General features: G+C 69.8%; 100 protein-coding genes and 6 pseudogenes (1 of these 106 only partly in view). 52 read left to right on the plus strand and 54 right to left on the minus strand.

Annotated features, from left to right (window positions below):
• Positions 1-443 precede the first annotated feature (443 nt).
• The 3 genes from ACFWVV_RS11795 to ACFWVV_RS11805 are packed head-to-tail and all read left to right on the plus strand — an operon-like array spanning position 444 to position 3,486.
• Entirely contained in the window at positions 444-1,973 is a 1,530-nt protein-coding gene (locus ACFWVV_RS11795) for a PP2C family protein-serine/threonine phosphatase (protein WP_384347595.1), read from the plus strand.
• The gene (locus ACFWVV_RS11800; RefSeq protein WP_384347592.1) at positions 1,970-3,064 is read left to right on the plus strand and encodes a B12-binding domain-containing protein; all 1,095 of its coding nucleotides are present in this window, start codon (positions 1,970-1,972) and stop codon (positions 3,062-3,064) included. The genes ACFWVV_RS11795 and ACFWVV_RS11800 overlap by 4 nt, the downstream gene beginning before the upstream one ends.
• Positions 3,061-3,486: an STAS domain-containing protein gene (locus ACFWVV_RS11805; protein ID WP_384347589.1), complete on the plus strand. Its 426-nt coding sequence runs from the start codon at positions 3,061-3,063 to the stop codon at positions 3,484-3,486. The genes ACFWVV_RS11800 and ACFWVV_RS11805 overlap by 4 nt, the downstream gene beginning before the upstream one ends.
• Positions 3,487-3,585: 99 nt before the next feature.
• Here the strand turns inward: ACFWVV_RS11805 and ACFWVV_RS11810 are convergent, their stop codons facing one another.
• Complete coding sequence (locus ACFWVV_RS11810) at positions 3,586-3,948, minus strand: hypothetical protein (protein WP_384347586.1); 363 nt, start codon at positions 3,946-3,948, stop codon at positions 3,586-3,588.
• Between the two features lie 311 nt (positions 3,949-4,259).
• Between ACFWVV_RS11810 and ACFWVV_RS11815 the strand changes: the two genes are divergently transcribed.
• From ACFWVV_RS11815 to ACFWVV_RS11830, 4 genes and pseudogenes are all read left to right on the plus strand, one after another.
• Entirely contained in the window at positions 4,260-4,556 is a 297-nt protein-coding gene (locus ACFWVV_RS11815; protein WP_384347583.1) for a hypothetical protein, read from the plus strand.
• 63 nt (positions 4,557-4,619) lie between these two features.
• The gene (locus ACFWVV_RS11820; protein WP_384347627.1) at positions 4,620-5,231 is read left to right on the plus strand and encodes an NAD(P)H-dependent oxidoreductase; all 612 of its coding nucleotides are present in this window, start codon (positions 4,620-4,622) and stop codon (positions 5,229-5,231) included.
• Positions 5,232-5,536: 305 nt separating this feature from the next.
• Positions 5,537-5,767 (plus strand): annotated as a pseudogene (locus tag ACFWVV_RS11825) (alpha/beta hydrolase); the annotation flags it as partial.
• Positions 5,768-6,145: 378 nt separating this feature from the next.
• Positions 6,146-7,282, plus strand: a complete 1,137-nt coding sequence (locus ACFWVV_RS11830) for a serine hydrolase domain-containing protein (RefSeq protein ID WP_384347580.1) — start codon at positions 6,146-6,148, stop codon at positions 7,280-7,282.
• Between the two features lie 71 nt (positions 7,283-7,353).
• On the opposite strand, the pseudogene ACFWVV_RS11835 reads toward ACFWVV_RS11830, so the two are convergent.
• From ACFWVV_RS11835 to ACFWVV_RS11845, 3 genes and pseudogenes are all read right to left on the minus strand, one after another.
• Positions 7,354-8,448 (minus strand): annotated as a pseudogene (locus tag ACFWVV_RS11835) (polysaccharide lyase family 1 protein); the annotation flags it as partial.
• A 612-nt stretch (positions 8,449-9,060) separates the two neighbouring features.
• A complete protein-coding gene (locus ACFWVV_RS11840) occupies positions 9,061-9,471 on the minus strand; it encodes a hypothetical protein (RefSeq protein ID WP_384347577.1) in 411 nt (136 codons plus the stop codon).
• A 204-nt stretch (positions 9,472-9,675) separates the two neighbouring features.
• Positions 9,676-10,254: a helix-turn-helix domain-containing protein gene (locus tag ACFWVV_RS11845; RefSeq protein WP_384347574.1), complete on the minus strand. Its 579-nt coding sequence runs from the start codon at positions 10,252-10,254 to the stop codon at positions 9,676-9,678.
• Positions 10,255-10,349: 95 nt separating this feature from the next.
• Between ACFWVV_RS11845 and ACFWVV_RS11850 the strand changes: the two genes are divergently transcribed.
• Positions 10,350-11,750, plus strand: coding sequence for an MFS transporter (locus ACFWVV_RS11850; protein ID WP_384347571.1), 1,401 nt, complete (start codon positions 10,350-10,352; stop codon positions 11,748-11,750).
• A gap of 207 nt (positions 11,751-11,957) precedes the next feature.
• On the opposite strand, the gene ACFWVV_RS11855 is transcribed toward ACFWVV_RS11850, so the two are convergent.
• The 3 genes from ACFWVV_RS11855 to ACFWVV_RS11865 form a co-directional block, all read right to left on the minus strand.
• Positions 11,958-12,224: a DUF1905 domain-containing protein gene (locus ACFWVV_RS11855; RefSeq protein WP_384347568.1), complete on the minus strand. Its 267-nt coding sequence runs from the start codon at positions 12,222-12,224 to the stop codon at positions 11,958-11,960.
• Positions 12,225-12,237: 13 nt separating this feature from the next.
• Complete coding sequence (locus ACFWVV_RS11860; protein ID WP_384347565.1) at positions 12,238-12,603, minus strand: VOC family protein; 366 nt, start codon at positions 12,601-12,603, stop codon at positions 12,238-12,240.
• Between the two features lie 544 nt (positions 12,604-13,147).
• Positions 13,148-13,750: a hypothetical protein gene (locus ACFWVV_RS11865; protein WP_384347562.1), complete on the minus strand. Its 603-nt coding sequence runs from the start codon at positions 13,748-13,750 to the stop codon at positions 13,148-13,150.
• Between the two features lie 469 nt (positions 13,751-14,219).
• On the opposite strand from ACFWVV_RS11865, the gene ACFWVV_RS11870 reads away from it, so the two are divergent.
• Complete coding sequence (locus tag ACFWVV_RS11870) at positions 14,220-15,578, plus strand: alpha-lytic protease prodomain-containing protein (RefSeq protein WP_384347624.1); 1,359 nt, start codon at positions 14,220-14,222, stop codon at positions 15,576-15,578.
• 141 nt (positions 15,579-15,719) lie between these two features.
• Here ACFWVV_RS11870 and ACFWVV_RS11875 read toward each other — a convergent pair whose 3' ends face one another.
• The 8 genes from ACFWVV_RS11875 to ACFWVV_RS11910 form a co-directional block, all read right to left on the minus strand.
• The gene (locus ACFWVV_RS11875) at positions 15,720-16,853 is read right to left on the minus strand and encodes a serine hydrolase domain-containing protein (RefSeq protein ID WP_384347560.1); all 1,134 of its coding nucleotides are present in this window, start codon (positions 16,851-16,853) and stop codon (positions 15,720-15,722) included.
• Positions 16,850-17,770 carry a DUF6895 family protein gene (locus ACFWVV_RS11880; protein WP_384347557.1) on the minus strand — a complete coding sequence of 307 codons (921 nt, stop codon included), beginning with the start codon at positions 17,768-17,770 and terminating at the stop codon, positions 16,850-16,852. Before ACFWVV_RS11880 ends, ACFWVV_RS11875 begins: the two co-directional genes overlap by 4 nt.
• The gene (locus ACFWVV_RS11885; protein WP_384347556.1) at positions 17,767-18,780 is read right to left on the minus strand and encodes a DUF6895 family protein; all 1,014 of its coding nucleotides are present in this window, start codon (positions 18,778-18,780) and stop codon (positions 17,767-17,769) included. Before ACFWVV_RS11885 ends, ACFWVV_RS11880 begins: the two co-directional genes overlap by 4 nt.
• On the minus strand, positions 18,780-19,490 hold the full coding sequence (locus ACFWVV_RS11890) for a hypothetical protein (protein WP_384347553.1): 711 nt from the start codon (positions 19,488-19,490) through the stop codon (positions 18,780-18,782). The genes ACFWVV_RS11885 and ACFWVV_RS11890 overlap by 1 nt, the downstream gene beginning before the upstream one ends.
• A gap of 13 nt (positions 19,491-19,503) precedes the next feature.
• Positions 19,504-19,686 (minus strand): hypothetical protein, encoded by a 183-nt coding sequence (locus ACFWVV_RS11895; protein ID WP_384347550.1) that lies wholly within the window; start codon positions 19,684-19,686, stop codon positions 19,504-19,506.
• A gap of 820 nt (positions 19,687-20,506) precedes the next feature.
• Positions 20,507-20,764, minus strand: coding sequence for a DUF5133 domain-containing protein (locus ACFWVV_RS11900; protein WP_384347547.1), 258 nt, complete (start codon positions 20,762-20,764; stop codon positions 20,507-20,509).
• A 219-nt stretch (positions 20,765-20,983) separates the two neighbouring features.
• On the minus strand, positions 20,984-21,856 hold the full coding sequence (locus ACFWVV_RS11905) for an oxaloacetate decarboxylase (protein ID WP_384347544.1): 873 nt from the start codon (positions 21,854-21,856) through the stop codon (positions 20,984-20,986).
• 411 nt (positions 21,857-22,267) lie between these two features.
• Positions 22,268-22,801 carry an EF-hand domain-containing protein gene (locus ACFWVV_RS11910; protein ID WP_384347541.1) on the minus strand — a complete coding sequence of 178 codons (534 nt, stop codon included), beginning with the start codon at positions 22,799-22,801 and terminating at the stop codon, positions 22,268-22,270.
• A 505-nt stretch (positions 22,802-23,306) separates the two neighbouring features.
• Between ACFWVV_RS11910 and ACFWVV_RS11915 the strand changes: the two genes are divergently transcribed.
• The 7 genes from ACFWVV_RS11915 to ACFWVV_RS11945 all read left to right on the plus strand — a co-directional run bounded on the left by ACFWVV_RS11915 (position 23,307) and on the right by ACFWVV_RS11945 (position 30,345).
• Positions 23,307-24,062 carry a (5-formylfuran-3-yl)methyl phosphate synthase gene (locus ACFWVV_RS11915; protein WP_384347539.1) on the plus strand — a complete coding sequence of 252 codons (756 nt, stop codon included), beginning with the start codon at positions 23,307-23,309 and terminating at the stop codon, positions 24,060-24,062.
• 8 nt (positions 24,063-24,070) lie between these two features.
• On the plus strand, positions 24,071-25,537 hold the full coding sequence (locus ACFWVV_RS11920; RefSeq protein ID WP_384347536.1) for an aldehyde dehydrogenase family protein: 1,467 nt from the start codon (positions 24,071-24,073) through the stop codon (positions 25,535-25,537).
• Positions 25,534-26,634 carry an NAD(P)-dependent alcohol dehydrogenase gene (locus ACFWVV_RS11925; protein ID WP_384347533.1) on the plus strand — a complete coding sequence of 367 codons (1,101 nt, stop codon included), beginning with the start codon at positions 25,534-25,536 and terminating at the stop codon, positions 26,632-26,634. The genes ACFWVV_RS11920 and ACFWVV_RS11925 overlap by 4 nt, the downstream gene beginning before the upstream one ends.
• Positions 26,635-26,697: 63 nt before the next feature.
• Positions 26,698-27,606 carry a class I SAM-dependent methyltransferase gene (locus ACFWVV_RS11930; protein ID WP_384347530.1) on the plus strand — a complete coding sequence of 303 codons (909 nt, stop codon included), beginning with the start codon at positions 26,698-26,700 and terminating at the stop codon, positions 27,604-27,606.
• Positions 27,607-27,772: 166 nt separating this feature from the next.
• Positions 27,773-28,579 (plus strand): class I SAM-dependent methyltransferase, encoded by an 807-nt coding sequence (locus ACFWVV_RS11935; protein WP_384347622.1) that lies wholly within the window; start codon positions 27,773-27,775, stop codon positions 28,577-28,579.
• 891 nt (positions 28,580-29,470) lie between these two features.
• Positions 29,471-29,767, plus strand: coding sequence for an STAS domain-containing protein (locus tag ACFWVV_RS11940; RefSeq protein ID WP_384347528.1), 297 nt, complete (start codon positions 29,471-29,473; stop codon positions 29,765-29,767).
• A 284-nt stretch (positions 29,768-30,051) separates the two neighbouring features.
• A complete protein-coding gene (locus tag ACFWVV_RS11945; protein WP_384347525.1) occupies positions 30,052-30,345 on the plus strand; it encodes a hypothetical protein in 294 nt (97 codons plus the stop codon).
• Positions 30,346-30,645: 300 nt separating this feature from the next.
• Here ACFWVV_RS11945 and ACFWVV_RS11950 read toward each other — a convergent pair whose 3' ends face one another.
• Together ACFWVV_RS11950 and ACFWVV_RS11955 are read right to left on the minus strand one after the other, a co-directional pair.
• Positions 30,646-31,068 carry a hypothetical protein gene (locus tag ACFWVV_RS11950; protein WP_384347523.1) on the minus strand — a complete coding sequence of 141 codons (423 nt, stop codon included), beginning with the start codon at positions 31,066-31,068 and terminating at the stop codon, positions 30,646-30,648.
• A 59-nt stretch (positions 31,069-31,127) separates the two neighbouring features.
• Positions 31,128-31,549: pseudogene (locus tag ACFWVV_RS11955) on the minus strand (DUF4259 domain-containing protein).
• Positions 31,550-31,716: 167 nt separating this feature from the next.
• Here ACFWVV_RS11955 and ACFWVV_RS11960 point away from each other — a divergent pair.
• Both ACFWVV_RS11960 and ACFWVV_RS11965 read left to right on the plus strand, forming a co-directional pair.
• Positions 31,717-32,169: a hypothetical protein gene (locus tag ACFWVV_RS11960; RefSeq protein ID WP_384347520.1), complete on the plus strand. Its 453-nt coding sequence runs from the start codon at positions 31,717-31,719 to the stop codon at positions 32,167-32,169.
• Positions 32,170-32,746: 577 nt separating this feature from the next.
• Positions 32,747-33,751 (plus strand): bacteriocin fulvocin C-related protein, encoded by a 1,005-nt coding sequence (locus ACFWVV_RS11965; protein WP_384347515.1) that lies wholly within the window; start codon positions 32,747-32,749, stop codon positions 33,749-33,751.
• 175 nt (positions 33,752-33,926) lie between these two features.
• Here ACFWVV_RS11965 and ACFWVV_RS11970 read toward each other — a convergent pair whose 3' ends face one another.
• Positions 33,927-34,631: a TetR/AcrR family transcriptional regulator C-terminal domain-containing protein gene (locus tag ACFWVV_RS11970; protein ID WP_384347512.1), complete on the minus strand. Its 705-nt coding sequence runs from the start codon at positions 34,629-34,631 to the stop codon at positions 33,927-33,929.
• Positions 34,632-34,754: 123 nt separating this feature from the next.
• On the opposite strand from ACFWVV_RS11970, the gene ACFWVV_RS11975 reads away from it, so the two are divergent.
• From ACFWVV_RS11975 to ACFWVV_RS11985, 3 genes are all read left to right on the plus strand, one after another.
• A complete protein-coding gene (locus ACFWVV_RS11975; RefSeq protein ID WP_384347509.1) occupies positions 34,755-35,945 on the plus strand; it encodes an FAD-dependent monooxygenase in 1,191 nt (396 codons plus the stop codon).
• Positions 35,946-36,447: 502 nt separating this feature from the next.
• Complete coding sequence (locus ACFWVV_RS11980) at positions 36,448-36,684, plus strand: helix-turn-helix domain-containing protein (protein WP_384347505.1); 237 nt, start codon at positions 36,448-36,450, stop codon at positions 36,682-36,684.
• Positions 36,681-36,845 (plus strand): hypothetical protein, encoded by a 165-nt coding sequence (locus tag ACFWVV_RS11985; protein WP_384347502.1) that lies wholly within the window; start codon positions 36,681-36,683, stop codon positions 36,843-36,845. The genes ACFWVV_RS11980 and ACFWVV_RS11985 overlap by 4 nt, the downstream gene beginning before the upstream one ends.
• Positions 36,846-37,084: 239 nt before the next feature.
• On the opposite strand, the gene ACFWVV_RS11990 is transcribed toward ACFWVV_RS11985, so the two are convergent.
• Complete coding sequence (locus ACFWVV_RS11990) at positions 37,085-38,572, minus strand: alpha/beta hydrolase family protein (protein ID WP_384347499.1); 1,488 nt, start codon at positions 38,570-38,572, stop codon at positions 37,085-37,087.
• A 459-nt stretch (positions 38,573-39,031) separates the two neighbouring features.
• Between ACFWVV_RS11990 and ACFWVV_RS11995 the strand changes: the two genes are divergently transcribed.
• Entirely contained in the window at positions 39,032-40,306 is a 1,275-nt protein-coding gene (locus ACFWVV_RS11995) for a sensor histidine kinase (RefSeq protein WP_384347496.1), read from the plus strand.
• Positions 40,303-40,965, plus strand: a complete 663-nt coding sequence (locus ACFWVV_RS12000) for a response regulator (RefSeq protein WP_384347494.1) — start codon at positions 40,303-40,305, stop codon at positions 40,963-40,965. Before ACFWVV_RS11995 ends, ACFWVV_RS12000 begins: the two co-directional genes overlap by 4 nt.
• A gap of 104 nt (positions 40,966-41,069) precedes the next feature.
• Here the strand turns inward: ACFWVV_RS12000 and ACFWVV_RS12005 are convergent, their stop codons facing one another.
• From ACFWVV_RS12005 to ACFWVV_RS12015, 3 genes are all read right to left on the minus strand, one after another.
• A complete protein-coding gene (locus ACFWVV_RS12005) occupies positions 41,070-41,525 on the minus strand; it encodes a DUF6228 family protein (protein WP_384347491.1) in 456 nt (151 codons plus the stop codon).
• 266 nt (positions 41,526-41,791) lie between these two features.
• Positions 41,792-42,136, minus strand: a complete 345-nt coding sequence (locus ACFWVV_RS12010; protein WP_384347489.1) for a hypothetical protein — start codon at positions 42,134-42,136, stop codon at positions 41,792-41,794.
• A gap of 540 nt (positions 42,137-42,676) precedes the next feature.
• Complete coding sequence (locus ACFWVV_RS12015) at positions 42,677-43,294, minus strand: Repetin (RefSeq protein WP_384347487.1); 618 nt, start codon at positions 43,292-43,294, stop codon at positions 42,677-42,679.
• A 286-nt stretch (positions 43,295-43,580) separates the two neighbouring features.
• Between ACFWVV_RS12015 and ACFWVV_RS12020 the strand changes: the two genes are divergently transcribed.
• A complete protein-coding gene (locus tag ACFWVV_RS12020; RefSeq protein WP_384347485.1) occupies positions 43,581-43,835 on the plus strand; it encodes an EF-hand domain-containing protein in 255 nt (84 codons plus the stop codon).
• Between the two features lie 171 nt (positions 43,836-44,006).
• On the opposite strand, the gene ACFWVV_RS12025 is transcribed toward ACFWVV_RS12020, so the two are convergent.
• Complete coding sequence (locus ACFWVV_RS12025) at positions 44,007-44,573, minus strand: hypothetical protein (protein WP_384347483.1); 567 nt, start codon at positions 44,571-44,573, stop codon at positions 44,007-44,009.
• Between the two features lie 403 nt (positions 44,574-44,976).
• Here ACFWVV_RS12025 and ACFWVV_RS12030 point away from each other — a divergent pair, with 403 nt between their 5' ends.
• On the plus strand, positions 44,977-45,822 hold the full coding sequence (locus tag ACFWVV_RS12030) for a glycoside hydrolase family 19 protein (RefSeq protein ID WP_384347619.1): 846 nt from the start codon (positions 44,977-44,979) through the stop codon (positions 45,820-45,822).
• A 163-nt stretch (positions 45,823-45,985) separates the two neighbouring features.
• Here ACFWVV_RS12030 and ACFWVV_RS12035 read toward each other — a convergent pair whose 3' ends face one another.
• Both ACFWVV_RS12035 and ACFWVV_RS12040 read right to left on the minus strand, forming a co-directional pair.
• Positions 45,986-47,164: a glutamate--cysteine ligase gene (locus ACFWVV_RS12035; protein ID WP_384422677.1), complete on the minus strand. Its 1,179-nt coding sequence runs from the start codon at positions 47,162-47,164 to the stop codon at positions 45,986-45,988.
• Positions 47,165-47,439: 275 nt separating this feature from the next.
• Positions 47,440-48,921 (minus strand): MFS transporter, encoded by a 1,482-nt coding sequence (locus tag ACFWVV_RS12040; protein ID WP_384347479.1) that lies wholly within the window; start codon positions 48,919-48,921, stop codon positions 47,440-47,442.
• A gap of 484 nt (positions 48,922-49,405) precedes the next feature.
• Here ACFWVV_RS12040 and ACFWVV_RS12045 point away from each other — a divergent pair, with 484 nt between their 5' ends.
• The 3 genes from ACFWVV_RS12045 to ACFWVV_RS12055 all read left to right on the plus strand — a co-directional run bounded on the left by ACFWVV_RS12045 (position 49,406) and on the right by ACFWVV_RS12055 (position 51,101).
• Positions 49,406-49,531 carry a hypothetical protein gene (locus tag ACFWVV_RS12045; protein ID WP_384347476.1) on the plus strand — a complete coding sequence of 42 codons (126 nt, stop codon included), beginning with the start codon at positions 49,406-49,408 and terminating at the stop codon, positions 49,529-49,531.
• A gap of 1 nt (position 49,532) precedes the next feature.
• Complete coding sequence (locus ACFWVV_RS12050) at positions 49,533-50,624, plus strand: DNA alkylation repair protein (RefSeq protein ID WP_384347473.1); 1,092 nt, start codon at positions 49,533-49,535, stop codon at positions 50,622-50,624.
• A 273-nt stretch (positions 50,625-50,897) separates the two neighbouring features.
• Entirely contained in the window at positions 50,898-51,101 is a 204-nt protein-coding gene (locus ACFWVV_RS12055; protein ID WP_384347470.1) for a cold-shock protein, read from the plus strand.
• 560 nt (positions 51,102-51,661) lie between these two features.
• Here ACFWVV_RS12055 and ACFWVV_RS12060 read toward each other — a convergent pair.
• Positions 51,662-52,345, minus strand: coding sequence for a GNAT family N-acetyltransferase (locus tag ACFWVV_RS12060; protein ID WP_384347467.1), 684 nt, complete (start codon positions 52,343-52,345; stop codon positions 51,662-51,664).
• A gap of 339 nt (positions 52,346-52,684) precedes the next feature.
• Between ACFWVV_RS12060 and ACFWVV_RS12065 the strand changes: the two genes are divergently transcribed.
• Together ACFWVV_RS12065 and ACFWVV_RS12070 are read left to right on the plus strand one after the other, a co-directional pair.
• A complete protein-coding gene (locus ACFWVV_RS12065) occupies positions 52,685-53,227 on the plus strand; it encodes an SMI1/KNR4 family protein (RefSeq protein ID WP_384347464.1) in 543 nt (180 codons plus the stop codon).
• Positions 53,228-53,539: 312 nt separating this feature from the next.
• Positions 53,540-54,016 carry an ATP-binding protein gene (locus ACFWVV_RS12070; RefSeq protein ID WP_384347462.1) on the plus strand — a complete coding sequence of 159 codons (477 nt, stop codon included), beginning with the start codon at positions 53,540-53,542 and terminating at the stop codon, positions 54,014-54,016.
• 656 nt (positions 54,017-54,672) lie between these two features.
• On the opposite strand, the gene ACFWVV_RS12075 is transcribed toward ACFWVV_RS12070, so the two are convergent.
• On the minus strand, positions 54,673-56,277 hold the full coding sequence (locus tag ACFWVV_RS12075) for an alpha/beta fold hydrolase (protein WP_384347460.1): 1,605 nt from the start codon (positions 56,275-56,277) through the stop codon (positions 54,673-54,675).
• Positions 56,278-56,362: 85 nt separating this feature from the next.
• Between ACFWVV_RS12075 and ACFWVV_RS12080 the strand changes: the two genes are divergently transcribed.
• Entirely contained in the window at positions 56,363-56,938 is a 576-nt protein-coding gene (locus ACFWVV_RS12080; RefSeq protein WP_384347457.1) for a CGNR zinc finger domain-containing protein, read from the plus strand.
• A gap of 258 nt (positions 56,939-57,196) precedes the next feature.
• On the opposite strand, the gene ACFWVV_RS12085 is transcribed toward ACFWVV_RS12080, so the two are convergent.
• Positions 57,197-58,510, minus strand: coding sequence for a M20/M25/M40 family metallo-hydrolase (locus ACFWVV_RS12085; protein ID WP_384347454.1), 1,314 nt, complete (start codon positions 58,508-58,510; stop codon positions 57,197-57,199).
• Between the two features lie 842 nt (positions 58,511-59,352).
• Here ACFWVV_RS12085 and ACFWVV_RS12090 point away from each other — a divergent pair.
• Positions 59,353-60,249 carry an SDR family oxidoreductase gene (locus ACFWVV_RS12090; protein WP_384347616.1) on the plus strand — a complete coding sequence of 299 codons (897 nt, stop codon included), beginning with the start codon at positions 59,353-59,355 and terminating at the stop codon, positions 60,247-60,249.
• A gap of 335 nt (positions 60,250-60,584) precedes the next feature.
• Here the strand turns inward: ACFWVV_RS12090 and ACFWVV_RS12095 are convergent, their stop codons facing one another.
• The 4 genes from ACFWVV_RS12095 to ACFWVV_RS12110 form a co-directional block, all read right to left on the minus strand.
• Positions 60,585-61,133, minus strand: coding sequence for a hypothetical protein (locus ACFWVV_RS12095; RefSeq protein ID WP_384347451.1), 549 nt, complete (start codon positions 61,131-61,133; stop codon positions 60,585-60,587).
• Between the two features lie 171 nt (positions 61,134-61,304).
• Positions 61,305-61,760: a hypothetical protein gene (locus ACFWVV_RS12100; RefSeq protein WP_384347448.1), complete on the minus strand. Its 456-nt coding sequence runs from the start codon at positions 61,758-61,760 to the stop codon at positions 61,305-61,307.
• Positions 61,761-62,113: 353 nt separating this feature from the next.
• On the minus strand, positions 62,114-63,355 hold the full coding sequence (locus ACFWVV_RS12105; RefSeq protein WP_384347446.1) for a PQQ-binding-like beta-propeller repeat protein: 1,242 nt from the start codon (positions 63,353-63,355) through the stop codon (positions 62,114-62,116).
• Positions 63,356-63,716: 361 nt separating this feature from the next.
• The gene (locus tag ACFWVV_RS12110) at positions 63,717-65,456 is read right to left on the minus strand and encodes a PQQ-binding-like beta-propeller repeat protein (protein WP_384347443.1); all 1,740 of its coding nucleotides are present in this window, start codon (positions 65,454-65,456) and stop codon (positions 63,717-63,719) included.
• A 518-nt stretch (positions 65,457-65,974) separates the two neighbouring features.
• On the opposite strand from ACFWVV_RS12110, the pseudogene ACFWVV_RS12115 reads away from it, so the two are divergent.
• The 3 genes and pseudogenes from ACFWVV_RS12115 to ACFWVV_RS12125 all read left to right on the plus strand — a co-directional run.
• A pseudogene (locus ACFWVV_RS12115) lies at positions 65,975-66,088 on the plus strand (IS5/IS1182 family transposase); the annotation flags it as partial.
• A gap of 909 nt (positions 66,089-66,997) precedes the next feature.
• Positions 66,998-67,183, plus strand: a complete 186-nt coding sequence (locus ACFWVV_RS12120) for a hypothetical protein (protein WP_384347440.1) — start codon at positions 66,998-67,000, stop codon at positions 67,181-67,183.
• A gap of 104 nt (positions 67,184-67,287) precedes the next feature.
• Positions 67,288-68,162, plus strand: a protein-coding gene (locus tag ACFWVV_RS12125; protein WP_384347437.1) for an IS5 family transposase whose coding sequence is annotated in 2 segments (ribosomal slippage) — positions 67,288-67,632 and positions 67,635-68,162 — 873 coding nt in all. Because the reading frame shifts where the segments join, the coding sequence is not laid out codon by codon here.
• A gap of 21 nt (positions 68,163-68,183) precedes the next feature.
• On the opposite strand, the gene ACFWVV_RS12130 is transcribed toward ACFWVV_RS12125, so the two are convergent.
• Complete coding sequence (locus tag ACFWVV_RS12130; RefSeq protein WP_384347434.1) at positions 68,184-68,540, minus strand: MerR family transcriptional regulator; 357 nt, start codon at positions 68,538-68,540, stop codon at positions 68,184-68,186.
• 426 nt (positions 68,541-68,966) lie between these two features.
• Between ACFWVV_RS12130 and ACFWVV_RS12135 the strand changes: the two genes are divergently transcribed.
• Positions 68,967-69,872 (plus strand): NADP-dependent oxidoreductase, encoded by a 906-nt coding sequence (locus ACFWVV_RS12135; RefSeq protein ID WP_384347431.1) that lies wholly within the window; start codon positions 68,967-68,969, stop codon positions 69,870-69,872.
• Between the two features lie 900 nt (positions 69,873-70,772).
• Here ACFWVV_RS12135 and ACFWVV_RS12140 read toward each other — a convergent pair.
• The gene (locus ACFWVV_RS12140; protein WP_384347428.1) at positions 70,773-73,454 is read right to left on the minus strand and encodes a cellulosome protein; all 2,682 of its coding nucleotides are present in this window, start codon (positions 73,452-73,454) and stop codon (positions 70,773-70,775) included.
• A 425-nt stretch (positions 73,455-73,879) separates the two neighbouring features.
• Between ACFWVV_RS12140 and ACFWVV_RS12145 the strand changes: the two genes are divergently transcribed.
• The 5 genes from ACFWVV_RS12145 to ACFWVV_RS12165 all read left to right on the plus strand — a co-directional run bounded on the left by ACFWVV_RS12145 (position 73,880) and on the right by ACFWVV_RS12165 (position 80,196).
• Positions 73,880-74,956, plus strand: coding sequence for a LacI family DNA-binding transcriptional regulator (locus tag ACFWVV_RS12145; RefSeq protein WP_384347425.1), 1,077 nt, complete (start codon positions 73,880-73,882; stop codon positions 74,954-74,956).
• Positions 74,957-75,176: 220 nt separating this feature from the next.
• The gene (locus ACFWVV_RS12150; protein ID WP_384347421.1) at positions 75,177-76,412 is read left to right on the plus strand and encodes an extracellular solute-binding protein; all 1,236 of its coding nucleotides are present in this window, start codon (positions 75,177-75,179) and stop codon (positions 76,410-76,412) included.
• A gap of 19 nt (positions 76,413-76,431) precedes the next feature.
• A complete protein-coding gene (locus tag ACFWVV_RS12155; protein ID WP_384347418.1) occupies positions 76,432-77,415 on the plus strand; it encodes a carbohydrate ABC transporter permease in 984 nt (327 codons plus the stop codon).
• Positions 77,412-78,257, plus strand: a complete 846-nt coding sequence (locus ACFWVV_RS12160) for a carbohydrate ABC transporter permease (protein WP_384347416.1) — start codon at positions 77,412-77,414, stop codon at positions 78,255-78,257. Before ACFWVV_RS12155 ends, ACFWVV_RS12160 begins: the two co-directional genes overlap by 4 nt.
• Positions 78,258-78,426: 169 nt before the next feature.
• Positions 78,427-80,196, plus strand: a complete 1,770-nt coding sequence (locus ACFWVV_RS12165; RefSeq protein WP_384347414.1) for an amylo-alpha-1,6-glucosidase — start codon at positions 78,427-78,429, stop codon at positions 80,194-80,196.
• Between the two features lie 70 nt (positions 80,197-80,266).
• Here ACFWVV_RS12165 and ACFWVV_RS12170 read toward each other — a convergent pair.
• From ACFWVV_RS12170 to ACFWVV_RS12200, 7 genes and pseudogenes are all read right to left on the minus strand, one after another.
• Positions 80,267-80,433: pseudogene (locus ACFWVV_RS12170) on the minus strand (DinB family protein); the annotation flags it as partial.
• Between the two features lie 234 nt (positions 80,434-80,667).
• The gene (locus tag ACFWVV_RS12175; protein ID WP_384347410.1) at positions 80,668-81,342 is read right to left on the minus strand and encodes a GNAT family N-acetyltransferase; all 675 of its coding nucleotides are present in this window, start codon (positions 81,340-81,342) and stop codon (positions 80,668-80,670) included.
• Positions 81,343-81,362: 20 nt separating this feature from the next.
• Positions 81,363-82,301, minus strand: coding sequence for a MerR family transcriptional regulator (locus ACFWVV_RS12180; protein ID WP_384347407.1), 939 nt, complete (start codon positions 82,299-82,301; stop codon positions 81,363-81,365).
• A gap of 130 nt (positions 82,302-82,431) precedes the next feature.
• Positions 82,432-83,115 (minus strand): maleylpyruvate isomerase N-terminal domain-containing protein, encoded by a 684-nt coding sequence (locus tag ACFWVV_RS12185; protein WP_384347404.1) that lies wholly within the window; start codon positions 83,113-83,115, stop codon positions 82,432-82,434.
• A 56-nt stretch (positions 83,116-83,171) separates the two neighbouring features.
• Entirely contained in the window at positions 83,172-83,831 is a 660-nt protein-coding gene (locus ACFWVV_RS12190; RefSeq protein WP_384422658.1) for a PhzF family phenazine biosynthesis protein, read from the minus strand.
• A gap of 235 nt (positions 83,832-84,066) precedes the next feature.
• Positions 84,067-84,303: a hypothetical protein gene (locus tag ACFWVV_RS12195; protein WP_384347401.1), complete on the minus strand. Its 237-nt coding sequence runs from the start codon at positions 84,301-84,303 to the stop codon at positions 84,067-84,069.
• Positions 84,304-84,766: 463 nt separating this feature from the next.
• On the minus strand, positions 84,767-85,087 hold the full coding sequence (locus ACFWVV_RS12200) for a LysR substrate-binding domain-containing protein (RefSeq protein ID WP_384347398.1): 321 nt from the start codon (positions 85,085-85,087) through the stop codon (positions 84,767-84,769).
• Between the two features lie 180 nt (positions 85,088-85,267).
• Here ACFWVV_RS12200 and ACFWVV_RS12205 point away from each other — a divergent pair, with 180 nt between their 5' ends.
• Positions 85,268-86,824, plus strand: a complete 1,557-nt coding sequence (locus ACFWVV_RS12205) for a hypothetical protein (protein ID WP_384347395.1) — start codon at positions 85,268-85,270, stop codon at positions 86,822-86,824.
• A 1,052-nt stretch (positions 86,825-87,876) separates the two neighbouring features.
• On the opposite strand, the gene ACFWVV_RS12210 is transcribed toward ACFWVV_RS12205, so the two are convergent.
• The gene (locus ACFWVV_RS12210; RefSeq protein WP_384347392.1) at positions 87,877-88,515 is read right to left on the minus strand and encodes an OmpA family protein; all 639 of its coding nucleotides are present in this window, start codon (positions 88,513-88,515) and stop codon (positions 87,877-87,879) included.
• Positions 88,512-88,904 (minus strand): hypothetical protein, encoded by a 393-nt coding sequence (locus tag ACFWVV_RS12215; RefSeq protein ID WP_384347389.1) that lies wholly within the window; start codon positions 88,902-88,904, stop codon positions 88,512-88,514. Before ACFWVV_RS12215 ends, ACFWVV_RS12210 begins: the two co-directional genes overlap by 4 nt.
• 488 nt (positions 88,905-89,392) lie before the next feature.
• On the opposite strand from ACFWVV_RS12215, the gene ACFWVV_RS12220 reads away from it, so the two are divergent.
• From ACFWVV_RS12220 to ACFWVV_RS12235, 4 genes are all read left to right on the plus strand, one after another.
• On the plus strand, positions 89,393-90,682 hold the full coding sequence (locus tag ACFWVV_RS12220; protein WP_384347386.1) for a serine hydrolase domain-containing protein: 1,290 nt from the start codon (positions 89,393-89,395) through the stop codon (positions 90,680-90,682).
• 90 nt (positions 90,683-90,772) lie between these two features.
• Positions 90,773-91,012: a hypothetical protein gene (locus ACFWVV_RS12225; RefSeq protein WP_384347384.1), complete on the plus strand. Its 240-nt coding sequence runs from the start codon at positions 90,773-90,775 to the stop codon at positions 91,010-91,012.
• 246 nt (positions 91,013-91,258) lie between these two features.
• Positions 91,259-91,696: a glutaredoxin domain-containing protein gene (locus ACFWVV_RS12230; RefSeq protein WP_384347381.1), complete on the plus strand. Its 438-nt coding sequence runs from the start codon at positions 91,259-91,261 to the stop codon at positions 91,694-91,696.
• 693 nt (positions 91,697-92,389) lie between these two features.
• Positions 92,390-92,722: a Tn3 family transposase gene (locus tag ACFWVV_RS12235; RefSeq protein ID WP_384422661.1), complete on the plus strand. Its 333-nt coding sequence runs from the start codon at positions 92,390-92,392 to the stop codon at positions 92,720-92,722.
• Here ACFWVV_RS12235 and ACFWVV_RS12240 read toward each other — a convergent pair.
• Positions 92,647-93,825, minus strand: coding sequence for a GyrI-like domain-containing protein (locus ACFWVV_RS12240; RefSeq protein ID WP_384347375.1), 1,179 nt, complete (start codon positions 93,823-93,825; stop codon positions 92,647-92,649). The genes ACFWVV_RS12235 and ACFWVV_RS12240 overlap by 76 nt on opposite strands.
• Positions 93,826-94,161: 336 nt before the next feature.
• On the opposite strand from ACFWVV_RS12240, the pseudogene ACFWVV_RS12245 reads away from it, so the two are divergent.
• Positions 94,162-94,626, plus strand: a pseudogene (locus ACFWVV_RS12245) (transposase domain-containing protein); the annotation flags it as partial.
• Positions 94,627-95,075: 449 nt separating this feature from the next.
• On the opposite strand, the gene ACFWVV_RS12250 reads toward ACFWVV_RS12245, so the two are convergent.
• From ACFWVV_RS12250 to ACFWVV_RS12265, 4 genes are all read right to left on the minus strand, one after another.
• Entirely contained in the window at positions 95,076-95,372 is a 297-nt protein-coding gene (locus tag ACFWVV_RS12250; RefSeq protein ID WP_384347372.1) for a helicase associated domain-containing protein, read from the minus strand.
• 556 nt (positions 95,373-95,928) lie between these two features.
• Positions 95,929-96,951 (minus strand): hypothetical protein, encoded by a 1,023-nt coding sequence (locus ACFWVV_RS12255; protein ID WP_384347369.1) that lies wholly within the window; start codon positions 96,949-96,951, stop codon positions 95,929-95,931.
• A gap of 61 nt (positions 96,952-97,012) precedes the next feature.
• Entirely contained in the window at positions 97,013-98,098 is a 1,086-nt protein-coding gene (locus ACFWVV_RS12260; RefSeq protein ID WP_384347366.1) for a polyprenyl synthetase family protein, read from the minus strand.
• 70 nt (positions 98,099-98,168) lie between these two features.
• Positions 98,169-99,563, minus strand: coding sequence for a cytochrome P450 (locus tag ACFWVV_RS12265; protein ID WP_384422665.1), 1,395 nt, complete (start codon positions 99,561-99,563; stop codon positions 98,169-98,171).
• A gap of 1,205 nt (positions 99,564-100,768) precedes the next feature.
• Between ACFWVV_RS12265 and ACFWVV_RS12270 the strand changes: the two genes are divergently transcribed.
• Positions 100,769-101,386 carry an SGNH/GDSL hydrolase family protein gene (locus ACFWVV_RS12270; protein WP_384347360.1) on the plus strand — a complete coding sequence of 206 codons (618 nt, stop codon included), beginning with the start codon at positions 100,769-100,771 and terminating at the stop codon, positions 101,384-101,386.
• Between the two features lie 20 nt (positions 101,387-101,406).
• On the opposite strand, the gene ACFWVV_RS12275 is transcribed toward ACFWVV_RS12270, so the two are convergent.
• From ACFWVV_RS12275 to ACFWVV_RS12285, 3 genes are all read right to left on the minus strand, one after another.
• Positions 101,407-101,991 carry a hypothetical protein gene (locus ACFWVV_RS12275; RefSeq protein ID WP_384347358.1) on the minus strand — a complete coding sequence of 195 codons (585 nt, stop codon included), beginning with the start codon at positions 101,989-101,991 and terminating at the stop codon, positions 101,407-101,409.
• On the minus strand, positions 101,988-103,433 hold the full coding sequence (locus ACFWVV_RS12280; protein WP_384347610.1) for a sensor histidine kinase: 1,446 nt from the start codon (positions 103,431-103,433) through the stop codon (positions 101,988-101,990). Before ACFWVV_RS12280 ends, ACFWVV_RS12275 begins: the two co-directional genes overlap by 4 nt.
• A gap of 77 nt (positions 103,434-103,510) precedes the next feature.
• The gene (locus ACFWVV_RS12285; RefSeq protein WP_384347355.1) at positions 103,511-104,206 is read right to left on the minus strand and encodes a response regulator; all 696 of its coding nucleotides are present in this window, start codon (positions 104,204-104,206) and stop codon (positions 103,511-103,513) included.
• Positions 104,207-104,374: 168 nt separating this feature from the next.
• Between ACFWVV_RS12285 and ACFWVV_RS12290 the strand changes: the two genes are divergently transcribed.
• The 3 genes from ACFWVV_RS12290 to ACFWVV_RS12300 all read left to right on the plus strand — a co-directional run bounded on the left by ACFWVV_RS12290 (position 104,375) and on the right by ACFWVV_RS12300 (position 107,231).
• Complete coding sequence (locus tag ACFWVV_RS12290; RefSeq protein WP_384347352.1) at positions 104,375-105,169, plus strand: polysaccharide deacetylase family protein; 795 nt, start codon at positions 104,375-104,377, stop codon at positions 105,167-105,169.
• 230 nt (positions 105,170-105,399) lie between these two features.
• Entirely contained in the window at positions 105,400-106,251 is an 852-nt protein-coding gene (locus ACFWVV_RS12295) for an SGNH/GDSL hydrolase family protein (RefSeq protein ID WP_384347349.1), read from the plus strand.
• Positions 106,248-107,231: an esterase/lipase family protein gene (locus tag ACFWVV_RS12300; protein ID WP_384347346.1), complete on the plus strand. Its 984-nt coding sequence runs from the start codon at positions 106,248-106,250 to the stop codon at positions 107,229-107,231. The genes ACFWVV_RS12295 and ACFWVV_RS12300 overlap by 4 nt, the downstream gene beginning before the upstream one ends.
• On the opposite strand, the gene ACFWVV_RS12305 is transcribed toward ACFWVV_RS12300, so the two are convergent.
• The 3 genes from ACFWVV_RS12305 to ACFWVV_RS12315 form a co-directional block, all read right to left on the minus strand.
• A complete protein-coding gene (locus tag ACFWVV_RS12305; RefSeq protein WP_384347344.1) occupies positions 107,199-108,479 on the minus strand; it encodes a PucR family transcriptional regulator in 1,281 nt (426 codons plus the stop codon). The genes ACFWVV_RS12300 and ACFWVV_RS12305 overlap by 33 nt on opposite strands.
• A gap of 70 nt (positions 108,480-108,549) precedes the next feature.
• Complete coding sequence (locus ACFWVV_RS12310) at positions 108,550-109,842, minus strand: acyltransferase family protein (RefSeq protein WP_384347341.1); 1,293 nt, start codon at positions 109,840-109,842, stop codon at positions 108,550-108,552.
• Between the two features lie 154 nt (positions 109,843-109,996).
• Positions 109,997-110,827, minus strand: coding sequence for an SGNH/GDSL hydrolase family protein (locus tag ACFWVV_RS12315; RefSeq protein WP_384347338.1), 831 nt, complete (start codon positions 110,825-110,827; stop codon positions 109,997-109,999).
• Between the two features lie 470 nt (positions 110,828-111,297).
• Between ACFWVV_RS12315 and ACFWVV_RS12320 the strand changes: the two genes are divergently transcribed.
• Positions 111,298-112,779: the 5' portion of a PucR family transcriptional regulator gene (locus ACFWVV_RS12320; RefSeq protein WP_384347335.1), read on the plus strand. It continues 81 nt past the right edge of the window; only the first 1,482 of its 1,563 coding nucleotides appear in the window; it begins with the start codon at positions 111,298-111,300; the stop codon falls past the right edge of the window.

Consider the following 112,779-nt stretch of genomic DNA (forward strand, 5'->3'; position numbering starts at 1 on the left):
GGCCCTGGACAGGGCCGGGCCCCGGAACCGTCTCGGCGGCGGTGGGCCCTGGACCCGCGGGGTGGACAGAGGCGCCGGTCCACTCCTGATCGCCCGTGCGGTGCGGGGCCAGACGCCGGGCAGCCCTTCACCGAATCGTCACTTCCCTTGCGTTACGTCCGCATAAAAGCCCAGGTCGCGTGCCGTATGTCCGATATTGACTGCGAGGTGCGGGGGGTGGTTGCCAGGAGGGTGCGACGTGCGGGATGGTTGCCGGACGGCAACGGTTTTCGCTCTAGCTGAAGAGGTGAGGGATTCGCCCAGCGGGTCCTGTCTATTTGGTCTCCACCCAAACGCACACCGCCGCGCACACGGAACCGGACTTCCCGTGGGCCCGGGCCCCGTACCCCGTTCTGGTCGCTGACACCGCGGGCCTCCTCCTGCAGTGCAACGAAGCCGCGGGGATGCTCCTGCCCGCGGCCCGGCCCGGATCCCCGCTCACCGCTGTGGCCCCGGCATGGCTGGCGGCGGCCCACCGGGCCATGGGCCTCGTCGGTCCGCGGTCCGTGCAGGACTCGGACGCCCCCCTGTCCGGTGTGATCGACGGACGCCGCTACGAGGCGCACCCCAGCTCCCGGGACGACGGCACCGTTGCCTGGTGGCTGGTGGACGACACCGACCACCAGCTCGCCCGTGAAGCCCTCCGGATGGAGCGGGAGCGGACCGCGTTCCTCGCGAAGGCGTCCAGCACGCTGCTCTCCTCCCTCAACCTGGAGCGCTGCATGGACGTCACCGCGCAGATGGCCGCCGAGAACCTCGCCGACGCGGCCCTGTCGATCGCCCCGGCTCGTGGCCGGAGGCTGCCGGTCGTGACGTGCCTGCGCGGCGGTACCCCCTCGACCTCCCAGGAGGCGGTGGATCCGGACGACGTCCCCGGCCTCGGTGAGGCACTGCGCGGCTTTCCCCCCGTACCCTCGCGGTGGATCGACCCGGCGTCCGCCCCGGCCTGGATGATTCCCGAGGGATTCGGACCGATCGGCTCGATCGTGGTCACCCCGCTGCCCGGGCACGGCGTGCCGGCCGGCGCCCTGGTGCTGCTGCGCAAGGTGGGCCACGACCAGTTCACCGACCAGGAGGAAGTATTCGCCCGCCTCTTCGCCGCCCGCTCCGGTGCGGCGATGTCGGCCGCCCGCCTCTATGCGGAACAGACGGCGATCACCGAGGTGCTGATGCGGGAGCTGCTCCCTCCCACGCTGCACCACATCGCCGGGGTGGACTACGCGGGCAGCTACCGCCCCTCGCAGCACCACGAGCGGATCGGCGGTGACTTCTACGACGTGCACCCCGCCACCACCGAGGGTGAGCCTTCGCTGGTGACCCTGGGAGACGTGTGCGGCAAGGGCCTGGAAGCGGCGGTGCTCACCGGGAAGATCCGCAACACCCTGCACGCCCTGCTGCCCATGGCCGACGACCACCAGCGGATGCTCAGCCTGCTGAACACCGCCCTGCTGAACTCGCACCACGCCCGGTTCGCCACCCTGGTACTGGCCTCCGCCGCCCGCAGGGGCCACGAGGTGCAGGTGCGCCTCACCAGCGCCGGGCACCCGACCCCTCTGATCATCCGAGGCGACGGCACGGTGGAGGAGGCCGAGACCCGCGGCACGCTCGTCGGGGCCATGCCGACCGCGCCCGCCAGCACCACGACGATCACCCTGGCCCCCGGGGAGTCCTGCATCCTCTACACGGACGGAATCACCGAGGCCAGGGGCGGCCCTCTGGGCGATGCCCAGTTCGGTGAGGACCGCCTGAAGCGGGCCCTGGCCGGATGCGCGGGAATGCCGTCGGAAGGCATCGTGGAGCATGTCCAGATGCTTGCCTCCCAGTGGCTGGGCAGCCGCCCGCACGACGACATGGCCGTCGTCGCGATCTCCGCACCGCGCACCCACCACTTGAGCGCGGTGGACGGCCGCACCCGGGGCAGGTACACCGCATGAGCACCAGCACACCGTCCCGCGTTGCGGATGGGGCCCGGCTGCGGAACCCGGTCGAGCAGTTGTGGCACGCCGTCGCCGTCGGAGACGAGTACGCCGCCGTCCAGGTGGTCCTGCGTGCCCTGGACGACGGAGTCGACCCGGAGTGCGTCCTGCTGGACGTCATCGCCGTGGTGCAGGGCAGGGTCGGTGAGGAGTGGGCCGCGAACCGCATGAGCGTGGCCCGGGAGCACGCCGCGACGGCCATCAACGAGCGGACCGTCGCCGCCCTGGCCGGCCACCCCGCAGCGCGCAGGACACCGGGCGCGGACAGGGTCACGGTGGCCTGCGTGGACGGCGAATGGCACGCGCTGCCCGCCCGCCTGGTCGCGGAGGTGCTGAAGCTGAGGGGCTGGCGGGTCGACTACCTCGGCGCCCAGGTGCCCGCCCCTCACCTGATCGCCCATCTCCACCGGACCAAGGCGGACGTGGTCGCGCTCTCCAGCTCGATCGCCACCCGGCTGCCGACCGCGCACGCCGCGATCACCGCGTGCCAGGCCGTCGGCGTGCCCGTTCTGGTGGGCGGCGCGGCCTTCGGGCCCCACGGCGAGTACGCCGAGCTGCTCGGAGCCCAGGCGTGGGCGCCCGATGCCCGAGCGGCGGCCGACCGGCTGGCCCAGGGGCCGCTGCCGGGGCCGCAGGTCGACCACCAGCAGATGGACGACCTGCCGCACCTGGCCGACCAGGAGTACACGATGGTCGCCCGCAACAGCGACTCACTGGTCCGCACCGTCTTCCACACCCTCGAAGACGCCTTCCCGGCCATGCGTGCCTACGACGACCTGCAGCGCGAGCGCACCGCCGAAGACCTCGCACACATCGTGGAGTTCCTCGCCACCGCCCTCTATCTCGACGACGCGGACCTGTTCACCTCGTTCGTCTCCTGGACCGCCGGCGTCCTCGAAGCGCGAGGGGTGCCCGCCCATTCGCTGCCGCCGGCGCTCGATCTCCTCGCCCGGGAGCTCAAGGACTTCCCCCGGGCCGCCCGCATCCTGCGGCGCGGCGCCGACGCACTCACCACCGATCACGCCACCACCGCTGGAAAGCCCCGATGACCGCGCTGCCCCCTGCCCTGCACCTGACCCTCGTCGACGCCGAGGACCGAGTCCGCATAGAGATCACCGGAGACCTCGACTACGACAACTCCGACCTCCTCCTGGAGCAAGTCACGCTGCTGCTCGACGACCGGCCGCAGCTGCGTGACCTGCACCTGCACTGTGCCGGGATCGGCTCCGTCGACTCCATGGGCCTGTCGGTCCTGCTCATGATCGGGCGGCGGACGGCCGCCGCGAAGGTGCAGCTGCACCTGGACGACCGGACCCCACAGCTCGACCGGCTCCTCGACATCACCGGTACGCTCGCATATTTCACCGCAGCGCTCCTCACGGACGCCGCCCCGAGCGACACGGCACACGCCCCGGAGACCGAGGGGCACGCGTCCGGGTCCCGCCCCAGGGGGCCGGACGGCACCACCTGAGTCACCGCCCGCACCGACTCACAGCCCACCCGGCCCCGATCGACCGGAACCCGCCCCTCGTCGGCCCGGCCGGTCCGCCGTGCGGAGGTACGACGTACTTCAGGCGATGACGCACCCGTTCTGCGGATCGAAGCACACAAGGCCGAGCGCCCGGGCCCGGTCCGCGGCGAACGGCACGGCCTGCTCGCACTTGCTGAACACCATGCCGAAGTACAGCAGGGGCCCGCTGGCTTCGTCGATCAACGGCCCGGTGGCCCACGGGATGGCCTCATCGACCTCGGGGTCATCGGCATGGCCGAGGTCGGGCCACCGCTCCAGCAGTTCGTACACATAGCGCCGGATCAGATCGGTCGGCGGGATGTTCTGGCCCGCGCAGGCGGCATGAAGGGTGTCGAAGACCTCGGCTGCCACCGCATCGTCGGACGGATGCGGGCCTTCCCAGACAGCCAGGTCGTAACTCATCCCCTCATTATGTGGGGCAGCCCCGACAGTTCCCATGGGAGGACGGCGCGCGAGAGGGGATACCACCGACTCCGGCTTCGCATCCCGGCGCACGCATCCCCCCCGCACGCATCCCGGCGCACGCGTGGGCAGGCAGCCCGCGCATCAGCGCAGCAGACGTTTCCCGGTCGCCCCACTTCGGCTTGCCGCCCGCGATCCGCCGAATGGACGCCAGGTGTGGCAGGGCCGCGCGGTCCGTGGGAAGGAGAGGCACGTTCGGCCGGTCGGGGGAACGCCCTCCTGGCCGCTGCGCCGACCGCCCGGGACAGGAGTTGCCGTGTCCCCTGCGGGCGCACTGGAGCCGGGCCTGTCCTCTCTCCTTCGGCGGCGGCGCGCACTGCTGCCCCGCCACCGCGCTCGCCAGGAAGCACGCCGAAATCGCCCTGGAAACGCTGCTGGAGCACCTGCCGGACGTCCGCCCGGCGGTGCCGGAGGAGCAGCTCGTCCGGCGCACGAACTTCATGAAACGTCTGCCCGAGCACCTTCCTGTCGCCTGGCAGACGCACGGCGGTCCGGCTCCCGTCGCGAGGGACGTGGCGGGCAGCACGGCCCGCCCCCCCACCCCGTAATTGCCCCTGTTCTCCGCCTGGTTGAATGGCCAACCCGACCCGTGGATCCAGGAGTTGAGCACCGTGCGCATAGGCGCCTATCTCGCCCATCCCCGCCCCGGCAGCTTCTGCCACGCCCTCTTCGGGGCTGTCGTGGACGAGCTCAGGACCCGGGACCCCGAGGGCGAGGTCCTGGTCCACGACCTGTTCGCAGAGGGCTTCGACCCCGTCATGGGCGCCGACGAGACGGAAACCGTGCGGGAGACCGGCCCGGCGGCCGATGCCCAGGTGACGGCGCACCGGGCGGAGCTCCCCACCCTGGATGCTCTGGTCTTCGTCCACCCCAACTGGTGGGGGATGCCGCCGGCCATTCTCACCGGCTGGCTCCAGCGTGTCCTGGTGCCAGGGGTGGCGTACAAGCTGGGCAGCGCGGACGGCGAGCCCGTCGGTCTGCTCAGGGCGGGGCGGGCACTGGTCCTCAACACCTCGGACACCCCCGAGGCGCGGGAGCGGGAGGAGTTCGGCGATCCGCTGCACCGGATCTGGACGAGCTGTGTGCTGCCGTACACCGGAGTCACCGACGTGCGCCGTACGGTGGTGCGCACCGTCACGGACTCCACCCCGGAGGAGAGGGAGCAGTGGCTGCGGCAGGCACGCTCCGAGGCGGCGGCCCTCCTCACGGCCCGCCCGCGCTGAATTGCCGTACCTCCCAGGAACGGCCGCTCCTGGCGGCCGCTCCTGGCTCAGCCGCTCCCCTGCCGATGGCTCCCTGCCCATGACGGAGAAGGTCCTGGATGCTCCAGGCCCGCCCCGGATCACATGCGGAGCGTGCCCAGGTCGCGCACGGTTGCGGCGAGCGCGCGGACGAGATCGTTCTCGGCCTCCGTCTGCCAGACCAGGGCATAGGTCATGGTCTTCATGTCGGGGACGGGGAGCCATCGGATGTGGGAGAGGCCCCAGTACCTGGTGACATGGGCGGGAAAGGTGTAAACGATCTCGCGCGTGAACAGGCCGCGCCCTGGGGCCTCCTCCCCCGGACATACATCCGCCTCGCCGACGACAGGAGCCTGCCCCTCGCCCTCCAGGACCGGCTGATCCGGGAGGGCAACGCGCTGAGGCCCGACAACCCGTACGACGTGCGCACACTGGAGGGCAGTCACCTGAAGTGGCTGGTTGATCCGGCACCGGCGGCCCGGGTCCTGTCCGAACTGGCCGAGACGCACGGGGCGTGAACCCACCTCCTTCTCCAGCTTGCGGGTGACGGGCGGCCACCCCTGGGCCCGGAACTCGCGCCAGCTCTTCGCGTGCACCCGGTACCCCGGCCATCGGCCCCGCCCGGAACGCCAACTCACGGACAACGCAGTGCCCAGCCTCCCCGCACGCCCGACAGAGACGTCGCCGCGCACGGGCCGGGCCGCCTCGGATCCCGTAACGGTCCTGGGCACGGGTCGGGTGGCTGGGGGAGGCCCCCTCCTCGTTGACCGGGACCGAGTGTCACCGCATCGTTGTGGAGGAGTGCGCGGCAGTACGAGAGGGGGGGGGTGGCGCAGGTGAAGACCGTGAGGTCGAGCGGGCCCCTCGGCCGAGCAGCGCGCCGCCGGGGAGGGCGCGTGGCACTTCTGGCCGTTCTCGCCCTTCTGGGCCCCGGGACGCTCCCGCCCACATCGGCATCGGCCGCGGCCACGGACAGTCAGCGCCGGCAGGTGTTGCAGCGCGACGTGGACGCCATCCGCGCCGCCGGTGTCACCGGAGTGCAGGCAGGGGTACGCACCCCGCGCGGCCAGTGGTCCGCTCGCAGCGGAGTGGCCGACCTGGGAACCGGGCGACCGGTACCGAAGGGCGGGTACTTCCGGATGGGCAGCAACACCAAGACGTTCGTTGCCACGGTGGTGCTGCAACTGGCGGGGCAGGGGCGGCTGTCCCTGGACGACACCGTCCACAGATGGTTGCCGGGCGTGGTGCGGGGCAACGGGAACAACGGCACCCGGATCACGCTGCGGCAGTTGCTCCAGCACACCAGTGGCCTGTACGACTACGCCAACGACCTGCCGGTCCTCGCCTCCGCCCAGGGATACCGCCGCCACTGGAACGACGACATCCCGCCGGAACGGCTGGTGGCGATGGCGATGCGGCACAGGCCCGGTGACGGGAGCTGGTCGTACTCCAACACCAACTACGTCGTGCTCGGCATGATCATCAAGAAGGTCACCGGCCGTGACTGGTCCACGGAGGTGACCGACCGCATTCTGCGGCCGCTCCGCCTGACGCACACCTTCGCGCCCCACACCTTCACACCCCGGCGGCGGGCACACCTGCCGCGTCCGCACGCTTCCGGCTACGAGCAGTTCACTCAGGGCGGGCCGCTGATCGACACCACCAGGCTCAACCACAGCTGGGCGGGGCCCGCCGCCGAACTGATCACCACCACCGAGGACCTGACCCGCTTCTGGCAGGCACTCATGGGCGGCCGACTGCTGCGGCCCGCGCAGAGGGCGGAGATGAGAACCACCGTGGACACGCGTCTCGGCGGACGGTACGGCCTGGGCATCGCCCAACTCCCCTTGTCGTGTGGCGGCTGGTACTGGACCCACCCGGGCAGCGTCCCCGGTTACGCCACCCGCGTCGGCGTCACCGGAGACGGCCGCCGGGCCGTCGTGCTGTCCCTGTCCTCCCGGGTGACGGCCTGGGAGCCGGTGGAGAAGGCCACCGACACGGCGATCGAGCACGCCCTGTGCAGACGGGACTGACCGACGGCCCGGCACTGCCCCTACCGAAGGAGAACCAGCTCAGGCCACGCTTTCCGACAGAATCACTAACAGCCGTCCGACACCTGAAGCCCCTTGCCCGCGCCCGCTGTTCGGCTCACTGTGGCCGGTACACAGGCGGCCCCGTCGAGGCCGTAGGCGTACGGAATGCCGATCGTGGTCGTCGACTTGGGGTCGGGTCCGGCGGGCTTGTAGTCGCTGCCGGGCTTCGACCAGGTCACCTTGTCGAAGATGTTCCCGCCGACCTGCCAGTGGCCGACGGTGGTGGTGTAGAAGGTGCCGAGGACGTCCTTGGAGTCCTGGAAGTAGTTGTTCTCCACCTTGGCGCGGGCTCCGGCCCGGGAGTTGATGCCCGAGTCGTTGATGCGCGTGTAGTGGTTGTTGAACATGTGGGCCGTGCCGCCGCGCAGCAGCGGGGCGCGGGAGTCGATGTTCTCGTACAAGTTGTGGTGGTACGTGATGAAGCCGTTGGAGAGCTCGGTCTCGCTGGACCCGACGAGGCCGCCGCGTCCGGAGTTGCGCAGGGTGCTGTACGAGAGCGTCACGTACTGAGTGTTGTCCTTCATGTCGAAGAGGCCGTCGTAGCCCTGCGCCTCGCCGCCCGAGGCCTCGAGGGAGACGTGGTCGACCCAGACGTTGCGGACATTGCTCTCCATGCCGATGGCGTCGCCGCCGTTGGAGGTGGGGGAGCCCGACTTCTTGACGTTGCGTACGGTCACGTTCCGGATGACGATGTTGCGGGCCTCGCGCAGATGGATGCCCAGTTGGTCGAAGACGGCGCCCTGGCCGACGCCGAGAATCGTGACGTTGCTGATCTGCTTGAGTTCGATGACGCCCGCGGCGGTGTTGCAGCTTGTGCCGGACACCTTGGCGGTGTTGGCGTGGTTGATGGTGCCCTCGACCTCGATGACGATCGGGGTGCTGCTGCTCGCCCGGCCGCACAGGGCGGCATGGATCGCCGTCCCGGTGGTGGCGCGCACGGTCTTGCCGCCGGCACCGCCGGTGGTGCCGCCGTTCTGGGTCGCGTAGCCGGTGGCGCCGCCGGGTGCGGCCGACGCGTGGGGAGTGGTCAGGAGGAGGCTGGTCGCGACGGTTGCCGCCGTCGTGACCAGGGCCGTACTGAGTCGCAGAGCAACTGTTCGTCTCATTCTCGGCTCCCAATTTCGTGGCCCGGTCCGGCGGGTGCCCGCCGACGGGGGGAGGAGCCCCACGCGGTCGGTCGGGGATGCCGGGCGGATCTGGTTCCGGGCAGGTTGAGGACTGGTTCGCTACGGCTGTCCGTGTCGATGTGCCGATGCCGGGGGAGTGGAGCACCCCTGACGGGACAGGTGGCACAAGCCGGCGGTGATTGCGGTGGCGACGCTTGCGCGACGTCGCTCGTGGGGGCGCGAGGGCCGTCCCGCCGGAACGGACCCCGGGTGGGCAAGGAAGAGAGAAAGCGCTTTCTGCCCGCGACCATAGGGGTGCCCTCACGGCCTGGCAAGACCCTGCGCAGAACGCGGAAGGTTCCCCGCCGCCGCGTCGGCGGTCTTCGCTGCCCCGGGTTCCCCGGCGAACTCCGCCCTCCACAAGTCGGCGTGCACGTAGTGCAGTTGGGGGGACCGGGGGGCGGGTCACCCACTCCGGACCCGGCGCGCGGGACCTACGGGGTGGCCGTCCTGGTGAGCTCCGGGGCCGGCGGCCCGTCCGGATCGTGTGGGATGGCGGTGGACGTCCCGCCGGAACCCAGGTTGCCGCCTCGAGGTACGGGAAAGGGACCGTCAGCGCGTGAATCGGCGCCGGTCGTACCACAAGCACGCCGACAACAGAGCGAAAGCTGTCAGGCATGCGATCACGGGCAGTGCCCATTCCGCAACGGCGGCGCAACCTGTGAGCAGCAATTGGGCCGCGCATGCGGCACCGAGCGGGCGTGAAGCGGAAATTCGGTGGCGCAGGGAGCGAAATATGCCCAGGCACCCCCAGTAATCGAGAGCGATGACAACTCCCCCGATACCGAGCGAAAGCAGTGTCACCACATTGCTGGACGCTCTCGACGAGGACTCGCCTGCGTCGGGTCCGAGCCCTCCGGAAAACATCGGGATGAACCAGAAGAAGTAGGCGGCCGTGAGAGCGATCTGCGCGGCGACGAGTGCAAAGCTCAGGATCAGAAGCGTACGTTGCGGCAGCGGCATTGTTTTCACGTTCCCGGGGTGCTGGAGGCTCCGAACCGCAGGGCGAATCGGGACCTGTGGTGGAGTTCAGACTTGCATGCGCGAGGTCGCGGTTTCAGGCCGACGCCGGTTCGGCATTCGTGCGCCGTCAGCCGTCAGCCGTCAGCCGTCAGCCGTCAGCCGTCAGCCGTCAGCCGTCAGCCGTCAGCCGTCAGCCGTCAGCCGTCAGTCGTGCGCCGTCGGACCGGTGCGGACGACCGCCTGGTCGCCGTGGGGGCCGAACAGGTGGAGAATTTCCACCGCTTCGGCGTGGGCGGGGCCGAACCAGTGGGGTTCACCGGTGTCGAACTCCGCCACCTGCCCCGGCCCCAGGATGAGCTCGCGCTCCCCGAGGATGAGGCGGAGCCGGCCGGCGAGCACGTACAGCCATTCGTAGCCGGAGTGGGTCACCAGCCGCGGTTCGCGGTGTGCGAGCACCTGCTTGAAGACCTGGACGCGGCCCGGGTACTGCGTCAGCGGGATGAGGACATTTCCGTGCTCCCGGCTCCGCGGCTTGAGGTGGACCCGCGGATCACCGGTCGGCGGAGCGGTCACCAGTTGATCCAGCGCGACGCGGTGGGCCCGGGCGAGCGGGATCAGAAGGTCGAGCGTCGGACGCCGCCGGCCCGACTCCAGCCGCGACAGCGTGCTCACGGAGATTCCGGTGTCCGATGCCAGAGCTTCGAGGGTGAGGCCGCGGTCGCGACGCAGGGTGCGCAGCCGCGGCCCGATGCTGTCGAGGAGTTCCGCGAGTTCGGTGTCCATGCGGCCATTTTGCTGCTTCCGCAAATTTCCTGGGCCCGGACCCTCCCCCGGCCCGAGCCTGGGCGGCAACCGATCCCGTAGAAGGGGGACTTCCCGTGTTCGCCACATCCCTGACCGCCCCGCCCTCCCCGCTGAGCGCGCGCCGACGCTGGACGGTGCTCGCCATCTGCGCGCTCAGCATGTTCCTGGTGGGGGTGGACACCACCATCGTCAACGTGGGGCTGCCCGAAATCGGCCAGGGCCTCGACGTGGGCACCCGCGGCCTCGAATGGGTCGTCAACGCCTACACCGTGGTCCTGGCCAGCCTCCTCGTCGTTTCCGGCGCGCTCGCGGACCGCTTCGGTCGCCGCCGGGTCTTCCGGTGCGGACTGATCGTCTTCGGCCTGGCCTCCCTCGCCTGCGCCGTCGCCCCGTCGTTCGGCGTACTCGTCGCGGCACGGGCCGTTCAGGGGGTGGGGGCCTCCATGCTGAGCCCCGTGGCCCTGGCGATCGTGGTGAACGCGATGCCCGACCCACGGGAACGGGCCCGGGCCATCGGTGTGTGGGCATCGGTCTTCGGGCTCAGCATGGCAGCGGGCCCGGTCACCGGCGGGGCGCTCATCGCCGCGTTCGGCTGGCGTTCGGTGTTCTGGATCAACGCGCCGGTCGTCATCGCCGCCCTGGTCCTGGTCGCGGTGTTCGTACCGGAGTCCCGCGCGGAGCGCGCCCGGCGCCTCGATCTGCCCGGCCAGGTGCTTCTCACCGTGGTCCTCTGCCTCTTCGTCGGCGTCCTCGTGGAAGGCCCCCGCATCGGCTGGGCCTCACCCGCAGCTCTCGCCGCCTACGCCCTGATCACCACGGCGACGGCCGGCTTCGTCCTGGTGGAATCGCGCAGCAGCGAACCCCTGATGGACCTCGGTCTCTTCCGTCGGCCGCCGTTCGCCACAGCCGTCCTGGGCGCCGTGTCGGTGTTCGTCGCGCTGAACGTGAGCCTGCTCCTCAACACCTTCTACCTCCAGCACACTCGTGGCTGGACACCGCTTGCGGCCGGTGCCGCGACCCTGCCCATGGCGCTCGGGGCCACCCTGTGCGCGCCGTGGGCAGGCACTCTGGTGGGACGCTTCGGGCCGAGGCGCCCGCTGCTTCTCGCGGGCGGGTTCACCGCGGCCGGCGGTCTGTGCCTGATCGGCCTGAGCCAGGACACGAGCGTGGCGCTGATCCTTCTCGCTCACCTGCTGATCGGCGTCGGGTTCGGCTTCGCCAACGCCCCCCTGACCAATACCGCGGTCAGCGGTCTGCCGCCGACGCGGGCGGGCGTGGCGGGGGCGATCACCTCCACCGCGCGCCAGGTGGGCGCGGCGGTCGGTATCGCCGCTGCCGGGGGTCTGGTCGCGGGCGCAGGCCCTGCCGGTCTCGCCGCCGCCTCACGTCCAGGATGGCTGCTCGTGGCGGCTTGCGGACTGTTCCTCCTCGTCGTGGCGCGAGCCTCGCCGCCCGCGGCTGGCAAGACCCTTTAGGGCGCACACGGAGTTGCCCCGCACCCACCGGCACCGCCGCCCGCGGTGCCGGCCAGGGCCACCAGGCCCGTTCGTCTCTCCGGATCATCACGCGCGGGTCCCTCAGTGGCGTGCCGCCATCGGTGCGTCAACCGGTGTGCACCGCCCGGAATCCAGTCCGGACGGAGCGCCCCTCACCCCAGCACGAACGATCCGTGTGCCAGGCGTCTACACCCGCTCCTCCAGGCGGACGGTGACGGTGTCTCCTTCCTCCTTGCCGATCGCCTTGCGCACTTCCGCCTTCACCGGCAGCTTGTGGGTGCCGTCCCCCAGCGCCATGAAGGAACTGCGGAAGGGATGGCCGTCGATCGTGCCCCGGACCTTCACCAGTCCGTGGGTGCCGAAGAACTCGGCCGCATCGGGCCACACGACGTAGGTCCAGCCGCCCTTCTCCGGGCTCTTCTGCAGGATCGCTGTGAACTGTTTGCCGATCATGGGTACCGCCCGTTCAGGAACTCTCGACGAGAATGAGGCTATTGCCGTCCGGGTCGCGCACAGCGAACATCGGCGGCGCTGCGGGCCCCATCCGCAGCACCTCCGCATCCGCATCGACGCCGCGCGCGACCAGGTCCGCGTGATCACTGTCGGCATCCCGGGTGGCCAGACGGATGCCCGCCGGGACCCCTCCGGGAACGAGCGCGAGGGTCGTCGTCGCCCCGGGTGGCGCCACTTCGACCCATCGCCCGTCGCCGAACGGTACGTCCCGGCGTACTTCGAAACCGAGCTCGCCGACGTAGAACGCGAGCGCCTCTTCCTGGTCGCTGACATGAATCCCGACCGTGGCCACCTGTGTGATGTGCGTGGTGTGGCTCATCCCGTGCCTCCGCTCCTCTGTGTCCATACCAGTAAGACGGCGGCCGGCGCGGAAACTCATCGCGGCACGAAGTTCGGCCGGGGCTCGTGGCGGGCTGCGCCTGACGATGAGCGGGGTGACCTGCTGGGACCGACGCCAGGTCGGTGGAGTTTGGTCCGCGGTGCAGTGCGCGGTCCCCGAGCAGAGTTCTTGGTCGAGGCCGGACTCGCGGTCCGGCCCACTGGGAGGGCACTCCGGCGCGTCGACCTCCTGACCGGCCGGGCCGTCGAGAGGACTCACCGGTCAGTCGACCACCTCGGGCCCCCACCGCACCTGAGTCGCGGCTGCCGTTCTGGCCGCACGCGGCGCCGTGCCGGATGCGGACCGGATGCGTACGTTGCCGGTAACCGGGACGGATCCGTACGACTGCAGGTGTGCCGGGCTCCCTGGGCCGCTTCGGCCGCGCGGCAGACAGTGCCCGCGCTGCCGCGCGAGGGCCGACGCGCCGAGCAGACCATGCAGTTCGCCCGCCGACCCGGTGTGAGCCCCGTGCCGGGTACGAGAGTCAGCCGAGGGTGAATTCCCAACTCGCTCCGGGCCGGTAACCGGCACTCTGCGGCTCCACCTCAACAGTGACCGGCGTTCCTCTCCTGGCACCGGTCACGTGGATGGGGACGGTGACGTTCTCCCCCGGCTCCAGAGGCGGCAGCAGCTCACGGGCCACTTGCGCGTCGTTTGCCCAGTTGATGTCAACCGCGGCTGCGTCACCGCCGTATCGTGTTCCGGCCCTGACGATGAGCGGATCGTGGGAGATGTCGTACTGCGAGACGCCGTCCTCCGAATCGCCGATGGGCCTTATCGGTTCGTCGGTGCCATTGTCATAGGTGAGGGTGAAGCGGTAACTGCCGTCCGGCTCCTGGGTCGGCTCACTGGCGGTTATCCGCAGTCCATCCGCGTACTCAGCAGTTTGGCCGGGCACGAGCGAAGAGCTGCTCTCCAGCCGCCGGGGATCCTTCATGCTGTCCGCCAGCCGATCGAGGGCGACCAGTCCCAGCAGTGCCAGGCAGGCAAGCACGACGCCCGCGATCGCACAGCCCTTCGATGCCCCCGACCTCGCAGCGTTGTTGTCGAGGGAGGGGCTACCGTCTTCTGCTTCCGAACCAGCCATGATGATCACAGTAGAGAGGGAGGACGGACCGCTCCTGAGCACGGCTACTCAGAGCCCGGGTGAGTACCCCGGCCGAACGGCCGCACGTGCCACCTGGGCCAACGGGCTGCATCACTATCACCCGCCGAAGTGTTCCGCACCCCCGCCCGTGCCGAGAGCCACTGGCTCAAAGCGGCTTCGGATACCGATGCGACGAGGGGAGTGGACAGCCGCACTGCGACAGAAGTCACGCGAGCTCGTCCGGCACATGGCGCCGTGAGTCCTACCGGACGACACCTCGAGGCACATCGGGAGCCCCTCGATCGGGAACCTCGTACCCGGTGGAAGGCCGGTCGGCATCCCGTACTGCGCCGGGCGGGCCCTTCTTGTCACCCAGCAGGCGGACGTGGGTATTTTCTTCGCCCATGTCGGCAAGGTCTTAGGTTCGCTACGCCCTTCTGCCACCGAACCCGACATCGAGGTCATCCCCATGGTCCACAAACGCTTCGGCGGAGCCGCCTGTACCTCCTTCACCGCGCTCACCGTGTTCGGCGCACTCGCGCTCACGGAACTGCCGTCCGCGGCGGCCGTCGAACCCCTCGCACCCTCCTCCGTGCGGACGCTCGGTGCCGACAGCCCGCCGCCCGTCGTCCTGCACGCGATGGAGCGTGACCTGGGACTCACCGGTGCGCAGGCCAGGGCGCGGCTGGTGAACGAGGCGGAGGCAGGCACGCGGGCGGGCAAGCTCCAGATCGCCCTGGGCAAGCGCTTCGCCGGCGCCTGGGTGCAGGGCGCCACCTCCGCCCAGCTGACCGTCGCGACCACCGAGGCCGCGGACGTCCCCGCGATCACCGCCGGAGGGGCGAAGGCGGTCGTCGTCAAGAACACCCTGGAGGATCTCAAGGCCGCCAAGGCGAAAGTGGACGCCTCCGCGGGACGGGACATGGACACGCCGGTCCGCTACGTCGACGTGCGGACCAACCGCGTGACGGTCCAGGCGACGAACCGGGGAGCCGCCCGCAGGCTCGTCGCACTCGCCGGCGTCAACAGGCGGCTGGTACAGGTCAAGGTCTCCGCGGACCGGCCCCGCGCCCTGCACGACGTCCGGGGCGGCGACGCGTACCACATCGACGAGAAGTTCCGCTGCTCGGTGGGGTTCTCCGTGACCAAGGGAGAACAGCAGGGCTTCGCCAGCGCCGGGCACTGCGGAAAGGAGGGCGCCAAGACCACCGGCTTCAACAAGGTGGCCCAGGGTTCCGTCGCGGCTTCGATCTTCCCCGGCAAGGACATGTCCTGGGTGAGCGTCAACAGCGACTGGACCGCCACACCGGCTGTCAAGGGGGAGGGCGACCAGGACGTGAAGGTGACCGGTTCGGTCGAGGCGCTGGTGGGCGCGGCGATCTGCCGGTCCGGTTCCACCTCGGGATGGCACTGCGGCAAGATCGAACAGCACGGCTCCAGCGTGACCTACGCCGAGGGCGTCGTCGACGGAGTGACGCGCACGACGGCGTGCGCGGAACGCGGAGACTCCGGCGGCTCCTTCCTCTCCGGCACCCAGGCGCAGGGCATGACCTCCGGGGGCTCCGGAGACTGCACGAGCGGTGGCGTCACCTTCTACCAGCCCGTCAACCCGCTGCTCTCCGAATTCGGGCTGGCTCTGAAGACCGACGCGGGCGCGAGCACGCCCGGTGTGCAGGAGCGCCCCTCGGGTGGCTGGAGCATGGGCAAGGTCTATGGGACCGGCGTACGGGTGGTCCACAACGGTGTTGCTTACGAGTGCCTCCAGTCGCACCAGGCACAGGGGGTGTGGCAGCCGGACCGGACGCCCGCCCTGTGGCAGCGCGTCTGACGGACGGCGGTGAGCGGCGTGAGGACCTGACGGCCTCGCGCCGCCGTTCCGTGCCTGCGGCGTCACCTTCCTGTACGCCGTACGGCCGCCGTACGGCAGATGACCGGGCAGGCTCGCTTTCCACCGCCTCACGCCACCGCCTCACGCCTCTGCCAGCAGGGCGTACGCCGCCGCCACGAAGGTTTCGTGAGCGCGGAAGCGACGGGTGCACACGGCGGCCAGCGCCGTTCCGGTGTCGGGTCTGAATCCCAGGAAGGCCTGCTGCCCGAGAGTGGCTCCGGCGTGGAAGTACATGGGGCCGTCCTCCGTGGGGTGCTGGAACCAGCCCACCGTGTGGACGTGGCGGTGCCCCCAGCCCCGTCGCAGGACCGGGCGCCGTACCGCTCGCAGCGCGTCGGCCAGAGGAGGGCTGGCCGACGGATCCAGGTGGGCTTCGAGAAACGTCAGCAGATCGCCCGGGGTGGCTCGCACCGCCCCCGCCGCCCGGAAGCCGCCGATGCTCATCGGGGGTGTGGGGGTCGAGCCGTCCTTGCGGTGTCCGATGGCGTCGGTGTCCGGCCCGGCCGGATTCAGGGCGGTCCCGTGCAGATGGAGCGGCTCGAGCACCTTTCCGGTGAGCAGGTCGTCCCAGGGCGTCGCGGTGGCGGCGGCCAGGGCGTGACCGAGCACGGCGACACCGAAGTTGGAGTAGTGCCAGCGGGTGCCGGGCCGCCGGGGCTGCCGACGGCGCAGGAACGCGTTCACCACCCGCCCGTCGGTGTACGCGGCATAGGGATTGGTGTGCCAGGTGGGCAGGGCCCGGGGGTAGAAGTCCGCGGGCAGTGCGGGCAGACCGGAGGTGTGGGTGAGCAGGTGCGCGAGGGTGACGGGGTCCTGGCCGGTTCGCCGGGACGGATCCAGGCAGGTGACGGCGGGCTCGCCTCCGGACAGGACACCGCTCTGCGTCAGTTGGGCCAGGAGCAGGCCGGTGAACGTCTTGGAGGCGGAACCGAGCTCGTAGCGCAGCTGGGCGCGGGCAACGGGCGGGGGCGGCCCGGTGCCACCGCAGCGTACGGTGCGGTGTCCGTCCTGGGAGAGTGCGAAGACGGCGTCCGGTGCGTCCGTGGCGCTGATGGCGTCGTCGAGCCGGCGCCGCAGCGTCTCGCCGTCCGGGGAAGCGACGAGCGATGCGTCCTGGGGTGCTCCCGGAGATGCGTCCGCCGAAGGACGGCCGAGCGGGAGGACGGCGCCGGCCTCGAGGGGATCTCCCGGCCAGGGTTCGGGTCGCGGGGTCATGTCGGTTCGTGCGCCAACTGCGCCAGGGCGCGGGACGTGGCCAGTGTGGAGGCGAAGGCGGCGACGAGCGTGGAGTGGTACACGATGTCGAACACCTCGTCGGGGGTTCCCTGAGGCATCGTCAGAATGGCGGGCATCGCGCCGTCGGGCTGTTGCGCTGCGGCGAACCCCTCCCAGGCCCGCTCGTCCAGCGTGGGGCGTGGCAGGCAGGCGTCGACGACGAGCAGTTCGCCGAGCAGGTCCCAGCGTTGCAGGTTCAACCAGTCGTCCAGCCAGACGGGGAGCCAGGTGGCGAGGTAGTCGGCGAGTGGTGCCGGCAGGTGGTCGGGGCTCTCTCCCCAGTCGGTGAGGTGAAAGACAGTGTGGGTGATGTCGTAGGCGATGTGCCCTTCCACGGTCCAGGGCTCCGGGGTGCGTCCCAGCCAGGTGCCGCCGACGATCTCGGACTCGGGCGGCCGGGGAGACAGCCCGAAGCGGCGTTGGAACGCCGACAGCCCGAGGCGGCGCACCGACGGCATCTCCAGGGCGGCGAAGCTCTCCAGCCGCTGGTTGAGCCGGAAGGTCCGCTCGATTTCGGGCTGGCTGTAGCCCAGCTCCTTGAACGGCAGATAGACCTCGAAGGGGACGGGAGAAAGGGGTTCGATACGTTGGCCGCGGACCAGCATCCGACCGCCGTCGAGCGTGTGCTCCCAGGCGTGGTCGAGCAACTGCCGTGCCAGTTGCGCCTGCCGTGAGCCCGCCACCCCTTCGCGGAACAGCACCTTGCAGATGATGGCCAGTTCGCCGACCGGTTTGAAGCGCGACAGGAAGCCCACTTCCGGGTCCACGTCCTCCTCGAGGCGGAAACCGTCGCGGTGGGCGTGCAGCCATTCCATGGCGCTGGCCCCGACCGCGTGGATGAGGCGTGTACTGGTCATCTCGACGCTCCTTGTCCGCCCTGGACGGGCTGCGCCGCGTTCTCGAAGGTGTCCCGCGCCTCCCCTCTCACCGCACTGTCACCGGTGCTCCGGTGCAGCTGGTGAGTGGTGAGTGCGGCGGCATAGACCGCCATCAGGGTCGAGTGGTAACAGGCGAAGAAGTCGTCCGCGAGCGGGTGGCCCTCGCGCCCACTGCCGACTTCCGGGATGGCGCCGGACGCGTCCTGTGCTCTGCCGAGCTCCGTCCAGGACTCCCGCAGCATCACGTGGTCCGCAGGCCCGGGCGCGATGGCCGCCACGGCCAGCAGCTCGCAGCTCAGGTCCCACCGCTCATGCTCCAGGCAGGTGTCCAGCCAGGGCGGAAGCCACTGGCGCAGATACTCCGTGACCTCAGGGGGGACGCCCTCCGGTGCCAGGCCCCAGTCGCTCAGGTGGAAGATCACATGGGTGAGCGTGTAGCCGGCGTCCCGCTCGAACGTCCATGGTTCCGGCAGTGCACCAAGCCAGGTGCGCCGCATCGCCCTCTGCATGTCGTCGTGGGGCGTGAGGCCGTTGCGTCGCTCGGAGTTGAGGACTCCGAGGCGGCGGTTGGGCTGCTGCTCCGTCATCCGCCAGCTGCGGGTGCGGGCCGCCGTCGCGACGGCCCGCTCGAAGCCCGGGTGGCGCAGCCCCACCGACGCGAACGCCGCGTAGATTTCCAGAGGGTACGTCGCGAATGGTTCGAGACGCTGCAGCTCATGGAAGAGCGCACCCTGGCCGGTCTGCTGCCATGCGAAGTCCAGCAGTTCACCAGCGGTCGTGTGGAGGGGGGTGGTGGGTTCGGTGAGGCCGCGGATACTGACGCACACCTGTGCGAGTTCGCCGAGGGGCTTCCAGGTCCGGTTCACGTTGCCGTGCTCGGCGAGCGCGTCGTCGCCGAGCGCGAATTCGCCGAGGTGAGTGGTCAGCCAGGAGACAGCGGCCCGGCCGATTCCTTCGACGTCACGTGCCACCTGGCCGTCGCGCGCCATCAGCTCCGCGCTCCGGGCTGCATGAGGCGCGCCGCCTCGACCTGCAGTGCCACCCGCGGGTCGCCACAGCCCATGTGCGCCACGAATTCCATTCCGGACTCCAGGCCGAGCGTCTTCGGCACGCCGTCCAGGAGGACCAGCCAACGTCCCGCACCGGCTGCCTGCAGCCAGTCGCGGCGACGGACCGCACGGACGAAACCCCGTGCGACGTCGACAGGACGGCTGCGGGCCACGGCGGCCACGGCGCTGTCTCCGCCGGGGACCGCGAGCGGGGCCAGCACGGCGAGTTGATGCGCCAGTACCTGCCAGGGGGCCTCGGCGAGCCAATCCACCTGGGGTTCCTCCCCGGAGTCCGGCGTACCGGCGAAGGAGTCGTCCAGTCCCAGCAGGGCGCGTTCCATCGCCCAGTGGCTCCACACTGAGGCAGGAGAGGCGTTTTCGGGGGGCCGGTAGGCGTGTACCGCTCTGCCGAGCACGGCGAGATCGTCCGGCGCGGCGGGCATGCGGTGCAGTACGTTCGGCAGAACGGCATCGGCTCCCACCACCCGTACAGCGGCGAGCCCCGGGCCGGCGGTCGCCTCTGCGCCGTGGGCATCGGAGACGCTGACGGCCAGCCGGAACCGGCCCCCGCTCCGAAGAGCGGAGGCCAGCTCCGAAGCGAGATCCTGCACCGCACCCGCGAGCGGGGACGAAGTGCCTGACTGCTCCATTCGACTACCCCCGTCAGACCTTCTTCGGCCGAGGCGTCGGAGGCGACAGCAGGAGGCTCCCCTCGCCGGACACCAGTGCGAGCGCCACGCATTCGCGGGTGTCGCGGTAGAACCCGGCGACCTCGGTCGGGTTGAGAGCCGCCTCGACGTCCTGGATCTCGGTGAGCTCGTCGGTCAGAAAATCGGTGGAAGGCATCGTTGCCAGCCCCTTTCTGTTGAGCTTCGTGTTCCTGAGTGCGCTGGTGACCGGTCAAGATGATCACCGGAGAAATCACCGCGCGATGAACACATGTCCAGCTTGATACCGGGAGTCCTGTTTGTCCACTAGGGGGATGGCGTGCAGGTCACACCGTTGGCATTGACGCGTGGCTGTCGAAAGGGAGTTGATAATTGAACTAGCCAGGCGGGAGAGATGTCGATCGTTGAACTACTGAGGAAATGCCCGAACTCGCGAGGCGGTGGGGCCAGGCCGTGCGCAGCTGGCGCTGCGCAGCTCCAGGGTCTGGAGAGGCTCAAGTGGACGCCGTGGAGCCGACGTTCCGGCTCGGCCGGCTCCTGTCGGCGCCCGGCTGCAGGGGCGGGGCGGTCTCTGGTTCCGATGGCGGTGACCGGCCCTTCGCCTACGGACCCGGCCTCTTCTCCGCTATCGCCCCGGCCCCTTCTCGGCCGCTTTCGCCCCGCACCGCGGCCAGGTATGGGGCCCGCCGCCACAACCCGCCGCGGAGCAGCTAACTGAGGTGCTGCAGGGGGCAGTTGAGTGGACTGCTGTCCAGATCCCTCTCAGGGCGACGGTGGTGTGGGTGGCCGAGGACAACTCCGTCGCAGCGGTCGTTCCTTCGGGGGTGCGGCTGACATCACGACCTGAAGGAGGTGCCGAGTGAAGCGTCCCGCGGGGCGAAGCCCGGGCGGGAGGCGCAGGCCGACGGCCGTGAACCTCCCTCGGTCAGGATCGTGGCTCCGGCCTGACAGCGGCTCCCGGACCGGATTTCGCTCGCTTCCTCCGGATCCGGCGGCCGTCAGGCCGCCAGCGCCTCGCGGTCCGCGCGACGGGCCATGGCCCGGGGCGGAGCGGCGACGGAGGCAGTCCGGAGGAGGAGGTCGGCCGCGGCGAGTGCCTGGGGGACCTGTGTGGTGGCGGTGAGGACGCACAGGGTGTAGGCGGCGTTTACCAGCGCCAGCCGGGTGCTCTCGCCGGGGGATTCCTGGTAGGCCTGACGGGCGGCCGTGTAGCGGGCGCGGACATCGCGCAGCACCTGCACGTTGGGTATCAGCATGACGGGAGACCTTTCCGAGAGCGCCTTCAGCGACAGATGAAGCACGAGGGTCGACGCCTCCCGACCCAGCTTTTCCCGTCGTCCAGCTTCGTTCATTCCTCCGTGCCGCACCACCTGAGCACGTGCGGACCGCTCTGCACCCGCACTCGACAAGCCGCGTCGGCCGCTCGGCGGCCGACGACAGCAGAGCCTGTCTCCGGTCCTGCGGGCGCGCGTTCTTCAGACGGCGTTCTCCTGCAAGGACGCGCGCGCGGAGCGCCGGCGCGAGATGTTCCTCGCCAGCAGGTCTGTTGATTCCTTCACGCCGACTGTGTGTGCCTCCGCGGCCGGCAGGCGGCCGTCGGCGAGGCGCAGTTCGGCGAGGGCGGTCTGCATTGCCTGGTGGGCTGCGAAAAGGCAGGGAGTGCTGTAGATGGCGACATTGACGCCGAGGCCGGTGAGTTCGGTGAGCGACAGCCGAGGCGACTTGCCGCCGGTGATCTGGTTGAACAGCAGCGGTTTGTCAGCGGTGGCCTCGCGGATGCGTTGGATCCACTCGATGCTGCGGACTCCGTCGACGAGGATGACATCGGCGTCCGTGGCGGCCAGCGCTGCGGCACGGTGCAGGATGTCGTCGTCCTCGGTGGCGTCCGTGCGCGCGACGACGAGCAGGTCGTCGCGGGTGGCCAGGACGAGGTTCAGCTTTTCCAGGTACTCCTGCAGCGGCAGCAGGAGTTTGCCTTCGGCGTGGCCGCAGCGGCGGGGGCGCTTCTGGTCCTCCAGGATCACTCCGGAGGCCCCGGCACGCTCCAGGCTCTGCACCATGTGGCATGCCACTTCGATATCGACGTAGCCGTCGTCGATGTCCACCAGCAGGTGGTGTCCGGGAAAGGCGCCGCGCAGCCGCTGGACGAAGGCCAACATGTCGGGCCATGCGATGAAGCCGATGTCCGGCAGGCCGTAGTGCGAGGCGGCGAACCCGAAGCCGGAGACGAACATCCCGTCGTAGTGCTCCGCTGCGATCGAAGCCGAGTACATGTCGTAGACCCCGATCAACGGTGTCGTACCCGGTGCGGCGACCTGAGCGCGCAGTCTGCTTCCGTACGCCGTCATCCTGAGCTCTCCACACGTTCGTCGGTGCATAGGTGCGGAGAGGCCGCCGCGACACGGCAGTCCTTTCCCCCGGAGGATGTTCTCGGAGCCGTCTCCTCGGTGCCACCTCCGCAGGCTCTACTCACCCCAATGGCCCATGCCCGTTGGACGCCCGCCGGCAACGTGGAGGAGTTCCTCGCTGTCGGCATGGGGAGGGACGGGCGGTTGCCTCGGCCGTGGTCAGGTCCCGAGTGCGGCCTCGGCGGTGCTGCCGGGGCCGACGCCCGCGATCTGTTGCCAGCCCCGGGCAGACCGCGGGCGAGTACGGGACAGGACGGGCCTGCCCGCTTCGGGTACTGGACGCGCTCGGGCCGCGCCTCGTGACGCCGATGGCTCGCTCCGTACGGGCGAGCCACTGGGCGCCCGCGTGGATCAGCCCGCTGCGGAACCCGCCAGCAGGTCCGCGGGGATACCGCCCTTGTCGGGGGCGTAGAAGTTCCTGATCTCGGCCTCCCAAGCCTCCACGGACACCCGGTCGGCGTCGTCGGGCCCGAGGGCCTCGAAGAGGGCGTTGATGTTCGGCAGGGCGAAACCGACCCCGCGCAGCATGCCGGTGAAGACCGGACGGGCGACCCGGCCGCTGCCGTCGGTGTCTCCCATGCGCGCGAAGGTAGCCGCGAACTCGGCGATCGCACCGTCGAAGCGCTCCGGAGACAGGACGCACGCCTGGTACTCGTCGTAGGTGATCCTTCCGTCACGGTTGGCGTCGAGTTCACCGGCCAGAGTGTTCCAGTAGCGAGTGAAACCGGCGCGCATGGCGTTCTTGCGCGCCTCGTCGGCATCGGGCACAGCCGCGGCGACCCGGCTGCTCATCAAGTCGAAGTCGTCGGATTCCAGGACCCCGTTGCCATCGGCGTCGAACAGGGTGAAAACAACCCTCACGCGGTTGACTGCTTCGTCACGCATGGATTCATACCTTTCGTCAGGCCGGACAAGAGACAGGACGGCCGAGCCGTACCGTGCCGGCCCGGGGATGCACCCGTGGGCCACCGGCAGGCGGCGGTCATCGTGCGGCGCGGAAGCCGCGCCGGCGGGGAACCGCTGCCGGGCCGTCGCCCTGTCACTATGCGGGACTTGACCTTCGACGCCCCAGGATGCGCCTGCTGATCAGCAGAACGAGTGAACAAGGGCCGCCCCGGTGGAACAGGCCGGGTGCGCTGCCCTCGCGATCCCGTACGTGCCGCAGACCTGGCCCTGCTCCGGCCGTCGGACGCGGATGCCGAGGCGCGCGCCGGAAGAATCGGCGCGCACGGCGCACTGGAAGGGCGCGCAGTCCTCCGTTCGGTCTTCGCGCGCCCTACCGGTGCTCACGGGCGGCCCGCACGATGAGCACACCGCAAGATGCCCAAGTGACTCCGCACGCCACACTCGCCTTCTCGGGCGGTTGGCTTTGCGGGGAAAGGAGTGCGCGTTGTTGCTTCTCATCTCCCCGGACGGCGTCGAGGAGGCCCTCGACTGCGCGAAGGCGGCCGAGCACCTCGACATCGTGGACGTCAAGAAGCCCGACGAGGGCTCACTCGGCGCGAACTTTCCCTGGGTCATCCGGGAGATCCGAGAGGCCGTTCCGGCTGACACACCGGTGTCCGCCACGGTGGGAGACGTGCCGTACAAGCCCGGCACCGTGGCGCAGGCGGCACTGGGCGCGGTGGTTTCCGGAGCCACGTACATCAAGGTCGGCCTCTACGGATGCACGACTCCCGACCAGGCCGTCGACGTCATGCGGGCAGTCGTGCGGGCGGTGAAGGACCATCGGCCGGACGCCTTCGTCGTCGCCTCCGGATACGCCGACGCCCACCGGATCGGCTGCGTCAACCCGCTCGCCCTTCCCGACATCGCCCGGCGCTCCGGCTCGGACGCGGCCATGCTCGACACCGCCGTCAAGGACGGGACACGGCTGTTCGACCACGTGCCGCCCGAAGCCTGTGAGGAATTCGTGCGGCGCGCCCACGACGCCGGCCTGCTCGCCGCTCTTGCGGGCAGCGTGCGGGTGGGGGACCTCGGTGCGCTGACCCGGATCGGCACGGACATCGTGGGGGTGCGCGGGGCCGTCTGCGAAGGCGGCGACCGCAACGCGGGAAGGATCCAGCCGCACCTGGTGGCCGCCTTCCGGGCCGAGATGGACCGGCACGCCGGGGAACACACAGCCGCTGTCACCGCCGCGGGGTGACCGCCCGGATGAGGGCACAGCAGCCCGGGCACGTCCCGGGGCGCACGGCCGCGCCGCGTTCCCCGGGGGAACGGCTCCCCGGGGAAGCGTTCGCCGTTCTCGACCCCTCGACCGGGAGTGCCTTCGGCGAGGCCGTCGACCAGCGGCCGGACGAACTGGACGCCGTCGTCGTCAGGGCCCGCGAGGCATGGCGTCACTGGCGTGCCGACCCCGACGCCCGTACCGCCGCACTGCTCGCGGCAGCCGACGCCGTGGAGGCGGCCACGGCCGGCCTCGCCCCTCTGCTCACGCGCGAACAGGGCAAACCCCTGGCCGAGTCACACCACGAGGTCGCCCGTACGGCGGCCCGCCTGCGGTACTTCGCCGAGCTGACCCCGCAGCCGCAGCGCATCGAGGACGGCAGGCCGGTACGCAGCGAGATCCGCTGGCGCTCCCTGGGGCCCGTCGCGGCGATCATTCCGTGGAACTTCCCCCTCCAGCTCGCGTCCGCGAAGTTCGCGCCCGCCCTCGCCGCCGGTAACACGGTGGTGCTCAAGCCCTCTCCCCACACACCTCTGGCCACCGGGCTGCTGGGATCCGTGCTGTCCGCCACCCTGCCCGAGGGCGTACTGACGATCGTCACCGGACAGGAACCCCTCGGCGCCCGCCTCGCCGCGCACCCGGGGATCCGTCACGTGAGCTTCACCGGTTCGATTCCCACCGGCCGGGCCGTCGCACGCGGCGCGGCGGACTCGCTCGCCCGCGTCACCCTGGAGCTGGGAGGCAACGACGCGGCCGTCCTGTTGGACGACGTGGACGTGGAGAAGATCGCGGACCGGCTGTTCTGGTCGGCGTTCCGCAACTGCGGACAGGTCTGCATGGCCGTCAAGCGCGTCTACGCCCCGGCCCGGCTCTACTCCGACGTGGTCGAGGCGCTCGCCCAGCGCGCGAAGGCCACGGTCGTCGGCGCGGGCCTCGACGCGGGCACGCAGCTGGGCCCGCTCAACAACGCCCCCCAACTGGCCAGGGTCGAGGGCTGCACGTCACGCGCCCTGGCGGACGGTGCCCGGGCCGTGGCAGGGGGCCACCGGCTGGACCGGCCGGGCTACTTCTTCGCCCCGACGATCCTGGCGGACGTCCCCGCCGACAGCCCCGTCGTGACGGAGGAACAGTTCGGGCCCGTGCTGCCGGTGCTGCCCTACCGGGACCTCGACGAAGCCCTGGACGCGGCGAACGACACCCACTTCGGCCTGGGCGGTTCGGTCTGGGGGACCGACCTCGACCGGGCAGAGGAGGCGGCCGGCCGGCTGGAGTGCGGAACGGCATGGATCAACCACCACGCCGAACTGTCCCTCGCCCAGCCCTTCGCCGGCGCCAAGGACAGCGGAGTGGGGGTCGCGGGCGGCCCATGGGGCCTCTACGGCAACCTCCGTCCCTTCGTGGTGCACCGCCCGCGGGAGGACCGGCAGGCGGAACGGCAGGAGGAACGGTGGTGAGATTCGGCGCGGCCGTACTGCGGTCGTACGACGGCCCGTTCACCGTCGAGGACGTGCTGCACACGGGACCGGCCGAAGGCGAGGTACTCGTCAGGATCGCGGGCTGCGGAATGTGCCGGACCGACCTCGCGGTGCGGCACTCGGCAGGGCGCTCACCGCTGCCCGCGGTGCTGGGCCACGAAGGCGCCGGAACCGTGGTGGAAACGGGCGGCCCGCACACCGGACTCAGCAACGGCGACCACGTCGTACTCAGCTTCGACTCCTGCGGCCGCTGCCGCCACTGCATGGGCGCGGCGCCCTCCTACTGCGAATCCTTCGCCCCGCTCAACCTTCTCGGCGAGCACACCGAGAACCCCGTACGGTTCACCGACCCCACCGGGGCCGCACTGGCTCCCCGCTGGTTCGGCCAGTCCTCGTTCGCCGCCTACGCGGTGGTCCGGGCCCGCAACGCGGTACGGGTCGACCCCTCGCTCCCCGTCGAACTGCTCGGCCCGCTCGGCTGCGGGTTCCTCACCGGCGCCGGAGCGGTCCTCAACACCTTCCGCGCCGGACCCGGCGACACCCTCGCGGTGTTCGGCGCGGGCGCGGTGGGCCTGGCCGCGGTGATGGCGGCCACTGCTTCCGGAGCGGTCACCGTGGCCATCGACCGGCACCCCGAGCGCCTGGCTCTGGCCGAACGCTTCGGCGCGACCCCCCTGCACGCCGCGGCACCCGACCTGCGGGGCCGTATCCGGCGACTGACCGACGGCGGCGCCCGCTACGCCCTGGACACGACGGCCTCCGCCCGGCTGATCAACGATGCCCTCCAGTCCCTGCGTCCGACCGGCCACCTGGGGCTCGTGGCACGGCTGCACACCACTCTCCCCCTCGAACCGGGGGCGCTGGACCGCGGCAGGACCCTCTCCCACCTCTGCGAGGGGGATGCGGTACCGGGACTGCTGATCCCGCGTCTCACCGCGCTGTGGCAGGCCGGACGCTTCCCCTTCGACCAGTTGATCCGCACGTATCCGCTCGCCGGCATCAACGAGGCCGAGAGGGACTGTGAAGCGGGCCGGGTGGTCAAACCCGTGCTCATCCCGCCGGACGGAGACGGGTGAGGACGCCGCCTCCGTCCGGCCCACGACTGCCCGCGCTCGGCCCCACTCGCCAACGGAGGAAACGTGGTCGGTACAACCCCTTGCGGCACCGGTGCGGAAGGCGTGGAAGGAGGTGTGGGAGCGACCGCCCTTCTGGTTGCCGCGGCACGGGCCATCGAATCCCACCGGCACGACTCCCTGGCCAGGGACCCCTATGCGGAGCACTTTGTGCGCGCCGCCCCGGCGTGCGCCGACTGGCCGGTGCGTCCGCGACACGTTCCGGACGGGGACGCGAACCCGTTGTGGGGCCGGTTCGCCCGCTACTTCGGACTGCGGACGAGGGTCCTCGACGACTTCCTCCTGCGCTCGGTGCACACCGGCGACACCCGGCAAGTGGTACTGCTCGGGGCGGGACTGGACTCGCGGGCCTTCCGGCTCGACTGGCCTGCGGGCTGTGTGGTCTTCGAGGTCGACCGGGCAGGAGTGCTGGCGTTCAAGCACCAGGTGCTCGACGGGCTCTCGGCCGTCCCGAAGGCCACCCGTGTCCCCGTCACGACCGATCTCCGTGACGACTGGGCCGTAGCGCTCACCGACGCCGGATTCGACCCGGCCGCACCGAGCGTCTGGCTGGCCGAGGGGTTGCTGTTCTACCTGCCGCCCGCCGCCGAGACGTCCCTCATCGGCACGGTGGACCGTCTTACCGGCGAAAGCGGCGCCCTGGCGTTCGAGGTCAAACTGGAGAAGGACCTGCTGGCACACCGCGACAGCCCCCTCTACACCGCGACGGCTCAACAGATCGGCATCGACCTGCTCACCCTGTTCGACCCGGAGCCGCGACCCGACTCCGTGGGCCACCTCACAGGCCAGGGATGGTCCGCTTCGGTCCACATCCCCTACGAATTCACCCGACGGCACGGCCGCGGCCCCCTGCCGGAACAGAACGACGCCCTGGGGGGCAACCGGTGGGTGTTCGCCCACAAACGCCGACCGTGACGAAGCCGGGCGCCGTCACAGGCAGTGGCATCAGAGCCCGCCCAGGAAGTGGGGGGCGCCACTGCCCGCGCGTCTCGTACCATCGGCCCACCTACCCGTCGAGCAGACCGAGGGCTTTGTGCATCACGCCGATCTCCGCGCCAAGTCCCCTTCGCTCGCCGCCGGCATGGCCGCCGCCGATCACAGCCCGGACAGCCAGCTGTCCCAGACTCGCCACCGCGCCGTGCTCGTGTCGGGCTGGCACATCGATCCGGGCGCGACCGTCCTCGAACTGGGCTGCGGACAGGGCGACATGACCGCCGTCCTCGCAGAGGCGGTGGGGCCCCAAGGACACGTAGTAGCCGTCGACGTGGCCGACCCCTCCTACGGGACGCCGGTGACGCTCGGAGAATCGGCAGCCCGCCTCACGGCAGGCCCCCTCGGACCGCGCATCGACTTCCGCTTCGGCACCGACGTCCTCGACCCCTCAGTCGACTTTCCCGAACGTACCTTTGACCACGTGGTGCTCGCCCACTGCTCCTGGTACTTCACCTCGCTCGGACAGCTGCGAGACACACTGGCCCGGGTACGGCCGTGGGCGCGGCGACTGTGGTTCACCGAGTGGGACCTGACGCCCGCATCCGGTGACCAGCTGGCGCACCTCCTCGCCGTGTTGATCCAGGGGCACATCGAGGCCGCAGGATCGCGTGGCCCGGGCAATGTCCGTACCCCTTTCTCCCGTGAGGGGCTCCTGCGGCTCTTGCCCGAGACCGGCTGGACGGCCGAAGGCAGCAGGCCGGTCGACACCGAAGGACTTCAGGACGGCGACTGGGAAATCACTGCCTGCCTCGACCTGGCCGGAACGGAGGAGCGTCTGTCCGCACTGCCCGAGCCGGTGCGACAGCTCGTCCTGAGCCAGACCGACGTTCTCCGGGCCCTCGCCAAGCCGCGCGGCAACCGCACGCTCGCCGCGTATTCGGTCGCCGCGCGCTGACCTAGGCCCTTCGCGACCCCGCCTCCGGGCCCTGCGTGAAGCCGGCGGGGAAGCCGAGGGAGCGGGCCACTGGGCCGGGGCGCCGTCGAGGCCAAGCAGGCGGCACGCCCCGGAGAGGAATGCGAGCGAGAGGAATGCGAGCGAGAGGAATGCGAGCGGATGCGCGGAGGCCGCCGCGCGGTACGGGCGACCTTCTGCCGCGAGGCGATGCGCCCGCGCCGCCGCCCTGCTCGCCGCGGCCCCGGCAGTGACCGCCGACCCAGCCGCCGACGCCCTCGGCGTCCTCCACGCGCACCGCCGAACGCGCCCTGGTCGCCCTCGTACCCAGGCCGTCGCGGCGCTGCTCGCCGCCGACCCGCAGCCCACGACGGAGAGGAAGCCAGTGGGCTCCGCGCCGCAGAGGCATCCTTGCCCGGCAGACCCTGGAGCCCTGACCGGTTGTCACCCGCCTTCGCCCGTAGGGCGCGCTCCGGATGCGCGCCGGGGCCGGCGCCCGTACGGTCGTGAGCGCGCGTTCCCGACAGGACGAAGCACCGGTGGTCCCGCGTTCCGTCGCACGTACGCGGGGCCACTGCTTCACCTCCGCGGGCACTGTTGTCGGCCCTGCACCGCTTCCGCAGCCGTGCCACCCCGTACTCCGGTGTCCCGGGGCGGGGCGGGGAGCGGTATCGGGCTGGTGTCCGAGCAGATGGGCGGGTGATGCTGATCACGGCTTTCGGGGTGTCCAGGCCGGATGTCGCGGCTGCGTGAAGGCTTTGGCCAATGCTTGCCCGAAGGTCGTTGGCGGGCGTGCATAATCGGGTGATGTCCGAGCCCCGTTCGCATGTTTCCGACAGTTCTTCGCTTCCCGGCCCGAGAGGGTCCCGAGTCGTTCGCGCCGACCGCGGGGCGGTGGCTGTCGTCGCGGTGTCCGGTGATTTCGACCTCGAGTCCTGCCCCCTGCTGCTGGAGGCGGTGACCGCGGCGGCGGGGGAGAGCCCGGTGGTGGTGCTGGACCTCGCAGAGGTGGCCTTCGCGGACTCCACCTTCCTCAACCTCCTTCTGCGCGCCCACCAAGTGACGGACCTGCGGCTGGCCGGAGTGTCCGAGCAGGTGCGGCGTCTGCTGCACATCACCGGCGCCGACCAGTTCCTCAAGCTGTTCCCCACAGCGGCTGACGCCGCGGAGGCACCCGTCACGTCGGCATGAGGTACCGGTGCTCACGTCGGCATGAGGTCCGGCGCCGCTCTTTCCTGGGGCGACCTGCGCTTCCGGTTTGGCCGAAGCGGGGGTGGCAGGCCGCTGCGAGGCCCGGGGTCGCTTCTTCGACCCGTGTCGGTTGGCGGCACCAGGCCACCGACGGCGCCCCGGGGCGCGCCGTGCACGCCCGGAGGGACTGCGCTGATGCTGCCCGGCTCACCACCGGCCCCTCCCCTCTCTACTTCTTCTTCTGTCGTCCGGTGAGAGGCGTCGATCTGGGTATACGGGGCGGCATGGCACCGAAGACTGAACTCTCCCTGTCCTTGAGGGCCGTACGGCAACTGCGTCGGACCCGTATCTTCTACGCGGCAGGAGCCTTGCTGTGGGCGGTCATCGCGCTCTGGACGGGGTGGACCCATCCCGGGAGTCGGCAGATGTGGGTCTCCTTGCTCCTGTCGATGGTCTTCGCCGTCCTTCTCGGCACCGCCTCCTTGTGGCTGCACCGTCTTCTGGCGGCCTTGCCGCGTAAGCCGGTACGCCGTGCCGCAACTCGGCGAGCCATCACCGCCGGTCACGTCAACGCCTGACCCCCCATGTCCTTATGTGTTGCAGCGCGGGACGCGGGGTTTGTGGGGCATGCCGCGTGGAGCGTGGCACATGGTCAGTGCGGGAGTCGGGGGTTGCCGGGCGGCGGCCGGGGCGCCACGGTCCGGTTCCTGCGGCCCGGGAGCGGAGGGAGCCGCTGCGGCGCGGCCGGAGCGGCGCGGCTCCGGCGGACCCGCTCTGCTGGCCGCGCGGGGACGGCACTTCTGTATCGTCCACGCGGTCGGCGATCATCGCGGGCACGCCCCTTCACGCCCGGCAAGGCCTCTCGGGCCGGAACCGGGTCACGGTGACGGGGGCAAGCCGGGTGAGGGTCGGCACGCCAGATTTCGGTACTCCTGGAATGCCTCCAGGCCAGACGCACCCCCGGGGACCATCAGCTCCCCATGCGCGCAGTCGAGCACTCCGCATCGCAGTGCTGCGGCAAGACGGAAGACCTCCGTCAGCACATCGTCGCCGGAGCCCCTGATGTGGAGCATGATCGAGTCCACCGGATCTTGTGACCCGATGTTGAGTTCGACGGACCACGTCGGGCCGGAAAGCTCGCCCCAGGCCGGGTCGGAGAGGTCAGCTTCGGGGCAAGCCCGAGTGACAGCTGCGCATACGTCGTCGCGTCGGCCGATCGGGTCGGGCGCGTAGTCGGCGGGGATCTCGTGCACAGAGGTGACGTCGGCGGGCAGACGCATGAGGAGGACGTCCCAGCTCATAGGAACCTTCCGGAGAGGACGGGGTCGGTGCGGTGCGTTGCGGTGCGGGGTGGGTCAGCTCAGCTGAGCTGTGCGCCCGCGGGGTGTGGCAGGAGCGCGTTCTGAAAGCGGTGGATGCCCGCACGCCAGGGTCTGGCATCCGCCTCGGCCCACAGATCCATCAGCTCGGACGGCTCGCTCAGGACACGGTCGAGAGCCTGAAGTGCGAGATCGCGCAGGCCAGTGAGATCGGGTAGCGGCTTTTTCGGTCCATGGACGGGATCGGTCGGCTCTCACCTCCGGGACACTGCGCGGCGACGAGCGCGGCCGCGCCAACGGCTTTCTCGGATTTCGATGCTTCGAGGTTCGCCGCGGTGTCGATCACGCGGGTGAGAGCACCGCGGACGATGCCCTCACGTTCGTCTGCGGCGGCCTCATCAAGATTGCCGCCGAAGTCGGCTGCGGCGTCGTTGTCGAAGGGCCCGACGTCCCAGGTGCCCATGCTCTCCCCTGATCATGTTACTGATCAGGGCATTCTGGCAGAGGGCACTGACATGAGCCGTGCAGTCCCACGTGGGGTTTTACCCGCCTGGCACCCGCCGGGGCAGAGCTCTCGGGACTGCGATGACGGCTACCCATGTCGGCAGCGCCAGCTGTCACCATGCTCGGATGGCCCACGACATACTGTTCTTCCTTGCCCCCGACGACGAAGCCGCAGCTGCGTCGCGTCTGCGGGGGCCCGGTGCTGCCTTCGAGTCTGTGAGCTGCCGTTTCATTGAGCCGGACAGCGCCATCGCCGAGTGGGACATGTACTTCCAGGAGCCTTCGGGCGAGGCGCCCTCGGTTGATCAGCTCCTTGGGTGGGCGTGGCCGGAGTGGGTCACGCCCCCCTTGAACGATGGCGTCGAGGTGTTCGCTCTGCCGAAGCGACTGACCCGCGCACTGGCCCACGCGAGCCCGGCCGAACTCGAAGAACTCGCAGGCCGCTGGACCGCGCGCCTCCGGTCCGAGGACGGAGACGACATGACCGACGATGACCTGCCGGCAGTGCTGCAAGGCGTTGCCGGCCTCGCAACGTCTGCGGTGAATGCGGGTGGTGGCCTCTACAGCTGGAGCTTCTGACCTCTCCCTCCGCGAGTGACGCTCGTTCTTGACGCCGCCGCTGCTCGCCAGGAGCTCGGACGCACCGGACCCTCTTGCGCGGGGCAACGGGCGAGGGAGGCAGCCGGGCCCGCGCAGCGGGCGAGCCGCGCCCCGAGGGGAGGCCGGCCGGGCGTCACCGGCGGCCTTCTGCCTCGTGCGGAAGTCCGCTCGCGCGGCCCAACTCCCCGCCGCCGCCCCGACCGTGCAGGTCGCCACCGTCGCGGACGTCCTCGGCATCCACGACGACACGGTAACCCGAGCCCTTGTCTCCCTCCGCGCCAAAGGGGTCGCGCACCTGCGAGGAAATCATGGGAATCAAGGAAAGAATGACTGGAATACCCCCTTTCTCACAGGTGAGGCGGTGCGACACAGTAGTCCCTGCTCGATGTGCGGCTGCTGCCCGACTCAGCATGACCACCCCCGCCGAGTGCCCTGCTGCTGAGACCGCGTGCCCACCGGCATCGTCGGCACCCACGCGGCGTTCTGGTCCCCTCGTGGCGGCAACTGCGCCAGACGCAGCCGACGAAGGACAGGAAAAGGACAGGGAATGGAAGACATGACACGTTGGATCCTGGCGTTCGACTCATCCTGCGGCACCTGCACCACGGTGTCATCCACCGTGGCCCGGGCCAGCGGAGGCAAGCTCGAAGTGCTGCCGCTGACCGACGCTGCCGTACAGCGGTGGCGCGAGGAGGCCATGGGTGCCGACCCCGTATGGGCGCCGACCTTGTTACGAGTGGCCGACGGCGTGCCGCGCGCCTGGACAGGGCCTCGTATGACCCCTCCGCTGGTGCGGCAACTCGGGCCGCGTGCGACTGGTCGCGTACTCGTGGCCCTGGGCGAGCTGCGTCGTTCGGCCCGTACCGGACAGCCACTGACCACCGCAGTGGACACCGCGGAACGGGAGAGCTCAGGCCTGAGCCGCAAGCGTTTCCTGTTGCTGGCGGGCGGTGTGAGCACGGCGGTCGGGATGACGATGGCCGGGCAGACCCCGGCCTTCGCACGTTCCGCGCAGACGGACGCCAGGGCCTGGGTGGCCGCACGCCGCAACGCGCTGCCTCGCACCTACGCCTCGATCGCACCGCTTCCTACGGCTGTCCGTCAAGCGGTACTGGTGGAACTCGCCCCGGCCGAGCGCAGTCGGGTGTGGACCGAGCACCTGACCCAGTTCCGGGCCGCACACCCGGCGCTGACCAAGGAGCAGGAGCGAGTGATGCAGGAGGCGCTGGCTCTGGCGAGCTCGGAGGCCACCTTCGCCGGTGGCGAGCCGAAGCAGGGCTCGCCGCTGCAACGCCGCATCTCCGCCGTGGAGACGGCGGCCAAGGAGGCGTTCGGCATGGCCGACAGTGCCGCGCTGCTGGTGACTCTCGGGCCCGCTGACTCCGCGCCGGCCGCCCGAGAAAAAGGGGCGGTAGGTGTGCAGGCGACCTGCAACTGCAGTACCACCTCGCAGTGGTGCACCGTGTGGGAAGGCCCCCGCTGTCAGTGCTGCTTCTGCGCCACGACCTCGGGCTGCGGATTCCTGGGCATGTACCAGTGCAACGGAACGTGCACCAAGTGACGAGAGACCCGTGACCTCAGTACCGGTGACGGTTGATTCCCGACGTTCCGCTGCAGACCGAGCAGCCTGAACAAGCAGGCGTGCGCAGCGGCCATCGCACGATCTGGAAAGGGCGATGCACCCGTCGGGCAGCACAGGGCCAGAACGCAAGCGCGCAAAAATTTTGTCCCCGGGGTTACTCGGCGCGGTGCGTGATCAGGGCCTCCAGGCCGTCGAGGATCCGTTCCAGGCCGAAGTCCAGCGCCTGGTCCCGGCCGTCCTGCGAGGCCATGGCCGCGGCGAGCGCGGGGAAGCGGTCGGCGTGCTGGTGCACCAGGGGGCCGAGGAAGGTCAGGAGTTCGGTCTCGGGCGCGCCGTCCGGCCGCGCCGCGCGAGCCTGTTCGGCGATGCCCCGGACGTGCCCGACGAGCAGTACCGCGGCGTCCATCCGCTCCGGGCCGGTCAGCCCGTGACCGTCCAGGGCTGCGACCGCCCGCTCCAGCCAGCCGAGTTCCTCGGGGCCCATCACCCGTGGTCCGACGGTGGCGTCGAGCAGCCACGGGTGCCTGGCGAACAGTTGCGCCAACTGCCGTGCCCAGGAGGCGAGTTGATCACGCCATCTGAGGCCGTCCAGGGCGGGTGGGGGCTCACCGACCGCGGTCTCCACCATGAGTGCGACCAGTTCCGTCTTGCCTGGCACATAGCGGTAGAGCGACATCTTGGTGAAGTCGAGCAGGCCGGCGACCTTCTGCATCGACACGGCGCCGAGGCCCTCGGCATCCGCGATCTCGACGCCGGCCGCGGCGATCCGACGCAGGCTCAGCGAGGGTTTCGGGCCCCGGGACGGCTTGGCCCGCGGTCCCCAGAGCAGCCGCACCGTCTCATTCGCTTCCTCGCCCAAACCCCGCTCCGTCCCGTGTTTCCGGTTGCCCTTGCGAGGCGACCCCACTGCGTCTACCGTACACAGAAATAAACAGTGTCCAAGGGACACAGTTATGAGGCGGCTTCGGATGGAGTGGTTCACGTGAGCACGAAGGTCCTGATCTCGGGGGCGAGCATCGCCGGCCCCGCACTGGCCTACTGGCTGGGGCGGTACGGCTTCGAGACCACCGTCGTCGAGCTGGCCCCCGCCCTTCGCGGCGGCGGCCAGGCGGTCGACTTCCGCGGCAATACCCATCTGACCGTGCTGGAGCGCATGGGAGTGCTCGACGAACTGCGTGCCCTCGACACCGGCGGCAGCCCGATAACCTTCGTCGACCAGCGAGGCCGTCAGCTCCTCCACTTGCCGGCCGACTTCGCGGGCGGGGACGTCGAGGTCCCGCGCGGGGAGCTCGCCCAGGTGCTGCACCAGCACAGCCTCCCGCACACCGAGTACCTCTTCGGCGACTCGATCACTGCCCTGGAAGAGACGCCCACCAGTGTTCGGGTTGCCTTCCGGAACGCCGCGCCACGCGAGTTCGATCTGGTGATCGGTGCCGACGGGCTGCACTCCCACGTCCGTCGGCTCGCCTTCGGCCCCCACAGGCGTTACGTCCGCCACCTCGGCTATTACGCGGCCACCTGGCAGTTGCCCAACTACCTTGCCCTGCCGCCCGGTTCGATCGGCCTCAACGTCCCCGGTCGGCTCGCCGCGGTCGGTGCCGACCACAGCCGGCCGACCCGCGCGGGCGCGTTCTTCGTCTTCGCCTCGCCCGAACTCCGTTACGACCGTCACGATGCGGCGCAGCAGAAGAAGCTGATCCAGGACTCCTTCACGGGTCTCGGCTGGGAGGTGCCCGGGCTGCTCGAGAGTCTCGGGCAGGCCTCCGAGCTGTACTTCGACTCAATCAGCCGGGCCGACGTCCCCGCCTGGTCCACCGGTCGGGTCGCCCTGCTGGGCGACGCGGCCTGCGGGGCCACGATCGGCGGGATGGGCACGGGCACCGCTGTGGTGGCGGCGTACGTCCTGGCCGGCGAGCTGGCCCGGGCCCGCGGTGACCACCGCACCGCCTTCGCCCGCTACGAGAACACTCTGCGCGACTACGCCCGGGGCTGCCAGAAGGGCGGCGACCGCACCGGCCCGTTCCTGGCGCCCGGCACCGCGACCGGGCTGCGGGTGCGCAACGCGCTGCTGAACCGGCGCTGGATTCTCGACAAGATGCTGGAGTTGGGCAAGCAGGTCAGCAGCGTCGACCTGCCTGACTACGCGGCCGACTTTCCCACACCGCTGTGCTGAGCGCCGTAACGCGTGTACTGGTAACCACCCAGGGTCGGGCACCTGATCACTTGACGGTACCGCCCCGCGTCGCACCAACTACTGTTCCCGTGGTGTCCCTCGCCACCGCGTTCCGGTTGGCCCCAGCACGCCTGTGCCGCTGAGCTGTGGGACGCCGTGTCAGCGGGCGGCTCGCCCGCCCGGGCGGCGGTCGCGGAGGCGACAAGCAGTGCCGCGGGGACGCCGCTCGCGGCCAAAAAGGTCACGACCAGCCCGGCACGCCCAACTGTCGCAACGGCCCGGGGCAGAACCCTGACAAGGCGCCAGCACCCTCTGGCGTGCCCTCTCCACGCAAGCGATTGCCGACCCGGAGCCGGTGTACGACCGTGCCCTGTGGAGGGCCGGGCGCGCCGTAACCCGCCGAAGCTGTCCTTCTGCTGCTGCACCCTTGGCACTTACCCGTGCGGGGGGGGCTTGGGTCATGGGGTTGCATGAAGGCTGGGGACGGGGGCAGGAGCGGAGGATGGCAGATCTGGCGTACGTCCTGGAGTCGGCTATGAACCGTGGGCATGTCAGCGTGCAGACGCTGGCGGACCGTACCGGTATCCGTACCCCACGCGTCAGAGCTTTCGTCCAGGACGGTGATACAGGTCCTGTCCCCCCAACGGAGCAGGAACTCCGTGAACTCGCCGACGCCCTCGGCCTGTCCATGACCGAGATCATTCCCGGCACCGCCCTCGCGGGCGTGCCCGACGCATGATTGCCGACCCGGCGGCACCGACCGCCGCCGTCTTCGTGGCACTGGCTCTGCCCGGAGCGCTCCTCGCCGGTGTCCTGGCCCTCGGACGCTACGAGGAAGTCCTCCTCGCCCCACGGGCCCCCGCGCACCGGCGGCCTCACGCCCGCCATGCCCGCCGGTAGCGGGCACCTCGACGATTGAACGCCCCCGCTGGAGAGGTTGCCGAAAGGCGTCCCGGCTCACCGGGCAGCCGAGTGACGGGTGAGCCGGCTGAGCGGATTCCCGGGACCGGCCGAACCGGAGCCCTTCGCGGTGCTCAAGCGGGCGCCGGGCCCGCCCCGTGCGCAGCCGGTGCGCGACTGGCACGCGGCCGGGGTGCGGCCGGGGAACGGCCGTGCCGCGGCTGCCACGGTGCACCGGATCAGTGACTGGTGTCCGGGCGGTGGACGCTCAGGTTGCCGTAAGCCGACAGAGCGGCGGCGAGATCGCCGGATCTGTGCCGCAGGACGGTGTCCAGGAAGGCGAGGGTGGCTGCGGCGACGACATGCGGGCTCTCGGTGCGGCCCAGGGCCCCGACCATCGAGGGCACAGGCGGCAGGTAGAGGGGGGCGTCCATGAAGGTGAGGTGCGCGGCGCCGGGGACGGTGAGCCGGTAGCTCGTCGCGGTGCTGAGCTGGAGAACCTGGGTGAGGCGGGGGATGTAGCGCGGGTCGGTGTCCGGGGTGACGTCCTGGGTGAGTGCGAGCGCCGGCTGGTGATAGGGGAGCGGGACGGGGTCACGGGGGTAGCCGTCCAGATTGATGACGGCGGTGAACCGGCGGTCCTGGCGCGCTGCTTGCAGGGCAGCGCCGCCCCCCAGGGAGTGGCCGGTCACCGCCACCCGACCGGTGTCCAGGCGCCCGGTCGGCGGACCCGCGGTCCCTCGGTCCGGGCTGCCCAGCCGAGTGAGGACGAAGCTGAGGTCCGCGGCCCGGACGCGCGTCGTTTCGGTGGCCCGCTTGCTGTCTTCGGTGTCGTCGCCGGTGGAGACGACCTTGGTGTGGACCGTTCGGCCGTCGGCGAGGACGACCGCGGCGGAGTCGTACGGGTGGTCGAGGGCGGCGACGACATAGCCGTTGCTGGCCAGCTCCTCCGCCCAGGCGGTGTTCTGGGTACGCACTCCTCCCAGCCCGGGAGAGAACAGCACGACCGGGAACCGTCCCCCCTTCTCGGCCACCGGGGCGTCGAAGACCGCATGGGTGTGGGCACGCGGTACGCCGTCGACCAGAAAGCCGGGCAGGCCGGCATAGCGCGCCAGGGCGTCGGAGACGGTGCGCGCCTCGTCCTGCGTACGACCGAGGTAGGGGGCCCGCCGCGAGCCTGCGGGGCTCCTCTGCGCGGGATACCAGAGCTGGACCACGACCGTACGCCGGTCGCGCGGGTCGGCGGTGGCGGTCTCCGGGCGGTTCGGGTCGGTCCACTGCATCACGCGGGTGCCGACCGCGAAGTGGCCGGAGGGTTCCGGGAACACCGGTACGGGAAAGGCCCAGGCGGCCAACGGGCCCGTGGCGATCAGACCGGCGCAGGCCACCGATCCCGGCACCGCCAGCCACCATCGGGCCCGCCACGCCGGCCGCCCGGTACGTCGTCGGATCAGCGGAGAGACGGCGAACGGCAACACGAAGGCGGCGCCCGCCAGCACCGGCAGCATCTGCCAGCGGATCCCCACCCCACTCAGCACGATGACGGACAGCACGAGAAGTGCCCCCGCCGTCATCGTGACGCGTGGTCGGGCGGAGGGGGGAAGCCAGCGCGCCCCGACCAGTGCGGTGGTGCCCAGCAGGGCAAGGATTTCCAGGAGGGACATGTGCAGTCCCGTGATGATCTCGGTCACCCGGCCATCCTCGGCGCGGGATGCACGCTGCCGCATCGGCCCCGGGTCGCCCTCGTGTGCCACCGGAGTCGCAGGCGAGCACGCCGGCTGAACGGCTTCTTTACGACCGGGGTAGGCAGCGGGTCTCATCCTGCGGTCGTACGCCGGCGCGGTGTCCTCAGACGATGGGCCCATGTGCGTGACGGCCCCGCGGCCTAGCGTGGCAGGACCGCTGTACACGCCGGGCGAGCACAGGCTCCCCGCACCCGGCCTTGCTCCGGCTGTACGCGGTGGTGGCCCCGGCCGGCTCCACCACGATGCAGAAACCGACAGGGACATGCGATGACCGAGGAGCCCTCAGAGCCGGGCAATGCCCACCCGGCGCGCTACCGGGACCACGTGCGGCGAACAGCAATGGCCATGCGGCGGAGGGCAACGGCCGTACGGCGAACAACAACGGCCGTGCGGACGACAATGGCCGTACGCCGAACAGCAACGGCCGTACGCCGAACAGCAATGGCCGTACGGCGGACGGCAACGGCCGTACGGCTGACCAGGTACGCCGACGTGGCCGCCGTGCGAGCGGCACGACTGGGGAGAGCCGCCCGGCGCTGGGGCCTGCGACTGCCGCCCATGGCGGGGGACTCGCTGCTGACGGCGCTGCTCCTGCTCCACATCGTGGCCACGCGTGCCCCGGACGAGCTCCCGGCGGCGGTGGCCCTCACCGCCGCCCTTGCGCTGCCCCTGGTGTGGCGGCGCCGGGCCCCGCTCACGGTGTTCGCCGCCGTGGCCGCCGGGGCTTTCGTCCAGTGGCTGATGAACGTCCAACTCCCCGCGGACATGGCGCTGTTGGTAGCCCTCTACGCGGTTGCTGCGACGTCGGGCCTGCGCGGCACGCTGATTGCCTGTGCGTTTGTCGAGGGCGGGGCCCTGCTGGCCTGTCTGCGCTGGGCAACGGAGGGCGCGTTCCTGACCCCCTTCGTCGCGGTGACCGCGATGATCGTCGCCGCAGCCGTCCTGGGGGTGAATGTGCGCACCACGCGCGCCTACCTCGCGGTCCTGGAGGAACGGGCCGCACGCCTGGAGCAAGAGCATGACCAGCAGGCGCGGCTGGCCGTCGCCGAGGAGAGAACACGTATCACGCGGGAGATGCACGACATCGTCACCCACAACCTGTCCGTCATGGTCGCGCTCACCGACGCCGCCGTCTACGCGCAGCACCGGTCGCCCGACAAGGCCGGCACCGCGATGCGCCAGATCTCCGAGACGGGCCGGCAGGCCTTGACCGACATGCGGCGCTCCCTGGGCGTCCTGCGGGCCGACGAACCGGACGCGGAACGCCACCCGCTGCCCGGCATCGCACAACTGACGGTCCTCGCCGACCAGATGTGCGCCGCCGGGCTGCCGACCCGCGTCGAAGTCCAGGGCAGCCACACCCACATGTCCGCCACCGCTCAGCTGACCGTCTACCGCCTGGTGCAGGAAGCCTTGACCAACACGCTCAAGCACACACCCCTCGGTACCCACGCGAACGTACGGATACGGTGCTCACCCGAGGCCGTCACGGTGGACGTCACCGACACCGGCCCCCACCCGCCACGTCCCGGCGCCGTACCATCCGGCCACGGCATCCCCGGCATGCGTGAGCGCGCGGCCGCCTACGGAGGGGCGGTGCAGGCCGGACCGCTCCCTGGCGGCGGCTGGGGAGTTCACACCCGTCTCGCCCTTCACACCCGCCTCGACCGTCACACCCGCCTCGACCTAGGTAGCAGCGGAGCGGTGTGCGCATGACGATCCGCATCCTGATCGCCGACGACGAAGCGCTGCTCCGGATGGCTTTCAGCACGGTCCTGGAGACCCAGCCCGACATGGCACCGGTCGGCGAAGCTGCAGACGGCACCCAGGCCACCCGCCTCGCCCGGGAGCTGCGCCCCGATGTCGTCCTCATGGACGTCCGGATGCCCGGGACCGACGGGATCGAAGCGACCCGGCAGGTCATCCGGATCTCTCCGCGGAGCAGAGTGCTGATCCTCACCACCTTCGACCTCGACGCATACGCCTTCGCGGCACTCAGAGCCGGGGCCTCGGGCTTCCTGCTGAAAAACACCAGACCCGAGGAACTGCTCACCGCGATACGCAGCGTCGCAGCGGGCGACGCGGTGGTCTCCCCGCGGATCACCCGCCGACTGCTGGAGAACCTTCGCCCGCACATCCCCGACGGCAGCGGCTCCGTCCGCGACGAGCGGCTCGGCCGGCTCAGCGCCCGCGAGCGCGAGGTACTCATCCAGGTGGGCCGCGGCCTGTCCAACACCGAGATCGCCGCCACCCTGTACCTCGCAGAGGCGACCGTGAAATCCCACCTGGGAAGAATTCTGCAGAAGCTCGAACTCCGTGACCGGATACAGGCCGTGATCTTCGCCTATGAATGCCGCCTCGTCCACCCGGCATGAGGCCGGCAGCGATCGAAGCCGGGACCGACTGCCGACGAAGCGCGCCCGGTTGCAGTGCCACCTCGCGCGATCTCCCAGCGTTCCGGCTACACGGCCTACGCGGTCTACGACGTCTGCGGGGTATCCATGGTGAGCAGTGCATGGATCTCATCGGCGAGATGCAGCATGTCCTCGCCTGCTGCGTGCACCGTGGTGGTTTCGAAGTGCCATTCCTCGGCGGGCGGCCGGTCGTGAATACCCCAGGTCACATGCACATGGCCGCCGGACCGGTGCTCCGCCGAGAGAGTGAGGTCGTATGCGAGGGAGTGCCAGGTTCGGGTTCCCTCCCAGCCGCGGAAGTCCTCCGCCAGGGAAAAGAGGAAGGAGTCGAGACCGTCGCCCTCCCAGGTCCGTACCAAGGTTTCGACGCTTACCCATTGGCCGCTGGCCCGCACGATGAAGTCGAGGGTCGGGTCCTCCGCGTAGGGCCGGGTGGGTTCGGAAAAGAGCAGGTGCACCGCGTGCGCCCCTGCGGCTCCCACGCGGACGATCAGATCATCGGAAGTGTCGTCGGGTCTCATTCGGTCAGGCTAGGAGATGCACGCAGCGAATCCTTCAGGGGCCCGACTTCGGTGGCGGGCGGTCCACTGTCGGCTGTCCGCTGTCGCCCGGCGTGAACTGGGTGCTCTCCTGTCCAGTACGTCCGCGAGGTCTCCGTGCTGCGCGGGGCGTGCCGCACGGTGACCGGAGTGGCCTGGTGTGGAAGGCGACCCGCCTGGGGGCGGTGCCCTCCCGGTGAAGCACCAACAACCTTGTGGTGACGTGGACTTCGCCGCTGTCCAGCCCTTCAGGAGGTAGCGCTCCGGGGGGTGGCTTTCGGCAGCACGGCCGGGGCCGGGGGCATGAGGTTGAGGAGTGCCCACCGGCGGCGGCCGTCCTCGGCGGATTCTGTGCCGCAGTCCGAGGCACCCTGGGTCGCGACGGCGTGCAGGAGCGAGCCGTCGTCGGGGCGGTCGGCGTGGGGGCCGTTGCTGAGGACGAGCACCAGGGCGTGCTCCTGGTGGTCGGTCAGGTGGAGGCTCAGGTGGGTCCCCCCGTCGTCCACGGCCGCCGTCACGAGCAGCTTGACGACCGCGCGCACCGCTTCCTCGTCGAACTGCACGTATCCCCAGGCGCGGAGTGCCTCCTCCACGCGTCGGCCAGCGCCGTTCGGGGTCCATGCCCGGGACTCCAGGGGCCAGTTCCGGCAGCGCCGGTCGGCGATCCGGGTCCGCATCCCCGATGTCGGCGGTGCTGGAGACGGGTGGGGCTGCTTCGGCGGCGGGTCCGGGGGAGGCAGGGGCCGCTTGGGCGGCGGCTCGGTCCTCGGCGGATAGGTGGGACGGTGCGGTGCTTCCACGAGTGCCTCCCGCGCATACGGACGTGGGCTGTTGCCCAGAGTAGACCCGCGTCGCACAGCTAGGGGCCGAAGGGGCAGGGAAAGCCGGTGCGGGACGACTCGCCCAGCACGCCGGGTTGCGGACTCGACGACGCCGGCACCCTCGCCCTCTGCCTGCGAAGCTGGAAGGCCCTGCGGAATCCGCTGTGTCCCGGGCCGACGCCCACCTTCGCGGCAGTGGGGCGGAACGGGCCCTGAACCCATGCCGACGGCACGATTCCGTACAGACGTTCCGAGGAGTCGTCCGGGCCGCGCCGGCGGGGTTGGGCCCGAGCGGTCCGGACGGACCGGGTCCTACCCGAGTTCGAAGGGGAGCACCTTGAAGTCGCCCGTCTTCGCGTCCACCTTCTCGATCGGCACCGAGCCCAGGCACTTGCCCAGCCCCCGCGGCTGCTTCGTGAGGTGACCGTCCAGCAGCCAGCTGTAGCCCAGCCGGTCTCCTTCGGGCCGGTCGTCCACAGTGATGCCCACCCGCTTGCCGTGCTGCCCCGCAATGTTGCTCTTCGCCACGGTGCCGGTGACGATCGCCACCTTGCCGCCCGTGACCAGGCAGTCCACCTTCACGTCCGCCCACTGCACGGTGCCGTCGGGCCACTGGTGCCGGACGCCGACCGTTCCCTTCGCCTTGTCCGGGAACGCCCCCGCAGGCAGATGTGCGTTGAAGGCGAAGGTGATGACGTGCTCGGGCCGGTCGAGCCGGGCCTTCCCGGTCAGCGCCGCGGCCTCGCGCGGCGGGTCCTGCCGCGTGGCGACGGTCACCGGCCGTTCCGTGGGCAAGGGGCTCCCGATTCCCGTCTCCGCGGCGGAAGCGGCTGCGGTGCCTGCCACACCGGCCGTGACCAGGAGGGCTGCGGAGAGTGCCACGAGGCGGGTCCGGCGGGAGGTGGCGATGCGGTGGGTCCTGTGTGTCATGGCGAGGCCTTTCGGAGGGCTCCGGTGAGCCGGAAGGGCTTCTCCCGGCACCCGCAACTCTTCCGCCCGGCCGACCCGGGTACGTCGCACCTGAGGAGGGTCGTGATCGGCCGTGCGGGGGAGGCCTGTGTCCACCTCTCGGCCCGTACGCAGCGAAGAGAAGGCCGCCCCGTACGTCGGCGAGCGCAGCCGGGGAGTGCGGGCGCAACCCGGGCCGTTCGGTATGCGTCCCTCCACCCGAGCGGGATGCCTTTCCCGCCCGCCACACTCCACCAGGGGACACATGATGAGCGACAAGGCCCGCAGACTCTTCAAGGCACTCGACCTGGACGGCGACGGGCTGCTGTCGCGCGAAGAGGTGATCGTTGCCCTGCAGGCGAAGGGACCGTCGCTGGCCGCCGCCGGCGTCATCCCGTCCTGGGGGGTGCAGGACACCGACGCGTCCTCCGCGCTGTTCGACGCCGCCGACCAGAACGGCGACGCTGTACTCACTTTCGAGGAGTTCACCGCGGTGGTGGACCGCCGGTTCGGTTGGAGCTGACCGGCGGTCGGCGGTCCGCGGCCGCCGTCAGCAGCCCGGCCTGCAGAGCCGTGAGCCGCGAGCCGCGCGCCCTCGCACCGGGTGCGAGTCCGGGTCCCCGTCGGCCTGCGCCACGTGGAAATCAGGGCCGGGGGTTGCTGCGCAGGGCGCCCAGGGCGTCGCGAAGGCCCGTCAGGGTGTCTGTGGCGGCTCTGCCAGCACCCCTTCCATCCGCGTGAGCCGGGCGCGGACCCGGGCGGCGCCGCGGTACTGCCTGACCGCGAGAACCGCGAAGACGCAGGTCGCGACACTCAGGACGAAGTGTCCGGCGACCAGCATGAAGGCGCCGGCCAGCACACAGACTGCCACGACCGCCACCCAGACCCTCCCCGCGCCCTCCCGCTGCCGGCCGATCTGTATCCGGACCAGTTCGGCCATGATCCGGCGGGCCCGGGGATCGGCGGGAATCCGTTCCTGCCGCAGGTGCCGCAGCAGCACCGCCGTCTGCCGTACGGAAGCACCGGTCTTCGCCTGGAGACGCAGCAGTACGCGGTCGTTGAGCCAGGCGCCGAGTACGGAAAGCACCAGCCCGAGCACCATCACCCGCACCCAGCCCGTGTTCCCCGCCGCCCAGCACACCCCGGCGGCCACGGCGCACCCGCCGACGATCACCGCTACGAACGACGCGGGCCGCGTATCGTGCCAGCGGCCCTCGGCCTCCCAGTCGATGTCACTTACCGAGGGAGGGCCAGTACCCACCTCAGGTCCTGGGTCAGATTCCGCATCGGGTATCGCGTCGCTCACTGAACAGCTCCGTCCTTCCGGTTCCGGTCACCCTGTCGCAGGCGGATGGTACGGATCTGACGCGCCCCCGCCAACTCACCCCCCGAGAGCACTGGTTACCGCCCGGAGACCGAGGGCTCAAGTCTTTACTCACCACCTACCACCCGCTACCCACCACCCACCACCCACGCCCGCTTCCTCACGCCCGGTGTACTGCGGAACAAGCATTGGTCTGGACCTTGACAGGTCCAGACCAATGCGATTGGCTCGGGCCCACTCTTCCCCCCACCGAGGATGTGGTGACGTGTTGCGTACGCGTATCTCCGCAGTGAAACTCTCCCGTCTCGTCGCTTCTCTCGCCGTCACGGCCCTTCTTGCGGTGTTCCTGCCGCTCGCCGCCGCCGGCACCGCCGTGGCTGCTTCCTGCGCCGCCGCCTGGAACTCCAGCACGGCCTACACCCAGGGCATGGCCGTTTCGTACGGCGGCCACAACTACCAGGCCAAGTGGTGGACCCAGGGCGAGACGCCCGGTGCCGGCGGTCAGTGGGGCGTCTGGACCGACCAGGGCGCCTGCGGCGGCGGAGGCGGCCAGGACCCGGACCCGTCCGGATTCGTCGTCTCCGAAAGCCAGTTCAACCAGATGTTCCCGAACCGGAACAGCTTCTACACCTACGCGGGCCTGGTGGATGCCTTGAAGGCGTTCCCGGCCTTCGCCAAGACCGGCAGCGACACCGTCAGGCGCCAGGAGGCCGCAGCCTTCCTGGCCAACGTCAACCACGAGACCGGCGGACTGCGGTACGTCGTCGAGCAGAACACCGCGAACTACCCGCACTACTGCGACGCCTCCCAGTCGTACGGGTGCCCGGCCGGACAGGCCGCCTACTACGGGCGGGGCCCGATCCAGCTGAGCTGGAACTTCAACTACAAGGCCGCCGGCGACGCCCTCGGCCTTGACCTGCTGCGCAACCCCTACCTGGTGGAGCAGAACCCGTCCGTCGCCTGGCGCACCGGACTCTGGTACTGGAACACCCAGAACGGACCGGGCACCATGACGCCGCACGACGCGATGGTCAACGCCCGCGGCTTCGGGGAGACCATCCGCTCCATCAACGGCGCGCTGGAGTGCGACGGACGCAACCCGGCGCAGGTGCAGAGCCGCATCAACAGCTACCAGAACTTCTCCCGGATCCTGGGCGTGGCCCCGGGCTCCAACCTCAGCTGCTGAGGCGCTGAGCAGCCCGGTCCAGCCGTATGGCCGGCCGGGTCGCGCGCAGACAGCCGCCGGCCCGTGCGCACAACGGACCGGCGGCTACGGCATGACGTTCCGGGAGACGCCGGGCCGGTCCTTGCGGCCCGGCGTCTTCCATCATATGGAGCGACGTCGGCGGTCAGGCGCTGTCGATCAGGTGGTCGACGACGTCGGTGAGGCTGCCTCGGGTTCGGTGGGCGGCGCGTTGCCGCTCGGCGCCGTTGCCCTGAGCGCGCTGGAGCGACCAGAGGGTGTGGACGAGCCCGATGTCGCCGTGACCCAGCAGGGCGGGCCGCAGCCGGGACAGGAGTTGGTCCACCTGGCCGACGGCGGGGGACAGACCACCGGTGGCCAGGTCGATGCCCTGCCCGGCCAGACCATGGCGGGCTGCGCGCCAGCAGGCGGCCCGCAGCATCTCCGGGCCCGGCCGGAACGCCGGCTCGTCGGCGGCAATGGCTTCCAGTGCGAGGGCGGTCAGCGCTCGGAGAATGCCGGCGAGCAGCACGGTCTCACCCGGGGTGGTGGTCGCGTCGGCGAAGCGGAACTCCAGCGTGGGTACGTGATGGGAGGGTCGGATGTCCCAGTACAGGCCGCCACGGTCCATGACGGTGCCGGTGGCGATGAAGCCTGCGACGAGGTCCTCGAAGTGGGAGAGGGATTCGAAGAACGGAGGCGGCCCGGCCACCGGCCACCGGCCCCACGTGGTGGTGCGCCAGCTGGCATAGCCGGTGTCGCGGCCCGCCCAGTAGGGGGAGTTGCCGGTGAGGGCGATCAGGACCGGAATCCAGGGGCGCAGATGGTTGCTGACCTGCACAGCGGTGGCGAGGTCGGGAACGCCGACGTGGATGTGGCAGGCGCAGGCGCTCTGTTCGTCGTCCAGGGACCGGAACATCGCGGCGCTCCGGGCGTAGCGGGGGCTCCCGGTGAGCGGCGGCGGGGTGGCCTGGCCGAGGACCGGGGTACCGCTCGAGATGATCCGCAGGCCATGCCGCGCCGCCGCCCGTGCGACGGTCGCGCGTGTGGAGCGGACCTGCTCGGCGAACTCCGCGAGACTGATGTGCGCGTCGGTGCGCACCTCGACCTGGTAGCGCGTCAGCTCCGGGCCGACACGGTCACCGAGTTCGCCCGCCGCCTCGGCCACCACCTCTGCGCCTGCCGCGCTCACCGCGCGCGACACGGGGTCGACCAAGAGGTACTCCTCTTCCGCGCCTACTGTCAGCGGGACGGGCACACCCGCGATGGTCCGGCTGCGGCCACGGCCCGCTGACGGCCCCGGGGGACCGGCCGGGGTACGCCCTGTAGTCGTCATGGTCATCATGCTGGCACCGAAGGTCAGCACGGGGCGGCCCTTTGCGGCTGAATGGCGAGTACGTGGGCCGGCCGGTGTCAACGGCCCGGACTGCTCCCTGTGTTCGGGTGGAAGTGCTCCAGCATGTACGCATGCATGTGCTGAGCTTCGTCACCGGTAGGGACAGTGCCCATGCCGGGACCGGGCGGGGGGTAAATCCGGTCACCGCTGAGGAACGCCGGTAGCGGAGCCGCTCGCTTGTTGGCTCGTTCAGGCCCGTTCCGGTCCGGCCGGGGGGAAGTGGCTCAGTCTGCCTGGTGCCCGGCTTGCCTGGGCAGGCAGAACATCAGGGCCCACATCAGGGCGAGGAGGCCGCCGGCCCACCACAGCACGGTGACGAACGCCTCGCGGTTGACCGCGCCGCCGGGAGAGCCGCCGGTGACGGCGAAGAACACCACGGCGGTCAGCGCGGTGCCCAGCGCGATGCCCAGGTGAATGGCGGTGTTGAACAGGCCCGAGGCCGAGCCGGCGTCCTCGTGCGGGACCCTGGCCAGCGACAGATCAGCGAGCGGGCCGGAGACCATGCCCAGACCGAAGCCGACCACTACCACCGGAGCGGTCATCGCCAACAGGGTCAGTTCCGCCTGGCGGCTGGTGATCTGGAGCCCGTAGGTGAGCATCGCAGCGGTCGCGATGAGAGCGCCGGTCTGCGGCAGACGGCGGGCGAAACGTCCGGCCGTCTTCGCCGCGATGGTCGCGCCGCCCAGTTCTCCCACCGAGAGCAGCACGAAGGCCACGGCCGCCTCGAGCGGGCTCAGGCCCAGTCCGCGTTGCAGGTACAGCGTCCAGGTCATGAAGAACAGGCCGCACAGCAGGCCGTGCAGCAGGTCCGCGGCCATGCCTCCGGAGAACTGCCTGACCCGGAAGAGGGACAGAGCCACCAGCGGGGCGTTGTCCTGCCTGAGCTGCTGGTGGCGCAGGAAGACACCAAGGGCCAGGGCGCCGGCGGCGAGCATGGCGAAGCACCACAGCGGCCATCCGCGGGCGTGACCCTCGGTGAGAGGGAAGAGGACCAGAACGACGGCCAGGCCGGAGAGCAGCATGCCGACAAGGTCGAGCCGGTCGGCCTTGCGGACGGTCGATTCGGGGATGAATGTGCGTCCGAGAAGGAGTACGGCCAGCCCGACGGGCACGTTGACCAGGAAGATCGGCCGCCAGGACAGGCCGAACAGGTCGGCCTGGGTGAGCACGCCGCCCAGGACCGGGCCCAGGACGTTGGCGATGGCCAGGACGGCTCCGTACAGGCCGAACGCCTTGCTGCGGTCCTGGCCCTCGAAGGTGACGTGCATGGTCGCCAGGACCTGCGGGATCATCACGGCCACGCCGACGCCCTGGAGCAGGCGGGCGCCGATCAGCACGCCCGGGCCGGTGGCCAGACCGCACAGCAGCGAGGCGGCGGTGAACACGACGGTGCCCATCAGCAGGATCCTGCGGCGGCCGTAGATGTCACCGAGCCGTCCGCCGGTGATCAGACCGACGGCGACGGGCAGTGAATAGGCGGTGGTCAGCCACTGCACAGCGACCGGTCCGGCGCCGGTCGATTCCTGGATGGCGGGCAGGGCGGTCAGGACGACCGACTGGTCGAGCATGTTCATCAGCTCGGCGGTCAGCAGCACCAGGAGGGCGATCCAGGCCCCCCTGGCCCTCTTCGACGGTTCAGGTGACGGGTGGGTCGGGGGCTGGGTGGTAGTGTGCTCTGGCTCGTTGCCGAGCGCGGAGGAAGACAAAACGGAAACTCCTGATCCAAAGGAATCGGGGAGCCCTGCCGACAGCCGCACCGGGGCCGGAAAACACGGAACCCGGGGCAGAAGGCAGAGCTGCACCCGGGAAGAAGACTGCGGGGATGGGTGACGCAACTCAGGCCGACGCGACGTCCGCCCCCGGACACGTGCGACAACACAGCACGCGGGGAACACGGACGACTACATGGCCTGGTGGATAAGACGTCACCCCAAGATCGACACAGAAGGAACAGGAGGTCCGGTCAATGCCACCGAAATTTTGGCGCCGGAACTCGAAAACACTACAACATCCCCACGCCATGCCGGACGCCGGGACGGAGCCGCCCCCTGCCCGACCTCAGCCTCCACTGCCAGAAACGATCATGATCCTTCGTCCAGCACGGCAGGCTGCGCGAAGCAGGGATTCGTTGCAGCTCAGAGCGATTGAGGTACCGGCCGTCTGTCAGTGGTGCGTGGCAGACTCAAAACCATGATGACCAGGTCGAGATGCACACCGCTCGCGAGCGAACGGGGGACGCGTATCGAGCCCCTGCTCCCGTGGGCCGAGGGCCGTGCGGCCGGTGGCTTCCTCGACCTGCTGGCGGGCGGGCGTTGAGATGGCCGATTTCAAAGATGAACTGTCGCCGGAGCTCATCGGGCGTCTCGCAGGTGACCTCGGGGGCGCCTCGGCGTCCTTCGACCGGGCGGTGTTCGAGCAGCTCGCGGGCACCGGTATCGGTGACCTGGAACTCAAAGCCCGTATCGACTGGATAGCCCGTGCCCTCGCGGCGACGATGCCGACGTCCCCCGAGGAAGCAGGCCGGGTGATCCGTGGTGCCCTCGACGGCGGGGGTCTCACGGGGTGGGCTTCCATGCCCGTCAACGCGTACGTCGCCTCGGCCATGCTGGAGCGGCCCGACGTCGCGCTGCCGCTGCTGGCCGCGCTCACTTCCCGATACACCGCCGAGTTCGCTGTCCGCCCGTTCGTCGAAGCCCACTACGAGGTCACGATGGACCAGCTCAAGGTGTGGACCACCGACCCGGACGAACACGTTCGGCGGCTCGTCTCGGAGGGCACGCGCCCGCGGCTGCCCTGGGCGTCACAGCTCTCGCGGTTCGTCGCCGACCCCGCTCCCGCGCTGGCGCTCCTGGAACCTCTCGTCAACGACGAGTCCCTCTACGTGCGCCGTTCCGTGGCGAACCATCTCAACGACATCAGCAAGGACCACCCCGACCTCGTCCTCGTCACCGCCCGGCGCTGGTTCCGCGCCAGCACGCAGGGCGATTTCGTCGTACGCCACGGCCTGCGGACACTCGTCAAGCGAGGACATCCCGAGGCTCTCGCGATTCTCGGGTTCGACCACCATGCTGCGATCGAGATCACGGACCTCGCCTGCTCGCCCTCCACCCTCCCCGTCGGGGAGGCGACCACCGTTACCTTCACGCTGCACGCCACCGACGAGACGAGAGCGGCGATCGACTACATCGTCCATTACCAGGGGGTTCGCGGCCCCAAAGCGGGCAAGGTGTTCAAATTGACCGCCCGGGACCTCCCCGCGGGCCAGGCCGTCCGCTTCTCACGCCGGCACCGCTTCGCGAGCCTCTCGGTCCGCACGATCCACCCCGGCCCGCACCGCATCGAGATCCAGGCCAACGGACGCGTCCTTGGCACGACCGAGGTCCACATCACCGCCGCCGATACCTCGTAAGGCCCAGCCTGAGCCTGCGGAACGACGCTGTTGCGGGTGACTCCGGGCAGCTTCGCGACTGACGCGACTGAGGTGACGCTGCACTCCCGGCGGGCGAGCAGCTCACGGCGTGACGTGGCGGGCGGCTTCGACCGTGGCGCGGTCGCAGCCCGGCGGACCGCCCACACCTCCTGGAACTGCATCCGCGGAGCTCTGTTTTTCCGTGCCCTGCCGGGGGATGATCTTACCGGGCCCGTGCAGTGCGGGCTTGCATCGCGTGAGAGGGCATTCAGCATGGCAACGGGAACCGTGAAGTGGTTCAACGCGGAAAAGGGCTTCGGCTTCATCGAGCAGGAGGGCGGGGGCCCCGACGTCTTCGCCCACTACTCCAACATCAACGCCTCCGGCTTCCGTGAGCTCCAGGAGGGCCAGAAGGTCTCCTTCGACGTCACACAGGGCCAGAAGGGCCCGCAGGCGGAGAACATCACGCCCGCCTGACCCTCCCGCGGTACCTCGCGCGGAGCCCGCCGCATCTGACCGCAGGGATGGGAACGCGGTGTCGTCGGGGCTGCGTGGCTGATCCGAGTCAGGCGCCCGGTTTTCCGGGCGCCTGACTCTTCGCCCGATTTCTCCTGGCGCCCTGGTCCGGTCTGCCTCGCCGGGGCTCCGAGGAAGAGTGCGCCGTGCTCGCCGCCGCCCAGGGGACGTGAGGCTTGGCGCGGTGGAGTGGGGACACAAAGGAGCCCCGGCTGGACGGGGGAGACCAGCCGGGGCGGTAGAGCGTGGCACGCGGAGGGCGGTCGCCTCTCGGCGAAAGGCTCCATGGGGCTTCAGCCGAACGATCTTCCCCATGGGCTATAGGTGAGGCCCGGGGACACTGTCCCCTCCGCAGCCACACTCACAGAACAGCACCCCGCCCGCGGATGTTCCAGATCAACGCCGCAGGAGGGTGTGAAGCGGGGCACACCGGGCGACCCGCGACAGATGGCGGTGCCCGCGACGGCAGAACCACAGGAGGGCGCCGTACGTCAGGGCTGATCGGCCGGCGAGAGCCGGTCCTATCGGGGGGAGGCAACCGCCGGCCCCCGGGCGATCAGGACGTCGGCTTCGTGGCGCCAGCCGAGGGAGGAGTAGAGGCGCTGACCTTCCTCACTGGCGATGAGAAGACCGGTACGGGCCCCCTGGGCCACGGCGGCCTCCGCCAGAGCGCTCATCATGGCGCGGCCCAGGCCGCGTCGCCGGTGCGCCGCGTCCGTCTCGACGCGATCGGCGATCGCGTCGTTGCCGATTACGGCGATGGTGCCGCGCGCCGCCGTCTCTCCGGAGGAGTCGTGCAGAGAGACGACCGTGACTGGTCCCTCCGTGCGGACCTCGCGCTCGTACGGCGCGGTGGGCGCGTGCCGTGGGTGCTCGGTCAGATCGGTCGTCATGAACCACTCGGACCGACGGAGCAGCTCCAGTCCGGCGGCGCCGACGATGGCCTCGACGGCACCCGGGCGCAGTGTAGGTACCGTGAGCCAGGTGGTCTGCCTCGCGGTGGCGACAGTTGCCGCCAGCCGTGCCAAGGACTCGGGTTCTTGATCTGCACACAGCGCGAAGACCTCGACCTCGCGGCCGGGTTGGTCGCAATTCGACCGCAGGCCGTCCCCGACGGACTCGACCGGCTCGGCCGTGGGCAGGGAGCGAGCCACGGTCCAGCCGTTCAGCCAGCGTCGTATCAGCTCTGAATCGATCTTCGTCATGCGGCGATTAGAGCATGACCGCAATCGCTGGAGGGGTGCAGACCCTTCCCCGTCGTCCGTCGCCGCCGGGTGACGCCGAGACCTGAGGCCGGGTGACGCCGAGACCTAAGAGAGTGCGTCCGAGATCCCTCAGCGGGCGCGGACGGCGCTCTCGCCACCGAGTCACTCAGTGCCGGTCGCGGGGTGGTCGGCGAGGAGGCCGCCTTCGAAGTGGGTGTGCCGCGCCCCCGCTGCGCCGGGGGCGCGGCACACGAATTCCCCGGATCAAATGCCCGGTGCCCCATGGTGCCGGGCCGCTCCGACGTATGGCGTGTCGGTCCCTTCTGTCAGCATGCTGCCGTGACAGACACACGTGATCAGCGTCCGGCCGAAGCCACTCTCGACTTCCTGCGCTCTGCGTTTCCGCCGGAACAGCGCGAGCCTGCGCTCGGACGTGAAGCCGTCGCGGACTGGGAGGAGGAGAACGGGGCGGTTCTCCCGGAGCCGTACAGGACGTTCGTCGCGGAGATCAGCAACGGCTGCAGTCTCGGCCCCGCCGGCGACGGTGGCCTCCAACCGCTCGGCCGGCTGCCCGGTACATGGCCCGACCATGGCCCGCGGCATCCAGGAGAACCGTTCCCCCTGAAAGGGGCCTGGCACTGGGAGGACGACGAGAGTGTCCACCCCGAGGATCCGCGGATCGACGCCGCCTTCAACGACGGGTCCGTCGTTCTCGGATCCGAGGACGGACAGTCGTTCTGGCTCCTGCTGACCGCCGGCCCCCGCCGCGGCGAGGTGTGGATGATCGCCGACGTCGGCGCCATCCCGGTGCCCGGCGACCGGGCATGGGGATTCGAGGAGTGGGTGCAGCGCTGGCACACCGGCAACGACTGGTGGGACTGAATGCTCCGAGACCGGTCGCTGGTCATGAGCTGTTCGAATCAAACGGGAACGCCTGGGACCGCGTGCCGCCGTCGGCGCTCCACGGTCTGCCGCGGTCGCCCGGCCACCGGTCGGGTGTGCCCCGTTCCGCCTCGCCCCCGGCGCGTACGGGGGAGCAGCCCGCCCTCAGTCGCTCCAGGACAATGCGTAGCTGTTCTGCTCTCGGCCGGCCTGCTGCCGTGCTGGCGAAGTTGCTGAGCGGGTAGCGGGATGTGTGGGGGGTTCGTGGGTAGGCGGGAGGGGCACGCGGAGCTTTGGATGGAAGGCGGATGTATGGACCTGTCTGAGCAGGATGAGGAGCACGAGCTGCTGGCAGCCCGTCCGATAACCGTCTCCGCCGCGTTCGAGGGCAGTGAGGAGATCGCGGAAGCCCGGGACCTGGTCCGCACCTTCCTCACGTCCGTGCAGGCGGAGCACGGGCTGCCGGTGTCGGGGCGGGCGATGGGCATGACCCAGCTCGCGGTGAGCGAGTTGGTGACCAATGCCCGTAAGTACGCGCCGGGGCCGTGTCTGCTGACGTTGGAGGTCGAGGACGGGGCAGTCCAGGTCACCGTGTGGGACTCCAGCACCACGCTGCCGCTGGTGCTGCCCGCGGATCCGACGCGGGTCGGTCAGCACGGCCTGGAGATCGTGATGGCTCTCTGCCAGAGCTTCACGGTCCAGCGTGAGCCCGTCGGCAAGCGGGTCAGGGTGTCCATCGTGCTGGCGGACGACCCCGGCGGTGACGTCGCCGGCCGCCAGGCCATGTGACGCGAACTCCGCTTGCTCGACCGTGCCCGCAAAAACAGTGCCCGCGTTCTTCATGTGCTGCTGGTCGCGCCGGAACCTCTGGAACGGCCTACTCCTCCCAGGGCGGCTCCCCGTCGAACGCCAAGTGGTGTAGGTCGAAGAGGACTACCGCCTCGGCCCTGCGCGCGGGGCCGCCCCTGCGTGCCGCCCCAGGTCAGGAACGGACGGGGCGCAACGCCACGCGCCGCCCGCGCCATCCGACGGAACAGCACACGGCAATGACGTCATCGCCACAGCATTCCTGACCGCCGCCCGCGTCCGCCGTGGGCGCCCACGCCCTGCCCGCCCCGAACGGGGCGGCGCCGGGAGACGCCTCCCTCCACTCCGGACCCCACCACGCCGTGGCGAGCTGGTGCTCCCGCCGTTCGGCTGCATCGACGTACCGGAAGCACTGCACAGGAAGGCCGCCCCTTCGAGGCGCACTCCGGCGTCGCTGTCTCAGCCCTGCACTGGACCGGCCGCGGCCAGTGTCTCTACCGGACTGTCCAGTTGGGGGGCCGGAGCATCAGCTGGGAATGGCGGAGCAAGCTGGACGCGGTGCCAGGCACCAAGTCCTCCGACTGTCCACCCGGCCGACTTGCGATGGCCCACCCGGCTGACTCGTACGGCCGGACCGGTCAGTAGCCGACAGTGATCCGTTCCTGGACGAAGGTGCCCTGCTCCAGCGTGTCCAGGACCGCGGCTGCGAAGTCGCCCACCGAGATGCGGCTTTCACCGTCGGCGTCGGCAATCGGGGTGTCCCGGGCCTCGACCCGGAAGGAGCCCGTCTTCGGTCCGGGAACCAGGTGCATCGGCGGCGGGCTGACATAGGTCCACTCGACCGGCGTCCGCGTGGCGCGCAGCAGGTCCAGAGCCTCGGTCTGGTCTCGCGCTGTCTCCAGGTACGCGGCGGGGAAGGCGGGTGCCTCGACGAACCGCTCGCCCGGCGCGTACTCCAGGCTGCCACCGCCGCCCAGGAACACCAGCCGGGAGACCCCGGCATCGGGCAGTGCCTTCAGCAGAGCCTGCGCGCTCCTCAGCACTAGACGGTCAGGACCCTTGACGCCGACCACCACGGCATCGTGCCCGGCAATGGCCTCGGCCAGGGCGGTGGGGTCGCTGACATCCGTGGTGGCACGGCCGAGCGGTGTGACCCGGTGACCGCGGGAGGTGGCCTCCGCAGCGACGGCACCGCCGAGGTTTCCGCTCGCTCCGACAATCGCGATCCTGAGGGGTGTCCTCTTCTTGTGTGTCCTTTTCTTGTGGTCAGCGGGGGTTGTGGCGCTCTCGGCGACTGTGGCGCTCGTGGTGTCAGTGGGGCTCTTCGTGTCGGTGGGGCTCTTCGTGTCAGTGGGGCGTGCGGATGCGTCGAGGAAATCGGCGATCAAGGGAGCCATCTCGGGCAGCTTCTCCTCGAGCGCGAAGTGGCCGGTGTCGAAGACGTGCACCTGCGCCTCGGGCAGATCACGCAGATAGGCGTGTGCCCCGGCCTCCGGGAAGAACGCGTCACCGCGGCCCCACAGGACCAGAGTCGGCGGACGGTGCTCGCGCAGCCACTGCTGCCACACCGGGTAACGGTCAATGTTGGAGTGGTAGTCGAGGGCCAGCGCGACCTGGGCCTCTTTGCGGCCCGGCAGATCGAGGAAATGCTGGTCCAGGGTCCAGCCGTCGGGGGCGATCAGAGCGGGATCCCCGGTGCCGCCCTCGTACTGGCTCCGAGTGACCGGGAGGGTGAGGATCTCGCGGACCCGCTCCTCGGCTCCCGGTACACCGGGCCGGTTCGCAGTCATGTCCCGGGCCAGGTCGGACAGCCCCTCGGCGTAGGCGTTGGCGTTCTGCACGATCAGCCCGTTGATCCACTCCGGGTGCCGGGCGGCCAGTCGCATGCCGACCGGGCCGCCGAAGTCGAAGGTGTAGAGCGCGAACCCGCCCGCGCCCAGTCCCAGGGCTTCGACGAAGCCCTCCATGACGTCCGTGAGGCTTTCGAAGGAGTACTCGAAGTCCTCGGGAGCCTCGGTGTGGCCGAAGCCGGGGTAGTCGGGAGCGACCAGGTGATAACGGGTGCCGATGGTGTCGATCAGCCGCCGGAACTGGTGGGAGGCGGACGGGAATCCGTGCAGCAGCAGCATCGTGGGCGCGTCGGTGGGGCCGGCTTCCCGGTAGAAGACCCGAACCCCGTCCACCTCCACGAAGCGGTGGGCCGTCCGCGCGACCACTGTGCCTGCCGTACCGTGCTTCGTCATGTCACATGCTCCCTCGTGGTGTTGATGCATTAGTTATAGCGGGCGTGCCACTAATGGGTCAATGGATTGGAGTAGCATTAGATCCATGAGTAACAGACTGCCCCTGGTCGGCGAGCCCCTTCCACTGGACCTGGTCAACACCCGTGTCAACGAACCTGGTGGCGAGGTCGACCTGCTGGACTCCGAAGAACAGCTACACCGCTGGCTGCACGCCCAGACAGGACGGCTTACTCAGCCGCCCCCCGGCTCCGACGGCCCCGGCCTCGACGCGCTGCGGGCGCTGCGCGGTCGGATCTCGACGGTGATCGAATGCGTCCGCGACGGCGAGGAGCCACCCGCCCAGGCGCTGCGCGCGCTCACCCGAGCCCTCCTCGCGGCACCGTTGCACCGCAGCCTCGACTGGGACGGCGGAGCTGTCACCGCAGCCCCGGTGCGCACCGGGAGCGCCACCGATGTCCTGCTCGCGGAGCTCACCGACGCCACCGTCGACCTGCTGACCGACCCGGTCGCCCTCAGCAGGCTGCGTCGCTGCGAGGGGCCCGGCTGCAGACTGCTGTTCCTGGCGGTGAACCCGAGACGGCGCTGGTGCTCACCCGCGCTGTGCGGAAACCGGGTGCGGGTCGGCCGCTACTACCAGCGGCACAAGGGGGATTCGGCGTGAGCGACGCGAACTGAGCCGCCCGGCTGACGATGCCGTTCGCCGACCCGCTGCGCCGCCTGTTGCCTGCCCGAAAAGAATCACGGAGGGTCGCCATAGTGCGGATCGGCACCCGTGCGCCTTCGGGGCCGGCCCGAGGGGGCCGGCTCGCCGCCGGTCTTCTCGACAGTCGGCGAGCGTTGCAGGACGGCTCGCACGATGCCGATATCCGTCGGGCGCCCGCAGAAGGCCACCATCGCGCGCTCAACCGGATACTGACCGTCAGGCCTTCGCCCGCGCGGCGAGCCATCCCGCCATCGCACGGACACCGATACCGATGGCCCTGGTGTCGGGGTCGAACGCGGCGTAGTGCGGGACCGACTCGGTGATGTCGGCGCCCGGCCGCCGTGCGCCGAGGAAGGAGTACGTGCCCGGTATCCGGTCCAGGAACAGCGCGTAGTCCTCGCCGTTGAACGGGAAGGCCGCGTGCATGACGGTCACGCCGTCCGGGCCGAGGACACGGCGCAGATGCCGCCCCAGAGCGAGCGCGTCGCGTTCCGGGCAGACCATGGCGGGGAAGGGAGCCCGGTCGAAGTCGACCACCGCACCCTCGTACTTCCCGGCCAGACCCCGAACGGCCTCGCGCACCTCGGCGTACCGTTCCTCGGGCCAGCAGCGGTACGACACGGAGACCGAGACCTGCCCCGTGTCCTTGGCCTCCGCCGCCCCGGCCCGGAGGGTGACGAACCTGGCCAGCGGCCCGTCCTTGACCTGTACGTCAGCGACCATCTTCTCCATGCCGGCGGACGTCTCCGGGGGCGCGACGGTGCCAAGCCCCGTGATATCGGCGGCAAGTCGCTCGGCCCGCGCGAGCGCGTCGGCGCCGCTCACCTTGATGACGGTCCCGTCCTGCCCGGGGAGCCCACTGCCGGGGGTCACGGCGAACTGCCCCACAGGGAAGGGCCCGCAATGCAGGGCATGGATCTCCTCGGGCGCGTAATCTCGCAGCACACCCGCATCGATCATCGCGCGAGCCCCCTGGAGGGACTCCTCCCCCGGCTGGAAGAAGAAGACGACGGTGCCGCTGAGGCGGTGCCGCAACTGCGCGAGGGTCTGCGCGACGCCGACGCCGACGGCGGTGTGGATGTCATGCCCACAGGCATGGGCGGGCTGGGTGGCCTCGGGGAAGATCCCCTCCGTCGGCACGGCGTCCATGTCGGCGCGGTAGGCGACGGTCCGCCCGGGCCGTGCGCCCTTCAGTACGCCGACGACTCCGAAGCCGCCGACCCCTGTGGTCACTTCGAGCCCGGCGGCGCGCAGCAGATGCGCGACGATCCGGGACGTGGCGACCTCGCCCTCGGAGGTTTCGCTCTTCGCCGTCTCCGGATAGGCGTGCAGGTCGCGCCGCAGTTCAAGGAGATTGCCCTCGACGCGCCGGACGACGGCGTCGATCGCGCCCTGGTCAAGGGGGCCGCGCTGCTGGCCCACGCCCTCTGCGGCGGCGGTTCCGGCGGGCACGACGACACCGACACCGGCTGCGGCCGTGCCGGCGAGCAGGGCGCGGCGGTCGAGGGCGGGCTTGGTCGGACGGATCACTCTTCCCCCAGGGCAATAGTCCGAGGACGCAGCTGAACCGCCGGCCCACGTGAAGCTTGCCGTAGTCAATCAAGAACCACCCCCGATCCCAACTGCCCCCGCCTGCAAGGGAACTGAGAGAGGGCACGCCGTGCCATGTTCAGGTAGCAGTGGCGCTCGCATCGGCAATGCGCCCCGTCGGCCAGCAGAAGGCCCCGAGGCCGCCCCAGGCCCAGCAGCACATGCCGGTGAATGCAGTGTCCCGTGTGCCGTACGACGTGCGAGGCACGGTCCGCGTTGCCCCAGGCACGGCCCAGACGCCCTTCAGTAAGCTCCAACGCCGTACCGAAGGCGAGAAGTTGCTCAAGGCCCCCCTTAGGAGAACCCTCCGGACTCTCCGCCTTGCACGCGGCATCTGCGACTGCCGGCGGCCCCGAGGCCGTAGTGCCGGACGAAGCCCGGACGCACACGCACCTCGGCCGCAACATCGCGATGGGTGGACGGCCTAACCTTTGCCGCGCCCCCCCCCGCAGCAGATCGCCTCGACGCAGCACAGCCGCCAACTGAACGCGGTCCCCGCGTCGACCGCGACGTGAGCGGAACCCGACCGGCACCGGTCTGCTGCCGGGCACGAGTGGGCGGCGGCCTGGCGCCCGCCCCCGTTGACCCCGGCGAACTTCTGTTAGTTTTCCATGGGGCGCCGAGCGCGGGACGGACCGTGGTGGCGCCCGGGTGACCCGCTCTCCTGGTCCCCCGGAAGCTCGCGCAACGTGTCTGCCTTGTCGAGGGGGTGCCGCTTCCACCAGCGCCCCATGGGGCATGCTGATCTGTGGGACCTGGTCTACGTTGGCGCCATGAGGGCAATGGGAAAGCCGAGGTCGCGGCCCCTGGAGGGGCGAGTGGCTGTCGTGACCGGAGCCGCACGGGGTGTGGGTGAGGCAGTGGCCAGAGGTCTGGCCGAGCGGGGTGCTGTGGTGGCGCTGCTCGGGCACAACGCACCGGCGCTCGAGCGCGTCGCGAAGTCGTTGCCAGGGCGGGCCGGCTGGTGGGAGGTCGATGTCACCGAGGACGCCGCGATGGACCGGGCTGCCGCCCAGGTGCGCAGGCAGCTGGGCCCGCCGTCGGTGGTCGTCGCCAACGCCGGGATCGCCGAGGGAGGGCCGTTCGCCGAGTCCGACCCCGCGACGTGGCGACGCGTGATCGAGGTGAACCTGATCGGCAGCTCGATCACCGCCCGCTCTTTCATGGCCGACCTGCGGAAAACCCGCGGCTACTACCTGCAGATCGCGTCGCTGGCCTCAATGGGCGCCTCGCCGATGATGAGTGCCTACTGCGCGTCCAAGGCCGGTGTCGAATCGTTCGCACACGCCCTGCAGGCGGAAGCCGCGCACCAGGGCATCGGTGTGGGTGTCGCCTACCTGAACTGGACCGACACCGACATGATCCGCGACGTCGACCAGCACACGGTCCTGAGGGAGCTGCGGGCTCACATGCCCGCACCCGCCCGCAAGGTCTACCCGGTGCGAACGGTCGCCGCCCGGATGGTCCGCGCCGTCGAACGGCGCTCGTCGGCGGTCTACGCCCCCGCCTGGCTCAGGGCGGTCCAGCCCGTACGCGCGGTCCTGCCGCCGCTGGTCACCCGCCTCTCCCGCACGGAGCTGCCCCGCATCAGCAAGGACCACACCTTCGGCGCGACGGGACTGCTGGGAGACGGCGGCCACGACGACACGCCACCTGGCCCCGGCGGCAGACCAGGCTGAAACGCCTGCCGGATCCCGGTAGCGCCCGACCGGAGATCTACCCCTGCGGCCGGGCGATGTCAAGTAAATCCGGGCCCCGCGCCGCAGCGGACACTTCGACGCCCGCCGAGCTCCACCGCGCCGGGCTCGGCCACTCCTCGGCTTCCAGACCGAGATCGCCCACCGGCTCGGGCGACAACATGGACCGACACGGGCGGCGGGGGCAGCTTTCCAGACCGCGACCAGACCGCGACGAGAGCCGCGCATGGGCCATCGGTGCGTCCGGCCAAGTGTTCGTAAGGCGCCCAGGGTGGCGTCCGGGCGGCACACGACGTGACGCGTGGCAGCCGGGTCACTCAGCCGTCGTCGCGCTCGCTCCCGCGCAGCGCGTCGGCAATCAGACGAACGGCGAAGCCATGGTCGTCTGCCATGCGGTTGATGTGTTCCGCGACGAGGAACACGGTGGCTTCCAGCGCGTTCATCTCCTCCGCCGTCCAGTCCCCGTACTGGCTGCGCCATCCGTTGGGACTGAGGCCGCTGCCCGCGGCAACGGCCAGGGCGACCATCGTAGGGAGGGTGTGCGGACGGACGCTCTTGGGCATCCTGCGCAGGGTGGCGACCAGGGTCGGTACGACGTACTCGATGACGTCCTTCCCGCCCTCTTCATGGGTACGGCGCAACCACTGCATGAACATGTAGATCAAGGTGCAGGTGCCGTCGATCAAGTCCTGCAGCCCGTCCGCACCCGTCGACGCGGCGAAGAGCCTGTCCAATTCCCGGCACTCGGCTGCGTCGCCGTCCGCCGGATCGGACTCGTGGATCTGCTTGATCCGCGCGTCGAGCATGAGCAGTGCCGTTCCCACGTCGCCCACGGGGGCGCTCGCCGGGTCGCATGCTGACGACACAAGGCACTCCTCGTCCGGCCGCGGCTGGAGTTGCGGTCCGTTCGTACCGTAGCGCGCGTACACGGCCCAGGTCCGGAGAAGCTCATGATCGGCAAGCTCGGCGCAGATACGGCAACCGCGAGGGCCCCGCGCCCCGGGCCCGACGGGACTTTGCGCCTCGCCCTGCCTGATTCAGAGCACTTCAGCGACGCCCCACGGGCCACAGATGTCGTTGAGCCACCGATCGGGGAGTTCCCCGTTCCACCGTGCCGCCAGAGCGAAACGTGAGCGCCCAGTGGACAGCCGCTCCAGAGCGATCAACGACACCGGGTGCGCGAAGAGCTCGCGGCGCCCGTACTTGGCCGTCGCGGACTGGGGCCCGTACTCCGCGTACAGCCGCTCCAGCCGCTCCCGGTAGGCGTCCACGAACGCCTCCAGCCGGGCCGGGTACGCCTCCCGCTCTTCTTCGGGGATCACTGACCACAGGACGGGCAGGACTTCCTCGGTCATGCCGTCGTGGAAGCGCCCGTGGACCGCGAACATGGCGTACGACCGCACCGCGACCGCCAGCACCATGTCCGCGTCCCCCTCCCGCACGTCCTCCGCCGCCCGGTCCACCGGACCGCTGGTGTACGCACCCGTACTCATCGCGCCGCCTTCTTCGCCGTAGCCCACCACATCCCCAACGTGCCCCACGCAGCCCGGCGTTCGCCGCTGGCCTTGTCGGCACTCTTGCGGATGGTCTCCAAGACCATCCCCAACTCCACGTCCACCACACCCTGCACGGGCGGGAATCGCCTTCGCCGCCGCGAGGTCGAGTTTCCACCTGTTTTCCTGCGTACGCTTCACCGGCCGCTGCGACTACTCCGTTTCGAGCCCGAGAACGTGGTCGCTGCCGGCCGCAGAATATGCCGGCCTACTCGGTGAAGTGGGCAGGTCGGCACGGGGCCGACTCCGGGCGCCCGTACAGTCCGCCCGTCGGCCGTTCCGCCACGACCGCCTCAGCCCGTCGTGTAGGCCATGGCCAGACACGTCCGCTCGCCGGTCGAGGTCCTCCGAGGCTTGCCGATCGTCCCGTCGGACATGAACATCCGGCCATTGGTATAGAGGATCTCCGCGCCGTAGGAGAACGCACACTCCGTGTCCTGCGAGCTTCCCCGGACCCGGCTCTCCAGCAGGGTCACTGGCGTGAAGGTGTCCCCACCGATGCTGACGATCTGCTTGCTGCCCGCACCGAAGACCGGTTCTCGGTAAGCGATGAGGTTGCCGCCGTCCATGCGCAGCGGGTACATCGCGTGCCGGACGCCCGCGTCCGCCCTGTCGGACGTCGGTTTCCCCGTGGTGAGGTCGAACGAGACGATCTCGTTGGTTCGGACGAACTGCTCCGTACCGACCTGATGGTCCTCGGTGGGGAAATAGATCCTGTCGTTGCCGGCCACCACGCCGTGGCAGCCTTCCACTTCGTCGAAGGTGCAGTCCACCACGTACCGGTCCCGCGGCGTGGGGATGATGGTCTTGAGTTTGCCGGTCTTCCGGTCGATCGAGAAGAAGTTGCGGCTGTCCGAGGCGTCGCCCGAGGTGCTGAGGAGTTTGGCGGTGACGACCAGCGGTCCGGTGGAGACGATGGACGGGTAGGCGAAGCCCGTGGGCATCCTGAACGTCGAAATCGGCTCGCGCGTGGCGGCGTTGACGTTCTGGACCTCCCAGTACAGGCTCTTGTACGGACCGCACCTGCGGACCGCCACAAGCGCCTCACCGCCGCCAAATCCCACGTCGACGCAGCTCTCGGCGTTGATCTGGGGCTTCCACAGTTCTCTGCCGTCGGTCAGGTCCCAGCCGGCGCCGCCTTTGTCGCCGGAGGCGGCGACGGTGTTCCCGCTCAGGGTGACCTCATCGAATCGGACCTTGTGGTCATCGGTTGCGCCGCCGCTGACGGACTTGCTCCACAGGAGTTTGCCCGTGGTGAGGTCGATCGCGCCGACCTCGGTGCAGGGCACGGTGTCCTTCGTCGTCCTGGGCTTGCCGGCTTCGAAGGCGATCGCGGTTCTGTTGTCCTTCGATGTGTGGTGCGAGGCCGCGCAGAGCTGGCCGGGCAGCGGGATCGTCCACAGTCGGGTGCCATCGGCGATGTCGTACCCGCTGATCGACGTGACGCCTGGCTTGACGTACACCGTGTCGGTCAGCCAGGAACCGGTGACTTTCACATCGGTGGTGACGACGGGCCCAGGCAGTTCGAAAGCCACCTCGGACCGGGTATCTGTGGGGACTCTTTCCCTGCCCGGGCCGCCTGCGGCCTCCCTCCCACCCCTGCCGTCTGTCCCGGCCGAACCACTGACGTCGTTCCTCTGCTCGCCGCTACCGTTCGCGTACCAGACTCCACCGCCGACGATCAGTACCGCGGCGGCAGCTGCAGCGATGACGATGCGCATAAGCATGGTCAGCTTCCTGCGGTCGCCGGGGCCCGGCGGCGGCGTGTGCGCAAACGGCGGTGGTTGAAGGGGCGGTGGCCACTGCGGATATCCGTATCCCGGTCCTTGCTGCTGTGGCGGGATCGGAGGGCCGAAACCGCCGGGCGGAGGTTGCTGCGCCATGTCGATGAACCTCTCACTTGCCGAACGCCATAACGATCTTCTTCGTCTTCTCTTCGGCGTCCGAGATCGCGGAGGAGACGGAGCTGTTCGCAAGGTAGAAGACGCCGTGCGCGTACACGTAGCGCGCCTTCCAGAAGGTGCTCTCGATCTGCGCCGTCGACGCCGGATGCCGGAGCAGCACCTTCGGCGCGCCGCCTGTCGGAGCGAGGGTGGCGACTGCGCCGCCCCTGTCGGTGGAGGCTGCCATGTACAGCAGGACGTTGCCGCCATCTTCCAGGTGCAGCGGGGTCATGGTGCGTCCGGTGGGGGCCGAGGCACGCCACTTGGGCCTGCCGGTGTCCAGGTCGAAGGCCACCACCGCGTTTGCGGTACGGCTGGCGCTGGTGTCGGTCGCCATGTACAGGGTGTTCGTGTCGGCGGCGACACCGGTGCAGTCCTCCACGCCCTCGGCCTTGGCCGCGAACGAACCAGTGCACGTGGGCTCGTACGTGTCGTTGCCGACCTGGATCCGGGAGCGGAGCTTTCCCGCGTCGGTCAGCGCCAGGACAGCGCGTTTCTTGGTATTGCTGTCATCGCGTCGGGATGCGGAGAAGACGAGCGGGCTGACCGAGTGGACCTTCTCGACGCTCCAGTTGAGGTCGAGCCGGTAGGCCCACTTGATCCTGCCGGTGACCGGGTCTACCTCGCTCAGCTCCTCCTGCACCTGGTGGGAGTCACTCGTGCGGCACCCGGCGGCGGCGATCAGCCTCCGCCCGCCCGCGAATGCGTCCGGTTGACAGCTGCCCAACGGGCGCGTACCCCACAGTTGCTTCCCGTCGGCGAGCGAGAAGGCGAACGACTGGTGCCCACCAGCCGCGGCCACCGTGGTGCCGCTGATGGTGAGCGTGATGTCGGAGGGCAGCGGCTGGTTCGACTCCTTCGGGATCGACCTCTTCCAGCCCGCCTGGCCGCTCCGCAGGTCGATCTGCTGGAGTCCGGTGCACTTCTCGCGCTCGCCGGGCTTGTCGGTGACACCGATGACAATGGTGCCGTTGTCGGCCGGCGCGACAGGGGCGGCACACAGCCCGGTGGGCAAGGAAAGGGCCCACTGGCGTTTGCCGTCGGCCGTCGAGTAGGCGGAGAGCGTCTCGTAGACTCCCACGACGAGGGTGTCACCAACGACCCACGGCCCATACACGTCCGCACCCTTGCCCGGCAGGTCCACGTCATTCTTGAGCAGCCAGTTCACCCTGGCCTCACCCGGCCTACGTCCTGCATTCAGATCATCACTCCGGGCGCTGTCCTCGCCGCGACCCGCGCCCTGGCCGGCGGAGGCGGAGGTGGAGCCGGAGGGCTCGGCGCCCCGTGACTTGGCCGCAGGCTCTTTCCCTTCTCCGCTGCCGACCGCGAACCAGACACCGCCACCGATCACCAGCAGGACCGCCACGACCGCACAGATGAACGCGCCAGGCCCGCCCTTGAACCGACCGCCGCCGCCGCCGCGGCCTTCGTCGCTGCTGTTGCCGGGCAGGGTGGGGGCGCCTGAACGCTGCTGCTCGGGCTGGCCGCCGTAGGGGTTGAGACGACCGCCGTACGGCCCTGGAAGCTCATTGCTTGGAAGGGGCGACTGTTGGCCGTAGGTGCCGGACTGCGACGGGAAGCCGTATCCGGACTGGCCCGGCGGCTGCGGCGGCCTGCTCTGCGGAGCTCCGTAAAACGGGTCCTGCGGCATGCCGGAACCCCCGGGCGGCGGCTCACTGGGCGGATGGATCATCAGTGCTTGCCCCTTCGTACAGCGCGCCGACTGACCGATGCCCCCCGTGCTGCCGGCGAACAGCCCCGGAGGAGAGAGCCACCAGCACGGCATCTGCAGTGCTGCAGCGAGGAGCAAGCTTCTTTCTGCCACTCGGATCACCCGCTCGGGCCACCCACTTGGGTCACCTCATGGAAGCGCCCCAACTGCCCCTGCACGTAGGGAAAGATGGCGCGGTCTCGGCAATCGCGACTGCCTGAGCGTCTGGAGGACCATGACAATGGTGGGATGCGGTCGCTCGAGCTCAGCGAGGATGAATGAGCCGCTCCCAACGGCCGTGGCGCGCGGGTTGGTTGCCCGTCCTCGGATGCGGCAGCGACATGCGTATCCCCTTGATGCGGCTGTGCGGAACGACTGCGTACTCTCCGGGGACTCTAGGGACGGCACGGGCGGCTTTGCTTGGACAAATTTGATCTCGCTGCTGGTGATGTTGTTGGTTCTGTCGGGGTTGGTTCGGTATCCCGTGGCCGGCGGTTCCAATCACGCCGAAGATCGCCCGCAGAGGCACCGCCCACGGATCCGGCCTGGCCCAGAGCAGATGGGTCGTCGAGCGAACCTTCGCCTGGCTCCACCGGCTCAAACTCAGCGAAACAAGCGGCGGGCCAGGCGTAGCGATGAAAGCGGCAGGAGCCGCCGGAAGGACCAGCTTCGCTACCGACGCGGTCTACGGCTACGTCGGCGGCGCTGCGGGCGGCGGCTGGGACTGGACCTGATTGCTCACAAATACCCATGGGAGAAAACGATGGAACTCCTTTATCCCGCTGCCCAGGAGAAGACCAGCTTCTGGCCCACCGGCGCCGTGATGATTGTCGTCATCCTGCTCATCACGGGTGGGATCGGCATCTGGTGAACCCACAACGTCAAGAAGGGCAAGGGCGGGCCCGGGAAGTAGGAGAACCACAGGCCCGGGAAGTAGGAAAATCGCAGGCCCGGCCGACTGCCGCTGGCGGTGAGTTTGTAGGTGGTCCTCGTACCCGGTGCCGGGTACGAGGACCACTGCCGTTACCCGTCGGGCAGAACGTTGCGGCAGCTCGGCTGCGCGCGCTACGGACAGAACCACGCACGGTGCGCCCCTCCGCACCCTCAGGAGAGGGGGCGGAGGGGCATCAGCGGTGCCTCTCTCGCATGTCCCGGGGGAGCGGCACGGGAGGGCGAAGCGCCGCCGATACGCGGCGGGGACGGCGCCGAGCCAGCAGCGGGTGAAGGCCACATCCTGGCTCCCCGCGATTCTGAAGCGGCGCACGACAGTGCGTCCGCTTCAGCACTGTGATCTCCGTCGTCCTCGTCACCTGTCCCTGGGCCCGTCCCCGTCCTGAACACCCTCCATTCCGGTGGGGTCCTGCACCTGTCTCTCCCCGGCCTGACTGGAGTTGGGCACGTCCGGTGCATGTGCCCGCCGGTGGGTGGCGTCGTGATCACGGCGGGAGTGCTTCGGCAGTTCACACAGTGCGCACGCGGAAAGGCTCCCGGCTGCGTTTCGCTACCTAACGTGGGAGACAGGTATGACAGAGCAGGCTCAAACGGTGCAGGGCTCGATAACGGGCAGCGACAGCCCCATCGACGACCTCTTGCTCCGGCGCGGCATTTTCGTCGTCCAGCTCGGCGGCGGTGCCACCACGACCCTCCTCGGGCACGCGCGTCGCACCGGCCCGGGGACGCCGATCCCGGCACAGACGGAAAGAAGGTAGGCCCGTAGTCGCCCGCGGATGCCGAAAGGGTCGGGCTCCCCCCTCGCGACGGGTTGCTCTAGGGTCTGTTGCGAAAGTGGATCTTGAGTTGCGATGATCATGGTGTGTCGCGAGGGGATCTGACAGACCGACAGTGGGCTCAGCTGGAGCCGTTGCTGCCGGCGGGGAAGAAGGCGGGCAGGCCGCGGACGTGGACGCGTCGGCAGCTGATCGACGGGATACGGTGGCGGACCCGGGCGGGTACCCCGTGGCGGGACGTCCCCGAGCGATACGGTCCGTGGGACCGGATCTACGACCTGTTCCGCCGGTGGCAGCGCGACGGCACCTGGAAGCGAATCCTGGAGCAACTGCAGCTCCAGGCCGATGCGCAGGGTCTGATCACCTGGGAAGTGAGCGTGGATTCGACCATCTGCCGCGCCCATCAGCACGCCGCCGGCGCGCGTAAAAAGGGGATCTGCAGCGCGAGCCGCCCGGCGGGATCGACACCGAGCCGGACGACCATGGCCTCGGACGCTCCAGAGGTGGCCTGACCACGAAGATCCACCTCGCGACCGAGCAGGGGCAGAAGCCGCTGTCGCTGCTGATCACTGCCGGGCACCGGCACGACAGTCCGCAGTTCCAACCTGTCCTCGAACGCATCCGCGTCCCCCGCACCGGGCCGGGACGGCCCCGCAGCAAACCATCCAGAGTTCGTGCCGACAAAGCCTACGGCTCTCGCGCGAACCGCTCCTACCTGCGCAGACGCAGGATCGGATGCACCATCCCGGAGAAAGCCGACCAGGTCCGCAACCGCAAGAAGCTCGGCTCCCGAGGCGGCCGGCCACTGGCCTTCGACAAGGAGGACTACAAGGAGCGCCATGCGGTGGAGTGCGGGATCAACCGGCTGAAACGGCACCGCGCGGTCGCCACGAGATACGAAAAGTTGGCTGTGCGTTACGAGGCTACCGTGCTGGTCGCAGCCATCAATGAGTGGCTTTGACCAGCACTTTCGCAACAGACCCTAGTCCTGCGCCACGTTCGCTGCGGTCACATTCTCGATCACGCGGCCGAGTTTGGTCTTGGCCCGGGTCAGGTCCTGGATGCGTGCGGCGATGCGGTCGCGTTCGATGACGAGCTGGTCGAGCATGGCGGGGGTCGCCACACCGGTGCTTACACACGGCAGGAGTTCGACGACGGTACGGCTGGAGAGGCCGGCCGCGAAGAGGTCCTGGATGAGCTGGACCCGCTCCAGGGCTTCGTCGGGATAGTCACGCTGCCCACCGGGAGTCCGCGCCGATTCCAGGAGCCGCTGTTCCTCGTAGTAGCGCAGGGCCCGCACGCTGACCCCTGACCGCCTGGCGAGCTGTCCGATGCGCATAACGCACGCCCCTCCCTGTCCGCTCGTACCTCACGTTCACGTCAGGTTCAGGCTAGCAACACCGGCTCCCGGGGCAGCCCCTGGGGGTCGATCGGCCCTTGCCCGCGCCGAGATTGATCATGACCCGGTGCCGGGGCCCGAGGGACGTTCACGCGGTTCACGTAGGCACGGCAGTCCTCGCGTCGTGCCGGGATCGCCGAGCCCGTCCGAGGGTGCATGGGTGTCCACCGTGACGGGCTGCGTGCGCCCTCCTGGTGACGCAGGCCCCCATGCTCACCCTCGGCCGCTCGGCAACCTCACCCATCAGTACTTGCCCTCCGGCCGGACGGCAATTGCGGCTTGCACCTCACGTCAACGTCAGGTTCTAGAGTGACGAACGCCGGAATGAACACGTCATTCCGGCCCCTCAAAGAAAGGCAGACCCTCATGCGCGCAGCCCAGTTCCATACATACGGCGGACCGGAGAGCCTGGTGATCGAGCAGGCCCCCGACCCCCACCCCGGACCCAGTGAGATCCGTATCCGCGTCGCGGCGGCCGGCGTCAATCCCATCGACTGGAAGCTGCGCGCCGGCGCCCTGCACCAGCTGATTCCCCTACAGCTGCCCGCCATTCCCGGGCGCGACGGCGCCGGTGTGGTCGACGAGATCGGCGACGGGGTGCAGGGGGTGAGCATCGGCGACCGTGTCTTCGGGCTGGGCGGTGTCACCGGTGCGACCGCGGAGCTGTTCATCCTCTCGGCTTGGGCGCACACTCCCGCGACGTGGAACGACGAGCAGGCCGCAGGTGCCGGCCTCGCGTCAGTGACCGCGATGCGTGGGCTCGACGCGCTCGGCTCCCTCGCGGGGCGCACCCTTCTTGTCGAAGGCGCCGCGGGAGGCGTGGGCAGCGCGGCGGTCGAGATCGCGGTGGCGCGAGGTGCCACTGTGATCGGGACAGCCAGTGAACGCAACCACGAGTTCCTTACCGCACTCGGTGCCGTTCCCACCACCTACGGCTCCGGTCTCGGGCAGCGTCTGTCCGCTCTCGCCCCGCGCGGAGTGGACATCGTGCTCGACACCGCGGCCTCCGGCTCGCTGGACGACCTCGTCGCGATCACAGGTGACCCGAAGCGCGTCGCAACGGTTGCCGACCATGCGGGCGGGCAGCGCCTGGGCACGCACGTGGTCAACGCGGAGAACGATTCCTCTCTCCTGTCCGCGGCGGCGGAACTGGGCGGGCAGGGCCGATACACACCCCGTATCCAACAGGCCTACCCCCTGGAGCGGATCGCGGAGGCCCACGCGCACGCCGAGCGTGGGCGCACCCGAGGGAAGATCGTGATCTGCCTCTGACAGGCCGATCTGTACCTGAACGGGCCCACGAGGTAGGTACCTCGCAACGTGCGGGCCTGTGGGGCGAGCACGCCCTCGATACGGTACCGGCGAGCGGGCGGTCCGGAGCGGGCCGACCTCCATGGCACCTCGTCAAGCAGGCCACCCCCACTCGGGCACCGCACGTGGCACATGAGCCGTCGTCCACGGGGCACTGGCGGCCACGTCCAGCTCCAGCAGTCCCCGTGGGTGGGGTTCACATGCGGGTTTTCAGCGTGCCTCCGCCCCCAATCGATCCAAACGAGGTGCCCTGGGGTCCGTCTTCACAGCGCTCTTCCTCAGAGCAGACCCGATGCCGGAGCGACGAGTGACCGCTGTTTCGGGGGAAGTGGTGGTCTTCTCGTGTCTGTTCGCGATGCCGCGGATTGCTTTGAACCGGTTGCAACAGCGCTCGACGGTGTTGCGGCGGCGGTAGTTGTCGCGGCCAAAGCCGGGTGGGCACTGCCTCGCTGACCACAGTTCAGGAGTGCCGGAGTAACCGTCAGGTCCTGCGGCAGACAGCAGCTGCGTAGAACGGCCGACGGTCCGGCCAAGCCCACCGGTCCGCCGTTCGCGGAGGCATGCCGAGGAGCCTGGCGATGACGGCCGAGGGCAGTTGAGCACACAGATCGAGCAGAGCCGCGTTGCGTCCGCGTCGGGGCCCGATCCCCGGGATTCTCAGCCGGACGCGGAGGGGCATGGCGCTCGCGTGGCTGTCGGCCAGAGCGCCGGGGCACAAGGGAGTTCCTTGGGTTCATGAGGGCGTGGGGTTCCGGTCGCCGGAGGTGACCTCCGGCAGGCGGGGGCGGGCCGCTCCGCCCCCGCCGGCCGGGGCGAGGAGCTGTGGACGGCTCCTCGCCCCGGCGGTCTGTCGGGCGGGAGCTACCCCGCGGACAGGGGCGTGACGGCGATCTGGTCGATGACTGGTGCGTACGGCGACCTCTGTCCGTACTGGTTGTAGGTGTCCCCGTTGAAGTCGGGCAGTTCTTCCGCCGTGAAGGTCAGCCGGTTCGTGCCCTCCTTGAGTGTGACCGGGACACTCAGCTCCCAGAAGTTGTTGAAGTGGAAGGTGGTCGGGAACAGCACCCGGCGGGTCGCTCCCGAGTTGACGGAGAGATCGGCGTGGCGGGCGATCGGGTCGGGGTTGTAGTGGGTGGCGGGTGCCTGTTCGGCGTTGGAGTAACGGATGGTCAGCGCGTGCCGGCCGGCCCTGGCGGCCCGCACGTCAAGGGTGAGGGCGTTGGCCTTCCCTTTGCCGATGTCCGTGACGGCCCGGCCGCCGGTGGCGAAAGTGAACGCGTCGGTCACCTGGGCCGCGCCGGTCCGCGCACCGTTCTCGGCCTGTTGGACGGTGGGCCTCAGGGTGCCCTGCGTCTTGGCGACGTGCAGCCGGTCGAGGACCAGGGCCCCGGACGTGCCGGTCAGGGTGATCTTGTTGACACCGCCGGAGAGGAGCAGCTTGACGGTGCGTGTGCCCTGCGCGGCGGCCCCGACGGCCGCTACGTCCAGCTTCTCGCCGTTCACGGTCAGGCTCGCCGTGCCGCCGCCCAAGTGGTCGAGGGAGACGGTGGATTCGCCGTCGGCGGGGGAGTGGACCCAGAAGGTCGTGGATGCGCCTGTCGTCAGTGGCACCGCACCGGGGCCGTGGGAGCCGGGACGGTCGTACACGGGCCGGGTCCCGCTCAGCGCGGCGTACTCGGCCTCGTAGACGGCCGGCCGGGCGGCCCGCTCGTCGCGCAGGCCGAGGTCCAGCTTGTCGACGATCGCATCGCCCCTGGTGAATCCGAGCGCGGGGTCCTTCGCGGCGAGGGTGATCCGGTGCTTGCCGGCGGTCAGCCGCACCGTCGTGTCGGTGTGGCCCCACACCACCCACTTGTAGCCCAGCGGCAGACGCAGCTCCTGCGGGTCCTTGCCGTCGACCCTCAGGAAGACGTTGGTCGGCCCCTGCTGCTTCACCAGGTCGTACTGGTTGAAGGAGTTGGCGAAAACGCTCAGGTCGTACGTGCCGTCCTCGGGGACGTCGACGTCGAAGGCGAGCACCCCGTCGGATCCGGTGCGCAGCCCGCCCACGTTGTAGGCGCCGGAGGTGGCGAACTTGCCGACGTCGGCGGGGGTGCCCTCAGGACCGTTCTTGGTGTAACCCGAGCCGGTGTACGTGGCGTTCTCCGCCTCGTACGTCTTGCGCCAGCTCACCGACGGCGGGACGGGCGTACCGCCGCCGGTGCCGGGGGAGAGGACGACCTGGTACGCCGACATCTCGTTCATGCCGCGCATCGGCAGCGTCACCGTGCCGTCCGCGGCGACCCGGACCTTCTGGTCGGCCAGCCGAAGCGGCTGCGCGGAGTCGCCGACCTGCCCGGTCCAGGGGATCTCCTGCACGGTGGCGTGCACGGTCGTGCCGAACAGGGCGGGGTCGACGTTGCGGAAGACGACGTCCGCGTCACCGCTCTTGCCGCCGAACAGCGTCCGGGACTGCTTCTTTTCCTTGTCGAGGGTGGCCAGACCCTGGAGGGTGTACTGCTGGTTGGGGTGCGGTGCGCTCACCCTGACCGTACGCCCGGACATCTGGCCGTAGGCGTGGAAGAGCCACCACTGGCCGTTGCCCTTGTTGGCCTCCACGGCCGAGTCGTTGAGGTTGCCGTCGATGTTCCAGTACGCCAGGTCGGCGTCTATCTTCGACTCCTCGATGGCGGAGGCCCACTGGACGACCTGGCCGGGCACCGACAGGTGGTAGTTGTGGCCGTACTCGTTGACGTTGATCGGCAGCGGGGCGATGCCGACCTCCTGCTCCCATCTGCGGTACTTGGCCACACTGGTGCGGACGTCGGCGGGGGAGGACAGCTCGTGCCAGGTCATCGCGTCCGGCACCACGTTGTTGTTCTTGGCGTACTGGAGGAAGCCCTTGACCTGGTCGAAGAGCCGGGAGGTGTTGGGTCCCGCGATCCGCGCCTTCGGGTCGAGGCTCCTGATCAGCTGGTAGACCTCCTTCCAGGCGGTGAAGTAGCTCTGCGGGTTGCTCAGCCAGGACTTCCTGTCGTAACTCCACTCACCCGTACCGAACATGTTCCCCTCGGGCTCGTTGAAGGGGACGTAGACGACGTGGTCCTTGTAGCGGCCCATGGTCAGAACCTGGCGGACCTGCTTGGTGATCTTCTTCTTGAAGTCCGCGAGCCGCGCGGGGCCGTCGGCGCCCGGCCACTGGTAGGGGAAGCCGCGGTAGATGTCCGTCATGTAGATGTAGACGTCCTTGCCGCCCGAGTCCACGAACGGCGGCAGCATCTCCAGCGCGTCCGCCCCCGGGTGCTGCGGACCGTCCTGCGCCTTCGTGGACACCGTCCGCAGCCGCATGCCCTCGATGAGGTTGCGGCTCGGCACGCCGTCGCCGTAGACGCCGTACAACGAGCCGGAGGCGCCGCCGTGGAAGGCGCCGGTGTCGGCGGCGAGGTCGATGGTGAGCCGTTCGGGCTCCGCCGCCTGGGCGGCGGGGGCCGACGGGCCGGTGAGCATGGTGGCGAGAACCGCCACCATCGCGGCGCCCGCCGCCGTCACTCGTGTTCTTCGCATGGAGGTCTCCAGGGGTCCGTGCGCCGGATTGAGGGGCAATGCGAACCGGTTCGCATCGACGAAGCCGAGAAGGCGGTCGGTACAGGGAGGTTCCTCGGGGGATATTCAGGAGCCCGCCGCAGTGCGCGGCCAAAGTGCAGGGGTCCGATCGAACCGGTTCGGGGAAGCTAGCATCGCTGAAACCGGGCGGCAACAGTCATGACACAGAGACTTGTTCGGCAGTTGCCGCGGTGTTCCCCAGCCGTTTCGGGAGGTCCTGTACGGGGACTGCGCGAAGCCTTGACAGTCGTCGGGCCGCTCCCTACGGTCCTGTCCAGCGAACCGGTTCGACACTCGGTCGCCACCCTTTCCCTACCCTCAGCTCTCATACGTCCGGCGGCCCTGCCCCACCTCGTGCAGCGAACCGGTTCACCTAAGGAGTCGCCGTGAACATCGGTGAGATCGCCAGACGGGCCGGTGTCTCACGAAGCACCGTGTCCTACGCGCTCAGTGGCAAACGCACGGTGTCGGACGACACGCGCCAGAAGATCCAACGAGTCATCGACGAACTGGGCTACCGGCCCAACGCCAGCGCCCGCGCCCTCGCCAACGGCCGTACCAGCACGATCGGCCTGGTCTTCCCACCTGCGGGAGACCACTACACGGGCATGCAACTGGACTTCATCGGCAGCGTGGTGGAGGCCGCCGCGACACACGACTACGACGTGCTGCTGTCACCGAGCGGGGTGGACAGCGACCGCTCCTTCCAGCGTCTGCTGGGGGAGCGGCGGGTGGACGGCGCGATCCTGATGGAGATCAGGCTGGAGGACGACCGCGTCGACCACCTCGCCGCGGTGGGCTTCCCGTGTGTCGCCATCGGCCGGACCGCACATCCGGAGGACGGCTGGTGGGTCGCGCTGGACCACGCCGAGCTGGCGGCAGCGTGCGTGCGCCACCTCTCGGATCTCGGCCACCACAGGGTCGCCTTCGTCAACCGGCCCGAGCAACTCCTGCGGGCCGGGTACGAATCCGCCCAGCGGGGGCTGGAGGGGTTCCTCAAGGCCGCCGCCGAGCGGGGGCTGACCGTGCGGACGTACTGCTGCGGGGACGACGCCGCGTCGGGCCAGTCCTGTGTCGAGCAGATCCTGTACGACGAACCGGCCACCACGGCGATGGTCACCCTCAACGAGGCCGCGCTGGGCGGCATTTACCGAGGGCTGGCCGAAGCGGGACGCCATGTGCCGCGCGACTTCTCGGTCACCGGCGTGGTGGCAGGACGGTGGGCGGAGACGGTGACCCCGCAGCTCACCGCCGCCGACGTGCCGGCGGCGAAGATGGGCCGGCGCGCCGTCGAACTGCTCATGGAGCGCCTGGAACACCCGGACGCCGCACCCCGGCACCACCTCCTCGTGCCGCCCATCTCCCTGCGGGCCAGCACCGGCCCCGCGGGCGGAGGGAACCGCCCGGCAGGCGGAGAGAACCCGGCCGGCGCCCCGGCCCCCGGCCGCCCCGCACAACCCTGACCTCTTCATCACCGGCCCCGACCGCCTCGCCCGGCCCGACGTCCGCCCCCGGTCCTGCCCCACTGCTGTCCCACGGAGCACCGAACCGTCCACCCGTGGCAGTTCCGTGCGCCCTCGCACACCCCACTCCCTCCCCGGCACCGCACGCCCTACTTCCTCCCCGGCACCGGCCGCCCCGTTCTTCCGACCACTTCCGGGCCCAAGAACCGAAGGAACCGCAATGCGCAGAATCTCCAGACGCCGCCTGACCACGGCGGCGGCCCTGTCCACCGTCGTGGCCCTCACCGGCACCGCCTGTTCCTCCGGCTCGGGCAGCGCGGGCGCCGACCGCGGAACGTACACCGTCTGGGACCCCTACCCGCAATTCGACAAGACGTCGTCCTGGGCGAAGTTGCTGGACACGTGCGGCACCAAGGCCGGCGTGAAGATAAAGAGGACGGCCCTCGACACCGGCGACCTCTCCAGCAAGGCGCTCCTCGCGGCGCAGCAGGACAACTCCGCGGACGTCCTCGTCGTCGACAACCCGGTGGTGTCGACCCTGGCCGAAGCCGGAGTACTCACCACGACCGACGAGAACAAGCTCAACACCTCCACGGTGGACGGCAACCTCCTGGCGGCAGGCCGGCTGGGCGGGAAGACCTACGGCACGCCGATCGGCGCCAACACCCTGGCCCTGTACTACAACAAGGACGTGCTGAAGAAGGCCGGGGTGGACATCGCCTCGGTCAAGGACTGGAAGTCCCTGACCGCAGCCCTGGAGAAGGTCGAGAAGGCGGGCAAGAAGGGCATCACCTTCTCCGCCATCAGCACCGAGGAGGGCAGCTTCCAGTTCCTGCCATGGTTCTGGGGCGCGGGTGCCGAGCTCACCGCGCTGGACTCCCCTCAGGCCGCCGCCGCGCTGTCGCTGTGGCAGGACTGGCTGAAGAAGGGGTACGCGCCCAACTCCGTCATCAACAACACCCAGACGACCAGCTGGCAGGAGTTCGCGAGCGGCGAATACGCCTTCGCGGAGAACGGCACCTGGCAGCTCGCCAACGCCGAGAAGGCGGGCTTCGACTACGGAGTCCTCCCCATCCCCGCCTCCGGGGGAGGCAACGCGTCGGCGCCGACCGGCGGAGAGTTCGTCACCGTCCCGGCCCAGGGCGACACCGGCCGCTACGGCACCTCCCAGAAGCTGGTGTCCTGCCTGACCAGCACGGACAACCTCAACGCCACCGCCACCACCCTGTCGTACGTGGCGCCCACCGCGGAGGTGCAGAACAAGCAGGTGGCGGCCAACGCCGCGCTGAAGCCCTGGATCGCCGCGGTGAAGTCCGCCAAGGGCCGCACCAGTGACGACCTGGGTGTGAAGTACCCGAGGATCTCCGAGCAGTTGTGGAAGGCGGTCCAGTCCGCCCTCAGCGGCGCCCAGTCGCCCCAGGACGCGCTGGCCAAGGCCCAGTCCGCCGTCAAGTAGCCAGGAAGCCCGCACCGCGATGACGCACACGACTCAGCTGCCGGACCGCCGGTCCGCGCGCGCCCGGGGCGGGGCGGCCAATACCGCCCCGTCCCCGGACGCCGTCCGGACACCACGCCGCCCGACCTCCCAGCAGTGGGCCGCCTGGGCCTTCCTCACCCCGGTGACGCTCTACCTCGTCCTGTTCTACGCCTACCCGCTCTACCGCAACATCGACCTGAGCCTGCGCCACTACACGGTCCGCTCCTTCGTCCAGGGCGACGCCCCGTTCACCGGCCTGAAGAACTACCTGACCGTCTTCGACGACCCGACCTTCGGGCCCGCCCTGCTGCACACCGCGGTGTTCACCGTCGCCTGCCTGGCCTTCCAGTACGCCGTCGGACTCGCCCTCGCGGTCTTCTTCCACCAGCACTTCAGGCTCTCGGCGACGCTGCGCGCCCTGTTCCTGGTGCCGTGGCTGCTGCCGCTCATCGTCTCGGCGTCCACCTGGTCGTGGATGCTCAACAGCGACTCCGGCATCGTCAACGCGGCCCTGGGCGCGGTCGGCATCGACCCGGTGAACTGGCTGACCTCACCGTCGTGGTCACTCACCGCGGTGATCATCGCCAACATCTGGATCGGTGTGCCGTTCAACCTGGTCGTCCTCCACAGCGGCCTCCAGTCGATCCCGGAATCGCTCTACGAGGCGGCTGCCCTCGACGGGGCGAACGCCTGGCAGCGCTTCTGGCGCATCACCTTCCCCCTGCTGCGCCCGGTGTCCGCGATCACGCTGCTCCTCGGCCTGGTCTACACGCTCAAGGTCTTCGACATCATCTGGATCATGACCAAGGGCGGCCCTGCGGACTCCTCCGCCACCTTCGCCACCTGGTCCTACCAACTCGGCTTCGGCAACGCCCTGCCTGCCTTCGGACCGGGCGCCGCCGTCGGCAACCTCCTCGTCGTCGCCGCCCTGGTGTTCGGCCTGGTCTACCTGAAGGTCCAGCGAAAGCAGCACACCCCATGACCGCCACCCTCACCCTCCGACCGCACCGGCCCCGCAGCACCTGGTGGAAGACGGCCCTGGGCACCGCACTCACCGCGATCATGCTCTTCCCGGTCTACTGGATGCTCAACGTGTCCTTCACCCCCGACCAGGACATGCGCAAGAGCCCGCCCGCCCTGTTCCCCGCACGGGGCACGCTGGACGGCTACCGCAGGGTCCTCGACGAGCAACTGCCCTACCTCGCCACCAGTCTCCTGATCGGTCTGGCCACCGTGGTCCTCACCGTGGCCGTCGCCGCGCCCGCCGGCTACGCGCTGGCCAAGCTCCGGCCGCGCGGCAGCGGCATCCTGTCGTTCGTCCTGCTGGCCGCCCAGATGATCCCCGGCATCATCATGGCGATGGGCTTCTACGCCATCTACCTCAACCTCGGCATGCTCCAGTCGGTCCCCGGCCTGATCATCGCGGACTCGACGCTGGCCGTGCCGTTCGCCGTCCTCATCTTCACCGCCTTCATGTCCGGCATCCCGAGGGAACTGATCCAGGCGGCCACCATGGACGGCGCCGGCGCCGTGCGCACCTTCTGGTCCGTCGTCCTGCCGATCAGCCGCAACGCCGTGGTCACGGTGTCCCTGTTCGCGTTCCTCTGGTCCTGGTCGGACTTCATCTTCGCCAGCACACTCGTCAACGGCGGCGCCCACCAGCCGATCACCCTCGGCATCTACCACTACATCGGCAACAACAACCAGGAGTGGAACGCCATCATGGCCACCGCCGTCCTGGCCTCGGTCCCGGCCACCGTCGTCCTCGTCCTCGCCCAGCGCTACGTCGCCGCAGGCGTCACCGCGGGCGCCGTCAAGGACTGACCACCGCGCACACCGCGCCCCGCCACCGTGTGGGGCCCCACCGCGCCCCCGCCCCGCCACCGTGTGGGGCCGCCGCCGGCCGCACCCCACACCTTCACCTCGTGAGGGCCCACCCCGTCCGGAGCGCCGGACGGCTGCCGCCCCCTGCCCGAGAAACGAGTCTCACCACATGACCCCCGCCCCGACCGCCCCGACCGCCCCGGCCGGCCCGGCCTTCTCCGTCCACGAGATCCCGTTCAGTACCTACGGCTCCTGGTTCGACCTCTCGCCCGTCATCGCGGAGAAGACGTACGCCGAGGACCTCCACCTCGTCTCCCACCAGAACGGCATGCACGCCGTCCTGCGCCTGACGCCCATGGACCCGGCGGGCAGCCGTGCGGAAACCCACGTCGAGGCGACCCCCGCCCGCCTCAGCTGGTCGGGAGAGGCGGGGCGCGTCGACCTCGCCTACGCCACGCCCGACACCGTGCGCCTGCGCGGCAGCGGGCTGAACCTCCGCATCAGCGCGGCGGCGCCGACCCTGACCCCGTTCAGCGGCACCTACTTCTACCGGGAGCCCGGCGCAGAGGCGTATGTCTTCACCTCCTACGAGACCGGACGGCGCTACCGGATCACCCTGCTGTCCGGTGCGGTGGCCGAAGCGGCCGGCCAGCAGGCCCTGGGCATGGGCGACCGCGGCGTGACCATCGGCGCCGCCGGCGAAGAACCCTGGGAGGTCGCGATCGAGGAGTACGAGACCGCACGCCGCGCCTATGACGCCGGCACGGCCTTCGAGGACGTCGAGGAGGCCGCGTACGCCGCCTTCACCGCCTTCACCGACTCCGTCGCACCGTGGCGCTCGTCCGACACCCCCGCGGCGGAGCTCGCCGCGTACGTGCTGTGGTCCGCGACCGTACGCCCGCAGGGCTTCATGACCCGGCCCGGCGTCCTCATGTCCAAGCACTGGATGGACAAGGTCTGGAGCTGGGACCATTGCTTCAACGCCCTCGCCCTCGCCCCGGGGCAACCGGAGCTGGCCTGGGACCAGTTCGCCCTGCCGTTCGACCACCAGGACGAGAGCGGGGCCCTGCCCGACTCGGTCACCCACTCCGAAGTCCTGCACAACTTCGTCAAGCCCCCGATCCACGGGTGGGCCTTCGGCCGCCTGCGCCGACGCCTCCCGCAGCCGCTCGAACCGGCCCGGCTGGCCGAGGTGTACGAGCGGCTCACCCGCTGGACGGAGTTCTGGCTCACCTCGCGCCGCGCACCCGGTGACCTCCTGCCGCACTACCAGCACGGCAACGACAGCGGCTGGGACAACGCGACCACCTTCGACCCCGAACGTGTCGTCGTGACCGCTGACCTCGCCGCCTTCCTCGTCCTGCAACTGCGTGAACTCGCCTACATGGCGAAGGAGTTGGGACTGCTCGACGATGCCCACCGGTGGTCCCGCACAGCCGACACGACACAGACGGCGATGTTCGACGAACTGTGGAGCGACGGCCGCTTCGTCGCCCGCTCGGCCGACAACGGCACCACCTGGGGCAGCGCCGGACTCCTCGACCTGATGCCCGTCGTTCTGGGCGAGCACCTTCCCGAGGGCGTCGGCGCCGCACTGGCACACCGCCTGCGCGGCCACCTGACCGAGTACGGCCTGGCCACCGAACACCCCGCCTCGCCGCACTACCTCGCCGACGGCTACTGGCGCGGACCGATCTGGGCCCCGTCCACCGTGCTCGTCGAGAACGGCCTGCGCCGTGCCGGGCACCACCGTCTCGCGGACGACATCAGCGCGCGCTTCCGCGCCATGTGCGAGACCTCCGGTTTTGCGGAGAACTTCGACGCCCTCACCGGCGCGGGCCTGCGCGACCGCGCCTACACCTGGACGGCAAGCAGCTATCTGCTGCTCGCCGAAGCCCACGCGCTGCGGCACTCCGAGCCGCCTCGGACAGCCGGCTGACCGGTCGCACCGGCCGCGCCCTGCTCATGCGACGGCCGCGGACGTCCGTCAGAGCATGCGTCGGCCGCGCGGCTCCGCCCTGCCAGCGGTAGAGGTCGCGCAGCAGGGAAATCACGGCGCCGTGAGGGATCAGCTCACCGTTGACGTGCAGGACGATGCCCTCCAGGGAAGCCGCTCGGGGCCCACCGTGGGCGGATTCTCCAGGCCGGCGTCCGAGAGCCCGCGGACCCCGGCGTTCCCGGCGGAGATCTGGCTGCGGTCGTCGCGGCCGCCGTACCCGTCTCATCGTGGACGACGAACAAGCTCAGGGGGTACGGCCCGCGGCAGCTGACGTCGGAGTCCTGTGCCACCGCTTTCAGGGGGACGTTCTCGTGCAGAGGGGGGGTGAGGATCCGGTACCGCGACATGGCCTGCCCGGATTCCGTGAACCCTGGCAACATCCGTTCTCCCGGCGGCCCCACAACGTCTTGATCAGGTGGCGATACGGGCGTTGGCAGCTGCGCGCCGTATGTGGACATGGCCATCGAGAGGATAGGAAGGAGGAGCCGATGGCAGGAGCCTGTCGAACTGGTACCCGTTCTTCTCGGCGACGCGGCAGGATGCCAGGTTGTCGACCTGATGCAGGAGTTCGAGGCACTCAAGACCAGCTGCTTGGAAAGCATCGAAGGCCCAGGCGGTGAGAGTGTTCAGGGCTCGCTGGGCCACGCCTCGTCCGCGAGCCTGTGCCGCCGTCCAGTAGCCGACCTCTGCGGAAGGCTTGCCGGATGCGACTTCCTTGAGTACCACGTTGCCCACCAACCAGGGCGGCGCCGCGTCAAGGGCGGTCTCAAGGACTGCGAAGGCAAAACGGTTGCCTGCTGCCCAACCCTGCTCCTGCTCCTGCACCCATCTGAGTCCCTCGTCTTCGTTCTCCACACGAGAGCTAGTCCAACGTTGCAGCTCGGCATCCCGGTACACCTCAACCAGCGCAGCAACGTCTTCCGCGCACCAGGGACGAAGGACAAGAGCGGCAGCGGTCGGCGTCGCGGCAGCAGTGAGTACGACGGGCGGGTTCACTGCCGGACCAAATGCAGCATGGCCCTGATGGCCCTGATGGCCCTGATGGCCTTGATGGCCCTGATCTGACATCGCCGAGAGCTGGTCCATGCCGCCCCGCAGCCGCCCCCTCATCCCTGTGTCCGAGCCCGCAGAGCGTCGACGGCCCAGTCGAGCACCGGCCGCAGGCTCTCCGGACCCGGCCATCCATGGATCACCGCAAGCAGCGAGACATACCGCTCTCTGCGAGGGTCATTCATACGCTCCAGCCGGACCAGGAGCTGCCTGCGCGATGTGGCATCGTCACCGCGGCCAAGGAGACATGCGCAGCGGTTCATGAGGACCGCAACGGTCGGATCGGCCTCGAGCGAGGCTGGCTCGACACCCGCTGCCACGGCCGGCGTGATCTGGTCACGGACGATCGCAGCCAAGTCGCGGTGCAGGGCGGGTGGATCACCCTGCTTGTATCCGGACGTCTGCTCCTGGACCAGGTGTCGTACGAGGGCGCGAAAGTCCGGGTCCTGTGCCATTTCGGCAAGTTCCACCCACGCCTGGACCTGCTCCGTATCGGGGTTGTCCGGCAGTTCCGGAGTCATCGAGCGCATGACTCCCGCAAACATCGGGCTGATACCCACACCGCCGAAGGCGGCGTGGAGGAAGTCACCGACCAGCTGCTGGCGTTCGACTTCGGAGAGCCTGGCCAGTTTGTGCATCAGATGTGTCTCCTCAGGGGTAGCGCCGCGCTTCGCCACGGCTCTCAGCACTGCACGCCGCAGCCGCAGGACTCGGATCTGCACGTCCAACGCGTCGGCATGTACCGCGGCGATATCCGGCAGTGCGAGTTCCCGGTCCATGACCTTCTGGATGGCTGCAAGGTCCAGTCCCAGGTCGCGCAGGGTCCGCACCAAAGTCAGGCGTGCGACGGCGTCGTTGTCGTAGAGGCGGTAGCCGGCCGGGCTGCGGTGAGCGGGCGGTACGAGACCGCAGTCGGAGTAGAAACGGATGGTCTTGACCGTGGTGCCGGCCCGTCGGGCCAGTTCGCCGATCGAGTAGAGGGTGTGGCCGTTCATGCCCCCACCCTCCGGTCTCCCCCTGCTGGAGACACAAGCTCGTGAGCTCGCGACGGTCGGATTCTCAGAATCGGCAGCGTCCATTCCGGCCTGTCTTCAGAGATGATCTCGTTGCAGCGGAGTGCTGGTGTCAGCCCAGGGCGAGCCATCGGATGCCGAGCTGTTCGATCTGCGCGGTCTCTGATGCGTCCAACGGCTCGCGGCCGGCAGCTCTGCGCAGGAAGTGCGGCCGGTTCCAACCCAGTGCATCGGCGGCCGCCATCCGCTCTGCGCCGAGAAGCAGCTCCAGCACGGCGTCACCGGCTGACGAGGTGAGCCAGGGTTCGCGTCCGAGTGCGTCAGCCAGGTCGAGGCCGTGGACAGCGACTTCGACGACCCGGGTGAGCAGGAAATCCGACAGGAGCATGGCGTCGCCATGACGCGTCCAGACGGTACGGCCGGCCGGCTGGACCTGGCACAGCCGGTCCGCCCGCCGCCAGGCCGCGGTGAAATCCTCGGCGAAGGCGGCACCTTCGGTCGGCTCTGCTGCCCGGTCCCGGGCCAGTGCGATCCGGGCTCTGTTGGTCCGGGGTGAAAAACGGTCGTCCGGGCGGTAGTAATCCGCAGCGGAAATCCTGGCCTCACCCGGGGCCGGCGCGTCCAGCATGCCCGGAAGCCAGTCGATCACGACGCACACGTGCCCGAGCAGGTCGCGTACGGTCCAGGGGGTGCAGCGTGTCGGGAGGCTCCACTCCGCCTCGGACAGCCCTGACACAGCATCAGCGAGCGCCCCGGATTCCCGACGGAATACTTCGAGCACATGTCCTTGCTTCATGCCCGTGACGCTACCAACCAGGCGCAATCAGGCACCGGTTGGCCATGACCTGGAGCTCAGCAGGCGGAATTCTCCACGGCGCGGACCCGTCCGCCGATATACGTCGTCCCGTCAGGGCCGGGGGCCGCCATGATCTGGGACCCGCTGCCCTGGGTGACCGCAACAGCCCGCCCCAACCGGTCGGCGAGCAGGAGCGCTGCCGCGCCGGTGGCTTCGTCCTCGTCGATGCCGTCGCCACGGCCCGGGAAACCCCTGGCCCGGACTCGGCCGGCGGTCTCGTCCTGCCAGGCCCAGGCGTACACCCACTCTCCCGGTTCCGGCACCGCCAATGCCTCGACCTCCTGCGTGCTGCCGTACTGCCGCAGCGTGCGCGGTGGCACCCACTCCGCTTGCGCACCGATCCACGTGAAGCCGTCGGCACGACGGACAGGGATACTTCCTACAGGAAGCTCCAGCCTCTCCAGACCGAGGAGCCAGGCCACGCCGACGAGCGGGTATCCGGCAAACGGGAGCCGCACCCCCGGCGTATATATGTCTACGACGCCTCGGTGCGCATCGTCGATGAATACCGTTTCGCTAAGCCCCAGTTCCCGGGCAAGGGCCTGCCGTGCCTCTTCGTCGGGGAAGCCGCGGCCGTCGCGCACTACGCCCAGGACGTTGCCGTGGTTGCCGTTCTGGTCGCAGAAGACGCGGAGAAAGTGGATGTCAGGGGTCACCCGGACATTCAAGCAGGCCACCATGTCATGGGCCGTCGCGCCCGGACATCCGCAACAGGTCGTCAGCACGGATCTTCTTGGTGATGAGCGAACCGGCCCGAAGCATGTCCGCCGTGGAGCGGAACCGTGTCGGCCAGCCGCCGCAGAAGCGTACGAGAACCGCGTCAGCGCACTCACACCCTGAACAAGATCGTTCTCACCTACAACCGCCGTACCGATGTTCCCCGAGGCCGGGTCACGGCTGAAGATCAGGCACGCGGACTCCGTGGATGCCGTGGTGGTGGGTGACACCGGCACCCGCGCGTACCGGGTGGGCGCCCGCGGTGCGGCTGCCCGAGGGCCGGGTGATGCTCTCCCACGGCCTGACCGCACCGTACGCCGCGCCGTCGTCGCACATTTGGAGGGCCAGGCGCCCGGCCTGTCCGCGTGCGCCGAGGACGGCGACCGGTACACGCTCTGCCCGCCGGGGCATCTGACACACCACCGCGGCCGAGGTGACGGTGCAGCTCGGCTACCTGGCCCGCACCACCCGCCACCGGCAGAGGACGTGATGAACGTCGGCTTCGCCGTCTATCCCCTCCCGGCGGGGAAGGACCATTCTTCGGGGGCCGCTCAGCGCCAGCCGGAGCGAGTGCGCCGAACGGGTCGCCGGCAACCTGGTCGATGCCTGGTCCTGGTCCGGCCCGCATCGCGACGTCTTGGTGGTGCAGTGGTTCACCGTGCGGAAGTCGGGTATGCCGGGCAGGACAGTCGTGTGTCCCGGACGAATCGAGCGCCGGCCCGCGTCCCCGCCCGGAGGCCGGGGTGGAGCGGTGGTCAAAATCTTGGTGAGGCGCGGTGAGGGGGCTCACTGCCGTGCTGAGCGGGGCTCACCATGCCCCTCCGGGGGTCCGCCGTCGTTCGCACCCGGAAGGACGGCTGACGGCCGGGCGGGGTCACTCATCGCGGGCGCTGTCCAGCAGATGGGTGTGTACGGCCGTGACGGACGGGATGTTCACGGGGTCCGCCCGGCACGCGAGGAACCGGGTGTTCAGCGGCGGGACCTCCGGTTCCCGGAGGGGTACGAGGCTCCCGGTGGCCAGTTCGGAGGCGCACAGGCAGTACGGCAGTACGGTGACTCCCGCGCTGGCGGCCACCGCTGACAGCACGGCCCGCAGGTCGGGCACGACGACCGCCGGGATCCGGGTGGGGCGGGTGCCGAAAACGGACCGCCAGTATCCGCCAGTGGCGGTGGACGGTCGGCCGGTCCTCGGCATAGGAGAGCGGCGGGACGTCGCGCAGCGGCGCCGGATCCCCGGCCGCCGGCCGGGCCCGCGAGCCCGTGCTCGCCGATGGCGATCAGGGCGTCCAGGTGCGCAGATGTGCAGACGTAAGGAAGTTGCGCAGTCTCCGTGCGGGCGCGCAACCTCCGTACGTATGCCCGGGTCGTACCTGCCATGGATAACGCAGCACCACACTCCCGGTGGTGGCAGCAGCGCCTCGACCGGCGCGCGGGGTCCCGGCCCCGCGCATACAAGGCCGCCGCCACCGCTCTGTTCCTGCTGTTGTTGAGCGCCTGCGGCAGGGCCGACGACGGAGGGCCGGAGCGGAAGCCTGCTTCCGACACGCCCGTCCACGCCCCGGTGACCACGCCTGCCCCGGCGCTCAGCCCGGCGTCCGGCGACGGCACGGACGACTGGTGGCGCGTTCCGGACCGGCTCCACATACCGTCCGTCGACGACTCGACCACGTACAACGGGCGCTACAAGGCGGAGTACGTCCAGGTGAACACCACGGACCCGACGCGCGACGTGAAGAACGTCGACGACGCGACCCCGCTCAAGGAACGGCTGGAGATCGGCCCCGGCCTTGGCAAGGGCTGCACCCGGCGGGACTACGTCGTCACCTGCCCGGCGACCGCCGAGCGGCAGTCCGGTCCGCCCTTCTGGCTGCGGGCCAGGCCGGGTGCCCCCCGCGGTGAGGCAGGCCGGATCAACCTGTCGGTCCACCGCAAGGAAGGCCCGCCCCTCACCCGCTCCACCCGCGTCCTCATCGGCTCCCCGCTGTTCCTCAAGCGGCCCGTGCGGCGCTCCCCCGACCGGGTGCCCGGCTCCTCCTTCGACCTCAACCCGGAGTTCGTCTACCGCGGCGACCTGCCCGTCACCGGCGTCACCGTGCAACTGGAGATCAAGGGCGCCGACTTCCGCGACCGGCACGGCAACTGCCGCTATGAGACCCTGCCCGCGGAGATCGTGCCCCCGGTGACCCTCGCGGAGTGCGACTTCCCCGCGACAACCGTCACCGACGGCGAGGTGTACCGCCTTCCGGAACCGCTGGCCGCCGTCGTCTCCACCACGGCGAAGAAGTCCGACGGACTGCCGGCGGACAGCGGTTCGCTGACGTACTCGGTCTGGCCGACCGGCGCCCCCGACGAACGCATCGGTCTGCGCCCGGACGCCCCGCGCGGCAAGGGGCCCGCCCTGCGCCTGGAGAAGGCGCCTTCGGGGCCAGGGGGAACCGAGCCCTCCGAGCTGACGGAGACATACCGCGGCGGTCTGGAGTTCGTCAACACCCTCGGCAAGGAAGTGGCCGCCGCCGAAATCGACCTGGAGGCGCCCCCGATCGTGGTGAAGGGCCGGATCGGTGAGGAGATCTCCCTCGCGGTGCCCGCGGCGATCGCGCACCAGGGCGGCTACACCACGACAAGGAACCGCGAGCTCCTGGTGACCCTGCCCGAAGGCGTCACCCCACTGCCCCAGAGGGGTGAGGACCTTCCTTCCGAAGCCGGCTTCTGCGGGGACGCGGGCCCGCAGAAGGTCCGGTGCTACCTGGACACCTACGGCAATCCCGATTCCCTGCACGCACGCATCGACCGCCTCGTCCCCGGAGCCACCGGTCGGGTCGAACTCACCGGCGAGGACCACCGCACCGGCAAGTCCCAGAAGATCGACGACAATCCGGCCAACGACCACGCGGTGACGACTGTCGAGATCACGGACGGAGGCGCCTCATAAGAGGTCCTGACAGAAGGCGTGGGACGTGCCGGTGGGTGATCAGGAAGGCACCGGGGCCGAGGAAGGGCCGTGGATGCCGTCGCGTCATTTCCCTCGGATACGCAGCCGGCGGAAGCCATGGATCCAGACGGATCGCGCTCGATGACCAGCCGTGGACGCCGAGCCCGGATTCGTGCGGCACGCTGCAGCCGGCGATCACCCGCCTGAAGCCCATCGTGAAGTCCCCGGGGACGGCGGCCCTACACCTTTCCTACGCCGCCGGTAAGGGTGCCCAAGGGTGCCCAAGGCTGTCCAGGGCGCCGGGTTAGATGTCGGCCTACCGGCCGATGCCCCATTCCTCGGCCACGGCTTCGGCTTCGGCGACCGGCACCAACGGCAGGCCGCTGAGCTCGTACGCCTGTCCGGCATGCCCGCCATTGTTTCTCGGCAGTGATGGCGGCGGCGCTGTACTCGAACGTCATGGGAAGGACCACGACCACGACGCGGAGCCGACGGGGACGCGCTCTTCGGCTCCGACGCCGACCGGTCAGGGCAAGGGGGGTGTGCGTCGTGGCCGCCTTCGCCCGCGGAGACGTCCCGGCAACTCCTCAGTCGCGTCGGCCGCGTACGTGGCCGACGCGGCACCCGTGTCCAGCGCTGCTGTCGCCCCCTCCCTGCGGCGGCCAGGACGTGACGGAGGTTCACGGGTTCGCTTCCCTCTTGCGGTCTTCCCACTTGCGGTACGAAATCCTCAACCTCTTGTGCCCCCGGGGCGGCCGGGAAGTGGTACGGGGCAGGCGGGCGGGTGCAAGGCGCGTGAGCGTCCGTACAAACGGAGGGTCGGTTGACCTGCGGGGGCAGCAGCACCAGCTTTCGCTGCGTGCCCCCCGTCGCTGAGCCGGCGCACCTTCGCATGCCGCTCCGGTGCCGGATCGCAGCGGTCACGAACTGCACGGCCCGGCGGCGCGCATGTGCAGTGGCCAGGAGGAAGACGGATCGCGGCGGCCGAACCTCAGTATGTCTCCGTAGGGGACCCTGGCGGGGGGATGACCGGCCCGCGGCTCGCTCGCGGCCTACCCCTCGGTGCCCCGCTCGAACGAGATCTCCACCCGCCGGTTCTTCTTGCGGCCTTCCTCGGTGGAGTTGTCCGCGACGGGGTTGTCCTCGCTCTTGCCGACCGTCTCGTAGGTGAGCGCGGATGTGCCCAGCTCGGCGGACAGTGCCTGTCGCACGGCCTCGGCGCGCTTGGCGGAGAGAGCCTTGCCGTGGGCGTAGGTCCCCAGGTTGTCGGTGTAGCCGTGGACGATGACCTTCCGCGGGCCGTTCTGCCTGATTTCCTGGGCGGCTTCGGTGATCCGGATGTCGGCGTGCGCACTCAGCTTGTCGCTGTCCTTGGCGAAGAGGACCTCGGACTGGAGGGTCAGCTTGATGTTGTCGTTCGATTCCTCGCACCCGGCGTCGCCGGACAGGTCCGTGGAGACCGAGAGGATATCGACGACCACCGGAGGAGCCAGCCGGGCGCCCTTCTTCAGCTCCAGGACCGCGGCGTGCGGATCGACGGGCACGGGCGGCGGCTGGGGCGGGGCGCTGGGGGAGGGATCGGCACGGGCCGCAGGGGCGGGGTGCAGGCCGGCGAGGGCGGTCACGCACACGGCAGTGAGGACGCAGGCCGCGAGCCGGGCGGCGGAGCGTGCCGTGGGGGCCGGCTTCACGGCGCAACCGTGATCGTGACGGGGGCGGTGCCGAAGGTCGGCATGGCGAAGTCGACCTCCGTCGTGCCCTCCGGCGGCGCCGGGAACTGGACGTAGACCGGGGCCTTGGCGCCGGGCTGGAAGACCGTGTGGAACTGGTTGCACAGGCAGTTGCCCTGGGTGTCCCGCAGCGGGTAGTAGCGCTTCTTGCCCTTGAGGTCAGCCAGGGTGGCGCCCGAGGAGGAGTAGCCGTTCTTCGGTGACAGATCGTTGCCGCCGGTCCAGTGGCTGGTGTTCAACGCCTCCTTGCCGTCGTTGCGCATCTCACCGCGGACGGTCACCACGCCGCCCTTGTACCGCTGCACGGAGTGGATGGTGAGCACCGCTCCGTTCGCGCCCTTCAGCTCCACGCCCGAGCTTTCCGGGCCTGCGGCACCGGGCTTCTGGGCACCAGGCTGTTCGGCACTCGGCTGGGGCGGGGCCGTCTTGCCGTCCGGCGAACCTCCCGAGTCACCGCTGCCACACCCGCTGAGCGAAAGTGTTACGACCGCAATGCAAGCGACAGAGACCGCCTTCGCCCCGGTCTGGGCCATTCCGAGCCAACTTCGGTACCCACGGACATTCCACGCTTGTATCTCGTACACCATGCTCCCCCTGCTCCCGCCCCATGCGACGCGTTGCACAGTAACGCATGCGAACTCCGCGTCCCAGAGCCCTACATGGGCACCAGGTTCTCGCACGGCTGCCGCATCGTGGACGGTGCGCCCGAACTGCCATCGCGCAGCGCCGTGTCGGCTGACCCTTGTATGTAGCGCGCTCCTGTGCGTACAGTGTGCGCATCAAGGGAACATCGTACGCAGTCAAGCGGTGTTCCACACGCCCAAGGGGGAGAGACATCATGTCGAAGTACGCGAATTCGGGAGAGAACATCGCCAAGTCCACGAGCGGGGCGCGGGTGGCGGGCCCGGGAGGCGGAGCCGCCGGGCGCACCGGCCTGTCGGAGAAGGGCCTGCGGCGGCTGCGTGAAGTCCTCACGCGGCACGTCGAGTCCGGGGCGATACCGGGGTTGGTCGCCCTCGTCAGTCACCGCGGCGTGAGTCATGTCGAGGCGCTCGGGAACTGCGAGGCCGCCGGCGGGGGAGCGGCCATGAGCCGGGACACGATCTTCCGGATGGCCTCCGCCACCAAGCCGGTCACGGCAGCCGCTGTCATGATCCTTGTCGAGGAGGGCCGTCTCCGGCTCGACGACCCGGTCGACCCGTGGCTGCCGGAACTGGCCGACCGCCGGGTGCTGCGCAGCATTGACAGTCCGCTCGACGACACTGTTCCGGCGGAACGGCCCATCACCGTACGGGACCTGCTCACCTTCACTTTCGGCTTCGGCGCCGTGCTGGCCGCCCCCGGTACGTACCCCATCCAGCGTGCGATCACCGAGCTCGGCCTGGGGAGTGACGGTACGGTTCCTGCCTTTGGTGCCGATGAGTGGCTCCGTCGTCTCGGCACGCTGCCGCTGATGCGGCAACCGGGCGAGCGCTGGCTGTACAACACCGGCTCCGACGTTCTCGGCATCCTCGTCGCCAGGGTTTCCGGCCAGTCCTTCGGCGGCTTCCTCCAGGAGCGCGTCTTCGCACCGCTGGGGATGACGGACACCGGCTTCTACGTGCCGGCCGACAAGATCCACCGCCTGCCGACCAGTTACGCCCACGATCCGGAGAGCGGCGGGCTCGTGGTCTGGGACCAGGCCGTCGGTGGCATCTACAGCAAGGCACCCGACTTCGAGATCGGCGGCAGCGGACTCGTCTCGACCGCCGACGACTTCCACGCCTTCTACCACATGCTCCTGAACGGAGGGGAACTGGCATCCGAGCGGATACTCTCCCGCGTTTCGGTGGACCTGATGACCACCGATCACCTCACTCCCGCCCAGAAGACCGAGAAGGACGCCTTCACCGAGCACTTCGGTACCCACGGAGGCTTCGGCTTCGGCATGGGGGTCCGTACGCAACGCCACGACCACGCGTCGGTGGGCCAGTTCGGCTGGGACGGCGGTCTCGGTACCACGGTCCAGGCGGACCCCGCACGGGAGCTGACCGGAATTCTCCTCACGCAGACGGCGCAGGACAGCCAGGACTTTCCTCGTTTGGCGAAGGACTTCTGGGCGGCGACGTACAGCGCCCTCGACGAGTGAATGCAGGACGCCACGGATGATCGTCAGTAGCCTGCAACGGGATCCACCGTGGGAGTGCCCTGCTCCTGCTCCGGCGGCACAGACGTGCCGATGACTCGGGGGCAGGCGCCTACTGCACAACGAACCGGATATCACAGCGCCGCCCTCTACCTGCTGCCGTCCGTCCTGGAACGCCTCACCTCCCGCCAGCCCGGCATCGAACCCGAGGTGCGCATCGTCCGCGAGCTGGGCGCGGGCACCGCCGGCGAGATCGCCGAGGGGCGCGCGGAGCCGGCCCCCAGCGTCTGCGTCCGCGCCCTGATCCGGGAGCTCAGAGCGGTGTGCCGGTGAGACGGGGCACGGGGATGAACAAACCGCCTGTCGCGGAAAACGAGGGAACGGGAAAACGGGATGAACGCCCAAAGCCACCCGCGCGGGCACCCGGTGCCGCTGTTCGGGCCGGCGCGGTGCTCGACGGCCGACACATTCCAGCGGCTGAGGGTGCGCCGTGCACTGCCTGCGGCAGCGGGCTCCGATGTGGTCCCAGGTGAGCGGCCAAGCTCAAGGGCCTTTCCACTCACCGATAGCCTGCCTGCCATGATGCGCGCTTGGATACTGCCGATGCTTCTTGTGCTCAGCGGCTCGGCCGTCGCGACCGGGCAGGTCCTGAACGGGAGCTTCGGCACAGCCGCAGCCCTCCTGCTGGCGTTCCTGGCACTCGCCGGCGTGAACTCGCCTCTGATCTTCCCGAGGTCACTCGGAGCACAGGAGGCACTTTGCCGTAGCGCGGCCGACAGTCGGCCGGTCGTCTATTGGCGGCCGGGCTGCACTTACTGCATACGCCTGCGCATCCGGCTGGGCCGCAGCGCCCACCAATTGCATTGGGTCAACATCTGGCGCGACCCGGCAGGGGCGGCAGCGGTGAGAGCAGCCAATGACGGCAACGAGACCGTGCCGACCGTCGTCGTAGCGGGCCAGCCACACACCAACCCCGATCCTGAATGGGTACGCGAACAGCTTTCCCCCTCCGCGTGATCAGAAGTCGCGCAGTTCAGAGGGGCGCTGGTAGACACCAGCGCGTCGCATACCCCGCGGTTCCCGCACCGCTTTCAGGCCCCGGCTCACAGCGCTTCGGCGATGCCCCACAGGCCGCAGATGTCGTTGAGCCACCGGTCGGGCAGTTCCGTGTTCCACCGTGCGTTCAGTGCGTACCGGGAAGGAACCGCCACCAGCTGTTCCAAGGACGATCAGCGACACCGGATGCGCGAGCAGTTCGCGTCGCCCGTATGTGGCCGTCGGGGACTGGCGTCCGCACTTCTCGTACAGCTGCCGCACCAGCCGTTCCCGGTAGGTGTTCACGAACTCTTCCAGCCGGACCGGTTATGCCTCCCGCTCCTTCTCGGTGAGGACGGACCGCAGGACGGGCAGGACTTCCTCGGTCATGCCGTCGTCGGACTGCACGTGGGCAGAGCATGGCGACCTCCTCGCCGCTCTGGCGCAGAGCACCGAGGCCGTCGTGAGGAAGCTGCGGCCCGCCGATGGCGGCTCATGGCTGATGCCCTGCAACCTGGCTTGGCTGCCGGTCCGCCTGGGCCGCAGGATGGCCCTTCTCGGGAATGTGTCGTCGTGCTGCGTTTCCTGCGACGCGAGGCCACAGTGCCCCGACCCCGCGGCCTGGACGTACCGCGGTCGCCCCCCTCTTGGACGGTCAAAGGGGGGTACGAGACCATGTCGGCGCCGCCGCCGTCGACCTTGACCGCGACGGGCCGCTTCGTGCGCTCGCGCACCTCGACACTGCAACTGAGATACGTACGCCGCCGGTATCTGTCGGTGGAGGCCGCTCGCGCCATCGCAGTCCAGACTGCGCACGCCACCTTCGCCGCCCGCAGTACCGAACTGTGGGACCAGGGCTCGCCCGCGGTCGCCTCCGACTCCACGCACGTGCGCTGCTACGACCAGAGCTTGCCGCGGGAGGCGACGTGCGGTCATCGTGGTGCGACTGGCTGGCGCAGGATGGTCTTCATCTTCTCGGGGGCGCTCTTGCGGGGATCGCTGAGGTAGATCTCGTGGTGCAGACCCGATTCGCGCAGGCCGTTGGCGTCGAGGTAGGTGTGGTGGAGTTCGTGCAGCACGGGTGCTTCCTCATCGTAGGAGCCGATGTGCAGCAGCTGGGCGCTGAGGCCTTCGTGCAGGGTCAGGTGCCGCAGTTGGGAGATGGCGGGAAGCCCCTTCTTGGCCAGCGCGGTCTGCTTGGCGTCCTCGGTCATCTCCTTGGTGATCCAGGAGGGCATGCTGATGAGCATGGTCCAGTGCCAGGTGTCCTTCGCGCGGGCGGTGAACGCCTCGGGCCGGTCGGCCCACCACAGTCCTTCCAGCGGGGCGACGACGAAGTCGCCGTCGGCGGTCTGTTTGCTGGCGAACTTCAGGGTGTAAGCGACCGCGTAGAGGGCCTCGACCGCGGCGGTGTAAGCGGGGGCGGTGTTCGGGTTGCCGGTGCCGTCGATGCCGATGAACTGCTGCTCGGGAACGTCCACGACGGCCCACGTGGTGTTCTTGGGCGCGTAGAGCGCTTTGCATTCCCTCTTGACGTCGTACGGTGCCACGGGTGTCTCTCTTCCTGGAAGATGTGCATCGCCCAGCGATGCCCGGTACCGGGTGAGCCAGACCTGCTCGGCCGAGAGCTGGCTGAGGGTGTAGTCGAAGATCGCGTCCACGAACCCGGGAGCCTCCTGCTCCCTGGACGCGGCCTGCCGGGTGTGTTCGATGCGCTCGGCGAGGGCACGCGCGCGCTGGTCGAGCGCGTCGAGCAGGTGCTCCTGATCGATGGCCGGCTGGTTGGCCAGCCCCACCAGGAGGCGCGGGAAGAGCGGGTGAAGTTCCGCGATCGCCGCCTCGGCTGCCGCTGAGCAGGCCTGGTGTCCTTCAGTGGTCGCGGCGTAGACCTTGCGTCCTTTGCCGCCCCCGGATCCTGGCGGACCGGTCTGAGTGATCAGACCCTTCTCCCGGAGTTTCGTCAGCAGGTAGTAGATCGAGCTGAACCCGATCTCGGTCCACTCGCGCATCCCGCGCTCGGAGATCACCGTCTCCAGTTCGTATCCGTGTCGGGGCTGCTCCACCAGCAGACCCAGCAGCGTCAGCTCAGCAGCGGACAGGTCTGGCTTCATGCCTATATTCTAGCGCCAGAATATAGAGACGTCTTGTGGTCGGCCGAGAGCCTGGACCCCCGCCTGGGCCGTGGCGCTACCGGCTGCCAGGGTGATCAGACATGGGGGGCCTTCCCGCGCGGACGCGGTGGTCCCCTGCCAACGGGCGGGGTCGGCGGCGTGACCTCGATACGACGAACCCCGTATCCGCGCTGTGATGTCGGCCCGCCGCTCATGAGCTTGTCGTTTAACGACAATGCCGTTGACTTTGGGGTGATTTGGCGGTTCAACAGATACCAGGGGGAGGTGTCCGATGACCGCTCGGCTGGTGGACCGGATTGAGCTGGGGACCTCACAGAGGTGTTTCCGCCGGAGCTCGTGGACGCCGTGCTGACCAAGTCCCAGCCGCGCGAGGTACGGGTACGGCTCCTGCCGCCGAGGCTGATGCTGTACTTCGTGCTCGCGCGGGCGTTGTTCTCCGGCGAGCCGTACCGAGAGGTCCTGCGGACGCTGGCCGAGGCGGTCCGGCGCGAGGACGGGTGGGGTGCCTGGCGGGTTCCGGACAAGGCAGCGGTCTTCCGCGCTCGTCAGAACCAGGGGGTGGAACCACTGCGTGAGCTGCTGCTCCATGCCGGAGCAGCGGTGGCCGAGGAGCGGACGCCCGGGGCGTTTTGGCTGGGCTTGAGGTTGATGGCGATCGACGGGACGACACTGCAGGTCGCCGATACGGGGGCCAACGAGGCCGGGCTGGGCAGGCTGCGGACAAAGGCCGGTAAGGGTCCCAATTCAGGCGCGGCAGGACGGGGGCCATGGCGTCACTGATCACCCACCCACCCCACCCCACTTCTTGCGTGCGGGGTTGCCTCCTGTGGAGACCCTGACGGGCGTGCACCCTGACATATCCGTGGAGCCTACTGCCCAACGCGTCACGCGGTGAGACCGTCCGACGACTACGCGCTGCGACCTGGTACAGGTCGCAGCGCGGGGGGGCCTCGCCCTGGACGACGACCTCCCCGGCCTCCATCGGCACGCTGCCCGCGTTCTCCAGGTGCTTCTGCACGAGCCGGAGGTAGCGCTGCCAACCGGCGTCCCAGGCCGGTGCCTACCCAGGGTCGATCTCGTCGAGGGCATCTCGCTGCTCTTGCGACAGCCCACCCGCGGCCGCGCCCTCGGCCAGCTCACCCTCGCGCTGCTCCGCCTGTCCTGCGCGCGTCTTCGATCCGGGCGGCGGTGCGCTGGTTCTTCGCCCACGTCCCTACGGGGTACCCGTTTCAGACGGCGGTGGCCGGAGGGAGGAAGTGCCCGTGCTTGGCAGCCCAGCGCCGGGCCGCAGTGAGTCCTTCTTCGAAGGCGTGGCCCTGGTGCGCCCGTACCATCCCGAGATCCTCCAGCTCCGCACGCTCGGACGTCAGGTCTCCGGCCCGGTACGGGTTGCGCTGTTTCTTGAGCCACGTCCCCAGCGGGAACCCGCCCGGTGTCCACTCCCCGGGGTGACGTGGTCGTAGGGGACCTTCAGCTCGCCGTTCTTCGCGTACCGCACCGCGGCCGCGAGCCGGACTGCCACTCATCGGTCTCCGCGTGCAGCACCCTGGGCGCTACGAACCGCGCGCCCTCTGCCGGATCCCGCGGCGTGGCGAACTTCTGCAACTCCCACGCGGGCCCTGCGCCTCGCCCCGTTGCTCCCGGCCCTCCGAACCACGGTCCTCGTCGACTTCGACGTCCTTCCAACTCCCGGTCCTCGCAAGGGAGTCTGCGCGGGCTTCAATCATGACCGCTCCAAGGACCTTCGCTACTCGGCCTGCGGAGAGTCGATGTCCGGCGGCACGGCGACAGGCACACCGCGCTCGCCTCCGGGGCCCCGCCCCTGGACACCCATCCCAGGACCCCGCGGGCTCGACCGACTGCCGTTCGTTGGGCTCGGCTCCGGCGTCCCTGTCCCGGCCCACGCCCACCGCCGTCCTGGTGCCGCAGAGCGGGTCCGTCGTCCTCGCGCGCGGGTTGTTCGCACCTGAGTGTGTGCTTCAGGTGCTCGCGGTCTGCCTGAACTGAGCTGGGTGCGCCGCGAGGGAGCCCGACCGGGTGCTGACGGGCAGGGTTACGGTGAGTAGGTGTAGGGGCGCAAGCTCAGCCGCTCTCCCTGCCCGGTTCGAGGACTTGCCAACGGCCGTGGTAGCGCGCGGTGCGTGCCTGCCAGTCGAAGTTGCCGCGCATCCAGTCGCCCATGCCCTGGATGAAGCGTTCGGTGTCATGTCGCGCTTGGGCTGTGGCAGTTGTGTAGGCGGGGCTCTGGCGCAGCCGGAGGGTCTGGGTGGTGAAGCTGTTCACATACGTGCGGATGAGGTCCTCGACTTCCGAGACCGCCTGGTTCCGGGTCATGCCGTAGTGGTGTTCGAGGAGGAGCACCCTGTTGTCCACGACTTCCTCGAGGTCGCTTTCCCGGGCAAGGGAGGCAAGGTCGTTGGCGAGGCAGATGACGTAGCCGGCGTCGCTGCGCATCGTCGTGAGTGGGGGCGTGTCGTAGAGCGCGGACGGCAGTTCGTAGCCGCCGGCCACTTCGATGAGGTCGAAGGACAGCAGGATCGCACCTGCCGTGGTGCGGTGCTGGTCGTATTCCTCCAGACTTTGCACAAGTCCCTGGCTGCGGATGGACGCCTCGTGTACGTACGCGCAGAGGTAGGCGCGCCAGTGTTCCCTGAACCGCTCCTGCCACCGCGCGGAGCGGTTGGCCACCATCGCTGCCCAGATCTCGGTGAAGGCCCGGTCGAGGGGGCGGGTCACCGGGGCGGGTGCGGGGTGGCTGTCCATGACCTGCAGACATCCTTGGATCAAGGCGGCGGCCCGGTCCCGGTCGCGGCCGTCAGGGCCGTCGAACTGATCGTCGTAGAAAGCGATCCACCCCATGAATTGCGAGAGCACTTCCATGGTGTCGGGTGCGGCGTGCGGAAAGACGTGTGCAACGAGGCCCGGATAGGCGGAGCTGCGGTAGTAGTCCAGGGTCTCGTGCGTGACGAGTCCGCGTTCGCGCATCCACCGGAGATGGAGGGGAAGGACCGTCTCGTGGTGAGGGTTGAAGCGGGGCGGGAACGGAAGGCCGTAGGCTTCCCCGGCCGCAGTACCGTCCTGCTGTCCGTGTGCGTCTTCACTCACGGTTTCTGCTCCTGTAGTCCGTTGTGGTGTTCGACGTCCACGCGAGGCAAAGACTGCATGATCAAGCTGTCCTTGCGGTCGCTCGACGTGCGAGTTCGCGTAGCACCCGTGCAACGTCAGTGGGGAAAGCAGCTCGTTGCAGGGCCTGTTCAGCCTGTTTGCACCGCGCTTGGATGAGGTGCTCCACCGCCGCAGGGGCACCTGTGGCCGTCAGTACGCGGCGGAGGCGGTTCGCCCCGTCCTCTTCGAGAGCCGGGTTCCCCAGCAACTCGCGAAGAAGCCTTCCCTGCGCTTCATCGGCCTGCCGCAGCGCGAGCGCGATGAGTGCGGTGTGCTTGCCCTCACGCAGATCGTCCGTCCTGGGCTTGCCGGTGCGTGCCGGGTGGCCGTATACACCGAGGAGGTCGTCGCGCAGCTGGAAGGCTTCTCCGACTGGCAGGGCGTAGGCGCTCAATGCGATGCGCAGCGCTTCATCGGCTCCAGCGAGAGCCGCGCCGATGTGGAGGGGGCGTTCGACGGTGTACTTGGCGGTTTTGTACAGGGCGATTGTCAGCGCGCGTTCGGGGTCGGCAGTGGGCTGTCCCGTAGTCGTCAGGTCGAGGTACTGCCCGTACATGACCTCGGTGCGCATGGTGTCGATCAGCGGCAGGATGTCTGTCAGCTGGGCTGATGTGAGGTTTGCGGTGTGGATCAGCTCGTCCGACCAGGCCAGGGCGAGGTCGCCGACGAGAATTGCGGCACCCGTGCCGAGCGCGTCGGCAGCCGCGGGGCTCCGGTTGTGCCTGTGGTTGGCGGCCAGGGTGCGGTGGACGGTGGGCCGGCCGCGGCGGACAGCGCTGTGGTCCATGATGTCGTCGTGGATGAGGCAGAAGGCATGGAACATCTCCAGCGAGGCCGCCACCCTCAGTATCGGCGCGGCATCGCCGGGGCCGCCCGCTGCGTACCAGCCGGCGATGCACAACGCCGGTCGCAGACGCTTGCCCCCGGTGAGCATGAAGCTTCGCAGGACGTCGGTGATCTCAGTCGGCATCCAGGCGCCCGACGCGTGCTTGGCTTTGGAGGCGAGGAATTCCCCGAGGACGGTGTCGACTTGAGAGGGAATGCCGGCCGGATCGAACGGGTTGGTCTCCAGAGGATGAACGCCCATCAGCAACTCCCTCTCGCACACCGTTGCGCAGGTGCGGCGAACATGGGTGGGCCGTGCGGCACCCTCGTTCCTACCTGCCGGCAGGGGGGCCGTGGACCGGGACCGTGAGTGGGTGCCGCTTCTCGGGCAGGAGACGCAGACGGCTGGGACTCATGGTCATGCTCGTTGCGGGTTTCGGCGTGCGGTCGGTCAACGCGTGCAGGCGCCACCGTGCGGCGATCGAGGACAGGGCCAGGGTGGCATGGGTGAGGGCGAAGGTGTCGCCGATGCACTTGCGCGCTCCGCCGCCGAAGGCAACGAAGGGTCCGCGTGGGGGCCGGAAGCCAGGGGCGCAGTCGGCCCAGCGCTCAGGCAGGAAGGCTTCCGGATCCGCGTAGAGCCCTGGCCGGTGCTGGACGGTGTAGGGGCTGAAGATCACCGTGGTGCCCTGGGGGACCGTGTGTCCACCCAGCTCTGTCTCCCGGGTCGTGACGCGGGTGAGCATCGGCAGCGGTGGATACAGCCGTAAGGTCTCCAGGACGACGTTGCGTGCCACCACAAGGCGGGCGGGGTCGGCGCAGGCGTCGCCCTCCCTACCCAGAAACTTGGCTGCCTCTTCGTACAACTGTGCATCGACATGGGGATGCTGGGCAACCAGGTGCAGCGCCCAGCTCAGAGTGCTGGCGGTCGTCTCCGTGCCGGCCACCAGGAAAGTGAGCACCTGATCCTGGAGTTCGCTCTTGCAGAGGCCCTTGTTGCCGTTCTCCGGATCACGCGTCGCCACGAGGGCGGACATCAAGTCACCGCGATCGGACTCCTGCCGCCGGTACCCGGCCACCAGTCCGGCAACAGTCTCTCGCGTCCTGGCCTGTGCTCTGCGGTAGCTCCGGTTGCCCGGGGTGGGAAACCCGGCCAGCCACTCGGGCATGAGGGCCCGGCGTACTATGCCGGACAGCACGGTATCGACCTCCTTAACCAAGGTGTCCAGAACCGAGTCTGTCGGCGCACCGGAGAACATCGTGGCAAGGGCCGTGCGGGCAGCCATCACCCTCATGTCCACCAGCACATCCACGGGACTGCCCTCACGCCAGGAATCCACCATCTGCACTGCCTGACGCCGCATCACGGGAACGTAGCCCGGGATCCGGTCAGCCTGGAAGCACGGCTGTACCAGCCGACGCTGGCGCCGGTGATCGTCGTATGGACAGCTGGCGAGCCCGTTGCCGCCCGTCTCCCTGATCCGGTCGTACAGCGGACCGCCCTTGTCGAAGGTGCGGTCATCACGCAGCACCTGCGCACTCAGTGCATCAGTCGTCACCACCAGAGCCTTCCAGGGGCCGATCCGGATCCACACAAGATCCCCGTGGTCCGGAAGGGACCTGAGGAATCGGAACCTGTCCCTCACTATCGCAACGGCGTGGCCGACCCACGGCAACGAGCCCGGCGCGGTCGCCAACGTGCTGCCCATCTCTACCTCCGCATACATTGACAAAGCCGCACGACAGGAGTGACCGCGCCCAGAGCAGCAGCTCCAGCACCAGGGACCGAACACTCCTTGGGCCCCGGCGACCGCTAGCAGGATGGTCGCCGCCTGTGCCGTCACCCGGGTCGCCCTTTCCGGGCATACACCTGACCCATGAAGTCACCGAGCCCGCCGGCAGGAACAGCCCCTCCCGAACATCCTGGAACCTTTCCGCCGCCCCGCCCGGCACACCCCTCGAACAGGGGCGCACGAAATATCTCGAAGCAGTGCCCATGACAATCACATACTGTGCGCGCCCCGCCGACCGCCTCCGGCACCCTGTCGTGCGCCGTCGTGCGCCCCGTCCGGGGGTGACTGTCCACCCTCCCGGCCCGGGGTGCGGTAGCTGGTGGACGGGCGACCAAGAGTCATCTGGCTCACCGAGCGCCGCCTGGACACCTGACGCGCCCCACCTCACCGCTGGGGCCACTCGGCACAACCAGCCGTGCCCCGATGTACCGCCTCCACAGACCGGTCGCTGACCATTTCCTCTCCGGGCGGGCCGCGCGCCTGCTGCGCCCGGTCTGCTTCCGTGCCCACTGCTCGGTGTACCCGGCGCGCGAGGCGGCGCCAGACCTCGGCGACTCACAGGCTTCCTCCAGTCGCACCGGGTCCGCGTCCCGCTTTGTGTCAGGGAGCATGGACCACAGGACGGGCAGGACTTCCTCGGTCGTGCCGTCGTCGAACCGCACACGGATCGCGCACATGGCCTACGACCACACCGCGACTGCTCTTCACGTGCCTTGTTGTCGTAGCACACCGCATGGCGAGTACGTTGAGCTCTGCTGGACGCTCTTCGCTGAGCCTGTCGGCCCGCTTGGCCGGCGGGAGAGGCGCCCTTGCTCTGCGGCGCGCTTGACCGGGCAGTCAGTCACCAGTGACGGCAGTTCTCTCGGCTGATGACGGGATAATGATCAGGTGCAGCCGTAGCCGGTTTACGCGTTTCGCTGGGTGGCATGAACCTCTTTGCGTACTCCCGCGAGCTCAGCCGTAACCTCCGTACTGGCTCCGTCCTCGCCCTCGCCTCCGTCGGGATGTTCGGCCTCGCAGCCTGCGGCGGGGGAGGTGCCGCTCAGGAGGCCGGTAGCGGCGGCGTCAGGAAGACGCCGAGTCCCGGAGCGTCGGCGGGCAGCGAGGCTGGTGTTGGGAAAGTGCCCAAGGTGATGTGGATGGGCGATTCCATTGCGGAGGCCGAGGCGCCGGCGCTCGGGGCGGCTCTCCGTGCGAGTGGTGGTGAGTTCATGTCGTTGGCTGCGACCGCCAGTGGGAACGTGACCGGTAAGGATGCCGGGGAGACCTGGAGGATGCTCCCCGGGAAGCTCAAGTCCGTTCGACCGGAGGTGTTCGCCTACCAGATCACGGCGTTCGACTGGGGCCCCCGGGAGCAGCAGCGTGCGGCGTACGAGCGTCTGGCGAAGGCAGTCGCAGACGTGGGTGGCGAGCTCGTCATCGTCTCCACCCCGCCGATCAAGCACAACGAGATCCAGAAGCCGCACGCGGTGGAACTGAAGACCGCGCCCGACGCGGCGAGGGAGGTCGCCAGGAATCACCCCGGCAAGGTCCACTTCGTCGATTCCTCGCAGGTGTGGGGCACTGACCCCGACGGGGCGATGGCGCAGCGCAGCAGGGACGGCATCCACAACTGCCAGCAGGCGGCCGCTACTTTCGCCCAGTGGTTCGGCAAGCAGCTGGGAGAGCGGTACGGGTTCGCGCTCGCCCCGGCCGAGCAGTGGGCCACCGGCTCGTGGACGGGCGACTCGTCGTACGCGGTCATCGGTTGTTCCTGACGGGGCCTGGAGGCGAGGGTTCAGTCGGTGACGGGCACTGCGTTGTTGTTCGGGCCGCAGCGGAGGGTCCAGGGGGTGGGGGAGCGGACGAGGTTCTCGTGGATGCGGATGTCGATCTGTGCGGGCCCTTTTTCGCCGGGGACCTGTGCGTGGGCGGCTGTGCACGCGATCTGGCTGATGGCGGCGACGTCGAGGTCGCCCGAGCCGACCGACGCGGGGACGAAGACGTCCACGGCGTCGGTGGTGGCGTTCGCGGTGAGCTGTCCGCCCATGGGCGGGACCTGGTTGACGAGGCCGCGCTGGCGTTCGGCGGGGGTGGGGCCCTCCAGGAGGAGGTCGAGTGCGTGTTGTGGGCTCAGCGGGCGATCGGTCGGCCGGGTCGCGGCGCGGATGCCGTAGGGGCCGGAGAAGTAGAGGCGTACGGAGCGGGCTTCGGTGCCCGGTTGCGGAACGCCCGAGGCGGGGCCGCCGGCGTCGACGGGCCCGGTCGTGTCGATGCCGCATCCCATGGCCGTGGCGGCCAGAACGACGACGGTGCTTGCTGCGGCCCGCAGCCCCCTGAGGGTCTGGTGAAGCGAGCGGTCGGGGCGGTGGCCGTGTGTCATGGCTGTTCCAGCGGTGCGGGGGGCAGCGTGAGAGTAAAGGCCGCTCCGCCGTGTGGGGCGTTGGCGGCGGTGAGGGTGGCGTCGTGCAGGAGTGCGTTCTCGTGGGCGATGGCGAGGCCGAGGCCGCTGCCTTCGGAACGGGTGCGTGCGGTGTCGGCCTTGTAGAAGCGTTCGAAGACGTGGGGGAGTACGTCGTCGGGGATACCGGGGCCGTGGTCGGTGACGGTGACGACGGTGTGTCCTTCGTGGGCATGGGCGGCGAGGGTGACCGGGGGGCTCCCGTGGCGCAGCGCGTTGCCGATGAGGTTGCCCAGGATCACGTCGATGCGGCGTGGGTCGACCCGTACGGGAAGCGGTCCTTCGAGGTCGGTGCGGACGCGGGGGTCGTCGGCCCAGCCCCGGGTCTGCAGGGTCTTGGCCACGAGGGTGCGCAGGTCCGTGTCCTCCGGATGAAGCGGTGCGGCGTTGGCGTCGAAGCGGGAGACTTCCATGAGGTCGTCGACCATGCGGGCCAGGGTGCGGGTTTCCGTGCTGATCAGGCGTACGGCGTCGGCGGTGTCCTCGGGCAGGACGCCCGAGTCGGCGTCCTCGTCCAGGACTTCGGTGACGGCGGCCATGGCGGCGAGCGGGGTGCGCAGTTCGTGGGCGACGTCGGAGGCGAACCGGCGGGCCCCGGCCTCCATGCGGCGCAGTTCGGCGTCGTCTCGCTCCAGGGTTTCGGCCATGGTGTTGAACGAGCGCGTGAGGGAAGCGAGTTCATCGTGACCTGTGACGTCGAGTCGCGTGTCGAGATCTCCTGCGGCGATGCGCTCGGCGCCGCCTTGCAGTCGGCGTACGGGGCGCAGGATGCGGGCGGCGGCGTACAGGGCGGGGACCAGGGCGAGGGCGAGCGCGGGAACCGCTGCGGCCTGTGCGGCGGTGACCAGGGCGCTGATGTCGGCCTGGTCCTCGTCGAGGGGGAAGGAGACGTACACGGTCAGACCGGAGAGCCGGCCGGCGCGCTGCTGCGGGCCGCCGGTACGGGCCGGGCTCTGCGCGTAGGCGACGGGCATGCCGAGGGCCAGCCAGGGCCGGCCCTCCCGCTCGATGCGCTGGTAGGCCGCCCTCCCGCTGGTCTCGACCTCGCGGCGCAGGCCGTCGGGCACCGGTGGCCCCGGGGCGGCCGAGACGAGTTGACCCTGCTGGTAAGCGGCGGAGGTCTGCCAGAGGCGGGAGCCGCCCGCCCGGTCGAGCTGGAGGGTGAGGCTGCGCAGGGTTTCGGCTGCCGGGGGGAAGGCGAGGTCGGGGGCGAGGGAGTCGAGCTGGTTGCGCAGGTCGTCCACGGCGGTGTCCTGGGTGCGCTGCAGGATCGCCGAGCGGGCCTCGAAGAAGGTGAGGCCGGCGGTGAGGAGCGCGCCGAAGGCGGCGGCCAGCAGGAAGGCGGCCACCAGACGTACCCGCAGGCCGCGCGGAACGCGGAGCCAGCGGTGCCCGGGGACCGGGGCAGCGACCGGGCGAGGAGCACCGGGAGTGCGGGGCGTCACGACAAGGGCCCGAAGCGGTAGCCGAACCCGCGCACCGTCTGGACGTAGACGGGACGGCGGGGGTCGTCCTCGATCTTGCCGCGCAGCCGCATCACGCAGGCGTCGACGAGGCGTACGTCTCCGTAGAAGGAGTGCTCCCAGACCTGTTCCAGGAGCTGCTGGCGGCTGTAGACCTGGCCCGGAGCGGAGCTCAGGAACAACAGGAGCTTCAACTCCGAGGGTGCCAGGGTGAGTTCGCTGCCGTGCTTGGTGACGAGCAGGGAGGTGCGGTCCACGGTGAGGCCCGCGAACTCCTCCACGCCCAAGGAGGGAACGCCCCTCTCCTGTGCGGGGGCGACGCGGCGCAGCACCGCCTTCATGCGGGCTTCGAGGATTTCTCCGCTCGCGGGCTTCACGACGTAGTCGTCCGCGCCCGCTTCCAGGCCGACGATCATGTCGAGTTCGTCGCCGCGCGCGGAGAGGATGATGATCGGGACCTGACTGTTCTCCCGGATCCGGCGGCACACTTCGAGGCCGCTCATCTTCGGCAGCATCAGGTCAAGGAGCACGAGGTCGGGCCGGTACCGGTCCAGGGCAAGCAGCCCCGTCTCCCCGCTGCCCGCGACCTCGGTGTCGTGGCCGCGCCGCTTCAGGGCGAGGGCGACGCCCTTCTGCACTGCGGGGTCGTCTTCGATGAGCAGGACTCGTGCCATGGGTGGTGCGCCCTTCCGGCGGGAGGAGGGTGATCGGGTGGGGACGGGTGAGCGCGGGGGCGCTTGTGCCACCAGGGTGCTCGAAGCATATGACGCAGATTCCCCCGTACTGTGACGAAACGATGACGGCCCTCCCGGACCGAGGAGGCGCTGGGTGGGGTGGGACGTATGAACCCCACACCGCCCTCCTCCGCGCCCGCCACCCCCACTGCTCCCCGTCCTGTCCGGCGGCGGGTGACGGCCGCTGCGGCCGCGGCCCTGTCGGTAACGGCGGCCTGCGGCCTCTTCTTCTCCTCCGGGACCACGCCCCCCGCCGTACAGGGGCCGCAAGCGACCACCGGTCTGCCGGCGCCCACGGTCGACATGGCGATCGTGCGGGACTCGGAGGACGCCGGGCGCACGGTGAACCTCACCCTCGACGACGGACCGGACCCGCGGTGGACCCCACTCGCCCTGGACCTGCTCAAGAAGCACGGCGCGAAAGCGGTCTTCTGCGTCACTGGCCCGAACGCGGCAGCCCACCCCGACCTCGTCCGGCGTATCGTCGCCGAGGGGCACCGCCTGTGCGACCACTCCGTCAGCCACGACACGGCGATGGACCACCGGCCGGTCGCCTACCAGGAGAAGGAAATCCTGGGCGCGAAGCGGATGATCGACCATGCCTCCGGGGGTGCGCGCCTTTGGTACTACCGGGCCCCGGGCGGCGCCTTCACCCCGGAGAGCCGCCGGATAGCCGCCGCGCACGGGATGCGCAGCCTGGGCTGGAACGTCGACCCCGGCGACTACCGGCAGCCCGGCGCCGACGTCATCGTCCGCGCGGTCAAGAACCAGCTGTCCAAAGGACTGACCGTGCTCCTGCACGACGGCGGCGGCCACCGCGCTCAGACGATGAGCGCGCTGGAGGAACTGCTGCCGTGGTTCACCGCACAGGGGTACACCTTCAGCTTTCCGCAGGGCGGCTGAGCAAAGCACGATAGGGCGGCTGGGCAAAGGGGGCACGGCACAGGCGCCCGCGGCGCTGCGGAGTATCGGCGAGTCGAGCCGCGCCAAGAGGCACGCCCCCCTCAAGGGCCTTGTGACATATCACAAAAGCGCGGCACCGACTCTGGAGTACGTTGCGCCTCCGTTTCCTCGCCGGTCCCCCAGGATGTGAGGCGCGGTACTTCGGACGGTCAACGATGACGGAGGTCGGCGTGAGATTCCCCGGACGATTCAGGACAGGCTGGGTCGCGATCGCCGCGGCGGTCGCGGCCGTCATGTCCACCCCGGCCCAGGCCGCTGCCCCAGAACCCCCGCACTACGTCGCACTGGGCGATTCGGCGGCGGCCGGACCACTGATCCCCCAGCAGGACATCAACCTGCTGTGCCTGCGCTCGCACCGCAACTACCCGGCCCTCGCAGCGAAGGCGCTCGGCGCACGGCTCACCGACGTGAGCTGCTCCGGGGCCACGACGAAGGACTTCACCGGACGGCGGCTCGGTCTGCTGGCACCGCAGTTCGACGCTCTGCGGCCCGGAACGGATTTGGTATCAGTCACTGTCGGTGCGAATGACATCGGCCTCTTCCAGGAGGCACTCGGCTGCGTCAACGTCCTCCCCGAGCCCTTCGGACGCTCTTGCGCCGACCGGTTGACCTCCGGCGGCAAAGACAAGCTGGACGAGTCGGTTAGGGCATGGGCTCCCGCCTTCGCAACAGCGCTGAAGGAGATCAAGCGGCGATCCCCGCACGCCACGGTCATCGTCACCGGCTACGGCACGTACATCCGAGAGGGCGGCTGCCACCCCGTCCAGCCCGTCTGGGCGCGCGACGCGAACTACCTCCAGGGCGTCATGATCAAGATCAGCAATGCTGCCAGGGAACAGGCACACCTGCACGGCGCACGGTTCGTCGACGTCGCGGCCCTCACGGTCGGGCACGACATCTGCGCCCCGCCCAAGGACCGCTACCTGGAAGGGCTGATCCCCTCCCACGCGGCCGCACCTCTGCACCCGAACGCCCAGGGCATGGCCGTCGTCGGTAACGCGGTCGCGGCGGCAGCCCGATGAATGGCCGACGCGTCCCGTCCGCCCGCGCACACGTCCCCGCCCGCCTCGTCGCCCTCCTGCTCCTCGTCCTGGCCGCGCTCGCCGGAAGCGCTGCCGCCCCCGCCGTCGCCGGCGAACGCGGTGACCGGGCACAGCGCGCACTGCCGGTGGTCTACCACTCCGTGCCGGGGGTGACCGCGTCGCTCGCCAGCCCCGGCGCTTCCCCTCCCGGTGCCAACGACTTCACCTGCCGCAGCACGGTCCGCCCCCGCCCGGTCGTCCTGCTGCACGGCACGCACGTGAACATGGCCATCAACTGGAACACCCTGTCCCCGCTGCTCAAGAACAACGGGTACTGCGTCTTCGCCCTCAACTACGGAGGCCTCAAGGCAGGCCAGGTGGGCGGCACCGGGGACATCCCCACTTCGGGCAGGGAACTGGCCGCCTTCGTCGACCGCGTTCTGGCCGTCACCGGTGCCCGCGAGGTCGATCTGGTGGGCCACTCGCAGGGCGGCACCCTGGCCCAGTACTACGTCAAGTTTCTCGGCGGGGCACCGAAGGTGGACAGCCTGGTGGGCCTGGCCCCCACCAGCCATGGCTCGACGGCCCTGGGGTTCGACAGGGGCATCAGAGCCCTGTTCCGCATCTTCCCCGCCCTCGACGGTCTCGCCTCCGCCCTCGATCCGGCCGCCCGCCAGCAGCTGCGCGGTTCGGACTTCATCAACACCCTCAACTCCCTGCCCGACACGGTGCCCGGCGTGCGCTACACCACCCTCGCCACCCAGTACGACCCCGTGGTCACCCCGTACACCTCGCAGTTCCTCGACGGGCCCGGCGCCCGCAACATCACCGTTCAGAGCCGGTGCGCCAACGACTTCAGCGACCACCTCGCGCTGGCCTTCGACCACGTGGCCTTGCGCGAGGTGCTGAACGCGCTCGATCCCGGCACCGCGCGCGCCCCGGACTGCTCAGCCCCGGTCTGGCCGGTCTTCGGCGGATGACCGGCCCCGGCGCGCGGCGGCCGAGCGGGCCGTACGGGCCGTGAGGGCCGCACGGAGCAACGCGACGTCGGCGATCCTCAGCGGGTCAGCACCGGTCAAGTCCGCGATCTTGCGCAGTCGGTAGTCCACCGTATTGGGGTGGACGTGGAGGGCGGCGGCCGTGGGCCGCCGCCCTGCACTGCGCAGGTACGTCTCCAGCGTCCGCAGCAGTTCCGGGTCGTCACCGATCGGGGCGAGAAGGTTCGCGAGGGGGCCGAGGGCCTCGCTGGGGCGGGACAGCTGGAACTCCAGCAGTACGTCCTCCAGCCGGTGGAGGCCGGGCGGGCGACCGTGGAGCTGCGCGACTTCCAGCACCTCGCGGGCCGTGACCGCAGCCCGCGCAACAGCGGCAGGCTCGGCCGCCACGGCCCCCACGGTGACCTCCGCTCCGGCTGCCCGTCCGAGGTCGGCCACCATCCGCCCCAGGCGGGACCACTCGCCCACGGTCGGGGCGGTGGTGCTTGCCTCGGTCGGCAACAGGGCGATGCCGCCGTCCGCGGTGAGCGAGGACAGCACCGGACCGCGGAAATGCCGTTCCAACTCCATGCGCAGACGCCGGAGTTTGCGGCGGCCCGCCACCGCCCCGTCCACCCCGTCCGCCCGCTCGTCGGGGTGGGTCCCCACCGCGAGGGCAAGCACAAGGAAGCCGGGCGGCAGCGACAGTCCCGCCCGGGTCGCCGCCGCGTCGGCCGGCTCGCCCTCGAGCAGGGCGGACAGCAGGGCGCAGCGTGCGGAGTGCTCGTCGTCGAACACCGTCTGCCGGGCATCGAGGTAGCCGGCCCCCACGGCGGGCGCGACGAGCTCCAGGTAGCGCAGGACCAGGGCGTTGGCGGCCAGCACGTCCGTGACCTCTTCCGGCCGTACATGAGGGGTGAGAGATTCCCACACCACCTGCATGCCCACGTGGTACGCGGTCAGCACCACATCGATCGGGATGCCCTCCTCGGCACGACGTGCGGCCGACTCCCGCAGAAACACCAGCTCGTCGCGGGAGGGAAGTTCCTTCGTCCGCAGGACGTCGATGAACGACCGCAGTGTCTGTTCGATCACCCGCCGGATGTCGCCGCCGAGTTCCTCCCCCGGCAGCAGACCGTACGCCGGAACCCGCACGGTGACCTCGCCGAGCACCAGGTCGGTGTAGGCGGCCAGACCTGCCGACAGCCGCTCGTGCAGCAGGCAGCCCCCCACGCTGAAGTCCCCGCTCGTCACCTCGCCCCCACCCCTCTCGCCCCGCGGATTCAGCCGATCATCCCACTCGATCACCAACGGTGGGGCCGGTTCAGCCGTCGGTGAGCTGAGAGAGGTCGACGGACCCGGCGCCCGCCCGAGGCTGGGGCACGACCGCCCAGAGCACCACCAGCGCGGCGAGCGTCACCGCGAGGGCCGCCGCACCGGTCCGGCCCGTGGCCCAGCGGGCACGGAAGCGGACCGGGTCCTCCACCAGCACCTTGGACAGCACGGCAACAGCCCCGGATACGGCCACCACCACAGCGGTGCGGCTCCCACCCGCCAGCCCCAGGCGCTCTTCGCTCAGCAACAGATACACCGGCCAGTGCCACAGATAGAGGCTGTACGAGATCAAGCCTGCCCAGCGCAGCGGGCTGCTCCCCAGGACACGCCCCAGCGGGGTGCCCGGGGCGTGGGCGACGCAGCCGATGAGCAGGGCGGCAGCCAGTGCATGGGCGAAGAGGCCGCCCTGGAAGAGGGAAGGCGACTGCTGCCCGTCGGCCAGCAGCCAGTACGCGCCGATCCCGCACGCCAGACCCAGACCGGCCCAACCGGCGGCCTTTGTACTGAGCCGAGCCAACAGCCGGGTCGCCGGGGGAGAGGCCATGAGGGCACCCAACAGCAGTGAGAAGGCGCGGGTATCGGTGCCTTCATAAACACGCGTGGTGTCCACCGGGTCGAGGAGGGCGATCATCAGCAGCAGAGAGGCGACGGCGCCCGCTGCGGCCACCACGGCGACGTTGCGGCCCGCGTGACGGCCACGGGTCACCAGGCACAGCACAGGCGGCCACAGCAGGTAGAACTGCTCCTCGACGGCGATGCTCCACAGGTGACTGAAGACGCGGGTGTCTGCCGCGTCCCAGTAGCCGATCTGGTCGGCGATGAAGTGCCAGTTGGCGAGGTTGGCCAGCACCCAGGGCATGTCCTCGCGGGTGTAACCCAGCAGGACGGGCGGCCCAACGACCCACACCAGGACCAGGGTTCCGGCGAGGGTGACGGCGAGTGCGGGCAGCAGACGCCGGGCGCGCCGTCCCCAGAAGGCGAGGAGGTCGATGCGGCCGTCGCGGGCCGCCGTCTCCTTGAGCAGGAGTCCGGTGATCAGGAACCCGGACAGCACGAAGAACAGGTCGACGCCGAGGAAGCCTCCGGAGAAGTGGCCTGCGTGAAAGAACAGGACACCGAGGACGGCCACCCCGCGCAGCCCGTCCAGGGGCGAGATGTGCCGCTTGACAGGAGCGGGCACCGCCGCTGCCCCCTCTGCGGTGCGGGCGGCATGCCGGGCGGCGGGGGGCAGAGCGGCGGGCGGCAGTGAGTGCCGGGAGGGCGGAGTGGTCTGGGCGGGCATATGGGTTCTTTCCGGGAGGCGGGGGCCGCGCCGGGACGGGACATCGAGGCGAGAGCCGGCCGCCGCCCGTCAGGCGTACGAGGACGGTGCAGGCGGCGCGGCGCGGCGCGCGGGGTGGGGTGAAGGGCGGGTCGGGGCGAAGGGTGGGCCGGGACTACTTGCAGTCCAGCGGCCCGTACACCTTGTCGCCCGTCCAGGGACCTGTGGCCCAATCGGCGGCGGGGGCGGGCGTGTAGGCGTACTGCTTGCCCAGTTCCTTGTCGAACCACTGGGCGAACGCGGCCGAGCCCTGTTGACAGGAATGGATGCCGTCCTTGCTGCGCTGAGCCTTCGCCCCTGCGCTGTCGGTGCCCCACAGGGAGGAGGCGTCGAGGAAGTGGACCTTGTCCGGGTTCTTGGCGGCGACGTCCTGAGCTGACTTCGGCGCGGTCTTAATCGCCGCCTCGTTGGCCTTGTAGAACTCGTCGATCTTGAAGGGCGGTGCGGAGACGAGAACGAGTTCGGCGCCCGCGTCGTTCACCGTCTTGGCCAATTTCTCGTAGCCGGCCTTCTGCTCGGCCGGTGTGCCCCAGTCGTACGTGGTGATCTGGTAGGCGACGACGTCCGGCTTGAAGGAGCTCAGCTCCTTGGGAAGGCTCTCCCAGGTGGGCGCGGCGATCTCACCGATGACCCCGCCCCCGCCCGCGGCCGCCATCGACTTGAACCCGACGCCGTCGGCCTTCATTGCCGCACCGAGCGCCGGGGCCTGGGCCTCGCCGATGGAATCGCCCATCCACAGCAGCTTGGCGGGCTTCCCACCCTTCTCCGCCGCAGGACCGGCCGCGTCCGACTTCCCCGCGTCTGCGCCCGCGGAGCTCTTGGGGGTGTCGGCACTCCCGCAAGCGGTGATTCCGAGAACGCCGACAACAGCGATCAATGCGACCTGGGTGGCGAGCCGAACGGTCCGTCGGCGCAGGCTGGAAGAGGTGGTCTCGTTGTTGTTCATGTGTTCCAGCAGAACCGATGAAACAGCTGGGCAGGTAGCTTGTCATCGCTTCATCACACGCCGGAGGAAGCCCTGTCACACGCCGCGGCAGGCGTGGTCATGAAGGCCGCCCCGCACCCCGGTATGTCACGGGCCACACGGCACACCTGGGCCAAGGCCCACCAGGAAGCAGGCGGGGAACGGTGCCGTTCGCGGGACGGTCCCGAGAAGGGGAAACGCGAACGGTACGACCGGTGTCCGCAGTCGTGTGGGGGGCTCTGACAACCACGTGAGGCCCAGGAACGCCCACCGCATGGTGCACTCACACGAATTCCACGGCAAATCCTGTCGTGGGATACGAACTCGGGACATGGGCGTCGCCCTAGCCTGGGGCGGTGATCAATGAGATGCCGATGAGTCCCCGCACGAGCCTGAGCCGTGTGCTTGAAGATCTTGGTCCGTCCCTGCTGGACCTCGTGCAAGGAGATCCCGTGCTGGCCGATGACGTGGGGGGTGTGGTCATTCATGACCCGGGGGACGAGGTTTCTTACCCGTCCCAGGCGATCGTTTTGGGCGTCGCCGTCTACGGGGCAGAGGAGATCGCCCGGCTTCTGTACGAGTTGGGTACCCATGGTGCGGCTGCTCTCGTGGTGCGGGGCCCGGTGGAGCGGAGCGAGGAGCTTGCCGCAGTGTCGGCCGCGTCGGAGGTGGCGTTGATCGCCCTCACCCAGGGGGCCTCCTGGTCGCAGCTGACCGCTCTGTTGCGGACGTTGCTCACTGAGGGGGACGTGGGAGACGCCGGTGAGCAGACTCTGGGCGGCGTGCCGTCGGGGGACCTGTTCGCCCTGGCCAACGCGGTGGCGACGCTGCTGGACGCACCCATCACGATCGAGGACCGGCGTTCGCGGATCCTTGCCTTTTCCGGGCGGCAGGACGAGGCGGATCAGTCGAGGGTGGCCACGATCCTGGCGCGTCAGGTGCCGAACGGGTACTTGCGGATTCTGGAGAGCCGGGGCGTCTTCGGCGAGCTGTACCGCAGCGACCGGCCGGTGCACATCGCGCCGGCGACCATCGAGGAGGGGGAGACCGCGATCCCCCGGGTGGCCGTAGCGGTACGTGCGGGAGACGAGTTCCTGGGATCGGTGTGGGCCGCGGTGCGCGAGCCGTTGACGCCCGACCGGGAGCAGGCGTTCCAGGACGCGGCGAAACTCGTAGCCCTGCACCTGCTGCGGTACCGGGCGGGTGCGGACGCGCAGAACAGGCTGCGGGCCGACCTGGTGAGCACCGTGCTGGAGGGCGGCGCGGGGGCAGCCCACGCTCTGGACCGGCTCGGGTTCGGGAACGAGCCCACCGTGGTGATGGCCATGGGGCTTACCTCCCAGGCCGGGGACCATGCGCAGGTCGCGGCGGAACGGCAGCGGCTCACCAGTGCCCTGGGCATCCACTTGAACGCGGTGCAGCCGCGTTCCGCTCTCGCTCTCCTGGGAGATGTCGCCTACGCCATCGTCCCGGTGCCCGGAAACCCGGAGGCGGGAAGGCAGCGGGCCGAGCAGATCGCGGGGAACTTCATGGAGCGCACGGGCCGGCGGACGGGGGCGGTGATCGGCATCGGCTCCCTTGCCACCGACCCTTCCGCCCTGGGACGTTCACGGGCCAGCGCGGACCGGGCCCTGCGGGTACTGCTGAACGGGCGCACCGGCAGGCGGGTCGCTGCGATCGGCGACGTCTACATCGACACGCTGCTGCTGGAACTGCGCGACTCGGTGGCCCTGTACGGCGACGAACCGCTCACCCCCGTCGCCCGCCTGTCGGCGTACGACGCCAAGCACCAGTCACACCTGGTCGAGACGCTGCGCGCCTGGCTGGACGCCTTCGGGGACATCCCGACCGCCTCGGCGAACGTCTTCGTCCATCCCAACACGTTCCGGTACCGGATCCGGCGGGTGGCGGAGGTGGCGGAGGCAGATCTGGGG

It is taken from the genome of Streptomyces sp. NPDC058663 (genome assembly GCF_042716745.1).
Lineage (GTDB): Bacteria > Actinomycetota > Actinomycetes > Streptomycetales > Streptomycetaceae > Streptomyces.

Bases quoted from the DNA above. Each gene is read 5' to 3' on its own strand.
- ACFWVV_RS11795 (WP_384347595.1), top strand. From the start codon at position 444: ATGCTCCTGCCCGCGGCCCGGCCCGGATCCCCGCTCACCGCTGTGGCC.
- ACFWVV_RS11800 (WP_384347592.1), top strand. From the start codon at position 1,970: ATGAGCACCAGCACACCGTCCCGCGTTGCGGATGGGGCCCGGCTGCGG.
- ACFWVV_RS11805 (WP_384347589.1), top strand. From the start codon at position 3,061: ATGACCGCGCTGCCCCCTGCCCTGCACCTGACCCTCGTCGACGCCGAG.
- ACFWVV_RS11810 (WP_384347586.1), bottom strand. From the start codon at position 3,948: ATGAGTTACGACCTGGCTGTCTGGGAAGGCCCGCATCCGTCCGACGAT.
- ACFWVV_RS11840 (WP_384347577.1), bottom strand. From the start codon at position 9,471: ATGCCGCTGCCGCAACGTACGCTTCTGATCCTGAGCTTTGCACTCGTC.
- ACFWVV_RS11845 (WP_384347574.1), bottom strand. From the start codon at position 10,254: ATGGACACCGAACTCGCGGAACTCCTCGACAGCATCGGGCCGCGGCTG.
- ACFWVV_RS11855 (WP_384347568.1), bottom strand. From the start codon at position 12,224: ATGATCGGCAAACAGTTCACAGCGATCCTGCAGAAGAGCCCGGAGAAG.
- ACFWVV_RS11860 (WP_384347565.1), bottom strand. From the start codon at position 12,603: ATGAGCCACACCACGCACATCACACAGGTGGCCACGGTCGGGATTCAT.
- ACFWVV_RS11865 (WP_384347562.1), bottom strand. From the start codon at position 13,750: ATGGCTGGTTCGGAAGCAGAAGACGGTAGCCCCTCCCTCGACAACAAC.
- ACFWVV_RS11870 (WP_384347624.1), top strand. From the start codon at position 14,220: ATGGTCCACAAACGCTTCGGCGGAGCCGCCTGTACCTCCTTCACCGCG.
- ACFWVV_RS11875 (WP_384347560.1), bottom strand. From the start codon at position 16,853: ATGACCCCGCGACCCGAACCCTGGCCGGGAGATCCCCTCGAGGCCGGC.
- ACFWVV_RS11880 (WP_384347557.1), bottom strand. From the start codon at position 17,770: ATGACCAGTACACGCCTCATCCACGCGGTCGGGGCCAGCGCCATGGAA.
- ACFWVV_RS11885 (WP_384347556.1), bottom strand. From the start codon at position 18,780: ATGGCGCGCGACGGCCAGGTGGCACGTGACGTCGAAGGAATCGGCCGG.
- ACFWVV_RS11890 (WP_384347553.1), bottom strand. From the start codon at position 19,490: ATGGAGCAGTCAGGCACTTCGTCCCCGCTCGCGGGTGCGGTGCAGGAT.
- ACFWVV_RS11895 (WP_384347550.1), bottom strand. From the start codon at position 19,686: ATGCCTTCCACCGATTTTCTGACCGACGAGCTCACCGAGATCCAGGAC.
- ACFWVV_RS11900 (WP_384347547.1), bottom strand. From the start codon at position 20,764: ATGCTGATACCCAACGTGCAGGTGCTGCGCGATGTCCGCGCCCGCTAC.
- ACFWVV_RS11905 (WP_384347544.1), bottom strand. From the start codon at position 21,856: ATGACGGCGTACGGAAGCAGACTGCGCGCTCAGGTCGCCGCACCGGGT.
- ACFWVV_RS11910 (WP_384347541.1), bottom strand. From the start codon at position 22,801: ATGCGTGACGAAGCAGTCAACCGCGTGAGGGTTGTTTTCACCCTGTTC.
- ACFWVV_RS11920 (WP_384347536.1), top strand. From the start codon at position 24,071: ATGAGGGCACAGCAGCCCGGGCACGTCCCGGGGCGCACGGCCGCGCCG.
- ACFWVV_RS11935 (WP_384347622.1), top strand. From the start codon at position 27,773: ATGGCCGCCGCCGATCACAGCCCGGACAGCCAGCTGTCCCAGACTCGC.
- ACFWVV_RS11945 (WP_384347525.1), top strand. From the start codon at position 30,052: ATGGCACCGAAGACTGAACTCTCCCTGTCCTTGAGGGCCGTACGGCAA.
- ACFWVV_RS11950 (WP_384347523.1), bottom strand. From the start codon at position 31,068: ATGAGCTGGGACGTCCTCCTCATGCGTCTGCCCGCCGACGTCACCTCT.
- ACFWVV_RS11960 (WP_384347520.1), top strand. From the start codon at position 31,717: ATGGCCCACGACATACTGTTCTTCCTTGCCCCCGACGACGAAGCCGCA.
- ACFWVV_RS11965 (WP_384347515.1), top strand. From the start codon at position 32,747: ATGACACGTTGGATCCTGGCGTTCGACTCATCCTGCGGCACCTGCACC.
- ACFWVV_RS11980 (WP_384347505.1), top strand. From the start codon at position 36,448: ATGGCAGATCTGGCGTACGTCCTGGAGTCGGCTATGAACCGTGGGCAT.
- ACFWVV_RS11985 (WP_384347502.1), top strand. From the start codon at position 36,681: ATGATTGCCGACCCGGCGGCACCGACCGCCGCCGTCTTCGTGGCACTG.
- ACFWVV_RS11990 (WP_384347499.1), bottom strand. From the start codon at position 38,572: ATGCGGCAGCGTGCATCCCGCGCCGAGGATGGCCGGGTGACCGAGATC.
- ACFWVV_RS11995 (WP_384347496.1), top strand. From the start codon at position 39,032: ATGGCCGTACGGCGGACGGCAACGGCCGTACGGCTGACCAGGTACGCC.
- ACFWVV_RS12000 (WP_384347494.1), top strand. From the start codon at position 40,303: ATGACGATCCGCATCCTGATCGCCGACGACGAAGCGCTGCTCCGGATG.
- ACFWVV_RS12005 (WP_384347491.1), bottom strand. From the start codon at position 41,525: ATGAGACCCGACGACACTTCCGATGATCTGATCGTCCGCGTGGGAGCC.
- ACFWVV_RS12015 (WP_384347487.1), bottom strand. From the start codon at position 43,294: ATGACACACAGGACCCACCGCATCGCCACCTCCCGCCGGACCCGCCTC.
- ACFWVV_RS12020 (WP_384347485.1), top strand. From the start codon at position 43,581: ATGAGCGACAAGGCCCGCAGACTCTTCAAGGCACTCGACCTGGACGGC.
- ACFWVV_RS12035 (WP_384422677.1), bottom strand. From the start codon at position 47,164: ATGATGACCATGACGACTACAGGGCGTACCCCGGCCGGTCCCCCGGGG.
- ACFWVV_RS12045 (WP_384347476.1), top strand. From the start codon at position 49,406: ATGATGACCAGGTCGAGATGCACACCGCTCGCGAGCGAACGGGGGACG.
- ACFWVV_RS12050 (WP_384347473.1), top strand. From the start codon at position 49,533: ATGGCCGATTTCAAAGATGAACTGTCGCCGGAGCTCATCGGGCGTCTC.
- ACFWVV_RS12055 (WP_384347470.1), top strand. From the start codon at position 50,898: ATGGCAACGGGAACCGTGAAGTGGTTCAACGCGGAAAAGGGCTTCGGC.
- ACFWVV_RS12060 (WP_384347467.1), bottom strand. From the start codon at position 52,345: ATGACGAAGATCGATTCAGAGCTGATACGACGCTGGCTGAACGGCTGG.
- ACFWVV_RS12070 (WP_384347462.1), top strand. From the start codon at position 53,540: ATGGACCTGTCTGAGCAGGATGAGGAGCACGAGCTGCTGGCAGCCCGT.
- ACFWVV_RS12075 (WP_384347460.1), bottom strand. From the start codon at position 56,277: ATGACGAAGCACGGTACGGCAGGCACAGTGGTCGCGCGGACGGCCCAC.
- ACFWVV_RS12080 (WP_384347457.1), top strand. From the start codon at position 56,363: ATGAGTAACAGACTGCCCCTGGTCGGCGAGCCCCTTCCACTGGACCTG.
- ACFWVV_RS12090 (WP_384347616.1), top strand. From the start codon at position 59,353: ATGGGAAAGCCGAGGTCGCGGCCCCTGGAGGGGCGAGTGGCTGTCGTG.
- ACFWVV_RS12100 (WP_384347448.1), bottom strand. From the start codon at position 61,760: ATGAGTACGGGTGCGTACACCAGCGGTCCGGTGGACCGGGCGGCGGAG.
- ACFWVV_RS12110 (WP_384347443.1), bottom strand. From the start codon at position 65,456: ATGATCCATCCGCCCAGTGAGCCGCCGCCCGGGGGTTCCGGCATGCCG.
- ACFWVV_RS12120 (WP_384347440.1), top strand. From the start codon at position 66,998: ATGACAGAGCAGGCTCAAACGGTGCAGGGCTCGATAACGGGCAGCGAC.
- ACFWVV_RS12130 (WP_384347434.1), bottom strand. From the start codon at position 68,540: ATGCGCATCGGACAGCTCGCCAGGCGGTCAGGGGTCAGCGTGCGGGCC.
- ACFWVV_RS12135 (WP_384347431.1), top strand. From the start codon at position 68,967: ATGCGCGCAGCCCAGTTCCATACATACGGCGGACCGGAGAGCCTGGTG.
- ACFWVV_RS12140 (WP_384347428.1), bottom strand. From the start codon at position 73,454: ATGCGAAGAACACGAGTGACGGCGGCGGGCGCCGCGATGGTGGCGGTT.
- ACFWVV_RS12150 (WP_384347421.1), top strand. From the start codon at position 75,177: ATGCGCAGAATCTCCAGACGCCGCCTGACCACGGCGGCGGCCCTGTCC.
- ACFWVV_RS12155 (WP_384347418.1), top strand. From the start codon at position 76,432: ATGACGCACACGACTCAGCTGCCGGACCGCCGGTCCGCGCGCGCCCGG.
- ACFWVV_RS12160 (WP_384347416.1), top strand. From the start codon at position 77,412: ATGACCGCCACCCTCACCCTCCGACCGCACCGGCCCCGCAGCACCTGG.
- ACFWVV_RS12165 (WP_384347414.1), top strand. From the start codon at position 78,427: ATGACCCCCGCCCCGACCGCCCCGACCGCCCCGGCCGGCCCGGCCTTC.
- ACFWVV_RS12175 (WP_384347410.1), bottom strand. From the start codon at position 81,342: ATGGACCAGCTCTCGGCGATGTCAGATCAGGGCCATCAAGGCCATCAG.
- ACFWVV_RS12180 (WP_384347407.1), bottom strand. From the start codon at position 82,301: ATGAACGGCCACACCCTCTACTCGATCGGCGAACTGGCCCGACGGGCC.
- ACFWVV_RS12185 (WP_384347404.1), bottom strand. From the start codon at position 83,115: ATGAAGCAAGGACATGTGCTCGAAGTATTCCGTCGGGAATCCGGGGCG.
- ACFWVV_RS12195 (WP_384347401.1), bottom strand. From the start codon at position 84,303: ATGCCCCGGCGGGCAGAGCGTGTACCGGTCGCCGTCCTCGGCGCACGC.
- ACFWVV_RS12200 (WP_384347398.1), bottom strand. From the start codon at position 85,087: ATGCCGAGGACCGGCCGACCGTCCACCGCCACTGGCGGATACTGGCGG.
- ACFWVV_RS12205 (WP_384347395.1), top strand. From the start codon at position 85,268: ATGGATAACGCAGCACCACACTCCCGGTGGTGGCAGCAGCGCCTCGAC.
- ACFWVV_RS12220 (WP_384347386.1), top strand. From the start codon at position 89,393: ATGTCGAAGTACGCGAATTCGGGAGAGAACATCGCCAAGTCCACGAGC.
- ACFWVV_RS12225 (WP_384347384.1), top strand. From the start codon at position 90,773: ATGACTCGGGGGCAGGCGCCTACTGCACAACGAACCGGATATCACAGC.
- ACFWVV_RS12230 (WP_384347381.1), top strand. From the start codon at position 91,259: ATGATGCGCGCTTGGATACTGCCGATGCTTCTTGTGCTCAGCGGCTCG.
- ACFWVV_RS12235 (WP_384422661.1), top strand. From the start codon at position 92,390: ATGTCGGCGCCGCCGCCGTCGACCTTGACCGCGACGGGCCGCTTCGTG.
- ACFWVV_RS12240 (WP_384347375.1), bottom strand. From the start codon at position 93,825: ATGAAGCCAGACCTGTCCGCTGCTGAGCTGACGCTGCTGGGTCTGCTG.
- ACFWVV_RS12250 (WP_384347372.1), bottom strand. From the start codon at position 95,372: ATGAGTGGCAGTCCGGCTCGCGGCCGCGGTGCGGTACGCGAAGAACGG.
- ACFWVV_RS12260 (WP_384347366.1), bottom strand. From the start codon at position 98,098: ATGGGCGTTCATCCTCTGGAGACCAACCCGTTCGATCCGGCCGGCATT.
- ACFWVV_RS12265 (WP_384422665.1), bottom strand. From the start codon at position 99,563: ATGTATGCGGAGGTAGAGATGGGCAGCACGTTGGCGACCGCGCCGGGC.
- ACFWVV_RS12270 (WP_384347360.1), top strand. From the start codon at position 100,769: ATGGGCGATTCCATTGCGGAGGCCGAGGCGCCGGCGCTCGGGGCGGCT.
- ACFWVV_RS12275 (WP_384347358.1), bottom strand. From the start codon at position 101,991: ATGACACACGGCCACCGCCCCGACCGCTCGCTTCACCAGACCCTCAGG.
- ACFWVV_RS12285 (WP_384347355.1), bottom strand. From the start codon at position 104,206: ATGGCACGAGTCCTGCTCATCGAAGACGACCCCGCAGTGCAGAAGGGC.
- ACFWVV_RS12290 (WP_384347352.1), top strand. From the start codon at position 104,375: ATGAACCCCACACCGCCCTCCTCCGCGCCCGCCACCCCCACTGCTCCC.
- ACFWVV_RS12300 (WP_384347346.1), top strand. From the start codon at position 106,248: ATGAATGGCCGACGCGTCCCGTCCGCCCGCGCACACGTCCCCGCCCGC.
- ACFWVV_RS12310 (WP_384347341.1), bottom strand. From the start codon at position 109,842: ATGCCCGCCCAGACCACTCCGCCCTCCCGGCACTCACTGCCGCCCGCC.
- ACFWVV_RS12315 (WP_384347338.1), bottom strand. From the start codon at position 110,827: ATGAACAACAACGAGACCACCTCTTCCAGCCTGCGCCGACGGACCGTT.